This window comes from Pseudonocardia parietis, from assembly GCF_017876315.1.
Classification (GTDB): domain Bacteria; phylum Actinomycetota; class Actinomycetes; order Mycobacteriales; family Pseudonocardiaceae; genus Pseudonocardia; species Pseudonocardia parietis.
Map to the genome: position 1 here is coordinate 1 of NZ_JAGINU010000004.1, position 115343 is coordinate 115343.

Below are 115343 nucleotides of genomic sequence, written 5' to 3' on the forward strand. Positions count from 1 at the left end.
TGTACCGGGGTGGCACGACACATCGCGTCGACGTGTCGTCGGCAGGACCGTCTGTCAGGTCTCGGACGCCGCTCGACGGGCGCGTCACCGAGGCCCGATCGCCAACTCGCCCGGCACGCTCGGTCAGTCCGGCCCGCAAAGGCAGGGCCGGCTCGGGCGACGTAGCGGTGGGTCGGCGGCATAAGCGTGGACGTGTTCCGGCGAACCCTTTCCAGTCCGAGAACCGTTGAATCGTGATCCAGAACTCTGGATCCAGGATGCGCTGAAGTTAACCGGGCTCTCCCGGAGTGTCAACTGCCTCACAAGCTACGGAGCGCGACGTACTCACGCCACGGCCCACGCGCCCGGGATGCTTACGAAGACGGAATCAGCCGGTCAGCGGCCAGTCGGGCGGTCTCGGCCAGGTGCTCGGCCACGATCGCGATCCGTTCGGTGTTGAGCAGCCGGTTCGGGGTGATGACCCAGAACGTCCGCCGTGCGACGATCCGGTCGTGCAGCACCGGCCGCAGACGTCGGTCACCGTCAGCGAGAAAGCACGGCACCAACCCCAGTCCAACCCCCGCCGCGGCCGCCTCGACCTGCGCGAACAGGTTCGTGGTCCGGAAAACGACGTTCGCCCGGGCCGCGATGTCCTCGGCGCTCTGCAGCTCGGGGAGATCGAGCAGCGAGGCGACGAACCAGACCATGTCATGGTCGGCCAAGTCGTCGGGGTCGCGGATGCGCGACCGGCCGGCCAGGTAGTCGGGACTGCCGTAGATCCGCAGTTCGTAGTCGCAAAGATGATCGATCCGGAACCCGGGCCGCTCGGGCCGGTGGATCGTCACGGCGAGGTCGAACTCCCCCACCCCGTAGTCGAGCAGGTGACTCTTGGTCACCAGCTCGATCTGGATACCGGGATGGACCCGGCGGAGTCGACTGAGCCCTGGCGCGATCACCGAGCCGCCGAAACCGTCGGTCGCCACGATCCGAACCGTCCCCCGCGGACTGTGTCCGTCGTCGGTCACCGCGCCGCGCGCGGCATCGGCCTCCGCCTCGATCCGCTGGGCGTAGGGCAACAGTCGCCGCCCTGCCGCCGTCGGAGTCCAGCCACGTGGCGTCTTGTCGAACAGGCGCTGCCCCAGCTGCTTCTCCAACGCGCTGATCCGCCGCCGGATCGTCGTGTGCTCGACTCCCATCCGCTCGGCCGCGACGGTGAGGCGCCCGTAGCGGGTCAGCTCGAGGAAGTAGCGGAGGTCTTCGAGATTCACGTGTGCATTCTTGCACAGCGACCGTGCTCAACTTCGTCTTGAGTGTGCTGATTTGCCCGTCGATAGTGACTACGAACTCGACACGAACGGAGCGTGACAATGAGCGTCATCGGATTCGTCGGCCTGGGCAACATGGGCGGGCCCATGGCGGCGAACCTGGTCAAGGCCGGGTACGACGTGCAGGGATTCGACCTCGGCGAGGAGGCGACGACCAAGGCAGCCCGGGCGGGCGTCACGATCGTCTCCTCTGCCGACGAGGCCGGCGAGGGTGCCGACGTCCTGGTGACGATGCTGCCGAAGGGCGAGCACGTGCGCGCCGTTCTGCTGGGTGAGAACGGTCCGCTCACCCGGTTGAAGCCGGGCGGTCTCGTGGTCGACGCATCCTCGATCGACGTCGCGACCAGCCGGGACCTGCACACCGCGGCCACCGAACGCGGCCTGCAGGTGCTCGACGCCCCGGTCTCGGGCGGCGTCGCAGGAGCCACCAACGGCACGCTCACCTTCATGATCGGCGGCACGGCGGACGCGCTCGCCGCGGCCATGCCGGTCCTCGACGTGATGGGGTCGAAGTTCTTCCACGTGGGGGACGCCGGCGCGGGGCAGGCGGTCAAGGCCTGCAACCAGATGGTGGTGGGCGCGAGCCTCGTCGCGGTTTCCGAGGCCTTCGTCCTCGCCGAGCAGCTGGGTGTGTCGAACCAGAACCTGTTCGATGTCCTGAGCACCTCGTCGGGCAACTGCTGGGCGCTGCACAACTTCACCCCGCGCCCGGGGCTGGTCGAGGGCTCGGCCGCCGACAACGGCTACGCGCCCAAGTTCGCCGCCGCCCTGCTGGCCAAGGACCTCGGTCTGGCTGCGAGTGCTGCGGAGAGCGTCGGGGTCCAGCTCGTCGTCGGCGCCGGCGCACGGGAGACGGTCGACAAGTTCGCCGCGACCGACGGCGGGCTCGACTCGTCCGCCGTGATCAAGGCCGTCGACGTCAGCTCCTGATCACCGACCAGAACGACCCGGAAGAGGACATTTCCATGAGCACGAGCACTCCCGATTTCCTGAACTACGTCGACGGCAGCTGGGTCGGCGCGCGCAACGACGAGTGGATCGACGTCGTCAGCCCACGCAATCGGCAGGTGATCGCCCGTGTCCCGCGCGGCGCCGAGAAGGATGTCGCCGACGCCGTCGACGCGGCCGGGCGTGCCTTCCCGGGCTGGCGCGACACCGCGCCGCGGGCCCGCGGCCGCCTGCTGCAGCAGATCGCCGACGCGATCGAGCCGCACGTGGAGAGGATTGCCCGCCAGATCGCCGAGGAGAACGGCAACGCCCTGCGGACCCAGGCCCGCGGCGAGGTCCAGTACGCGATCGACGTCTTCCGCTACTTCGGTTCCGTCGCGAGCGAGACCAAGGGCGAGACGATCCCACTCAACGCGCACGTGCTCGACTACTCCCGCCGTGAGCCGATCGGCGTCGTCGGCGCGATCGTGCCGTGGAACGCCCCGGTGCAGCTGGCGTCGATGAAGATCGCGGCCGCACTCGCCGCCGGCAACACGCTGGTGCTCAAGGCCGCCGAGGACGCCCCACTGGCCGTCCTCGAAATCGTCAAGATCTGCGCCGAGTTCCTGCCCGCCGGCGTGCTGAACTGCGTCGTCGGCTACGGCACCGAGGCCGGCGAGGCGCTCATCACGCACCCCGCGGTCCGCAAGCTGTCCTTCACCGGCTCGACCGCCGTCGGCAAGCGCGTCATGTCTGCCGCCGCCGAGCGGATCGTGCCGGTCTCGCTGGAACTCGGCGGCAAGAACCCGCAGATCGTCTTCCCGGACGCCGACGAGGACTGGGTCGCCCAGGGCGTCGTGACCGGCATGCGGTTCGTCCGCCAGGGCCAGTCCTGCACCGCGGGCTCCCGGTTGTTCGTGCACCGCTCGATCGTCGACTCGTTCGTCGAGAAGGTCACCGCCCACCTCGCGAAGCTGAAGGTCGGCGACCCGCTGGACGAGGCCACCGACATGGGTGCCGTGGTCAACCAGAAGCAGTTCGACCGGGTCTGCGGCTTCATCGACGAGGGCCTGCAGCGCGGCGACGCCCGGGTCGCCATCGGTGGGCGGCCGCCGTCGGAGGGCCCGCTCTCGGAGGGTTACTACATCGAGCCCACCGTATTCGTCGGGATCGAGAACTCCTGGCGGATCGCCCAAGAAGAGATCTTCGGGCCGGTCCTGTGTGTGATCCCGTGGGACGACGAGGACGAGGTCGTCCGGATGGCCAACGACACCCACTACGGGCTGTCCGCCTTCATCTGGACCCACGACATCGGCAAGGCGCTGCGCACCGCCCACTCGATCGACGCCGGCTGGGTGCAGGTCAACCAGGGCGGCGGCCAGGTACTCGGCCAGTCCTACGGCGGGTACAAGCAGAGCGGCATCGGTCGTGAGTTCTCCCTCGAGGGCATGCTGGAGAGCTTCACCGAGCGCAAGCACGTCTCCGTCGACACCTCGCGCTGAGGCACTGTGATGCCCCTCAGTGCCTTCACCGACGAGCTGGGCCGGGTCCTGCGGACAGACCCGACCGCCGACCTGGTCGTCGACCGGGTCGCCGTGCAGACCGTCGACGACGTCGCCGTGGTGACGCTGTCGAAGCCCGAGGCACGCAACGCCCTGTCGCTGGCCAGCTGGCGACGTCTGCACACCGTGTTCGAGCAGCTCCGCGGACACGCTGGCCTGCGGGCCGTCGTCGTCCGCGGAGCCGGTCCCGACGCCCTCGCGGCCGGTGCCGACATCAAGGAGTTCCCGCAGACCCGGCTGGGTGCCGCCGCCGCGACCGACTACAACGAGTCGATCGCCCGCGCCCTGCGCGCGGTCTCCGCGGTCCCGGCGCCCGTGATCGCCTCGATCCACGGGCTCGCGGTCGGCGGCGGCTGCGAGCTCGCCGCGGCGTGCGACGTCCGGATCGCCTCCACAGCAGCACGCTTCGGCATCCCGATCGGCAAGCTGGGCGTGACCCTCGGCTACACCGAGACGTCGGCGGTGGCCCGGTTGATCGGGCCGGCAGAGCTGAAGTACCTGCTGTTCAGCGGCGAGATCGTGCCCGCGGCCGAGGCGCACCGGATCGGTCTCGTGCAGCGGCTCACCGAACCCGGCGAGCTGACCGACACCGTCATCGCGTTCGTCGAGCGCATCCGCGCGCAAGCCCCGGTCACGATCCGGGCCGCGAAACTCGTGTCGGACATGGCCGGCCGGCCGCTGACCGACATCGATGCCGACCTGCTGTCGCGGCTGCACGTCGAGGCCTACGACGGCGCGGATCTTCGCGAGGGTGTCGCCGCGTTCAGCGAGCGCCGGTCACCGGTGTTCGGCACGAAGGGAGAGGACTGACATGGGAGCACTCGACGGGATCCGCGTCGTCGACCTCACCCGCTACCTGTCGGGGCCGACGCTGACGATGCTGCTGGCCGACATGGGCGCCGACGTCGTCAAGGTCGAGACCCTGCCGACGGGCGACCCGGCCCGTCAGTCCGGCCCGTTCCAGGACGCCGAGAGCGTCTACTACATGGCCTCGAACCGGAACAAGCGCAGCGTGGCCCTCGACCTGCGCAGCGACGAGGGGGCCGCGGCGCTGCGGCGGCTGATCGCCGAGGCCGACGTGTTCGTCCAGAACTTCAAGCCGGGCACGGTCGAGAAGATGGGCGTCGGCCCGGAGGCGATGCGGGAGCTGAACCCGCGCCTGGTCTACGTCTCGCTCAGCGGGTTCGGTCAGCGTGCACCCGGGTCGGAGCTGGCCGGCTTCGACCAGACCGCGCAGGCGATGTCCGGGTTGATGAGCGTCACCGGTACCGAGGAGACCGGTCCGCTGCGCGTCGGTATCGCGGTCGCCGACTCGGCGACGGGCGTGTTCGGCGCCGTGGGTGTGCTGTCCGCGCTCTACGAGCGTGAGCGCACCGGCCGCGGGACCGTCGTCGAGGGCTCGCTGATGCAGTCGATGCTGACGCTGCTGTCCTACCAGGCCCAGAAGTACCTCAGTCTGGGCGTGACTCCGGGCCAGGACGGCAACGACCACCCGATCATGTTCCCGCAGGGCACCTTCAAGACCCGTGACGGCGCGATGACCCTCGCCTGCGGCAACGAGAAGATGTGGCAGCGCCTCTGCGGGGTCCTCGGGACGCGGGAGTGGGAGAACGATTCCCGCTTCGCCAGCAACGCCGACCGGATGGACAACCGGACCGAGCTGCGCAAGCTCATCGAGGAGGTCCTGGCCACCCGAACCACCGAGGAGTGGCTCGAGATCGTCGGCGCCGGCGCTGTGCCGTGCGGCCCCGTCCTCACGATCCCCGAGGCGCTTGAGCATCCCATCACCGCCGGGCTGGACATGGTCGCCGAGGTCGACCACTCGACACTCGGCACGATGAAGGTCCTCGGCCAGTCGGTGAACATCGGCGACCCCGATCCCGAGTGGTTGCACCGGCCCGCTCCGATGCTCGGCGAGCACACCGAGGAGGTCCTCACCGGCGCCGGCTACAGCGCGGACGAGGTGGATCTCATGGTCGTCGCCGGGCATGCCGCACAGTGGCGCAAGGCCGGCGGCTGAGCGGAGCCCGCCGCAACCGGTGCCGGCCACGTTCCCCGCCAGGAACGCGGCCGGCACCGGCCTCGACCCGATGTCAGCTCGCGGCAGAACCGCCGAGCGAGATCACGAGCTTCTCTGCCGCCTTTCCGAGGTGCCGGCGCACCGCCGCCTCCGCGGCGTCCGCTTCCCGGTCGCGCAGGGCCAGCGCGATCTCCTCGTGCTCGCGCCATGCACTGTCGAAGACGTTGGTCGAGTGCAGGACGCTGACCATCGCACGCTCCACGATCGACCACACCGGCACGATCGCTCGCTGGAAGTGCAGGTTGTGGGTCGCCGAGAGGATCGCCATGTGGAACTCGCGGTCCGCGGCCAGCAGCTGCCCGGCGTCGTAGGAGGCGAACGCGGCTCCGTGCTCGTCCACGATCGCCTGGATCCGTCGGAGGCTCTCGTCCGACGCATGCTCGGCGACATTGCGCACCGCACTCGACTCCAGCGCGGTGCGTACCTCGTACACCTGTCGCACGTCGGACTCGGTCAGCGGCCGTACCGCCACTCCCCCGCCGGGCACGTTCTCGAGCAGGCCTTCCGCGACCAGATCGGGTATCGCAGCCCTGATCGGCATCCGGCTGACGCCGAGCTGACGGGCCACCTGGACCTGGTTGAGCTTGCCGGACGGAATCTCCTCGAGCGCGATCGCCAGACGCAATCGATCCCGCACCGTCCGTACGAGCGTGGTCGTGTCGCGAGGCGGAAGCTGCTCCAGCGCAGAGCTCTTCGCCGATCCGGCGTCCTCGGTTGTCATCGTGACACCCTCCCGTTGCTCGCAGAGCGAAACTAGCAGCGAGGCTTGTGGATCCTGAAGCCAGCGGTTGCATCGCCACCGTTCGTGGGCCGCGGGCGCCGGCTACTCACACGAACGGTCCGGCAGGCGATGGTGAACCGCCGGCCGGACCGTCGAGCGACTCACGCCGTCTCGGTGATCTTCCGGTCGACCCAGGGCATCATGTCGCGCAGCCGGGCGCCGACCTGCTCGATGCCGTGCTCCTTACCCTCGGCACGCAGCCGCAGGAAGTTGGGACGTCCGTTGTCGTCCTCGGCGATCCACTCCTTGGCGAACGTGCCGTCCTGGATCTCGGTGAGGATCCGGCGCATCTCGGCACGGGTGTCACCGTTCACGATGCGCGGCCCACGAGTCAGGTCGCCGTATTCGGCCGTGTCGCTGCACGAGTACCGCTGGCGGGCGATCCCGCCCTCATAGACGAGGTCGATGATCAGCTTCATCTCGTGCAGGACCTCGAAGTAGGCGATCTCCGGCTGGTAACCGGCCTCGACCAAGGTGTCGAACCCCGCCTGGATCAGCGCCGAGGCACCCCCGCACAGAACCGCCTGCTCCCCGAAGAGGTCGGTCTCGGTCTCCTCGGCGACCGTGGTCTCGATGACCCCGGCCCGGGTACCGCCCAGTCCCTTCGCATAGGCGAGAGCGAGCTGCATGGCGTTGCCCGAGCCGTCTTGATCGACCGCGACCAGGCACGGCACCCCGTGCCCGTCGACGAACTGACGACGAACGAGGTGCCCCGGCCCCTTCGGCGCGACCAGCGCGACATCCACCCCGGCAGGGGCCTCGATGTATCCGTACCGGACGTTGAACCCGTGGCTGAAGATCAGCAGCTTGCCCTGGCCCAGGTTCGGCGCGATCTCATCGGCGTACAGCGATCGCTGGACGGTGTCGGGCGCCTGCACCGAGATGATGTCCGCCTCGGCCGCGGCCTCTGCGGGGGTGACGACCCGCAGGCCCTCCTCCTCGGCCTTCGCACGCGACTTCGATCCCTCGGGCAGGCCGACGCGGACGTCGATGCCCGAGTCGCGCAGGCAGAGCGCGTGCGCGTGCCCCTGACTGCCGTACCCGATGACGGCGACCTTGCGACTCTGGATCGCTCCCAGGTCGGCGTCGTCGTCGTAGTAGACGGTGGCGGTCATCGGTCCACTTCCTTCCGAACTGTCTGAACGGCTCCCTTGGCGCGAAGCCGCGGAGAAACGTAGCACCAGTCTGTCTCCTGGATCCAGGAGACAGGATCACCGATTCTCTTCGGTGTCTTGAGGCACTGCACCTCTCCGGGTATCCTTGATCCTGGATCCACACATGCCTACAGCGATGCTCCGTCCGCACTGCGGAGATCGCGGCGGCGGGCGGCCAGGCAGGCCGCCCGAGCATCTCGTGGCGCCAGCCACGGTCATCACGAGACTCGAAAGGTCCGTTCCCGAACATGGTTGACACCGTCGTTATCCCGAGACAGGAGCTCGCCGAACCACCGGCCGGTACGCGAGCGGCCGTGGTCGACTGCGACACGCACCCGATCCTTCCTTCGGCACGCGAACTCCTCCCCTACCTCGACGAGTACTGGGGCGACCAGCTGATCGGCGCGCTCGCGCCGTACTACGACCCCAACTACCACCCGCGCGGGTCGAACATCGCCCAGCTCCCGGACGCCCGGACCGACGCCGACGGGCGCGCCGCCACCCGGGTCGAGGACTTCGTCGCCGACGTGTTCGCAGACGGACGCACCGACTTCGCGATCCTCAACTGCCTCTACGCCGTCCAGCAGATGCACCAGCCCCGCCGCGAGGCGGCGCACGCCAGAGCGCTCAACGACTGGATCGCCCACGAATGGCTCGCCCAGGACTCGCGGCTGCGCGCGTCGATCGTCGTGCCTCAGGGCACACCCGAGCTGGCGGCCGAGGAGATCAACCGTCGAGCCGATGACGACCGGTTCGTGCAGGTCCTACTCCTCGGCCAGTCCGAGCTCCTGTACGGGCGCCAGATCAACTGGCCGATCTGGGAGGCCGCCGAGCGCAACGGGCTGCCGGTCACCCTCCACCTCGGTGGCGTGTTCCGCCAGGCGCCGACCTCGGTCGGCTGGCCGACCTCGTACCTGGAGTGGTACGTCGGCCAACAGTCCAACCTCGAGGCCCAGATCAACTCGATCGTCTCCGAGGGCGTCCTGCAGAAGTTCCCGAACACCAGGGTCGTCGTCAGCGAGGTCGGGTTCCACTGGCTCCCGCCGTTCGTGTGGAAGTTCGACAAGCTCTGGAAGAGCTACCGGCACGACGTCCCGTGGCTCGACCGTGCGCCGTCCGATCTGATCCGTGACCACTTCCGGTTCACGACCGCCCCGTCGGACGGAGCCGAGGAGGCCGGCGGACTCGACAGCATCGTCGACCGCATGGGCAGCGACCAGATGCTCGTCTACTCCAGTGACTACCCCCACCGGCACACGACCGGCCCGCACCAGATCGCGAACGGAACGTCGAACGACGAGCTGATCGAGCGCATCTACCGGCAGAACGCCTGGGACCTCTACCACCTGAGCGTCCCGGCCAGCGGGTGAAAGGCGGCACCAGCATGACTGTCATCGACCACGCTCCCGCGAACGCTCCCGTCGGCCCGCCGGTGCTCGGCACCGGGATCTTCGACGTCGACATCCACCCGGTCCCGAAGGAAGGCCTGATCGCCTCCTACCTGCCCGAGCGGTGGCGCACCCACATCGCCGAGTACGGCGTGCGCACCACGACCGGCCTGTCCACGGTCACCGAGTACCCGCAGATGTTCGGCGGTGCCATGCGCAACGACGCCTGGCCCGACGACGGCGCCTACCCGGGGTCCTCGCTGGAGCTGCTCCGGTCCCAGCTGCTCGACCCGTACGGCATCACGATCGGCGTGCTGCAGTGCCTGGCCCCGGGCGGCCAGACACTGAACCCGGCCAGCCAGGCGCTGGACCCGCGACTCGCGGACGCACTCACCCGCGCCATCAACGACTGGCAGCTCGAGCACCTCGTCTACCCCGAGCCGCGCCTGCGCGCTTCGGCCCCGGTCGCCTTCGAGGCCGCCGACTTCGCCGTCAAGGAGATCGAGCGGGTCGGCTCGAACCCCGGCGTCGTGTCGGTGCTGGGTCTGAGCAAGACCCTGGAGCCGCTCGGCAGCCGCCGCTACTGGCCGATCTACGAGGCCGCCGTCGCCCACGGCCTGCCCATCCAGTTCCACCTGTCCCAGGGCGGTGGGCACGCCAACACCGGGACCGGCTGGACCTCCTATCACACCGAGTACCACGTCGGGCACACCCAGAGCCTGCAGTCGCAGATGCTCAGCCTGATCCTCTCCGGGACGTTCGACCGGTTCCCGGACCTCAAGGTGATGTTCGTCGAGGGCAACGTGGTGCACTTCGCGCCGCTGGCCCAGCGACTGGACTACCACTGGCGCAACCTGCGCAGTGAGGTCCCCGACCTGCAGCGCAAGCCGTCGGAGTACATCCGCGACCACATCTGGGCCTCCACTCAGCCGATCGACGAGCCGGAGAACCCGCGCCATCTCGCCGAGCTGATCGAGGAGTTCTGTCCGGACAACGTCGTGTTCGCCACCGACTACCCACACTTCGACTTCGACTCCCCCGAGACGGCCTTCCCGGCCGTCTTCCCGGAGGAACTGAAGCAGAAGATCCTGCGTGACAACGGTCTGCGCTTCTTCGGCCTGGACGGGTGAGGTCATGACCAAGTACGCAGTCGCCAACGTCGCCGACATCGGCCCGGGCGAGCGCAAGATCGTCGAACTCGAAGGCCGGAAGATCGGGGTCTTCAACGTCGACGGCGAGTACTACGCCCTGCTCGACCAGTGCCCGCACGCCGGCGCAGCACTCTGCAGCTTCGGGACCGTCTTCGGAGTCTCCGAGTCCGAGGCCCCGGGCGAGCCGGTCACCTACGAACGGAACCGCTCGCTGCGGTGCCCGTGGCACGCCTGGGAATACGACATCCGCACCGGCGAGTCGTTCTTCGACCCACGCAACTCGCGGGTCCGCAAGTACAACGTCGAAGTCGTCCCCGGGTCCCCGGAGGACACCGTCGACCCCAACGGCGGCGTACAGAAGGGGCCGTACGTGATGGAGGGCTACGCCGTGTCCGTCGACGGCGACGTCGTCGTCGTCGACACCAGCCGGCGCCGGCCCTCGCGCGGGCCCCGCGCGCAGGCGACCGGCCAGGCCTGACCCACCCGGCCGCTTTCGCCGGGCCGGCGCGATCCGCCGGCTCGGCGGTGCCTCCCTGTCGATCAGAACGTGCGCGAACGGATGATCTCATGTCGAACACCCCCCGCAACGATGCCGCCGAGGTACGCGCGGTCGTCGCCGAGATCTCGCCGGCGGCGACAGGCGTCGTATCCGTGCGGCTGGAACCGGCCGTCGGCGACAAGATGCCGTCCTGGGAACCCGGCGCCCACGTCGACCTCGTCCTCGGGCCCGACCTCGAACGGCAGTACTCGCTCTGTGGTGATCCCGCCGATCTGCGGAGTTGGCGGATCGGGGTGCTGCGCGAGCCCGAGAGTCGCGGCGGCTCGTCTCACGTGCACGACAACCTCGTTGTCGGCGACGAGGTCCGCTGCCGGGGACCGCGCAACAATTTCTCTCTCGACGACGCCGACGACTACGTGTTCATCGCCGGAGGCATCGGGATCACCCCGATCCTGCCGATGATCGGTGCCTGCGAGGCGGCCGGGAAACCGTGGCGGCTCGTCTACGGAGGACGCGCCGAGGACTCTATGGCGTTCCGCTCCGAACTCGCCGCCTACGGCGACCGCGTCACGATCTGGCCGCAGGACACTCGGGGGTTGCTCGACCTCGACGGGCTGCTCGGCACCCCCGCGCCCGGCACGGAGATCTACTGCTGCGGCCCGGGCGCGCTGCTCGACGCGGTCGAGGAACGCTGCGCGAACTGGCCCGACGGCGCCCTGCATCTCGAGCGGTTCCGCCCCAAGGAGGGCGCGCTCGACGGGGAGAACTCCGCGTTCGAGGTGGTCCTCGACTACTCCGACATCAGCATCATGGTCGCACCGGACCAGACGGTCGCCGAGGCGATCGAGGCCGCCGGCGTGCACATTCCGACCTCATGCCGGGAAGGGACCTGCGGCACCTGCGAGACCGTCGTGCTCGAGGGAGAACCCGACCACCGCGACTCCTACCTCACCCCCCAGGAGAAGGAGTCGAACGAGGTCATGATGCCGTGCTGTTCGCGGTCCTGCTCGGCGCGCCTGGTCCTCGATCTCTGACGTTGCCTCCCCAGTAACAGCCCCCACGCCGGGGGCAGTTTTCACGTGCCGTCGACACCTGCCTCAAGGGATCACGTCGCCGACGTCTGGCACGGCCGCTCCGAGCGCTGCGCTTGGTGTTCCTGGTCAGCGTGGCGCAGTCTGCAGCCGCAATGCCGAGGACCCCGAGACCCGGATGCCAGTCTTCACCGCGCATCACGGCAGTACGGACAGCGACCTGCCGGTGGACGCGTCATCCGCGCCCGCGCCCTACCGGGCCAGGACCTCCATGCCACCGCACGACAATTGTGCCGCCGGCACGGCTGGGAGCGAGCCACGATGCGCGCGAGCCTCGGAAGCCTGGTCGGCCCGACCTTTCTCCGCGACGGGTTCGAGAGCACGCTACCTGCTCCCTGCGCCGAACTCGTCTCGCTGATCGGGCGGGGGTGTCCCTCGACGGCACCTCGGACACCTCTGTCCAAGTACCCGTAGGGGACTCTCACGGAGCGGTTCACGGCGGAACGATCGACCCGGCGCGGAGTCCCGTCGCCGTCGCTGTCGAGCCGTTCCTCGTTGAGGAGGACCGCTGACCTCCGGGCCCCCAACCGACACGATCTTCCGGGCAGCGTCGCGTCCGCGGAGCACCTTCGGCCGCCAAGGCGGGCTACAGGCGGGCAAGCAAGGAGTGCAGGTGCAGAGCGAGCCGGATTTCGAGCAGCCGGTCCGGGGCACGCCACCTCGGACCGAGCAGCTCACTGATCCGATCGAGACGGCGGTACAGGGTATTGGCATGCACGTGCAGGGCCTCGCAGGTGCGAGTGTGGTGCTCACTGTGGTCGAGGTAAGTCTTCAATGTGGCGACGAGCTCACGGCCTCGGTGTCGGTCGTGGGTCAACAGCGGGCCGATGGTTGCCTGGACGAAGGCGCCTCCCTCACCACGGCCTGAATGGCTGAGCAAGATCCGGTAGATGCCCAACTCATTCGACAGTGCCGGGCGCTCAGTGCGTTCGAGGGCATGGAGCACCGCAGCGGTATGTCGGGCGGCTTCATGGGCATCGCGCACGCCGGTCACGCCGCCGGAGCACTCCGCGACGCCCACCGCGATGCCCGTGGGGAGTCCATTGGCGAGCCGGTCGCGCAGCTGCTCCGGGACCGTGTCCGGCACCAGGACCACCACCACCCCGGCATGCTCGGCAGACCAGCCGCGAAGTTCGGTGGCTGTCCGCGCGCCATGACCGGCGGCGCCCCGCGGATCGTCGCCGTCCTCGACGCTGCTGGGTAGCAGGACGGCGACGGCACTGACCCGAGTGACGTCCACGTGGGCGGCCCGGGCCCGGCGCCGCACCGCGGCCTCGTCCGCCTCAGGGGACAGCAGCGCGGCAAGGACCTCCCCGCGGGTGCGCAGCTCGGCCTCGGCCGCCGTCTGCTCCGAGGCCATTACCAGCGCCATGGTGGTCGCGCCAAGCGCAAGTACCCGTTCGGCGTCCTCGCCGAACTCTCCTGGCGTCGGATGGTGCGCCACCAGACAGCCGGCCCAGCCGGTCGGTAAGCCCACCGGAGCGACGATGGCTGGCCCGGCAGGCCCGCGCACGCGACCCGTCACGGAGCCCAGGGACAGATTGTCCAGAAGCTCGTCGAGGCGCAGCCCGCGGCCGGTGAGTCGCGTGCCGTCAGCGTCGAACACGGAGACCACTGCTCCCAGCGCGCGTTCCATCTCGTCGGCGATGGCAGACGCGCTGCCCCGCCGCAGCACAGTGGCCGTCAATCGGTCGCGCAGTGCGTCGATCTCGCGACGCGCCTCCTCACTCCGCCGCAGCGCCGCATTGGCACGCTCCAGATCAGCTAACGCCTGCCGGTTCTCCTCGAACAGCCGTGCGTTGCCGATCGCGACAGCGGCGTGCGAGCCCAAGGCCGCGAGCAGTTCGATCTCCTGGGCGGTGAACTCCCGTGGTCGCCGGTCGGCCGCGCCTAGTACGCCGATCGTGCCCACGCTGGTGGAGAGCGGAACACCGATTATGCCTCCGAGGTGTTCAGAGCTGACGGCAGCGTCGACGTTCGGCACATGCGGGAATCGGTGGTCGATCGAGAAGTTCTCGGTCCCGATCGGGCGCCCGGTCCTCATCACCGTGCCGGCCAGTCCCTGCCCCGGCGGTAGTTCGATCCCGCGCAGCGCCGCGCCGATCGAGCCGTCCACGACCGCCATCCGGAGCACCGCGTCCGACCGCGCCAACATCAGGTAGGCCACGTCGACGCCCAGCAGCCGGCGCGCCTGGGCGGCCACCTCGCCGAGTACCGCCTGCGGGTCGTGCAGGGTGGCCAGGCGGCGGGCGAGTTCGTTGAGCGCGGCGAGCTCGATCGCGTGCCGACGGCGCTCCCTCAGCCGGGCATGAATGCGCAGTGCCGAGCTCGCCTCAGCGTCGGTCAGCTCGGGGTCGGCACCCGCCGCGAGCCGCTCCGCACGAAGAGCTTCGAGCTCAGTGGCGTCTCGGTCGTCGGCCAGCAGTCGCAACCACGTCACGCACTCCAGGTTATCTTCACCACAGCACTCACGAAACTAGGGAGAACTTCTCCCTAGTTCGCTCCGGTGAGGCATGGTTGATTAGTTGCAGTGCCGACCGGATGGTCCCGGGAAGGAGGTCAATGATGACCGACAAGACCGCACACACGGATGATCACTTCGATGTTGATCGCAGCTACGTCGGTGCGAGGGGCGTGTCGGCGTACCGCTGACCGAGTAGGCCGCCGCACGATGCGACTCTGAGCCAGGTCGATGTCCGAGGCGGCCCACTAGCTGGCAGTCACCGTCGAAGGTGCCTAGCACGAGGCCGTGGACTGCTCTCCACATGTCTCGGACCACCCAGTACGTTCCATCTCCAGCGATGAGTATCACTCAAAGGCAGCCCACCACTCGGGCCAGCACTCGAATCGCGGAGAACTAGCAGTCGATACGATCCTGGCCACGCAGCTCGGTCATTGAACGCTGGTCGCGACTCCCTGCAACGATTTCTTATATATATATATCGACTTGCGCAGCGCTCTCATTTTTGACTCGCCACTGAAGGCTGAATGTGGATCCAGAAGACAGCTGGGGCCAATACCTGGAAGATTGAACGATCGACGTATCGGCCGAAATCGCAAAGATTTGCGTCAAACAACACGAGGAGAAATGATGCCACAGCGTATTGTCGACCTGTCGTTGACGATCGACGACAACATGCCGGCCCATAAGCTGTTCCAGCGGCCGTTCCACATGCCCCACCTGACACACGAGCAGACGAGCAGTTGGGGCCTCGGGACCGAGGACGACCCCATGACCACCGCGACCGCGTACGTAAGCATGAATGATCATGTCGGTACCCACGTCGATTCGTTCTTCCACGTGAGCCCGACCGGCGGGAAGATCGCCGACATGCCGCTCGATATGTTCATGGGAAAGGCGGTCTGCTTCGACCTGACACACGTCCCCGACCTGGGGGAGATCGATGTGGCAGAGATGGAGGCGGCTGAGAAGGCGTCGGAGGTCACCGTCGACGGCCATATCGTCCTGCTCAACACCGGGCTGCACCGTCGCCACTACCCGAACCCGGAAGTGTGCACCAGCAACCCGGGGGTCTCTGCCGAAGCCACCCACTGGCTGGCCGATCGTGGTTCCAAGATCCATGGCGTCGAGGGGCCGTCGACGGACGCACCCAACCACGCACTGTTCCCCAACCACCGGGTCTGCCGCGATCGTGGACTGACCCACTACGAGTGGCTGGTCAACCTGGAAGAACTGGTGGGCAAGGGCGAATTCATGTTCTACGGGGCCCCACTGAAGCTAGGGCAGGGAACCGGTGGCCTTACGCGGGCATTCGCCGTGGTGGACGACTGAGCACCCCGCGGGAGACGATACCGATGACCACTGATCTTCCCCTCGACAATGCGACCGCCCTCCGAGTACTCGTCGCGGCACGCGAGGTCTCGCCCGTCGAGATCGTACGAGAGGCCCTTGACCGAGCCAAGGACGTCGATGCCGATCTCAATCTCTTCGTCACCGTCACTGAGGAACTGGCCCTCGCCTCCGCCAGGGCTGTCGAACAGGCAGTGATGTCCGGTGAGGACCTCGGCCCACTCGCCGGAGTACCCATCACGGTCAAGGACAACCTCAACGTCGCCGGAGTCCCCACCCGGTCGGGTTCCACCGCCACACCCGACGCGCCGGTACAGGCCGACTCACCCGCGGTGGCGCGAGCCCGGCAGGCGGGAGCCTGCATCCTGGGCAAGACGACGACCTCGGAGTTCGCCATCAAGGCCGTCGGGCAGAGTCCGCTCACCGGGATCACCCGGAACCCTTGGAACCCACAGCGCACCACCGGTGGGTCGAGTGCGGGGGGTGCCGCGGCGGTCGCGGCCGGGGTCGTTCCGCTCTCGGTCGTGACCGACGGTGGAGGATCGACCCGCATTCCTGCTTCGCTGTGCGGAGTCTTCGGGATCAAACCCCAGTTCGGGCGCGTCCCGTACCTGCCCGTGAGCGCCACTCCGACATTGAGTCACGTCGGGTGCGTAACCTTCCGGGTTCGGGACGCGCTCTTGGCTCTGCGCAGCGTCGCGGGACCAGATGCCCGCGACGCCGCCGCCCCTCCCATCGGTCCGATCGGCGAGATATCCGTGAGCTCGAGGATGCCGACGCTCCGAGTGGCGTTGTGCCCCGACCTGGGTGGCGCCCGACCACGCGACGATGTCCGCGCTGCGGTGGATCACGCAGCCGGTCTGCTGCGTGATCGTTGGGGCTGCTCGGTCGAGTCGGTCGCCGACGTTGTGGGCGGTGACTCGAGCCAGATCTTCTACTCCGAGTTCCTGGCCGGCGCCGGTGCCCGGCTCGCTCCGTTGTTGTCCGGGAGCCGAGAGCAGCTCGACCCGGACGTCGTCAGCGTCCTTGAGCATGGCGCAAACCAGACGCTGACCGATTACATGGAGATGCAGGGGCGTCGGCACGCACTGAGGGCGCGGGTTCACGAACTGTTCGAGCGCTTTGACGTGCTGGTTACGCCAACAGTCCCCGTTACTGCGTTCGGGGCATCGGAGTCTTGCCCGGCGGAACTCGGACTGACCGCCGACGATCCGTTCGGTTGGCTACCCTATACGTATCCGTTCAACCTAACCGGCAATCCGGCAGCGAGCATTCCCTGTGGCACAGGCGGCGACGGGCTTCCAATCGGGATGCAGGTCGTCGGGCGTCCCTACGATGAGGCCACGGTCTTGACTGTCGCAGCCGCGATGGAATCGACAGCCCCATGGTCTCGTCCGGCCGATGATCTCCGCAAGGCGGCAGGGCACCATCCCGTCGGCTGATCATCGGGAGACTCACGTCGAATCTCGACCGGCGCCCAAGAACTTCCCAACCTTCGGAAAATTACCGGGAACACTCAGGATGTCAATTCTGTAGCCGCCTCCGATCCATCGGCGTAACCATTTCAGTCGCCGATGGATCGACGGCCGCCGCGTGCCCAAACACTTCAGGAGCTGCAAATGTCCGAAAAACGCTCGAACTCGATGAGCCGAGTATCCGTTGCCAGTCTGATCGGCACGACCGTCGAGTGGTACGACTTCTTCATCTTCGGCACGGCAGCAGCCCTGGTCTTCAGCCAGGTCTTCTTTCCAGCACTCGGGACGGCGTCCGGCCTGTTCGCGTCGTTGGCGACGGTCGGTGTCGCCTTCGTCGCGCGACCCTTCGGGTCGATCTTGTTCGGTCACTTCGGCGACCGGATCGGCCGAAAGGTGACGCTGGTGGCGACCCTCCTGCTGATGGGCTTCGCCACCGTCGCGATCGGACTCCTTCCCACCGCCGAGACGATCGGTCCGCTTGCACCCGTCCTTCTAGTACTGCAACGGCGGTTCGGCGTGTCGTGAGAGGCTGGTCCGGGTTCGGCGGTGATGATCGTCGTGTGGTGGATCTTGCTGGGTGGGTGGCGGCGTTGGACGAGGTGATCGCGTCGATCGGGCCGCGGTTCTTCCGTCGGGAGCCTCGCGGCCGGGCCGGCACCTACGTGCGTGGACTGCTCGCGGGGTTGGAACGCAAGAACGGCTGGACGCTGGCCGAACATGCGGGTGCAATGTCGCCGGACTCGACACAGCGGCTGTTGCGGACCGCGGACTGGGACGTCGACGGGGTCCGTGACGACGTCCGCGACTATGCCCTGGATGCGCTCGGCGACCCGGCGTCGGGGGTGTTCGTGGTCGATGAGACCGGGTTCGTCAAGAAGGGCGTGCGCTCGGCCGGGGTGCAGCGACAGTACACCGGCACCACCGGGAAGATCGACAACTGTCAGCTCGGGGTGTTCCTGGCCTACGCCAGTTCGCGGGGGCGGGCGCTGATCGACCGGGAGCTCTACCTGCCGACGTCGTGGACCGAGGACCGCGATCGCTGTGCGAAGGCCGACGTGCCCGACGAGGTGGGGTTCGCGACGAAACCGCAGCTCGGGTTGGCGATGCTCGACCGCGCCCACGCCACCGGGCTGCTCGCCCCCGGATCGTGGGTGACCGCCGACGAGGCCTATGGGCAGAACCCGACCTTCCGAACGTGGCTCGCCGACCGCGAGATGCCGTTCGTGCTGGCCACCCGCAACGACGACGTGTTGCGCAGTCCCGACGGGCACCGCCGCCAGGCCAAGATCCTGGCCAGCATCGCCGGGGCCCGTGACCCCGATACCGGCCGCAGTGGCTGGGAGCGGCGCTCGGTCGGCGCGGGCGCGCACGGCGACCGGGACTACGACTGGACCGTGGTCACTCTCGACCCCGCCGGGCTACCCGCCGGGTGGGGACACTGGCTGCTGGTCCGTCGCCAGACCGAACCTGGCGAGGGCAAGACCCTGCGGGAGTTGGCGTTCTACCGCTGCGCTGCACCGTCCGGGACGCCGCTGCGGGAGTTGGTTCGGGTCGCCGGCGCCCGGTGGGCGATCGAGGAATGCTTCCAGACCGCGAAGAACGAAGCCGGCCTCGACCAGTACCAAGTGCGCTCCTACCGAGCGTGGTATGCCCACATCACCCTGGCCATGCTCGCCGCTGCCTACCTCGCCGCCACCCGCACCCGGGAGGCCGAAAAGGGGGGCCTCCACCCGACAACGATCAGTTGATCCCCTTGAGCGGCAACGAGATCCGCCGCCTACTCGCCCGGCTGGTTCTCACTCCAGCGGCCTGCGTGGCGACCACGATCGCCTGGTCGGTTTGGCGCCGACGCCGACAACATCAGGCCCGGACCTGCCACTACCGCCGCCGCGGCCAACGCCCACCTACCTGACGAACCGCCGTTGCAGTACTAGTGCTCCTCCGGCTGCTGCAAGGCCTCGCCGTCGGCGGCGAGTGGGCCGGAGCAGTCCTTCTCACAGCTGAGCATGCGCCGACCCACAAGCGAGGCGCCTACGCGGCGTTCCCGCAGCTGGGCGCAGCCATCGCATTCGTGCTCACGAGCCTCACATTCATGGCGACCAGCCTGACACTGACGACCGAGCAGTTCATGTCCTTCGGCTGGAGAATCCCCTTCCTCGCCAGCATCGTTCTCGTCTTCATTGGACTCTACGTCCGGCTCAACATCAGTGAGACCCCCGCGTTCGCCGCTGTAACCTCCCGCAAGAGCGTCGCCCGTCTGCCGATCGCCGAGGTCGTCCGCCATCAGAAGCGGGAGATCCTGCTGGCCGGCGGCTCGATCACCATGATCTTCGCGTTCTTCTACATCGGCGTCACCTATTTGACTGCGTACGGGACCGGGACGCTCGGACTGTCCCGGGTCTCGGTGCTGGCTATCGGTATCGTGGCCGGAATCTTCTTCGCCGCCACCACGGTGGCCGGTGCGGTGCTGTCGGACCGAATCGGACGACGGAAGGTCATCCTCGCTGCGAACGTGGTGGCCGTGCCGTGGGCCCTCGTCCTTTTCCGGCTCTTCCGGAAATGGAGTGCAGGTGAGGGCGTGAGCGACCGCGGGAGTCGGGTCGTGTCGCTGCACTGAGGCGGGCCCCGAGAAGTTGATGATGAAGGTTCCTACACCGAAACATCGTCGAACACCCCGGGGACCCGATGTCGCAGCCTACGTGCCCGCCTGCCCAGATCGTGGCCGACACGATCGTCCGTACCGTCGAGCTCGGTGTGCGGATCACCGACGCCGCGCTGGACGGTGAGACGACGGTGGTGTGGTGCGAGCTGATCACCGACGGGCCCGACGTGTGTCCGGGGTGCGGGTTGGTCGGGGTCTACCGGGACAGCACCGAGCGCCGCGTCTGTGACGTCCCGGTGGTCGGGCATCCTCTCGTGCTGCGGGTCCGGGTTCCGCGCTACCGGTGTGTGCATGACGGTTGCGCCCGCGAGATCTTCGCTCATGACTCGGCTCGCCTGGCCCGCCCCGGGGCCTCGACCACCCGGCGTTGCGCGGACTATGTGTTGCGCCGCTTGGCGATCGACAAGGCCACCGTCGCCGCGGTCGCCCGGGAGCTCGGCCGGAGCTGGGACACCGTGAACAGCGTCGCGGTCGCCGCGACCGAGCAGCTGCTGCTGCGCGCCGGCCCCGCCCGGCTCGACGGGGTGCAGGTGATCGGGGTCGACGAGCACAAGTGGGCCCACGTGTTCGGCGCCGCGGGCGACGGGTTCGTCACCGTGATCACCGACCTCACCGAGGTCGTCGCGGGCCGAGGACCGGCACGGCTGCTCGACGTGGTCGCGGACCGCTCGGCGGCAGCCTTGAAGACCTGGCTCGACGACCGCGACCAGGCCTTCCGCGACGGGGTCCGGGTCGTGGCGATGGACGGGTTCGGCGGCTACAAGAACGCCGCCACCGACGCCGTCCCGGACGCGGTCACCGTGATGGACCCATTCCACGTCGTCGCCCTCGCCGGCGCGAAGCTCGACCTGTGTCGCCAACGCGTCCAGCAGGACACCCTCGGCCACCGAGGCCGCACCGGTGACCCGCTCTACCGGGCACGTCGCACCCTGCGCACCCGCCTCGCGCTACTCACCGACCGCCAACGCGCCCGGCTCGAGGCGGTGTTCGCCGCCGACGAGCACGTCGCGGTCGAAGTCACGTGGTGGGCCTACCAGCAGATCATCGCCGCCTACGCCGACCAGAACCGTCAACGCGGCAAGACCCTGCTCACCGCCGTGATCAACCGACTGCGCACAGGACTACCGGCCGGGCTCGACGAGCTCACCACCCTGGGACGGACGCTGCACCGGCGACGAAACGACGTCCTGGCCTACTTCGACCACCAAGCCTCGAACGGCCCGACCGAAGCCATCAACGGCCGACTCGAAGCGCTGCGACGCAACGCCCTCGGCTTCCGCAACCTGCTCAACTACCGCATCCGATCACTACTGCACTGCGGAGCCCTCGCACTCTAAAACCGGAAGAGCCCCTTTTCCCCGTCGTCGACATCGGGAGTCCGGTGACGTTCGGGATCGGCGTCACCGTCACCCTGAGCATCTTCGGTTTCGCTTACGGGCCGGCGGGCGCATATCTACCTGAGCTGTTCCGTTCACACTACCGCTACACCGGTGCGGGCATGGCGCAGAGCTTCGCCGGAATTGCCGGGGGTGCGATCCCGCCGCTGTTCGCGGCCTGGCTCGCCGCAATGTACGGCAGCTGGGCGATCGGAGTCTTCCTCGCCGTCGTCGCCCTCATCTCGATGTTCTGCGTGCTCGCCCTCCACGAGACCCGCAGTATCGATCTCGCCGACGCCTCGGTCGAGAAGAGCGAGAACGACCCGGAGCGGACTTCGCAGGCCTGACTCGGGTAACCAGCATCTCGCGGCTCCAGGGGCCGTTCGAGCCCCGCCCCCCAGGTTCCGGCGGCCCGCGAGCCATCTGCGAGTCGCCGGGAGGCGGGCCGGACCGCTGCTCGGCAGCCACCCCTACGGCTCCACATTCCGGCAGTTTGTGTCGTCGCCCACCCCGGGCGCAGAGAGGTTTCACACCATGAAAGCTGTTGATGAACTTCGCGTTGACGTACTGATGGACAATACCACTGATATGCTATCGACACGACCAACCAACGTGCTGTCGGAGATGCAGGTCCTCATGGAAGCCGGCATGACCGAAGCTTCCGGTGAGGCCGGTTGTGCCGCGCTACACGGCCTTGGGCTCGTGCTCACCGTCACGATCGATGGCACCACTCGCAAGATCCTCTTCGACGCCGGTCCGGACGGCTACGGAATCCGACGCAACGGGACGGCAATGGGCCTCGAGTTTGGTGATATCGAGGCGATGGCACTTTCCCACGGACACTACGACCACTCGAACGGACTACTGACGGCACTCGAGCTAATCCGGGAATCGAACGGCGACCAAGAGGTGCCGTTCTACGTGCACCCCGGTGCGTTCGTCCACCGCGCCCTGCGCACGATGGGCGGAGCAATCCTTCGAGTCCAGGACGTGCCCAGCATTGAGTCGTTCGAGGAGGTCGGGGCGAAGGTCATCCTCTCCACAGAGTCCGAGGAACTGTGCGACGGCGCATTTTTCCTTAGCGGCGAAATCCCGAGAACCAGTTTCGAGGACGGCTACCGGAATCATCTGCGCTTGCAGGAAAACGGCGAATGGGCACCTGACCCTCTAGTAATCGACGAACGATTCGTGGTGGTTCACGTGCGCCGCAAGGGGCTCGTCGTATTCACTGGATGTTCCCACGCAGGGATCATCAACATCCTGTCCGAGGTCGAGTCCCTATTCCCGAACATTCCGCTCTACGGCGTCATCGGTGGATTGCACCTGAGTGCCGTCAACGAGGACCGGATTCCGATGACAGTGAACGCCATGCGGCAGTTCGATCCGAAGATGCTCATCGTGGGCCACTGCACCGGATGGCGAGCTGTACATGCCGTCGTCGAGGAGTTCGGCGAAGCCATCGTGGACCCGCTCTCGGTGGGCAGCAGGCACACAATCCGGGCGGCCGACGCCTAGTAGGGCTTTGTTAGGTCGGCACTGGGTAGGGGCGTTTGCAGGTGTGGCAGGCGCCGGTCCAGATGCCGAGGAGGGTCTGGAGTTCGCGGAGGACGGCGTAGAGGGTCAGGCCGGCGCAGGGGCTTTTGGGTCGTAGCGCAGGCTGGTGCAGAAGGCCTGGGCCAGGGCGGCGAGGGTGACGTGGCGGTGCCAGCCGAGGTAGCTGCGGCCCTCGAAATGGTCCAGGCCCAGTCCGTCTTTGAGTTCGCGGTAGTCGTGTTCGATGCGCCAGCGGATCTTCGCCAGCTGCACGAGTTCGCGTGGTCCGGTGTCGGCGGGCAGGGTCGAGAGCCAGTAGTCGGTGGGCTCGGGCTTGCCGGGTGGCCATTCGGCGATCAGCCAGCACTCGGGCAGGGAGCCGTCCGGTCCTCGGGGGATCTCGCGGTTGGCCGGGCGCACGCGCAGAGCCAGGAACCGTGAGGTCATCGCCGCGGTCGGGTTCCCGGCAGTCTTGCGGCTGCCGTGGCGCCAGGTGACCCGCCGGAGTGCTCGGCGCCCTGCAGCTAGGGCGAGCGCAGCGAGGGTGGACGCCGGGGCGGGGTAGCGCGGCACCGGCGGCCGGCCGCGACCGCCGTACGGCGGGGTCACCGGCTCGGCGTCCGCGGCGTAGGCGCTGGTCGACGCTTTCACCGCCAGCACGTAGGGCATGCCGCGCCGCTGGAGTTCGAGCCGGAACTCGGTGCAGTCGCCATAGCCTGCGTCGGCCACCACCGGCCGAGGGGCCAGACCCCAGCCGCCAGCACCGTCGTCGGACTCGTCACCGGTGATCTCGTCGAGCATGTCGAGGGCCTGGCGCCATTTCTCCCGGTGCCGCACCTGAGCCGGGATCCTGCTGCGCGCCCGCCTGCGACGGATCTCCTCGCTCACCGTGGGGTCTTCGGCGGGGTCGACGGTGGTGTCGTCCCAGGAGCGCGGCAGGAACAGTCGCCAGTCGATCGCTGCCGAGGCCCAGTCGGTGACCGCGTGCACGCTGACCCCGACCTGGCAGTTCCCGACCTTGCCCAATGCCCCCGAGTACATCCGCGCCACCCCGGGCGAATCGGACCCGTCCTTGGGGAAACCCGTGTCATCGATGACGTACGCGCGGGGGCTGATGAACGTCTCGGCCCACTGCGCCACTCGCCTGCGGACCTCGATGTAATCCCACGTCGAAGACGTGACGAACTGCTGGAGCTGCTGGTGGTCGACCCCGAGCCGGACCGCCATCGGCTGCATCGACTTACGCTTGCCGTCCAGCATCAGACCGCGCAGATAGAGCTCGCCCTTGGCTCGCTGATCCGACCGAGCCAGCCCGCCGAGCATCTCGCCCGCGAACGCCTCCAGCCGCGGCCTGACCTGCTCCATCTCCTCCGGGGTCACACCCCGAAGGAGATCACGAACGTCAGCTCACCAGCCGGAACGACACACCTAACAAAGCACTACTAGTGTCGCGTGTCGTAAGTTGTTTGACGCTTGTGTCGGTGAGAACATGGGCGGATGTCGACGGCAGCGCGACTCGAGGTGCGGAGCAAGGACAGGAAGGTGCTGCAGCGCTGGCTGCGATCGACCTCGATCCCGGCCGGTCTGGCGCAGCGAGCTCGGATCGTGTTGTTGGCCGGGGACGGGATCGCGAACGCTGAGATCGGCCGGCAGGTCGGGGCCTCGCGGCCCACGGTGCTGCACTGGCGAGGCCGATACCTCGAAGGTGGAGTGGCCGCCCTGCACGATCGGCCCCGCTCGGGCCGGCCGCGGGAGGTTGACGAGATCAAGGTCGTGACCACCACCTTGGCCGATGGCGGGACGCCGCCCGAGCAGCTCGGGGTGACGCACTGGTCGGCGCGGCTGCTGGCCGCCGAGCTGGGGACCTCCTTCGCCACCGTGGCCCGGATCTGGCGCGACTGGGACCTCCAGCCCTGGCGAACCGAGACGTTCACGTTCTCCACCGACCCCGAGCTCGAGGCCAAGGTCCGCGACATCGTCGGGCTCTACCTACATCCGCCGCAGAACGCCGTCGTGCTCTGCGTCGATGAGAAGTCCCAGGTCCAAGCCCTCGACCGGACCCAGCCGACGTTACCGATCCGACCCGGTGATCCCGAGCGGCAGGCCCACGACTACATCCGCCACGGCACCACGACCCTGTTCGCCGCGCTGGAGGTGGCCACCGGCAAGGTCACCGACGCCTGCTTCCATCGGCACCGCCACCAGGAGTTCCTGCGCTTCCTCAAACAGGTCGCCAAGGCCTACCCGCGCGTGAAGCTGCACGTGGTGTGCGACAACTACTCCACCCACAAACACCCGACGGTCAAGGCGTGGCTCGAACGCAACCCGCGGATCACGCTGCACTTCACCCCGACCTCCGGATCATGGCTGAACCTGATCGAGGTGTTCTTCGGGATCATCACCCGCCAGGCCATCCGCCGCGGCAGCTACGGGTCGGTCCGCGACCTCGTCGACGCCATCCGCCGGTTCATCGACGGCTGGAACGAGCGCTGCGAACCGTTCACCTGGACCAAGGACGCCGACACCATCCTCGCAAAGGCCAACCGTCAAACAACTTCAAACACGCGACACTAGTAGACCGTCGCACTTAATTGTTTTGGTATAGGTGACGGAGCTTGACGCGAGCGTCGGTGGTGGTGAACTGCCAGTTGACCTGCCGCTGATCGGTGTTGGTGGCGTGTTGCCAGGCGGCGAATTCGGTGTTGAGGGTGTCGATGTCGGTGATGCGCCGGTCGAGGCACTGGCCGGTCAGGGTCGAGAGTTCGATCTCTGGATCCGTTCCCGGATCGGTGATCACCGGGGGAGACCCGGGAACCTACGTGGCGACCATGTGACCCTGATCAGGCCAGAGCGGCGGTGAGGAACGCGAGCTCCGGGCCCATCGCGTCGCGCTCGCCGTCGGCGTGCCGGGCGACGGCCTGCCGGTGCCCGATCGCCGCAGCCAGCAGCCGGGCCGCCCCGCGGATCGCCTCCCGGTCGCGGTGCCCGCACGCCCCCTCGAGCACCGTATGCACGGTCGCGACGAGCTCGTCGCAGCGGCGCTGCAGCGCGTCCCGAATCGCGGGATGGGTATCAGCCTCCCGCCAAAGCAGATGCGAGACCACGGCCGACGAGTCCAGCGCCCGATCCAACTCACCGACCAGGCGGTCCAGGCTGGCGGCCAGGTCCCCGGAAACGAGGACATCCCGGCCGCGGACAGGGTGCGGCAGCCGTTCCACCAACGCCTCGAGCAGGTCGAGCTTGCGGCGGAAGTAGTAGTGCACCAAACCCTTCGGGACACCGGCCCGTTCGGCGATCCGCGACGTCGGGGTCGCGTCGAAGCCGTGCTCGGCGAACAGCGCCTCGGCCGCGTCCAGGATCCGCGCCCGGGCCGGCGGGTCCTCCGGCGTCTCGTCGGGCGGGGACGGCTGCGCAGGGGACACTCCACGATTCTGCCCGGACCGGCCGAGGGACCGCGCCGCGTGCGGTCGCGGCCCCTCGGAACCGTCATCGTGCACTCGATCGGTGCCCTCGGTCCGCCCAAGCTCCGGATCCGACGCGTCGCCCGGCCCAACCGGCGGGCTCAGGATGCAGCCAGCGTTCCGCGGTGCGCGGCGTTGGCCGCGGGCAGTGCCGACGCTGCCACGACCACGGTCAGGCCACCGGCCACCCAGGACGTCCAGGACGCCCCGGTCAGCGCGCTGTAGCCCATCACCCACGGGGCGAGGAACAGCAGCACACCGAGCACACCGTGCACCCATTCGCTCGTCACCGAGCCCGGACTGACCAGCGACCACAACGACGCGGCCGCCAGCACCACACCCAGCACGACCATCGTCCACACAGCAGCGGCATTCGTCGCCACCACCAGGGGCGCCAGGGCCGTGAGCACACCGATCACCAGCGCGGCCCAGTCCTGCCACCGCTGCCACGACCGCTGCGAAGTCCTTGCCATCGCGCTTCGCCTCCTCCATGAGGTCCCTGTCGGGATCCGCCCGGTATACGCCTGGTTGGCCGGCCGGTCAAGACGCCTTACAAGGAGGACGCCGCAGTTCGGGCCCGATTCCACGGCTTCCCTGCCGTCGACCGACTGTGCGTGGCCGACCATCAGAACGTTGATCTCATAACACGACTGGACGCGTCCTGGTGACCACGCCAATCCCGATAGGATGTGCCAGGCCACCTACGCTGGCTGCACGGGGCCTCCCGGCCAGGTGGCGAAGATCAGATGTGTCTGAAGGCGTCCGACTTCGCGTCGGGCGGTGAAGTCAAGTACGAGTCGCTGCAGGTCGTCGGTGTCGACACAGGCGATGTGGACGAGGAAGTCGTCGCCGCCGGTCACGAAGTAGAGGTCGATCGTCTCGGGTAGCGCACGTGCCCAGTCGACGAACGGATCGACCAGAGGCCGGGCGTGCGCGAGGAACTGCACGGCGAGGAACGCCTGGACTCCGCGGCCGACGGTCTTCGGAGCGACGCGGGCGTGGAAGCCGGTCACGACGCCGAGACGTAGCAGCCGGTTCGTGCGTTCCAGACATGTCGACGGTGCGACGCCCACCCGGCTGGCGAGTGCTTTGTTGGAGATCCGTGCATCGTTCTGCAGGTGCTGGATGATCTCTCGATCGACCGAATCCAAGGTGACCGATGGCGCCATGTACCGAATAGTATGCGGCTGTGGCCTACACGATCCGGATAGGGGATAAGCATGTGGCATGACATCGCACTCCCTCGACACCCGCGCGGTGCATGCCGGCCGTGACGACCTCGTCGACCTGGGCGTGCACGCCGTCCCGATCGACTTGTCGACGACGTACCCGTCGCGGGACTCGCGGGCCGAGGCGGCGCGGCTCGACGTGCTCGGTACCGGGGCTGACGACGGTGGGCTGCCGGTCTACGCCCGCGTCGGCAATCCCACGGTGGCCCGGTTCGAGCAGGCGCTCGCGGTTCTGGAGAGCGCCGACGCCGGGGTCGCATTCGCCAGTGGCATGGCAGCCCTGTCCGCGTGCCTGCTTGCCGCGGTCACGGCCGGACGGCCGCACGTCGTCGCGGTCCGGCCGCTCTACGGCACGAACGACCACCTGCTCGACTCCGGCCTACTCGGCACCTCCATCACCTGGACGACAGCCGACGGCGTCGCCGATGCGGTCACCGACCGGACCGGACTGATCGTCATCGAGACCCCCGGCAACCCCACTCTCGACGAGATCGACATCCCGGCGCTCGCCGCATCGGTTCCCGACGTACCGGTCCTGGTGGACAACACCTTCGCCACCCCGGTGCTACAACGCCCCCTCGAACTGGGCGCGGCCTACGTGTTACACAGCGCGACCAAGTACCTCGGAGGGCACGGTGATGTGATGGGCGGCATCATCGCCTGCTCCGAAGAGCGCGCCCGGCCGCTGCGCCAACTCCGGTTCGCGACCGGCGCGATGCTCCACCCGCTCGCCGGCTACCTGCTGCTACGCGGCCTGTCGACGCTACCCATGCGGATCCGCGCGGCATCGCGCAACGCCGCCGAACTGGCCGATCGCCTGTCCCGGCATCCCGCGGTGACCCGGGTCCACTACCCGGGACTGTCCGGGCCACGTCCGGCGCACCACATGGACGGTGGCGGTGCGATCGTCTCGATCGAGATCACCGGGGAACCGGCCGACGTGATCGCCGCCGTGCGAGTCTTCACACCGGCGGTCAGCCTCGGGAGCGTGGACAGCCTGATCCAGCACCCGGGCTCGTTGAGCCACCACATCATGGACCCCGACGCGCGCGCAAAGGCCGGGATCAGCGAGCAGTTGTTGCGGCTCTCGGTCGGGATCGAGGACATCGAGGACCTCTGGACCGATCTGGACACAGCACTGTCGTGCGCGAGATGACCACCGCACCCGGGCCCCCTGGCCGCGCTGGCGGTGGGCGTGCGGTGTTCGTCACCGCGGCCGGGACGTTCCTGGCGATGACCGCGTTCTCCGGACCGTTGTCGATCATCACGGCCATCGCCGCGGACCTCGGCTCCGGGCCGGTGGCGACATCGTGGATCTTGAGCTCGATGAGTCTCGGCCTCGCGGTCACGATGCTGATCGCGGGCGCGCTCGGAGACGAGCTCGGCCATCGCCGGGTCTTCCTCGTCGGCGCCGTGCTCCTGGCCGTCGGCTCCGCGGTGTGTGGACTTGCCCCCGGGTCGGCTGTGCTCGTCGCGGGCAGGATCGTGCAGGGTGTCGGAGCGGCCGCGCTCGTCGCCTGCGGGTTGGCGCTGCTGAGCCACGCCGTCCCGGCCGGGCCGCGCCGGGCGCGCGCGACGGGCGCGTGGGGTGTGGCGATGGGGGCCGGCCCGTCGTTCGGGCCGCTGCTCGGGGCGCTCAGCGAGACACTGAGCAGCTGGCGCTACGCGTATCTGGTCATGGGACTGCTCGCCCTCGTCCTGACCTGACTTGCACAGGTTTAGTGCCCCGGTGCGGTGATCGGTGGTAGCTGGTCGAGGATCGCGCGGGCGTCGCCGGTGATCTGCGGAGCCGCGGTGAGCGAGTGCCCGTTCACCTGGATCTGGACTGTGCGCAGGGGCCGCAACGTCCGGACCAGCTTCTTGATCGACACTCCGGTGGCGTCCTGCAGGTGACGGCTGACCGCGAGTGCTGCGAACACGACCGTCAGGTGGGCTTCGATGGAGTCGTGTTGGCGGTGGAAGATTGGCCGGGCGCGTAGGTCGGTCTTGGCCATCCGGAAGCTCTTCTCGACCTGCCACAGGTCGTGGTAGGCGGCGATGACCTGGACGCCGGACATCGTGTCGACCGGCAGGTTGGTGACGTAGCCCTTGAGCCCGGCTAGCTGGCGGGCGCGCTCGACCAGGCCCCAGTCGACTCCCGGGCCGGCGCCCTCGAGGCGAACGAACCGGTCCTTCTTCAGCGGCCGGCTGCCGTCGGCGACCTTCTCGGCGCGCTCGACCATGGCGTTGATCGCCCGGTCGTCGCGCTTATGGCGTTTGAACAACCACTGGTAGACCACCCGGCGGGTGCGGGCCGCCTTGCCGCTGCCCATCACCCGCGACGATTCGAGGACCTGGCCGTTGTCAAAGGCGTTGCCGTGCCGCTCGAAGTGCGCGGCCAGGTCGTAGGGCGCCTTGCTGATCCGGGAGCCGACGATGAACGACAGCCTGGCGTCCTCGATCGCGTTCAGGTTCGCCGCGGACAGCATCCCGGCGTCGGCCACGACCACCATGTCGGTGACACCGTGTCGTTCCTGGAACGCCTCCAGGACCGGGAGCAGGGTCTTGGTCTCGGCCTTGTTCCCTTCGAAACAGTGCACCTCCAGCGGGAACCCGCCGCGATCGACCAGTAGCCCGACCTGGATTTGCGGGTCGACCCGGCGCTCCTTGCTCATTCCGACCCGGCGCAGCTCGTCCTCGTTCTCGGCCTCGAAGTGCAGGGTCGTGACGTCGTAGAGCACCAATGCCACCGGACCCGACCGGGTGGCGTGGCCAGTGGCGGCGGTGGCCAGCGTGCCGCGGTAGTCGCGGTCGATACACCGCTTGAGCGCCGCGGCGAAGGTGTTGCGGTGCGGTGTCGGGACGCCGAGCTCGTCGAGCACGCCGACCGCGGCCAGCTTCGAGGTCGGCTCGATGATCCGCGCCAGGACCAGTGCCCGGAACGCGTCGTCATCCACGGCGTCGAACCCGAGCCGGCGGTAGGCGTCGGTCAGGACCTGCCACACGACCTCACAGGCCGACCCGGTGATCACCGCCCCAGCCGATCCCGCACCGGCGCCCGCGGCCACCGCGGCGGAGAGGTCAAGCGCCTGCTGACCAGCGTGAAGGCGATCACGCGCGGACTGCATCAACACCGCCAGCTCGGCCCGGTCATGCGCCGAGCCGAGGTGTTCGAGGACCCGCCGGACGCCACCGCGCTTCTCCACGATCTGCACGGCCGTCGCCCCGGACGCGGTCTTCACCTTCCGGACGTAGGCCACCGCGAGAGGCTACCCATTAGTGCCCCGACCACCGCCCCCACGATCCGCTGACCAGCACCAACGTCAGTCGATCATCGGACACCTGTGCAAGTCAGGCCTGATCGCCGCCACCCGCGGCTGGGTCGCCGAGTCTCGGGCGAGTCGCCCCCGCGGGGTCGACCTGGTCGGGGCGGCGCTGTTCGGTGTCGGTATCGCGAGTCTGCTTGCCGCGCTCACTCAAGCGCGGCAAGGGCTGACCAGCCCTGCGGTGCTCATCCTCGTCGCGGCCGCGGTCCTGTTCCTCGGGGTGTTCGTCGTCCACCAGCGCCGGGCGACCACGGTCATGGTCGAGCCGCGGCTGTTCCGCCGACCCGCACTGATCTCCGTGCTGGCGCTCAGCGAAAATGACCAGTTCTGATCGGTGGAAGTGACCACCCTGGCGCGGCCAGAGTAGTGGTCAGGTCGGGGTCATGTGGGTCACCTCCGGGGTGCGGATGTGGGCGGCGCCGGCGGGGACGACGACGGTGATGACGGCCAGCTCGGTGCGGCAGTGCGGGCAGCGTTGGACGCCGTTCGCGGCGGGAACGGCGTGCCCGGGTGGGACGGCGTTCAGGACGGCGTCGGGAACGGCGTGGTCGCCGTTCGGGCTGGTGAGGGCATCGCGCGTGACGGCGTTCGCGGTGTTGAACGAGCCGGGAACGGCGTCCGGGACGACGTCCGGGGCGGTGTGCGGGTGGTCGCGGTGATGCGCGGCTCGACAGCGCGAGGAGCAGAACCGGCGGTTGGGGTTGCGTCGGGTCACGGTGACCTGCCGGCCGCAGGCCGGGCAGGGGTGCTCGCCCAGGATGGTCATGATCGGCCCTGCCCGGTCGGGTCGTGCTCGCCGAGCGCCAGCCGGAGTTGGTTACTGCGTTGCTGGTGGGCCCGCATCCGGTAGGAGGGCCCGTCGATGGCGACGACGATGCCCCGGTGCAGCAGCCGGTCGAGCAGCGCGGCGGCCAGCATCGGGTCGGCCAGCCGGTCACCCCAAGCTGGCCACGCCGGCGTGGCTGGTCACGATCGTCGACGACTTCAGATAGCGGCGGTTGATCACCTCGAACAGGGCGGCGTTCGCGTCCGGGTCCGGCGCGGTGCGGGAGTAGGCGAACTCGTCGATCACCAGCAGCCGGGGGCCGCAGTAGAACCGCATCGCGGTGGCCCAGCGTCCTTCCAAGGCGGCCTTGCGGCAGCGTTTGGCCAGGTCGGCGGCGGTGGTGAAGTAGACCCGGTGCCCGGCATCGACCGCGGCCCGGGCGAGTGCGACCGCGAGCATCGTCTTGCCGGTGCCGGGTGGACCGACGAACAGGACGTTGCCGGCGTCGTCGAGGAAGCGCAGCGCCGCGAGCTCACGCACGAGTTTCTCGTCGACCCCGGGTTGGGCGGCGAAGTCGAACTCGTCCAGGGTCCAGGAGTGCGGCAGGCAGGCGAACCGCAACCTGCCGGCCAACCGACGGGCCTCGGCGTGGGAGACCTCGAGCCCGAGCAGCCGTTCCATCACCGCGGTGGGCGAGAGCTGCTCGGCGCGGGCGGCGTCGAGCACCCCGGTCAACGCCTCGGCGGCCGTGCCCAACTTGAGGACCTCCAGGTGAGCGCGCAGCCGCTGATAGGTCGCCGCCTCGCTCGAGCCGTCGGGTTCAGCCTGGTTGACCGCATGGTCGGGCCGGTGGGTGTTCATGAGCTCTCCCGCCCATCCTGTCCGCTGGTCTCGCCGGTGTGGGCGCGTCCGCGCAGCGGGCGGGTGCCGGAGGCGTAGGCGTCGAAGTCGATGACGACCTGCTCGCCGCTGGCCGGGCCGGCCTGGGCGTGACGGATCCGATCCGCTTCGGCCAGGGCGTCGGCGGTGGGTGGGCGGCGGTGCTTGCGCGGGCAGGGCGCGCGGTCGGTGAACTCGGCGAGCACCACCCGGGTCATGGCGGCGACGTGTTCGTCGAGGCGCACCAGTGCGCCGGCTCCGTCCGGGGACCGCAGGTGATGCGCCAGCGCGACACCGCGTGCGGTGGCGATGTCCAGTGCCGGGGTGCCGAGTTGGTGGCGAACGGTCACGATCTCGCCGGTGTGCCCGGGTGGGATCGAGTAGCGGTTGCCGCGGAACGCGACCAGGGCCTGCTCGGACACGGTGCGCTCGACGCTCAGCACCGCCGGCAGCGGCGCCGGTGCCGCCCGTAACGGCTCGGCCTCGGCCAGCGCGCCCACGGTCGTCTTGCCCCCGTCGGCGTCGGCGCGGCGGCGTCCGTCGAGGCGGGCGCAGATCCGGTCCAGCCCGGCCTGGGCCCCCGCGAGGGTGGTGTCGTCGGCCAGGGTGCGCCACCAGCGTTGGGCGATCACGTGCGCGCTCTTCTCCACCGCGCCCTTGCGCCAGGCGTGCCGCGGCGGGCAGATGTCGATCCCGACCCGGTAGTGCACCGCCACCGGTCCGAAGCTGACCGTGAGCCGGCCCGAGCCGGGATGACACACCGTGGACATCCGGTCGAACCGCCACCGCCGCGTCACCCCGCCGAGACGGCCGACGACCTGGTCGAGGCCTTCGATCAGGTGCGGCTGATCGAGCGACTCGGTGATCCAGCCCCGCCACCGGCTCGAGTGCGCCAGCACCCCGAGCAGCACGAACGCGCTGCCGGCGAACCCCCAGTGCGCGGGCGGGTCGGTCAGCTCCAGGTAGTCCCACTGGGTCTCGGCGCCCGGCGGATGGGCGATCACCGCCCGCTGGCTGGTCTTGCCCGACCGACACGGCTCGCAGGCCGGGCGCAGCTCCCGGGCGCGCAGCGCGCGCGTGAACGAGGGATACGAGCCCGCATAGCCCAGCGCGGTGACCTCGTCGAACAACGTGGTCGCCCACAGATGCGGGTCCGCACCGAGCCGCAGCCGGCAGTACTCGGCGAACCCCTCGAACGGATCCGGCACGCTGCGGGCCCGCTGCCCCGGCGTGTGTTCGCCGCTCAGATAGCGGCGCACGGTCACCCGTGTGACGCCCAGATGCCGGGCGATCGCGGAGATCGTCCATCCCTGCGCGCGTAGTGCTTGTGCTTCCACGTACGACTCCCATGCGAGCATCCCGAGTGGGCTCCCTCGACGACTTCCGGCCGGTTCAACCGGAGCGTCGAGGGGGCCCGCCTACTGGTGGTGGATCTCAGTCGGCGGGTCGCAAGGGTGGTCACTTCCACTGATCAGCAGTGGTCACTTTCAGATGAGCGGCGGCATCCGCGACGCTGGCCGGGTTCGTGGCCGGCGCCGGGATCGTCGCGCTCGTCTCGTTCCTGTCCACGGTGCTCGAACGCGGGACCGGTCGATCGGGGCTGGCCGCCGCGACGTTGTTGCTGGCCTGGTCGGTGACCAGCGTGGTCACGGCCGTGTTGACGCGCTGCCTGCCTGCGCGTCTGTCGGCCGGAGGTGGCGCGCTGTGCGTCGGCCTGGTCGTCATCGCCGTCGGTCTCGTCCCGCTCGCGCTCCTGACCCGTGACCTACCCACATGGCAACTACTGCTCGGCCTGCATGTCACCGGAGCCGGTACCGGGATCGCGAACACCGCGCTGGGACGTGAAGCCGTCGCATCGGTGCCGTCCGACTTCGCCGGGGTGGGGAGCGGAATCAACAACACCAGCCGCTACGTGGGCGCAGCGATCGGCGTCACCGTGGTGACCGTGCTCGCGCTGCAGCCGTCCACCGACCCGATCGCCGGGCTGATCGCAGGCTGGAACACCGCGGCCTGGCTGGGAGTCGTGGTGTCGATGATCGGCGGAATCGCCGCCGTCGCACTCGAGCGAGCCGACCGCCGATGGCAGGACCGGCCGACCACCGCTGCTCACCAGGCCTGACTGTGACGGCGTAGCAAGCCGCCAGCGCAACCCGCACGCTGATCGAGGCCAAAGACACCCCGTGGCACCTACTGCGCCAATGCCTGGCCTACTGGCGAAGGCAGTTCGGATGGAACCCGACCGAGGTCCCGCAGCCCCTTCAGCGGTACGTGAGTCCGGCTCGGAGCCAGATGCACCCCGGCCTCGGTCGTCTCGACGTTCGCCTCGCGATACACGAGCAACACCTCTCGCAGGTGCTTCGCGAAGTCCCGGCGGAACTGGCCTCGCCCCTGCTTGGTGTCAGCCAGCTCCGAGCCGAACTGCGCACGCAAGGTTTCCCACGACACGGTCGACGGGCGCCGTAGATAACTCATCCGGTAGGTCAGCCAACAGTAGATGTCCAACCGCAGTGCACTGCCGCGTAACGCGCGCAGCGCGCCGATGTCTATCGGCACCGGATGGTTCCTCACCTCGTCGAAGAAGTCACCCGACAAGCGCACCACCGACGGGAACAGCGAGTTCGCGTCAGGATCGTCGGACGGTCGCGACCACAGGTTGTACTCACTGGCCACGTTCATCTGGCCGCCGGCGACCCGGTTCTCGCCCTCCCAGCGCACAGCCAGCGACGCCTGGAACAGGCGATCACTCTGCTTCATCAGCCTGGTGATCGTCCCGTTCTTGCCACCGGTCGGGGTCAACCCGAGCTGACGCATGAAGTCGCTCAAGTTGCGTCCGAGGATCAGATCCCGGCTCTTCGTGCGCAGCGCTTCGGTCGACAGCCAGTTCAACAGCAGCCGTGGCATCGCCCCGTAGGGGTAGCCCGTCGACCCCGGACGCACGCTCAACGTCAGATCGCCGTTGCGGCGCTCCCAGCGGGGCTTGTCGCCAGGATCGCGGTAGGGCAACGACGTCTGGGTGAACAGCCTCGCCAGGAAGCCGATCTCCTGATCGTCCTGATCCCACAGCTCCGCCGCGGCCCGCAGTAAACGCAGATCTCGGCCCGGTGTGCCCGCCATGACGCAGATCATGCCACGCACACCTCACCGAGCGTTTGACCTGGTAAGGCCCGGAGTGTTGTCCACGCATAACTCGCCGACCGGGTCGACTTATCCACGCATAAGACGCCGACTCGACACTCGCAGAGTAGACCCGCAACAGGTTTGCCCTAGCTCAACGCGAAGCCGACAAGCGCACACCCCAGCCGCGGCGCCGCTACGCATAACGTGCCGACCATCCCGCCCATCCCATGCGACACGCGGCACCCACTCGGCCGTTCGCGAGGGCGAATGCCGCCTCGCCGCCGCGGACGCACCCCGCAACACACTCCTCGCAAGCTCCGCGGCGCCTCGACCGACGGTCCCGGCAACGAACGCATAACGTGCCGACCCCCGACCGCGCGCCAGGCCCGCCGCGCATAACGTGCCGACCACGATCGAGATATCGATCGACACAGGCTCCTGCGCTCCGACCAGCACCGCCCGGCCTACCCCACCGAGGAAACGCGACGCGACGCGTCGGATCCGCTGTCGCGCCTCCAGGCCCGTGCAGGACACCTCGACGACGGCGGCGAGCGTCGGGCCCCGGGGAGGCCCAACCCAGGCAGGCGCGACGGGGACCGGATACCCCGCAGCGGCCCCCGTCGACACTCGCGTCCCTGGCCCGGAACAGATTCCCACGCATAAGACGCCGACCCACCGTCCCGGCTCACACCATCCCACCCGTTCGGTCGCCGCTCGACACACCCCTGGCAGCACGCATAATTTGCCGACCGGCCCCTGCCGCTACCGCGCCGACGCCAGCTACCAGCGACGACGCAGATCCGCCAGCGCGCACGGACGGCCCGGGATGAGCCATCGCCGCCGGCCGGACGGACCGCGCCATCGACCATCCACGCATAACGGGCCGACCACCGCCGACTGTCCACGCATAACGCGCCGACCACGACCACGTCGAGGCGCCACCTCGCCGATAGCTATCCACGCATAACCTGCCGACCCACCCGCCTGTGGAGCTGACCTGGTCGACGCAAGGTGCGGCGAGACGCCACGGCGCGAGGCCCGCCGCCGCGACCTCTCGATCGCGCATAACACGCCGACCTGGTCCCAACGCACCTGGTCAGCGCTCGATACGCACAGTCACACGGTAACCCGGGAGCTGCGGGCTCCGTGGCCCCACAGGGGCTGGCGCACACTCCTCGCCCACCGCACGCATACCTGGCCGACCCCGCACAACTCCGCTGCACGCATACCTTGCCGACCGAGCCACTCGACATGCCGTAGCCGACCCGCGCCCCGCAACCCTCCGCCGCGCCCTCACGAACTCCTGCACGGGCGTCGACCTGCACCAATGGCCGCGACGAACCGAAGCACACGAATCGGCGCCCGGCCGCCCGAGGCGGCGAGCAGATAGCCACTCAGCCACCATCCACGCATACTTTGCCGACCGAGTACAAACTTGAGCTGCCACGCCTCGAAAACCGTGCCGACTCCGGTCGTCGACACGCATAAGCGGCCGACCACGGCGGGCCGATCCACGCATGCCTTGCCGACCGATTACGCATACCTAGCCGACCAGATCCCAGCAAAACAGCAGGTCAACGCCAGGATTTTCGCTCCCCTGTAGTTTACCTGTAGTAGAGATCCTTTATCGCGCGCGACGGCACACTCCTCACCTGCTTCCCCCACATGTCGTAATGCCGCGGCGCGCCGCGCCTGCTCGCGCAGCCGGTTCGCTCGCCACGTCGAGCCGCACAGGACCGATCACCGGACCATCTGCGCCGCCTCAGCAGCTGACGGGATGTACCCCTGGCGAGCCGCGCTGACGCATCGCTGCGTCGTAGCTGCAGTCGCTCGTGTGTCACGCGCCTCGTCTCTGTCCGAGTCGCCACCGTCCGCCTGATGGCCGGAAGCCGGTCCGGGAAACATCGGGCCCCAGCCTTCGCAGGACGACCCGAAAATGGCAGCTCCGAACACCGCCGCCCTACACGTCCGAAAAATGTCGGGGTCCTCAGTCATGGTGGCGACATCCACTGCCTGGATGAGAGGAGCGCTCATGTCTGAGACGGTCATCACCGCCGGATTCGCCCTATCTCGCTGCTTCCGCGCTGCAGCACGCGCCGCGGAATCCGCCAACTCCACGGAGTGGGCAAGTCGTGAACGAGAAGCGATCGATGGGCTGCGCGTGGCCGGGCTCTTCCTCGGCTACCACGCCGGAAGTCCCATCGCCCGCGCCATCACCCGCACGTTCACAGAATTCACCGGCGCCGACTGGGGCGACGGCGCACGTCAGCGACTGTCGGTATCCTCGGCGTCTTCCCCCACACCTGGCGAAAGAGATACCGTGGCCCAGATTCACACTGTCCGGCTCGTCGACGACCTCACCGGCGGCCACGCGGACGAGACGATTCCGTTCGCCCTCGACGGCAAGCAGTACGAAATCGACCTGTCCGGCGGCCACGCGGGTGCGCTGCGCGATGCGCTGGCTCCCTTCATCGAGGCCGCACGCAGCGCCTCCTCCCAGCCCCAGCCTCGCGCACGCGGTCGTGCTCGCGCGGTCAGTGACCGCAGCGACAGCGGCCCCAGCAGCACCGCACTGCGGCAGCACAATCAGGCCGTGCGGGCGTGGGCACGGCAGAACGGCTACACCGTGTCGGAGCGCGGGCGTATCCCCGCCGAGGTGGTCTCCGCCTACCAGTCCGCGACGGCGACGACCACGACGCAGAGCAGTGAAGGCCAGAGCAACGAAGGCAAGAGCGGGGCAGCAGTGCACTTCAGTGGCTGACCCCCCGGCACGACCAGCTCAGCCATGACCCACCGCCGGAGCAAGCCCGCGCCGTTGGGGCAGGCCGGGGTGCACCGCCGCTAGTTCACAACGCCGCCGCGCTGATGTCCGCCCACGCGGCGATTCCGGGCGTGGCCACTGCGCCACCCCCGCGCTCGAAGCCCGCGACGCCTAGCTTCGCTAGGCCGCTCGGAGGCGACCGTCAGAACCCGGGCAACACCTGGGGCATCTGTCCGCGGACGTCGTGGACCTGGACCGACGACGGTGGGCGTGTGGGGCGGCTGCACACCCGATCATGGCGGCCCGTGAGGGCCCCCAGCCCGCACTGGTGAAGCACGCGGCCGCAGCTTTTTGCGCCCCGTGGGGCACGTCGGGGAGCCAGCGCACGATCCGCTCGAGCCCGGTGTGGTGCTGGCGCAGATTCGGCCTCCCGCACGCGAGCAGGGGGGTGCCCACCGCAGCGAACGCCTGTAGGCGGTTGTCGATGCCCCACCCAGATGCCACGCGGCCCCCGCGATGCCAGTCGAGATGCCGGCGGTGCCGAGAGCCGACCGGGCCGAGAGGACATCTGCGCCGCAGGCTGCACCACCGAGCCCGCGTGCTGTGTGTTGAAAGGCCGTCCCCCGCCGCCAGCCCCTCCACCCCGCGCCACGCCGCGACGGGGCTCTGGGCAGGTAGCCAGCAACCAGTCCCGCTGCGGTCACCCTGGGGTGATCGCAGCCGAGACCGCTGACCAGACCGGCTTCCTCCGCGACACCCGGCCAGCGGCCCGAGCACTCTCACCACAGCCACAACGCGCTGGCCGTCCCGCGTGCGCCATGCACGAACATCGACCGCAGCGGACGCCACGTCGCGCGTGGCGCCGCGAGCCCCATCGCACAGGCACCGGGACCACCACCTGTCGTGTGAGCTGCGCTGACCCGCGAAGGGTCGCGTGAGGCGCCCGGTACCGCGGCAGCTGCGGCAGCCGACCACCACACCGAGGGGGATTTTCAGAAAGCCGTCCCGCGTGTCGCGCTGTCGTCCTTTCTGAAAATCCGCCAAGATGCACCCATGGCTAGGAGACCCACAGGACGAGGCCGCGGCCGCCCCTCGAAGGGGCCCCGCGCGGTCGTCATCCCCCGGCTCCTTCTCGCTGATGACCGGGAACTGAAGACCCTCGCAGAGGCACGTGGCTGGTACTTGTCCCAAACGGCGGCGGAGCTGATCGCCATCGGGCTACGCCGCAGCGCCGAGCTGCCCGCCGAGCTGCCACTGCGGCTGCCCTCGGCGGAGACCACCGACTTCACCGTCCGCATCCCGGTCGCCGACGATCAGCTGGTCCGCTCGATCGCGCACACCCGCGACCGCAGCATCGCGATCGTCACCGGAGCCCTCATCCAGCTCGGGCTCCGCCACCACCATGAGCTGCCGGGACAGATCCCCGTGCAGTGCGCGACCCGCAAGGAGTTGCCGCTGACGAAGGCCTCATAAGAGAACGAGGCGACCCCCCTGGCCGGGGGCCGCCTCGATTCCGATCTCGCGCCACCCGAACCAGCACTCGAGTGACGCCGCAGCCCCGGCGAACCGGGGCCAATCCCCAACCTGCGTAGAAGGGGCGCTTTCGCGTGTCCAGGATACATCCTGGGCCGGAAGCCAGCCATCACAGACACGGGGCGATTTCGCCATGCCCAGAATCCAGCACCCCAGCAACAGGCACTGGCTTCTGCCTGCGCTGCTATGAGCATGGCGCTGTCACCCTGGCCTCCGGCCCCTCAGAACTGTGTCTGCTCCACCAGCGTGCGTTGGGTGAGCAGCCCCCCGCGGGCTCGTTCGGCCTCCGTGCCGGGCGGGCGCCGCGCCGAACCCCGCGTGGCCGCGGCGCACGGCCCACACCGGGGCCGACCCATGGCCCCGGCCGCCGCGTGTCACCGCCCAGCGCGCGCGTGCGCGCCCGCGGTGTCGCCCGTGCCCGCGCTCGGCACCGCAGCGGCTTCGTCCCGCACCCGGGTTGGCGGCACTTCATCGACCGCGAGTACAGCGTGCTGACCTCGCAGCGCGAAGCGTTCGACTACATCGCCCGCCTCGTCGACGACGAGGACTGGCGTTCGGACAAGCGCCGGGGCTGGTCAGCGATCCTGCGCCGGCTGGTGTTGCACATGGACTGGGAGACCGGACTGATCTCCGGATTGACCACCGAACGCCTCGGCGCCGCAGGGGCGCGCGCGGCGCGCACCGTCAGCCGGGTGCTGGCCTGGGCCCGCGAGGTCGGGCTGCTCGTCGTTGTCGAGCCAGGCGCGAGTGCACAGTTCCTGGGCACCGCATCCGGCCGTACCCCCACCTACGCCCTTGTGACCCGTACTCCTCTGCCCTGCCTCACACCTGCCGCGTGCGACGAGTCGCCCGCCACCCCGTCCGGTGATCAGCACACTGTGGATGAAAGTGGCGACCTCCCCACTCCTCACGTGAGTATCCAGCCCTTGTCGGGCGGCACACGGTCACCACTCACCCCACCACGAAACTGGCACCCCTACGACGTCCCCGACTCCCCCGGCGCCAGAAACACCGCCACCCTCACCTTGCTCTCACATCTCGGCCTAGGAGGCCGACAACGCGGCAAGATCGAGATTTGGCGGGCCCGGGCGCTGCTCAAACCGTGGTGGGACGCCGGGGCCACCGTCGCCGGGTTGCTGCACGCGCTCGAGTACCACCCCGACCGGCCTGACCGGCGCCGTGGTGACATCGGTTCCGGGGCGCGGGACCCGTTGCGGATCATCGGGGCCCGGTTGCGGCCCTGGCGCGGGCGGCTCGGCGAGATCCGGGCCGTGCAGATCGGCCGAATGAGGCACAGCACCGCCCCCGTGGCCGAACCGCAGATCGGGATCGACCGCACTCTGCTTGACCGCCCTGCCGGGCGCGGTGCGCGCCAGGCTGCCCAGGAGGCGCTCAGCGAGCACCTGCGCCGCATCCGCGAAGCACGAGGTCAACAGCCACACGGGCCCACGGTGCGCCGAAGCGTGCTGCCACGGCGCCTGCGCCGCCCCAGGACCAGACGATGACCACCAGGCGCCCGACCACCGCCATGGCCGAGCCGGCCACCGTCGAGCCGCGCCCCGACCACACTGCACACGGCGCGGGCCCACGTGCACGTACAGACGCCCGAAGCATCAGGCCCACCGCGACCCGAGGCAACATGAACCACGCTGCTGCGCTTGCCGACCTCCGGCGCCGGCTCGACGGCGATCGCCTACCGAGACAACACGCGGCCCAGCCACATCCCCGGTCGGTACCCAGCGAGGGCGCCTACGTTGACCCCCACGAACTCGGCGGCGAGACGACGATCAAGACCCGGTCGGGCGCAGCGCGAGACAACGCCGCCCGCCGTCACCCACGGCGCCCCGGTGCCGCCGGCGACCGAACACCGCCGCCGTGGCCCAACCCGCGGGGGCCGGAACCGGAAACCGGTACAGGTTCGGCGTGGCGAGCCCCACGCTCGCGACCCGTACGGTAGAAACGCCCCATGCCGCAGCCGTATCGAGGGGATCGGGTTCCAACGAACGTCCGCCTCCCGCGTCACATGCGAGAGGTCGCCGAGGCCATCGCAGAACGCGACGGCGTCGGCGTCGGAGAAGCCGTCACCAGGGTCTTCGCCGAAGCTCTGGGCCTTCCCGTGCCTGACTACTGCCTGCCGAAACACACCGGCGAACAAGAAGTACTGGAGTTGCCGCTGACGAAGGCCTCATAAGAGAACGAGGCGACCCCCCTGGCCGGGGGCCGCCTCGATTCCGATCTCGCGCCACCCGAACCAGCACTCGAGTGACGCCGCAGCCCCGGCGAACCGGGGCCAATCCCCAACCTGCGTAGAAGGGGCGCTTTCGCGTGTCCAGGATACATCCTGGGCCGGAAGCCAGCCATCACAGACACGGGGCGATTTCGCCATGCCCACACCAGCAGCAGCCACCGGCCTCGGCCCGTACCGGCTTGAGCCACCACCGGCCAGATCCGGTGAACCGGCATCGAGACCGGTAAGAAGCAGGGGGACGACGGGATCACCGCCGCCTCGGTCTCCGACGAGCAGGCCCGCGAGCTCTATCCGGACGGCTGGCAGCCCCCGCCCGGTCCCGATCTCACCCGAGGTCAGCAGTCCAGCCCATCGCGGCCTGCGATCAGGCCGTCTGCCAGCAGCCGGCCACCGCGTCGCCGTCGGTTCAGCCTCGGGCCGGCAGTGTGAGCTCCGGGAGCGCCCCGTGCGGATCCCACTCGATCAGCAACGTGCCTTCACGCCGGTAGTGCTCGAGCTTCTCCTGCTTGCGGGCCCGGTAGTCCTCGCGGCCGAGCATGCCCCACACCTCGACCACCGTGGGCGGGTCGGTATCGGTGAGCACAAAGTCCGGCAGCACCGCATCGGCATCGTCGAAACGCAGCGGCTTGTAGAAACCCCGCCCGGCGGCGGCCAGGGCATCTGCGCCATCACCGAGGGCCGGTCTACTTCTCGTCGGCGCTGCACGCCGCTGCAGGTGCGGACCGCGGCCGCCACCTCCCGCCCCGCCAATCGCACCCGGGTCCGGGGAGCCGAGCAAGTCGAGCGGGCAGTGCGCCCGCGTCCGCCGCCGCGGCGTCCGCGCGACACCGGCGGGCGGCCTCGCCCGTGCCTCATCGCACTCACCTCACCTGGGGCTCTCGGGTCTCGAGCCGATGTCGGCCTGGCGGGCCTCGAGGAAGTACTCCCACCAGCAGGCCCGGCTGCTCGCCGGGGCGGGGGTGGCCTGGTCGAGCAGCAGCGGACCGGTGCGCGCGGCACCGAGGTGGGCGTCATCGTCGTAGCTGCGCCGCGGCGGGAACCGATCACGCAGATACCGCGGCCGACCAGCACCGACCTCGCTGCTCAGCGGCGGCGCCACCTCACCGCGGCGTTCAGCCTCGACGAGCCGCTCGTCGTACTGGCGGCGTTCCTCCTCGGTGAGCCGGTGCTTGCCCGGGGCGCACTCACGGCCGTCGATCGCCGCAGCCACGTTCGTCAGCGCCGCCGGCAGCCACCGCACATGCCACTCCGCGACCAGATCCGGGCGAGTATCGGGGGCGCTGGACTCGACGTACAGGGTGCGCAGCCACGCCAGCTCCCGCACCGCCCGCGGATGCACCGGCCAACAGTCCGGCAGCTCGGCACGCGAAAGCCGGTAATCGCCGCCCAGCACCTCGGCCACGAACGCGCCCAGCGCATCCCACGCCGCCTGCTTGTCGCCCGGCTCGAGCTGCGACCAGCGCAGCGCCGGCGTCAGCGACAACGCCTCCTCATCCAGCTCGCCACCGCCCGCGCCGGCAGCCTCGACCGCCCCGGCCAGCGACGCCACGCTGTACTCGAGATCGTCTACCCGCGGGCTCAGCCGCGAGAGGTGGTCGGCCACCTCGGCGACATGACCGGACGTCGCACCTACCTCCCGACGCAGCTCGCGCAACTCCTCCCCGACCTGAACAGCCAACGGGCGCCGACCACCAGAGCCAGCCGCCCCCGCCGGCGGCGGGCCCGGTCCATCACTGGTCACCGACCCACTCCCCTCGCCGTCTCCCCGCCCCTACCCGTCACCACAGCCACAGTGCGCCACCGCCAACACCGCGGACAACCACCGTCCGGTGTAGACGCACCCGGGACATGCAGTCCAGCATGTCGGCGTCGCCGAGATCAGCATCTGCGACACCATGAGGCAGGCAGCCACGCCACTGCCCACCGCGGCGACCACGCCCAACGCGTCCGCACGAACGTCAGCACGCCGGTCATACCGACCCGCCCGGCCGAGAACAATCCCGGTTCACATCAGCCGATCCACCGGCGACCGGACCCGCTCGACCTGCAACGTGATCACATCGGGTTGCATCGACGCCCACCCCCCGCGGGCTCACTGCGCCTCGAACGTCAGTCCCACGGCGTGATTGCGCACCTACTTGACTGACCTACGCGGCTACACCGTCGTGCACGCCCGCCATCATCGGCATTTTGGCCGCGCCACCCCAGCGCACAGACCCGGCCGGCACCGCCTCGTGCTCTACCGAATGTCCGACCATGACGATGACCTGGTCATCGTGGAGACGATCGATCGATGGGGAAACGACCGTTCGTGACGAGCACCTCATCGCAAGGTATGTGGAGCGACTTCGGTCGATTGCCCGAGTAGGCGACGACGCGCGTCAACTGCTGACGACCATCGGCGCGATCTCAACGAGACCTCATCTGAATAGAGGGGGGCGGTGAAGATGTCAACCTCGACTGGCCTCAGAGTGACGGCCTGAGGTGGGCCCGCGCGAGCTCTCGTCAGACTGATGGTTGTTGGTCGAGCAGCCCGACGGGTCGACGCTGTAGGCGACCATCCAGCTGGGGTCGATGCGATACCAGATGCACTCGTCCCAGCCCGGGCCGTCGTCGTCGTCGCCGTAGTGGTTGACGAGGTAGTCGTGGACGGCCAGCCAGCTCGGGTCGCTGCGCGCGTCCTCGGGGTTGAGCACGACGGCCTGTCCGTGGGTAAAGATCCCGAGCTGTTCGCCGCGCATGAAGGTCGCGCTGATGCCGGGCCGCGCCGCGAGATGACGGGCTTTCGCGGCCCGGCGGTGGGTGCCGATGATCCAGCGGCCGTGCAGGAGGTGCCCGTCGGCGCCGCTGATGCGTGGCTCACCGCGCCGGGTGACTGTGGCGATGGCCAGGGTGCACATGCCTTGGCAGACTCGGACGACCTGCTCGGCGTCGAGAGTCCGTTCACCTGGTCGGATGATCGATTTGAGGTGGCTGCTGGAGCCGGCCCAGGACGTGTCGAGCAGGACTTGGAGACCGTGGAGATCGTCGGGAGTTTCGAACATTCGGCCAGGTAATCAGCTCCCACCGACAGCGCCAGCTCAGTGCGCCGTCGCCGACCGGGCGTGGGCCAGCCGGTAGGAGATGGTGCCGGTCTCGAGGATGTTCCCGGCGAAGGTGAGCCGGTCGATGATCGCGGCGCAGATCCGCGGGTCGGTGAAGGTGCGGGCCCAGCCGGAGAACGGCTGGTTGGATGGCGATGGCGATGGAGTTGGCCTCCTCGCGCTCGGTGAGCACCTGGAACAGCAGTTCGGCGCCGCGGCGGTCGAGTTCCATGTAGCCGAGCTCGTCGATGCAGAGCAGGTCGACACGGCCGTAGCGGGCGATGGTCTTGGCGAGTTGTCCTTCGCCGGCGGCCTCGACCAGCTCGATCACCAGCTTCGTGGCCAGCGCGTAGCGGACCCGGTAGCCCTGCTGCGCCGCGGCGGTCCCGAGCCCGATGAGCAGGTGGGACTTGCCGGTACCGGAGTCGCCGATCAGGCAGCGCGGCTCGCCGGCCTTGATCCACGCGCCGCTGGCGAGCGTGTTGACCGTGGCGGGGTTGCGTCGAAGTCGAAGTCCTCGAGCCACTTCTCCCGCGGGAACCCGGCGGCCTTGACCCGCCGCGCCGAGCGGCGCCGGTCGCGGTCGTCGCACTCGGAGAGCAGCAGCTCGGCGAGAAACCCGCGGTAGGACAGCTGCTCGTGCTCGGCGGCGGTGACCATGTCCTCGGACGGGCGGCAGGCGCGACGATCGGCAGGCCTGGTCGATCGCCGCGGTCGCGGCCTGCTCACTCATGCCCTTGCGCCGTCGGCGCGGGCCAGTCGTGCTCCGTCCGCGTCGTCCTGCACCCACTGCTGCCCGACACAACCCTGGTCACATACGGGCGGCCCGGACTCGCCGGCTCCGACCCACTATCGGGCGGCGAGCCCGAACGCGAGCACACCGCGCAGTGGGCCGCTGAGCAACTTCGAGAACTCCTCAACCAGGCGGGCATCTTGCCCCCGTATCTGCTGGTGTCCAGCAGCCTCGGCGCCTGGATCCTCGGCGTGTACGCCGCCACATGGCCGGACGAACTCGCCGGCGCCGTGCTCATCGACCCGACCAATCGAACCCGTGGCCGGGAGAGATCAGCCGCCCACGGTCCTCAAGGACAGCGACAACGGCGGTATCCGGTTCCCGGTGGCCACCTGCTTCGCCGAGCTCCAGGAGCCACCGCAGATGCCGCCGCAGCGCTGTGTCGTGCTCTCCAGCAGCGTCGGCCGATGGCGGCGCGACCCACCGGAGACCCCGTTCTACGAGCCACTCACATTGGACGACGTCGACCAGCTCTGGCAGGACTACCAGCCAGACTGGGCGCAGCACCTCTCGGCGAGCCAGGTCATCGTAGAGACCGCCGGCCACTTCGTGCATCGCGATGCCCCCGGGCTCGCCGCGCACGTTGTCCAGGCGGTGATGGCCGCAGCCCGGCACGGTAAACCTCTCCAACTCGACCCAGTCGCGGTCGCGGAGGCTGGCGATTACGTGGCGGGCGAGTCACCGTCGACCTGACGTCCGCCCGTGAGTCGCGCGGCCTGACCGCGCAACCTCTTGAGAGACCTATGCTGCGACGTCGCGGGGCTCCCCCACGCCGGTGGGATTGGCCTCTCTGGAGGCGGTGCATGCACGCAGCCTCCGTAGCCACGGCACGGCCACATGGCGAGAACGCCGCGCGTCCGTCACCGCCGGGGCCAGCGCGGGCTCGGCCTCCGCCGCGCAGGCCCGGCACGGCACCTCGGCCGGCACCGTCAACGCCACCGGCCCGATCACCGCACCGCATAACGCCAGGTACCGGCCACACGCGCTGTCCGAGGACAGATTCTGCGCTGGCACCTCGTGCTCCAGACCGTCCTCGACCGCCGTTATCGGCACCGTGTCGCCCCCTGCCCTGGTCAGCGCTCGCTGACGTGCGCCAGCTCGAGCCAAAGCCGGATCCTCACCAGCGGCGGGCTGGGATGTAGCGACCGCCAGATGCCGGGACGGGGCGAGCTCGGGTCGCGTGGGCTCTCTTGGGATCCTGGACATGGTCGTACTCCTCGGAAACTCGAAGGCGGGGCAAGTGCGGTCCATGGGTACCGGCGGATGTGGCTGCATCTGCCGGGACCGCCCGGACGAGACCGGACGGAGGATGGAGACCTGTCCATATTATCCAGCGATACGTTGGATAACAAGCAGTGGCAGGCGCCTCGGGGTTATCCAGTCGCTGATTGACTAGCCCGTGGGCCCGGGCCGACACTGGCTCTATTGCACCTGACCGGGAGGAATGCCCGATGGCCCAGCAAGCGCACCACCTCGAGATCCGCACGATCGTGACCACCGCGAACGAGTGCGGCGAAGGCCGCATCTGCCCATCCGTGCACGAGGTCGTCGGCGCACCCGACCGCCTGTGGGTCGTGTCCAAGCGTGCCGCGGACCACGAGCGTGCCGCCTTCGCGCACGTGCTCGACGAGGGGGAAATCCTCGGGTGGGTACCGCCGGGCCTCCTGCCGGATGACTGCGAGGCCATCACACGGACGCGCGATGTTGCTGGACCTGGCTCGAGGCGAGACCGGGTGTTCGTGATCTCATCCGAGGTCACCGATGAGATTGAGCTGATCGCATTCGCGCAGCTGTGGGACCCGAGCACCGAGCAGCTCGGCACGGTCGCCGCCCACACGCTGGAGGGAGTAGGGACATGATCGACGAGCAGCAGCTCGAAGCTGCGATCGACCAGCACTTTCAACGACCCGGCGACCGCCTGTTTCGCATGGAGTGCCTCCCGCGCTACATGGCCAGCACCGGAGAAGAGAGCGACTTCCGCCGGTTCCTCGACGGAGCCGACGGCCCGGACATGGAACGCAAGCAACAGTGGCTCGCCATCCTCCGCGCCGAGCAGGACCGCGGCCTGGTCTCGTACCGGGTTCGAGTGTTCACCGGTGCCATGACCGAGTACGAGCGCTACGAAGCGCAGTGGTGCTACACCCACAACGTTGCCGCCGGGGAGGACATCTACGTACTCCGCGACGACGAACACGAGGCACCGGCCAGCCTGGTCCGCGAAGACTTCTGGCTGATCAACGACGCCTTGCTCATACCTATGCGCTACGACGAGCACGGCCGCTTCCTCGGGGCGGACCTGGTCACCGACCCGCATGAGATCGCCCCGTACCTGCGCGCTCGCGACGACGCACACGCCGCTGCGGAGTCGTTCCACAGTTGGTGGGGCCGCCACCCCGAGCTGCACCAGCGACCGCGGGCGGCCTGAACAATGACCAATGCCCGTACCAGTGGCTCCCCGGGCAGCGACCCGCTGTCCGGGGAGCTGCTGCGCGCGCTGCGCGAGGAGACCGGGCTCAGCCAGAACCAGGCACGCAAGGCGGCCCGGGTCGGCCAGTCCTCCCTCTCCCGTACGGAGGCCGGCGAGTCACGGCCGACACCGCGGCTCGTGCGCGCGGTGCTTGAGGTCTACGCGCGGCACAGCACGCTCACCCAGGAGCGTATCGAGGACCTCGTCGCGCAGGCACACGCACTGGAAACCGAGCATGTGGACGCCCGAGTTGTGCTCCAGGCCGGCAGCGCCCACCGGTTCCAGTGGCGCATCCACGAAGCCGAGCGCACAGCGCGGCTGGTGCGTTCCTACCACCCGTCGGTGGTTATCGGGCCGCTCCAAACCCGGGAGTACGCGCGCGCGGTGTTCACCCCGGACGCGCAGCTCGACCCGCACGATGCAGCGCAATCGATCGACGCCCGCATGGAGCGCGCGCAACTGCTTGCGGACTCGCGTCGCCGCTGGCACATGCTGCAGAACGAGCAGGCCCTGCGCTGGCCGGTACACAGCTATGCCCACCACGCCGCGCAGCTAGAAAACATCGCACGCGTCGCCGCGCAGCCGAACATCAGCTTCCGTGTGCTGACACTGGACCGCATCGCGCCACGTCCAGCACCCGTATCAGGATTTCACCTGTACGACGACGCCCAGGCGCTCGTCGGCACCGAGTCTGGTAGCGCACTCATCCAGGACGCGGACTACATCACGATGTACGTCCAACTCCACGCCGAGCTGACCGAACTCGCGCTCTCTGAGCAGGATTCCCTCGAGCTGGTGCACGACTTCGCACGGCGCTATCGCGACCACAGCTGACCGCAGGACCTGCCCGCACGACCGGGCTCTCCGTCGCGGCGCGCGGCGGCAGCGTCGCGGCGGACCTGCCCGCGGACTTGGGCCCAGCACCCAGAGAGACGCTGACGAACATCGCCGCCATCGCCAGGTCGAGATCGCGGCCGCGTAGGCCGGCGTAGCCGCCACCGCGGCCCTGTTGCGGCGACACCGCGCGAACTCAACCACCAGCACCCGCTCGTCGTGGGAGCCTGGCAGCGGCGCCGTTCCTGCTCCGCAGGCCTCAGGCCGCTCACCCGTCGCGGCGCCGCGGATCCAGCAAGGCGCGGACCGTGTCCGCGGCCCAACCGACGGTGCGGCGCACCTGCAGCGGCACCGACCGGCCCGCCGACAGCTCCACCGCCGTCGCCCGGAAGATCGCCGCGACCCTCCCGGCCAGCTGACGATCCGTGATCAGCACGGTGTCGCCTTCGAGGAGGCAGGCGATCGTGCGCAGCGCGCACACTTCCGCCTCGGTCTCCGGGTCGACCGGCCGCGCGTACCGCTCATAGCGACGGTTCTCGCCCATCACGACCACACCCCTCGCGATCACCGGCCCGAGAAGACTCGCCGGGCGTGCTTCCCCCACGCCCGACGAGCCCGCAGCCACCATACCGGAAGACCGAACATCAGTTCGAGTTTCGATAGTGGCTGCTCCCTTCGGTGTGTCGTGCCGGGACCGCTACTCGGCGCGGTACCGAAACAGGACCTGGCCGGCCACCAGGCGGCCGTCCTGTAGTTCCTGGCGAACCTGCTCGCCGCGGTCGGTTCGATGCAGATCGAGCTGGGTGGCGGCCAGGACGGTGAGCCGGCCGCGGGCCCGCGCGGTGTCGCGCCAGTGCTCAGGTACGGCAGCGCCGAGGTCACCGTCGTAGAGCAACTCGCCGGGGGGCCGCGATCTGCAGGCGGTCGGAGTTGCTGAGCTCGCCCCACCAGCCCGGCAGCAGCGGCGCGGCCAGCAGCGCGTCCGGGTCGAGGCGGGTCAGCAGTGTGAACCCGCGGTCGAGCAGGGCCGCGGTGATGGCGTCGACCGGTTCCGCACCCGGGTGGGAGTCGCCGGTGGTGACGGTGACCGCGAAGGTCACCGTCACGTAGGCGACGCGTCCCGGCGGCGTGGTGTCGGAGTCGGTGACCAGCCCTGGGCTTGCCCATGCCGTGATCGCGTCGATGCCAGACCCCTCCCCTACTCACGCCGAGCAGGTGCGGGGTGAGTCTCGCGCATCCCGGGCGGATCCGTCGGGGCTCGGCGGGAGAAGCCGTCCCAGAACAAGGGCCGGGTCGGTGTGATCGCGGGCAGGCGAGCAGACCCCGGTGGGGCTTCGGCGCCGATACCGGTCGGCCCCGTCCGGGCGGGTGGGACACGCCTCGCTACCGCTCGGACCCGCAAGCGGGTTCCCACCCCGCCGCGGAGGAGCCGCCCGCTCCCGCCGCTCCCCTGGCGGGGACCCCACCCCGGGCCCGCTCGGGCAGGCCGCGTCACACCGACCAGCCCTGATCTCGAGGAGGCCCTCCATGACCACCCCACCCAGCATTCAGATCACCGCGCCCGGTGACCTTGTCGCCGTTGTCCCTTGCGTGCTCAAGTTCCACCCCTCGCAGTCGCTGGTGCTGGTCTCCTTCGCCGCGCACAGTTCCCGCATCGGGCCCGTACTGCGGGCCGACCTGCCTGCGGTCGGCGACGTCGAGGCGGGCGCGGCGCAGATGCTGGACATGCTGCCGGCGCAGTATCGTGACCACGCGGTGCTGCTCGCGATCAGCACCGAGTCCCGTGAGGACGCATGCCGCGATGCCAGCCTGGTCCTGACCGCGGCCGGAGTCCGGGTCACCGGCGCCATCTACGCCACCGGTACCCGGCCCGGCGACCAGTGGCGCTGCCTGGAGCCCGGGTGCAGTGACGCCGGCACCGTCCCGCAGCCCCACACCGAGATCGCGGCACATCTGGCCTGGACCGGGCAAGTCACCCTGCCCAACCGCGAAGCGATCGAGCAGACGCTGACCCCGCTCGACGACGCTGCGACCCTCGCTCGGCGATCCCGGCTGCTCACCGAAGCCGCCACGGCCAGCGCGGAGCCACGCCCGTCGCTGGCTGCGGCCGTCGACGACTACCTCACTCGCCATCAGCTCGACGACGACCTCGTCGTGGCGCTCGTGGCGGCGCTGGGGCAGCAGCGCGCGGTGCTGAAGCACCTGCGCGAGCACACCTCGACGATGCGGGTGGTTCTCGAGGCCCTGGTGCGGGAGACACCGGCGCCGTGGTCGGCCGCGCCGGCGGCCTACCTGGCCCTGGCCGCGCTGCTGCACGGCGACGGTGCCCACGCCGCGGCCGCGGCCGAGCGCGCCACCATCGCCGACCCGGTGGCACGACTGCCGCAGCTCATCGCCGAGGTCGTGGCGAGCACTCCCAGCCCGGACACCGTCCGCGGCCTGCTGAGCGAGTTCTGACCCTCGAAAGGCCCTCCCGGGGCACCGCCCCCCACCCGCGGTGCCCCGGCAGGCGTGCGTGGGGCGCTGAGCCACCCCCTGCGACATGCGTGGCTACCCCGCGCTGAGCGGGCAGCAGGCCCCGACAGGCCCATCGGGCGGCTGCCTCGCTGGGCCGGATCCTCGGTCGAGTCGGGAGCGGTGTGCCGCGAGGTGCGTGTTCGCACCTCTCTACTGCACGCGCCCCGATTGCCATCGCCCACTGCGTGAGGCCGACTTCCAGGATCGGGGACGGCTCGAGCATCGACCGATCTGGACGGAGTGAACCCTGGGCGACGGGGCGGGCGCCTTGGTGTGCCACGAGTGATGTGCCGGCCGGTTCGTGCGCGGGCGGGGCGGTGTAGCGACACCGCCTCGGGGTGGGCCGTGGTGACTCTGCAGCCCGTCGGGCGGCTTCCCCGACGATGCCGCGCCGGCCGCACCCGACACGGGTGACACCACCGGCTCCGCCACGGTGCCTCGCCTCTGGGCGGGAAGGGGTGGTGTCACACCGGTCGGGCGAGCGCGCGGCCCCGCCGCGCCGCCCGCCGGTCTGCCGGGCGAGTCACGTCCCACCGCGACCGGCGGTGGGCCTGCACCGACTCCACTTCCCCCGGGGGTCGGCGCAGCGGTTGATTTCCTCTGATCGGAGCCCGCCATGGGACAGACCACCCTCACCCGCACGACCCCGCCCGCGAAGCGGGGCAAGCGCACGCGTGCGGCCCCGACCGAGGAGCAGCAGCAGGCCCGCCGCGAGGCGATCCACGCCGCACACGAGGACATGATGGCCCGACTCGAACGCCTGGCGGCCGACCCCGTCGCGTGGCTGGAGTTCCTCGAGACCGTCGCCGAGTGGGGCGCGCGCTACTCACTGGGCAACCAGATCCTGCTCATGACCCAGGCCGCCGAGCGCGGGATCGAGCCGCAGATGTTCATGGCCTACGGCGCCCGCGACGCCAGCTCGGGCTGGCGCAAGCACAAGCGCACCGTGATGGCCGGGCAGACGGGATTCACCATCTGGGCGCCGCTCAAGCGGCGGCTACGCGAGGACGAACGCGCCGACTACGAGCGCCGCACCGGGCGCCCGGTGGTGCGCGACGCGCAGAACCGGCTGCCCGTCGTGGTCATGGGCTGGAAGCTCGAGCGGACCTTCGAGCTCTCCCAGACCGCCCCGCTGCCGCCGTGGGCCGACAACTACGTCGTGCCCACCGTCGAGGTCCGGCGCCGGGTCACACTGCACGGCGGCAAGCAGGCTGTCCTACTCGATGGTGGCGACCCGACCGGGGTCTACGACGACGTGGTCGCGATGATCCGCGCCGCCGGCTACGACTACGCCCTGGCCGATCCCGGCAGCGAGTACCTGGGCGCGGCCAACGGGGTGACCGTGGCCGGGGCGGGGACCCGGCTGGTGCGGGTGCGAGGCGACGTCAGCCACGCCCAGCGGATCAAGACCGCCATCCACGAACTGGCCCATATCCGGTGCGGGCACCTCGACCAGTTCACCGACGTCGCCCCAATCCAGCACCGGGGGCGACAGGAGACCGAGGCCGAGTCGGTGGCCCACATCGTGTGCAAGGCGTTCGGGCTGGACTCCGAGCCCTACACCGACGCCTACGTCATGGGCTGGGCCGACGGCGACATCGATGTGGTGCGCGCCGCCGCGACCACCGTCCTGCGGGTGGCGCGCGACATCGTCGACGAGCTGGCCCCCATCGCGCCGTTCGACGGCAAACGCGACCCCCAGCCCGAGGCGAAGACCACGGCGACGCGGCAGGCGTCGGCGTGAGCGCCGTGGAGTTCTCGGTGACTGTGGTCGAGCTGCCGGTCGAGGAGGCGACTCCGCTGGCTGCCGTGTTCGACGAGCACGAACTCTTCTGTGTCGACGACGACCCGGCCACGTCCCGGTTCGGGATTTACCTTGGCGCCACCTACACCAGCACGTGGGGTGGTGTCGGGACCGTGGCCACCGAGCACCTGCCGGCGCTGCTGCGCGCGGTCGCGCCCGGCGCGACCTGGCAGGCCTGGGTGCTGGCGCTCAGCGAAAATGACCAGTTCTGATCGGTGGAAGTGACCACCCTGGCGCGGCCAGAGTAGTGGTCAGGTCGGGGTCATGTGGGTCACCTCCGGGGTGCGGATGTGGGCGGCGCCGGCGGGGACGACGACGGTGATGACGGCCAGCTCGGTGCGGCAGTGCGGGCAGCGTTGGACGCCGTTCGCGGCGGGAACGGCGTGCCCGGGTGGGACGGCGTTCAGGACGGCGTCGGGAACGGCGTGGTCGCCGTTCGGGCTGGTGAGGGCATCGCGCGTGACGGCGTTCGCGGTGTTGAACGAGCCGGGAACGGCGTCCGGGACGACGTCCGGGGCGGTGTGCGGGTGGTCGCGGTGATGCGCGGCTCGACAGCGCGAGGAGCAGAACCGGCGGTTGGGGTTGCGTCGGGTCACGGTGACCTGCCGGCCGCAGGCCGGGCAGGGGTGCTCGCCCAGGATGGTCATGATCGGCCCTGCCCGGTCGGGTCGTGCTCGCCGAGCGCCAGCCGGAGTTGGTTACTGCGTTGCTGGTGGGCCCGCATCCGGTAGGAGGGCCCGTCGATGGCGACGACGATGCCCCGGTGCAGCAGCCGGTCGAGCAGCGCGGCGGCCAGCATCGGGTCGGCCAGCCGGTCACCCCAAGCTGGCCACGCCGGCGTGGCTGGTCACGATCGTCGACGACTTCAGATAGCGGCGGTTGATCACCTCGAACAGGGCGGCGTTCGCGTCCGGGTCCGGCGCGGTGCGGGAGTAGGCGAACTCGTCGATCACCAGCAGCCGGGGGCCGCAGTAGAACCGCATCGCGGTGGCCCAGCGTCCTTCCAAGGCGGCCTTGCGGCAGCGTTTGGCCAGGTCGGCGGCGGTGGTGAAGTAGACCCGGTGCCCGGCATCGACCGCGGCCCGGGCGAGTGCGACCGCGAGCATCGTCTTGCCGGTGCCGGGTGGACCGACGAACAGGACGTTGCCGGCGTCGTCGAGGAAGCGCAGCGCCGCGAGCTCACGCACGAGTTTCTCGTCGACCCCGGGTTGGGCGGCGAAGTCGAACTCGTCCAGGGTCCAGGAGTGCGGCAGGCAGGCGAACCGCAACCTGCCGGCCAACCGACGGGCCTCGGCGTGGGAGACCTCGAGCCCGAGCAGCCGTTCCATCACCGCGGTGGGCGAGAGCTGCTCGGCGCGGGCGGCGTCGAGCACCCCGGTCAACGCCTCGGCGGCCGTGCCCAACTTGAGGACCTCCAGGTGAGCGCGCAGCCGCTGATAGGTCGCCGCCTCGCTCGAGCCGTCGGGTTCAGCCTGGTTGACCGCATGGTCGGGCCGGTGGGTGTTCATGAGCTCTCCCGCCCATCCTGTCCGCTGGTCTCGCCGGTGTGGGCGCGTCCGCGCAGCGGGCGGGTGCCGGAGGCGTAGGCGTCGAAGTCGATGACGACCTGCTCGCCGCTGGCCGGGCCGGCCTGGGCGTGACGGATCCGATCCGCTTCGGCCAGGGCGTCGGCGGTGGGTGGGCGGCGGTGCTTGCGCGGGCAGGGCGCGCGGTCGGTGAACTCGGCGAGCACCACCCGGGTCATGGCGGCGACGTGTTCGTCGAGGCGCACCAGTGCGCCGGCTCCGTCCGGGGACCGCAGGTGATGCGCCAGCGCGACACCGCGTGCGGTGGCGATGTCCAGTGCCGGGGTGCCGAGTTGGTGGCGAACGGTCACGATCTCGCCGGTGTGCCCGGGTGGGATCGAGTAGCGGTTGCCGCGGAACGCGACCAGGGCCTGCTCGGACACGGTGCGCTCGACGCTCAGCACCGCCGGCAGCGGCGCCGGTGCCGCCCGTAACGGCTCGGCCTCGGCCAGCGCGCCCACGGTCGTCTTGCCCCCGTCGGCGTCGGCGCGGCGGCGTCCGTCGAGGCGGGCGCAGATCCGGTCCAGCCCGGCCTGGGCCCCCGCGAGGGTGGTGTCGTCGGCCAGGGTGCGCCACCAGCGTTGGGCGATCACGTGCGCGCTCTTCTCCACCGCGCCCTTGCGCCAGGCGTGCCGCGGCGGGCAGATGTCGATCCCGACCCGGTAGTGCACCGCCACCGGTCCGAAGCTGACCGTGAGCCGGCCCGAGCCGGGATGACACACCGTGGACATCCGGTCGAACCGCCACCGCCGCGTCACCCCGCCGAGACGGCCGACGACCTGGTCGAGGCCTTCGATCAGGTGCGGCTGATCGAGCGACTCGGTGATCCAGCCCCGCCACCGGCTCGAGTGCGCCAGCACCCCGAGCAGCACGAACGCGCTGCCGGCGAACCCCCAGTGCGCGGGCGGGTCGGTCAGCTCCAGGTAGTCCCACTGGGTCTCGGCGCCCGGCGGATGGGCGATCACCGCCCGCTGGCTGGTCTTGCCCGACCGACACGGCTCGCAGGCCGGGCGCAGCTCCCGGGCGCGCAGCGCGCGCGTGAACGAGGGATACGAGCCCGCATAGCCCAGCGCGGTGACCTCGTCGAACAACGTGGTCGCCCACAGATGCGGGTCCGCACCGAGCCGCAGCCGGCAGTACTCGGCGAACCCCTCGAACGGATCCGGCACGCTGCGGGCCCGCTGCCCCGGCGTGTGTTCGCCGCTCAGATAGCGGCGCACGGTCACCCGTGTGACGCCCAGATGCCGGGCGATCGCGGAGATCGTCCATCCCTGCGCGCGTAGTGCTTGTGCTTCCACGTACGACTCCCATGCGAGCATCCCGAGTGGGCTCCCTCGACGACTTCCGGCCGGTTCAACCGGAGCGTCGAGGGGGCCCGCCTACTGGTGGTGGATCTCAGTCGGCGGGTCGCAAGGGTGGTCACTTCCACTGATCAGCAGTGGTCACTTTCAGATGAGCGGCGGCATGGGACGAGCCGCACGAGAGCTACCTCGGCACGGCCACGCTGTACGCGCCGGACCTGGGCCCCTGGACCGGCGAGTGCGACAGCTCCGGCGAGGTCTATGTGCCGGCCAGCGCCCTCACCAGGACACTCGTGTCCCGCCCGGCGGCGTTGGTCGAGGTCACCGAGCTGTGGTGGCGCGACCGGATCACCGAGCGGCGCGCCGAGCTCGCGGCCGGGCCACCCACCGCGGGATTCGTGCCGACCTCTCGCCCGGCTGACGCCGACTGAAACCGGCGGACCCGGCTGGGCTACATAGACGCCGGGGGTGGAACGCAGCTCGTGCACGTCCCACCCGGGGCGACCTGCGGTGGCATCAGCGAGCAGAGGGGCCCGCACCGGGCACGCGGCACTGCTCCAAGCCGGGCGGCGGCTGATGCCCGCCACGGTCGCCCGTGAGCCCTGCGCCCCGTCCAGGCACGCCGTGCACGTCGCGCAGGTGTAGCGCCCCACGCCACAGGCCGCACTGACCGCGGCCTGTCCCTGCCACGTCGGCGCCCCGATCCCGGCCATCCGGGCCCGGGGCGCCGACACATCTACCCATCACTGCAGAGATTGGACGAATCGCGATGACGACCCTGGCTGACATTCGCCGCATCTTCTCGGTCCGCGGCATCGACCCGGACCGCCTCTCCCAGGCACCGGGCCGCAACAACAACGACGGCCGCTTCCTGTTCCGCGCCCCCATCGGTGCCCGAGTGTGGTTCGCCCCGCACGAGCAAGACGGCCAGCGCACCGGTTGGGCCTACACCGCGTACAACCGGCACGACGGACTGACCGATGCCGGGCACACCGACACCACCGCCCCGGAAGGGCTGCTACCGGTGCTGCACCGCCACCAGAAGCAGGCCACCGCACCGGCCAGCCCGCGCCGGCGCGACGCCCTGCTCGCGCTGGGCAACCCCGCCGCGCACACGCAGCTGCGGCTGCGTGCCGACTCCCCCGCGCACCGGTGGATCCTGGGTCTGTTCGTGACCTGGACCCAGCTGCAGGACGAGGACGACGGCAGCGTCAACGGTGGCGACCTGGTGACCCACCTCGGGCAGGCGTTCGCCGAGATCGGACTGACCGAGCAGCTCGACCTCGACGAGCTGGCCGACCGCGTCGACCCCGGACCACGACCGGGCGACGCCGACCCGGCCGCGCCGATGACCGCGACCTCCCTCGAGCAGGCCCTGGACCAGGCCCTCCAAAAGAACCTGGTCCGGGCTCTCGACCGGCGACCCGCCGTGCTCACCCTGCACAGCATCGCTTCCGAGATGGTCGCCCAGCTACGTGCTGCGGGACTGTTGGATGTTGTCCGAACGTGAACCCGGCTCGCCCCGTCGGTCGGTCGGTTCGCCGCCGATCTGCTGCTGGTTGAGCCGTGACTACCGGGGGCGCGCGGCCCGCGGCGCGGGCATGGCGGATCGACGCCGACGAGGTGTCTGCTGCCGAGCACGCGATCCTGGCCGACGTCCAGTAGCACCTCCTCGATGCTTCCGGGCACGGTCGGACGTCGCCCGCCCGGGCAGCTGCGCGAACTGGTGTTGGTCGCCGACCCCGGTTACACCTGGTCCGATCAGCGAGGTCGGCTTCAGCAGGGTCGGCTTCAGCGGGATTGAGCCCCGCCATGAGGGGACTGTGGCCGAGCAGCGTGGTGCGACCGGGCAGTGCTCGCGGTGCCAGGTCAGCGACCCGAGCCGGTGCGAACCCTGCTCGCAATGCGGCGCGGTCGCGGGCGCCCGCGCCGTCGAGGACGAATCAGAAGTGTCCTGCGTCCAGAGATCGTGAGGACGCTGAGGCAGCACATCACGGACCGGCAGGAGGGGCGTGGAGTCGTCGCAGGGCTGAGGTCGGATCGGCGCGGCCAGCGCAACCGGCAGCACGTGTTCTCGTGACGCCGCGACCTCCGGCAGACTCCTGCCGGTGCACGTCACCGCTGCGGCGTGGCGGCGTCGTCCATCTCGTTCTGGTAGGTCTCGGTCAGCAGGTAGACGCAGACGACCGCGATCAGCGCGAGCACGGCCATGTAGGCGGAGATCGACGCGGGGGTACCGGTCCCGGCCAGCAGCGCCGTAGCGATCACCGGTGAGAAGCCGCCGCCGAGCGCGGCGCCGATCTGGTAGCCGAGCGACGCGCCGCTGTAGCGCACCTTGGCACTGAACAGCTCCGCGAAGAAGGCCGCCTGCGGCCCGTACATCATCGACAGCGTGATGAGGCCGCCGAGCAGTGCGACCGTGACGCCCCAGCCGGTGGCCGTGTCGGCGAACCAGAAGAACGGGAACGCCCACAGCGCGGTGCCCGCCGCACCCGCAATGTAGATCTTGCGCCGCCCGTAGCGGTCCGATATCGCCGCGAAGATCGGCAGGACGATGACCTGCACGATCGAGGCGATGAGGATCGCGCCGAGCACGGTCGTCTGGGCGAGCCCCAGTTCCTCGGTCCCGTAGTCGATGATGTAGACGACGTAGAGGTAGAACGTCGCGTTGACCACGATGAACGATCCGGCGGCCAGGAAGATCTGCTTCGGGTACTGGCGAAGCGCGTCGATCACCGGAGAGCCGCCGCTCTTCGGCGACTGGGTGACGCCTTCCGCCGCGTCCTTCGCGGCTTTGGCCTCCTGCAGGTGCTTGAACGCCGGGGTGTCCTCGAGGCGCAGGTGCGCGTAGAGCGCCACGCCGATCAGCAGGACGCTCGCCAGGAACGGGATGCGCCAGCCGAAGCTCGCGAAGAACTCGGGCGACATCGTGAACGACAGGTACAGGAACAGCACCTGGCCGAGGATCACCCCGAGCGGCACGCCGATCTGGGCGAAGCTGCCGTAGAAGCCGCGCTTGTGCTTCGGCGCGAACTCGGTGGCCATGAGCACCGCGCCACCCCACTGGCCGCCCACCGCGAGGCCCTGGACGAACCGCAGGACGGTGAGGATGATCGGCGCGGCGATCCCGATCGTCGCGTAGGTCGGCAGCAAGCCGATCAGCGCGGTGCCGATCGCCATCGTGAACAACGCCGTGATGAACGCCTTCTTGCGGCCCAGCTTGTCCCCGAAGTGGCCCCACACCACGCCGCCGAGCGGGCGGGCGAGGAACGCGACCCCGAACACGCTGAACGACAGCAGTGCGCCCGCCGTCGGACTCGCGTCCGGGAAGAACAGGTCGGGGAAGACGAGCGCCGCCGCCGTCCCGAAGATGAAGAAGTCGTACCACTCGATGGTCGAGCCGATCATGCTCACGGACGCGATCTTGCGGATCTCCCGCTCACCGACCCCGCCGGAACCCCTCGTGGTCATCGGTGCCACCTCCCGGCGCCACGGTTACCCGGTCGGGCGACGTTTCATGCGCTACACGTCACGAAGGTCCATCACGATCGCCATCCCCCGGTTTCCACCGAGCGGAGCGAGACACTCCACGCTGGGTCACCGCCCGCGGGGTGGCCGGTCGAACGGATCAGCACGACGTCTCAACATCGTGTGACGACCCGGTCGGCTCGACCGCGGCTCACCCGGTTCACGTCGAACCGAGTAAGCACCGCAGGCATCGGCTACGGGGCCACGTGCGCCAGCGTTTGCGTGCTCAGCAGCGTGCCGGCGCGCCGACAGCTGGGACGCTGAGCCCGAGGTGTGAGCGCAGGGTGTGGCCGTCGTAGCTGGTGCGGAATCGTCCGCGCCGCTGCAGCTCAGGGACGACATGGTCGACAAAATCGCTGAGCGCGCGGGGCAGGTCGAGCTCATCGGCCCTCGGCTGTGCATCACCGTCGAAGGCGAAATCGACCAGAGCGTTATTGACCACCGTGGTGACTGGCTCCCCGAAACGCTCCGCTGCACCGTCCACACCCTGCCGAATCTGATCCGGGGCGGTGACATCGAGCGGCACCGCGAACCCGCGGCCCGGATACTCGGCGGCCAGTACCTCGGCGGCGTCACGGCTGCGGTGATAGCCGATCGCGACGCAGGCTCCCTGGCCGAGGAAGGCCCGGCTGATGGCCGCGCCGAGGCCCCGGCCACCCCCGCTGACCACCACGACCTGGTCGGCCAACGCGGTCGCGGCCGGTTCAGCCTGCTCGATGGGGATCGACTCGTCGCCTGCAGTGTCAGTCATGCATCGTGCCTCTCGTGCGGGACGAGGGCATACCGCACGGTGCACGCGGAACGAACCGGCGTGTGCACCGTGTGACATTCCCTTCGCCAGTACGACCTGGATCAGGTTCGACGGGTTTCCTCTCAGCCACCGGACGGACCGGCAGCACCCCGTGTCACACCAGCCACCGTATCCCCGTCGATCGCCCGTCGGCGACCGACGCCGTGCCCGACGACGGCACAGACCGGCCGATGAGGTCTCGCCGGACGACGAGTCCGACCGACCCACCACCACGACCGGGCAGGGACGAGGCGCGAGCGCTCGGCGACCGCTCGTGGTACCGGCACCCGGCCATGGCCACGTCGCCCCGCTCCACGGCGAGGCTGGGTGCGACGACGCGATCGCCCAACCTGGTCGACAAGATCAACCATCGCTGTCTCTGCAGGCCTCGAGTGGATCGACCCGCATGTCGCCAAGCACGACGCCGGCGCCGTCGTGCACATCCAGTTCACCGACCTCGGACGCGCTGCCGGCCATCGCGGCCACACCGCCGAGGCGGCGGTGTGGGGCAACGACACCGGCTGACCGAGCACGGCACCTGGCAGCCGGGGGCCGGGGTGAACGCCCGAAGGTCAGCACACCAGCCATGGGCTGCGCGCCGACGAACCCGACCGACCCATCCCGGTGAGACCCGCTCACCCCGCCCCTCACCGGCGAGAGCTCCGCACGGGGTCACACCGGGATGGGCCAGCCCGAACCGCCACCGCCCCGACCGGGGCCCCTGCCCGGTGTGCTGAGGCGGGCCGCGTTCACCCAGACCCGGCACCAGGAGGCCAGTGATGCGCACCGTGATCGGCACCCTCACCATCACCGACGAGCACCCCATCGTGACCGAGGACATGGAGGTTGCTGCCTGGTATTGCCCACCAGCTGGTCGCTGGTGTCTACGACGTGGTCCACGACGGGCGCGACCGGATCTACTGCACCGTCGCGTCGGTGTGCGTGGACCAGCACTGCCCGCCGCTGCTGGCCGGCGTCGCGGTGGGCCCGACCCGCACCGACGACGTCGGGCGACAGATGAGCTACACCGTCAGCACCTACGAGTGGACGCTGCCCGTCGAGGCCTGCCAGGGCCAACCCGGAAAGCTGTTCGGGGCCACGTTCACCCCCGCCGACGACATCGTGTTCACTGCAGCCACCCGGCTGCCCGCACCCCACGACCGCATCGAGCGGACCTCCCCGACCTGTCGCCCGGTGCTCACCGACGCACCCGACGCCCACGGCGACCGCTCGCTGCTCGTGGCCCACCTGTCGCGGCGGGCCCGCACCGACGGCCACACCTACCTGGTCACGATCAGCAGCGACCACGTCCGCGCCACCACCCGAGACTTCCACGACCTCATGCCCACCGGCCGCGGCTGGGTCGGGGTCCCGGCCCGCTACCGCACCACCCGCCTGCACGGCGCGGTGACCGTGCTGGTGCGAGCCGTGGACGCCCAGCACGCCATCGCCGTGTGCCACGAGCAGATCCACCGCCCGCGCTGGTGGTCACAGCGCGGGTTCACCCACACCTCCCCGGACGCCGACACCGGGTCGCCCGAGTCCGTGCGGGTCCTGCCCTACAGCCACCGGGTCGAACGCGTCGAGCACGTCTACGCCCCGGCCGCGACGACCACACCGGTGCTGCACAGCCACACCCTGCGCCACCCGCAGGCACCGCACTGACCACCGGCCCGACCACGGCCCAGGCGGGCACGAGCCCTCCCGACCGCACTACCCCGTCATCGCTTCTGTCGAAAGGACGGCTCCGAACCATGGGTGTCACCTTCTGTCCCGGCGCTCCGGCCGACGGCCCGCAGGAGTGGGGCGCCAGCATCGTGTGCCCGGCGCATCCGCCGCAGGACCAGCGCTACTTCGCCGACTACGACGCCGCCGTCGCCGGACTGGCCGACCACCTGCGGTTCTGTACCGATCCCTACTGCGGCGACCCCGTGGCATACGGCGCGTTCGTGGTCGTGCACTACAGCACCGACCAGGAGCCGAGTCTGGAGGTCAGCAGCGTCAACGCGCGGCTGCTGTTGCGCGCGCTCGGGCTTGCCGCCGAGCTCGGCGCCGACGACGTGCGCGAGCCGGCGCCCGGCGGAGCCCCGCCGCCACTGCCCGAGGAACCGAACCCGCTGATCGGGTCGCTGACCGCCGAGCAGATGCTCGGCCGCGTCGAGCTGGCCCTCGCCCTGGCCCCGCCCGACCCCGGACTCCCGGCCCGAGACCTCAACGCCACGAACTACGACTTCGGCCGCGTCGAGGGCTACCTGCAGGACCGCCTCGCCCACCTGCGCGAGATCGCGCTCTACGCCCGCGAGCACCAGCGCGACGTCGTCTGGCACTGACCCACACCCACACCGACGGCGCGCCACCACACCGGTGGCGCCCCGCCATCGTCGTGAAAGGCATGCACGAGATCGGGATCGCCGAGCTGCGCCGGTGACCGGGTACCGATCGTCGCCGACGACCGACCGCAGTCGCAGCGCGAGTGGGACACCCGTCGGGCTGACCACAAACCCGTACCAGCGTGGACGGGTACGACCGGCGTTCGAGAAGCCGGGCTCGGTCAGCGGGTCGCGGCGGCAGGGTCTGCGCCTGGGCGGGCTGCCTGGGGTGTCGGGGCTCGGTGTGTAGACGCCCGAAGGTCAGCACGCCGCGGTGGGGTTCGCGGCGATGAACCGGCGCCGACACCGAGCGGGTGGGACGGGCCTCGCACGGGGGCTCGGACCGCTGGCGCGGTTCCCACCCGCTCGGGCGAGCCCGAACCCCCGCCGCCCCTACCGGCCCCCACCACGCCCTGCTGAGGCCGGGCCGCGTCACCCACCAGCTCGACACCCTCAGGAGACCCCCCATGAACGAGATCACCCTGGTCGGCAACATCGGCAAGAAGCCCGAGCTGGTCCACAGCGAGCGCACCGGAGATGCCGTGCTGCGGTTCTCCATCGCGCAGAACGAGCGCTACCTCGACCGCCAGAGCGGACAGTGGCGCGATGCCAAGCCGGTCTGGACCGACGTGGTCGCGTTCCGCGACCTGGCCGAGAACGCAGCCCAGTCCCTGCACACCGGGGACGCGGTGATCGTGATCGGCAAGCTCGCCGACAACTCCTACACCCCCGCCGGGGAGGACCGCGAGGTCCGGCGCACCGAGCTGCGGGCCCAGGCCATCGGCCCCGACCTGCGCCGCGCGAGCACCACCCTCACCCGCCGGCCCGGGCGCGAGCGCACCGAGTCGACGACCGCTCCCCAGCCGACCGCCTAACCCCCGCAGGCGGCCACCGGGCGGGGCGCCCCTGCCCAGCAGCGGCGGCGCCCCGCCCGGACTCCACCCTCCCCCGGCCCGACGAGGCCACTCCCGTCCAATCCCGACTGTGTGAGGTGAGCAGTGATGGACTTCCTGGACAACGACCTGGCATGCAGCCGTGCGGACCCGGAGCTGTTCTTCCCCGACGGCCCTGCGGTCCGCCAGATCCAGAAGGCCAAAGCCGTGTGCCGGCGCTGCCCGGTCACCGCTGCCTGCCTGGCCTGGGCCAACGGTCACGACTACGGGATCTGGGGTGGGATGACCGCAGGCGAGCGCCACCGCGCCAAGCCCCGCACACCGCGCCGACCTGCTGCGGGACGCAGCCGCACACAGGCGCGGCGGGCCGCCGCGGTGGCCCGCGTCCGCCAGGGCGCCCAGCGGGTCGCCGTCGCCGAGCAATACGGCATCAGTCTGCGCACCCTCGAACGCTGGCTCGCCGCCGCGGCGTAGCGGCAGGTGCCAACGCCACACGGCCAGCCCCGCCCCGAGATCGACTCCCTGCGCTCGCGCACCTGCGGCAAAATCTCGCGGCAAGCATGCTGCCGTTCGAGTGCCCTCGACGTAGGTGCGCAGTGCAGCCGGAAGTCAAGAGCAGTGATCACAGGCGGGTCACTACTCTCCGGGGCGTCGACGTCTGGCGACGTTCGGCGATTTCCGTAGTGAGTCAGTACGGCTTCGGGCGTGGCCCTACTCGGCTTCATGCTCTGGGCACAACAGTGGTGAAGTGGAACAGCTCGGCGACGTGAGCAGCGGCCGGGCCCACTGGGGAGCAATGGTGCACGACGTCCGTTACCGCGACCGCGTCGACGCCCTCGACGCGACCTGGGCCGCCTGGGCCCGCATCGCCGCAACCCTGACCGGCAACGACTGGGCGAGCCCGTCGCGTTGCGCGGGCTGGGACGTCGCCGCGCTCTACGCACACGTCGGCCTGTTCCCGCACGCGGTACGCAACGCCCCGCCGCCGCCGCCCGATCCCGGCGTCGCGCTGACGGCGGCCGAGATCCTGCGCGGCTTCAACGCTGCCACCGGCGTCGCGCACGAGATGGCGGCCGAGGTCGCCGACGGCGCGGTCCGCGCGGCCGCCGCAACGGGGCCAGACGGGCTGCGCCGCATCTTCACCCACGACGCCCCGCACGCCGTCGCCATCCTCAACAAGCACGCCGGCGCGGACGTCGTTGCGTGGCCGGCCGCCGACGGGGTCACGACGTGGGGCGAAGCGGTGCGGATCGTGCTGCTGGAGTCGACGGTGCACCTGCTCGACGTCCTCGACGCCCTGGGCCACGCACCCGACGTGGCACCGACCGCCCTGCGCGAGACCGCGCACTTGCTGGCCGAGATCGCCGACCCGGTCGCACTGATCGAGACCGCGACGGGACGCACGCCAACACCGGTATTCCCGCTGCTGCGCTGACCGGGGTCGTGGCTGAATCCCCCGGCACGCGACAGCAGCGGGCTCGGCGAGCACCCGACGAGCAGCTTCATCATCCTGCTTGGCGCCGACGGGCGCGGCCCCGGGCCCGAGGTGACACAGCTGACCCTCGACGACGCCTGCAGCATCTGCCAGCTCCGCTCGGTCTGATTCACGGTCCTCGCCCCGAACACCGGGACGATCAACGTCTACGACAAGGCCGGATTCCGTTATGCCGGGTGGCTGCGCGGCGCCGGCTACTGGAACGGCACCGACGCTGAAGAACTGATCATGGACGTGGTCGCCGACGACCACCTGAACCCCACCGGATCCTGACCCGGTGCGGGCGCTGCTCTCGATCAGCTCCATCGCCACGAGCGCAACAGAACAACCGACACCGACGATCCAAGCCATCCGACCGCGCGGCGGCCGCCTCAGTACGCCCTGCCCGGTCGAGGAGAACCCCGCCAACGGTGTGGCTGCGCCGCGAAGTGCCCGACAACGACAGTGTCGAGCCGAGGATGCGGATGTGCTCCTCCCGCGCCCCCAGGGCGCATCCCCGGCGTCGCTAGGCCCGGCGCGCAGCTCCACGACCAAAAGACCAGCACCGATGTCACCTCGACCAGCACTGATGTATCCCAAACCCGCACCGGTCGATGCGATGCTGGACCCCGGCGGGTGATCCGGGAGGGAGACAACCCATGCCACGCACGCGACGCCGCAGCCGACGACAGGACCCGGAGGTGGTGCGGCTGCGCGGGGCCGCGCTCGACGCGGCCGCCGCCGGACTCTTCGTATTCCCGGTCAAACCCGGCGAAAAGCTCCCCGCCGTGCCCCGCCACGCCGCGCGGCACTGCCGCCAACGCGGGATCTGCGCCGACGGCCACCAAGGCTGGGAACAGCGCGCCACCCGCGACCGCGCCCAGATCTATGCCTGGTGGTCCGGACAACCCCGATTCAACGTCGGGATCGCGTGCGGCCCGTCCGGGATCGTGGTCATCGACCTCGACACCAGCACCGACCCACTGCCCGACTGGGGCGGGGCCACCACCGGCCGCGAGGTCCTCGACCAGCTCGCCGCCCGCCACAGCGGCGAGCTCACCGACACGTACTCGACGCGGACCCCGACGCACGGCGAGCACCTCTACTACCGGATGCCGGCCGGACTCGAACTGCACAACACCACTCAGGGCTTGAGTGGCAGCCTCGGCCCACTGATCGACACCCGGGCATGGGGCGGGATGGCCGTCGGTGCCGGCAGCGTCCGTCCCGAAGGGGCCTACATCGTGGCCGAGCACGGCCAAATCACCGAGCTGCCCGACTGGCTGGCCACGCTGCTCACTCCCGCGCCGCCGCCGCAGCGGCCCGCGGCGGTAGCGCTACCGACCCGGCGGGCCAACGCCTACGTCGCGGCGATCCTGCGTGACGAGGTCGGCCAGGTCGCCGCGGCGCAGGCCGGGAGCCGCCAGTCCACTCTCTACTTCACCGCCTACCGGCTCGGCCGGCTCGTCGGTGGCGGAGAGCTGGAGGCCGACCACGTCGCGGCGCTGCTGCGCGAGGCGGCCGCCGGGCACATCCGCGACGACGCGTTTGGCCCCGACCAGGCCAACGACGCCATCGCCCGTGGCCTGCACAAGGGCGCCGAGGACCCGCGCTACATCGACGAACACACCAGCACCCGCGACGACGACACGGCAGACGCGGGGCCGTGACCGGCCGCTGGCACAGAGTGCGGATGCACCGGCCCAGTGGTGTGCGCGCAACCCCGACGCCAGCCCGGCCTACGCCGAGGAGCTGTTCGGCGTACTGGCCGACGGGATCGCGCTGTCGGTGGCCGGCGGGATCCCGGCCGCGCTGATCGGGACCGGCGCATGGCAGCCCGCCCCGGTCGTCGGCGGGATCCTCGTGACCGTCCACGTACTCACCGGGCTCGCCGGCGGACTGGCCTACGCGGCCGCGTTCGGCCTGCTCGGGCACGCCTGGCAGGACAGGCAGAGTCCGGTCGTGTGGGCGCTCGCCGCACTCGGCAAGCGGTCGCTGACCTTCTACGTGTTCCAGGAGACGGTGCTGTTCGTCCTGCTCGCACCGGCCGTGCTCGGCCTCGGCGCGGCGACGAGCAGTGCGGGCGGCGCCGCCGTCGCCGTCGGGGTGTGGCTGGTCGGGCTGTGGCGACCTCGCCCTCCGGGCCGGGGAGCCGGTCGGCTGCTTCACCGACCCGTGGGACGCCGGGCAGGCCGGGCTGGCCTACCTGACCCGCGGCGAGCTGCGCGCCGCGTGCGGGGGCATCTACCCCGGCGACGAGCAGGCCGAGGCCCTGCTGGGCGCCGAGGTCGCGACCTACGACCAGTGGGCCCGCGGCGAGGTCGTCGGCTACATCGCCGAACAGTGGACACCGTGCCCCGCCGGGGCGGCGTGCGCACACCCCTGCGGCGGCAGCTGGGAGGAGATCGCGTCCTGCTGGGGCATCTCCGGCATCGGCGACGCCATCGCTCAAGGCAGCGCCGCGATCGCGGCCTGACCCCGCCGTTCGTGACTTACAGCGTTGGAGGCACCAGCAGTGCAGATCCACTGGGTCACCGCCCGATACGGCGGTGCGTCCCTGATGACAGCGAGCGAGGCCGGCGACCGGCTGGGGCTGGAGGTCCCGCCGGAGGGCACGCACGTGCTGTTCGTGGGCACCGACGACGACGGCGTCGCCGTCACCGGTGACCTGGACTTCCTGCAGCGATTCACCACCGAGATCGGCGACCCATCCGCGCCGCGCAGGACGACCCCGGCTCGGTCCAGCGGATGTGACAAGTGGTGTCTGCGCCAGAGGACGCCTCCTGAAGCGTGTCGGAGCTCGGTGTGGAGACGCCCGAAGATCAGCACACCGCGGTGGGGTTCGCGGCGATGAACCGGGGCCGACGCCGAGCGGGTGGGACAAGCCTCGCCGATGGCTCGGACCGCTGACGCGGTTCCCACACCGCTCGGGCCAGCGCCGAACCCCCGCCGCCCCTTCGGGCCCCACCACGGCGCGCTGAGGCAGGGCCGCGTCACCAACCAGCCCGACACCCTCAGGAGGCACCCACCATGGACCAGATCTACGCCGGCAACATCGGCAAGCAGCCCACCTTCGAGTTCAACGAGCACACCGGCCGGGCGAGGCTCCAGTTCTCTCTGGCGATCAACAAGCGCTACCAGGACCGCGACAGCGGTGAGTGGCGCGACGGCAAGACCCTCTGGCTGGGCGTGGTCGCGTTCGGGCGCGTCGCCGAGAACGCCAGCAACCTCAGCTCCGGTGATCCGGTGATCGTGATCGGCGAGCTGTGCGACAACTCGTTCACCGTGACCGACGACGACGGTCAGACGCGCGAGGTCCCGCGCACCGAGGTGAATGCCCGGATCGTCACAGGCGACACCCGCAAGGCCCAGATCACCATCACGCGCCCGACCCGGCGCGAGCGCGGCGAGTCGACCACCGCGCCGGCCGCCTAACCCCGGGCGGCTACCGGGCGGGGCGCCTGAGCCCCAGTGGCGGCGCCCCGCCCGGTCTCCACCCGACATTCCCCGACCCGGCCAGGCCGGGCCCCGTTCGAGCTGACTCTGTGAGGTGAGCAGTAATGGACTTCCTGCACAACAACTTGCCCTGCCGGGCCGAGGACCCGGAGCTGTTCCACCCCGTCGGGACCAGCGGACCTGCGGCCCGCCAGATCGAGCAGGCCAAGGCCGTATGCCGCCGCTGCCCGGTCACCGCGGCCTGCCTCGACTGGGCGCTGCGGCACGGAGAGTTCGGGGTGTGGGGCGGCACGACCGACGGCGAGCGCCGCCGCCGCGCCACGTCCCGCCCCCCGCGCCGGCCTGCTGCGGGTCACAGCCCGCAGCAGGCGCGGCGGGCCGCGGCGGTGGCGTGTGTTCGCCAGGGCACCCGGCGCGTCGCCGTCGCCGAGCAGTACGGCATCAGCGCGCGCACCCTCGACCGCTGGCTCGCCGCCAGCGCCTGACCGCGGGTAGCGACGGCGGCCGCGCCGCGCCGACCCGAGACCACTCCTGCGCCCGCGCGCAGGCCGCCTGCGCCGAACGCCGCGTCCGCCGGGGCTGACGAGGCAGATCACGACGACCTGGAGGTGCGCATGGCTATCACCGTGTGCGGGCCCGCCTGCACGATGGAGATCAAGAACAGTGGACGGCGCTGCGGCGATCCGCAGCAGTCCCATGCCGGGGCGGTGCTCGATACCTACGAGCACAACGGCTACGACGACAGCGACTTCTTCGCCGTCATCTGGGACGGCGAGCGGGTCAGCGCCCGCGAGTACGCCAGCACCCGTGGCTGGACCTACCACAACGGTGCCTCGGTCGACGCGACTGCGCAGGTCCAGGCCGCGGCCCTGGCCTGGTACCGGCGGCGGCTGGTGCCGCATCTGCTCGAGATCGAGCAGGCCGGGACCACCGCGCCCCGGGTGGGCCGCCTCGTTCGTTCGCTCACCCGGCGCGGCAAGAACGTCGGGATCACCGGGGAGGTCCGGTGGATCGGCCCGAACCGCTACGCCCGCGACGGCGGCGAACGCGTCGGCATCGCGATCCCGGGCGAGGACACGCTGCGCTTCCTGCCCGCCCGCAGCGTCGCCGTGCTCGACCCGGAGCCGGTCGACGAGCAGGTGCTGCGCGACTACGCGGCGACGGCCCGACCCCAGAGCTGGCGCTGCGCGCTCGACATCGGCTGACCAACCCGCAGGCGGGTTGAGTCCGGGCGCAGCGGCAAGAGGGGCTGGAGCCCGGCCCCGACCGGCACCGGTGGGCCGTGGTGACTCTGCAGGCGTCGAACCCGGCTTCACCGATGCCGCGCCTGCCACACCCGACACCGGGTGACACCACGACTCCCGCTCGCGGGTTCGCCGATCGCAGGACGGGTGGTGTCACACCGGTCGGGCGAGCGCGCGGCCCCGCCGCGCCGGGCCCGCCGCCTGCGGGCGAGCCACGTCCCACCGCGACCGGCGGTGGGACCGCACCGGCCCCACTCCCGAGGTGCGGGTCGATGTTCGTACAGAGAGGAGGTGAATGGCATGTCGAGTGAGACCGAGCTGGTCGAGCTGGGCGACGCGGCGGTTCTGACCGAGGGCGGCGGGTCCGGCACGTCGGAGGACAAGCGCTACATCTACTCCTGATCGACAAGGGGTAGCGCGGGCCCGGTGGACGCACGTCGTCCACCGGGCCCGCCCGTTTCTGCCCGATCGCTGTCGCACCGCAGTGGGCGCCCGTGCCGGGAGTTGTCCCACACCAGAAGGGGGTTCGATCTCGATGAGCATGCGTTGGTTCGGCGGCTGCATGGTCCCGCACGACCGCCCGGAGCACGCCCGCCCGGTCCCGGTCGGGGCCCGGTTGGTGGGGTGGTCTCGGCGGGCGTGGTTGTGCGGCGCCTGGTCCTGCGAGCAGATCACGCTGGCCTCAGCGGGCGAGCGCACGGTGGTCGTGGTGGGTCGCGCGGTGTGTGACCCGACCGTGCTCAGACGCTGGGCCAGCGCGGGGGTGCCCGATCACGCCGGTTCGGTGTTCCCCGGCGCCTACACAGTGATCGAGATCAGTGCCGATGCCACGGTGCTGTTCACCGACCACGGTCTGGTGCAGCCGATCTACACCGCGACCGGCGCCGACGGCGCCGTGCTGTGGGGGTCGAGTTCGCTGGCGCTGGCCGCGCTCACCGACGCGGACGTCGACGAGGACTGGCTGCGTGCCCAACTCGACCCCACCACCACGGACGACGCCAGGGCCCGCTCGGCGTTTGCCGGGGTCACCCCGGTACCGCCGGGCACGCGCCTGACCCTGCGGCACGGCGGCGGCATCGCGACGCGGCCGGTCCCGAGCCGGGAGAGCGCAGGCGGGCATTGGTCGTCGCTGGCGCTGCGCGCCGCGTTGGCCGATGCCGTGGCCGGGGTCGGCGGACCGCGGGTGGCCGCTGACTGTTCCGGTGGGCTCGACTCGACATCGCTGGCGATGCTGCTGGCCCACCACGCCCGCGGGCGGGAGCTGCTCGCGGTCACCGTGCATCCAGCCGGGGTCGACCGTGGCGGCGACCTGGACTACGCCCGGGCCGCCGTCGCCCACGCCAACCGGGCCGGGCACGATCCCCGGCTGGAGCACCTGCTGTGCCCGCTGGCCGACCAGCACGTCCCGTACGGGCGGATGCTCGATCTCGTCGCGGCCACGGACGAGCCTGCGCCGAGCACGATCGCGATCGCCCGCTTCGACGCCGAGCTTGCCGCGCTGGCCGAGCGCGGGGTCACCGACCTGCTCACCGGAGACGGCGGCGACACGCTGCTCGGGCCACAGCCGGGCTATCTGTCCGACCTGGCCGCCGCCCCGGGCCTGTCCGCCCGGGCGCTGCTGGCCCGACATGTGCTGGGGTGGGCGCGGCTGCGGCGCACCCCAGCGTGGCCGCTGCTCGCCCAGGCCCGGCGGGGCGTACCGGGCGAGGTCACCCGCACCCGCGCCGGGATGCAGCTCGTGGCGCGCACCGCACGTGCGGATGCCCAGATCACCGAGCAGCGCTACGGGATCAGCCTGCACAACCCGTTCACCGACCCCGCCGTGACCGCGTCGGCGCTGGCCGTACCCGGGCACCTGCGTGCCGGACCGGGCGACTACAAGCCGCTGTTACGCCACGCGATGGCCGGACTGCTGCCTGACCAGGTCGCGCAGCGGCGCACCAAGGGTGACTTCACCGCCGACCAGTACCGCGGCCTGCGCGCCCACCTCGAAGGGCTGCACCAGCTCGCAGACGGACGCCTCGCCGAGCAAGGGCTGCTCGACCCCGACCGCTACCGCGCGCTGCTCACCCGGGCCGCCGCCGGGCCCCGAGCATTGGTTTCCACCAGCTCAACCCCGTCCTCGCCGCGGAGGTCTGGCTACACGCCATCGCCACCCGGCCGGCGGTGGCCCGCTGGGCCACCGGAACCGTCCCACCGGCCACCGCCGGTGGGACTGCAGGAGGCGCACGATGAACCAGTACCTGACCCGGCCCGCCGACGTGCGAGCCGTCGACCTCGGCCACGCGCTGGTGCTCCTGCACGAGCGCACCGGCGCGGTCTGGACCCTGATCGGTACCCAGCGACAGACCTGTCAACGGCGGGTTAGAAGTGACCCCCTGGCGACGGTTTGGGATTGACCCCTGTGTGCCCGGTTCGTGCTAGTTGTCGCGGTCTTTGGCGAGGAGTTCGCGGCGGGCGCGTGTGCGGTAGGAGTCGCCGGAGAGGGTGAGGACCTCGGCGTGGTGGACGAGGCGGTCGATCATCGCGGCGGCGACGATCTCGTCGCCGAAGACCTCGCCCCAGCGTCCGAAGGGCAGGTTGCTGGTGACCATGACCGAGCCCTGTTCGTAGCGAGAGGCGATGAGCTGGAAGAACAGGTTCGCCGCGTCGTGGTCGAAGGGGATGTAGCCGACCTCGTCGATGATGATCAGCTTGTAGCGGCGGATCTTGCGTAGCTCGGCCTCCAGCTGCCCGGCCTGGTGCGCGGCAGCGAGGCGGGTGATCCAGTTGCCGGCGGTGTTGAAGAGCACCGAGTGCCCGGACTGGGTGGCTTTGACCCCGATCCCGATCGCGAGGTGGGTCTTCCCGATCCCGGGCGGTCCGAGCAGGATCACGTTCTCGGCCTTGGCCACGAACGTGCCGGTCGCCAGATGGGCGAGCAGGTCTCGGCGCAGAGAGGGCAGATGGTCGAGGTTGAACTCCTCCAGCGTTTTCACGGCCGGGAAGTGGGCGGTGCGGATGCGCATGGTGGTGCCGGCGGACTCACGGTCGGCGACCTGGCGCTCCAGGACCGCGGTCAGGTACTCCTCGTGCGACCAGTTCAGGTCGCGGGCCTGGGCGGCGAGGTCGTCCCAGACGCGGGCGATCGTGGGCGTCTTCAACACGCGAGTCAGGTAGGCCAGCTTCGAGCCGAGCTCGGTGCTCACGCCACCGGTCTTCGTGGCTTCCGTGGCTGCTGTCGTGCTGGTCGTCGCGGTCGTCTTCGGGGTGGTCATCTACTGCCCTTCAGCGGTGGCGGTCGGGTCGGGTGCGGGGTCGAAGTTCACGCCGTAGAGCGCGTCGTAATCCGGCAGCGCGCGCAGGGCCACGACGTGCCCATCGGTGTGGGAGCGCGTGTCATGGCGGGCGCGGTCACGGGCGGCGGTGAACGCAGTGCGCAGGGCGCGGGCGGTGGCCCGGTGCTCGGGATCGGTCACCGTGGCGCCGCTGGCCCAGACCCGCTCGTGGGTGGCCGCGATCTGCCCGGCGCAGGTGACCGCGACCAGGGCGGGAGTGGCGATCCAGTCGACGAACCGGCCGATCGCGGCCGGGTTGACCGAGTAGTCGTTGCCGTCGACGCGCACGTAGTAGTCACGCGCCAGCCGAACCCGCCCGGTCAGCCCGACCTGCGGCGCCACCGGCGGCAGGGCGACCATCGCGGCCCGGTCGATCGGCCACCGCGTGGCGGGGGTGGTCCCAATCGAGCGCAGGTGCCGGGCGCCCGCCACCTCGGTCAACCAAGTCTCGATCTGGGCGTTGAAGTCGAACGGCGAGACGAAGCTGCGTCCGGGCAGAAAGGAGGTCTCGAAGTAGCCGTTGCGCCGCTCCACCAGTCCCTTCGACTCCGGGTCCCGTGCCGGGGTGAGCTTGATCCGCACCCCGAGCGTCCCGGCGAACGCAGCTGCCTCGACGCCGGGTCGCCCGGTGCCGCCGATCGCGGCCTCGCGGTCCCAGACCAGCGTGCGGGGACAGCGGCCCCACCCTGCGATGATCTCCCACATCCCGGCCAGGATGTCGCCGGCCTTGCGGGACGGGATCATCACAGCGTCCGTCACCCGGGAGAAGCCGCAGGTCATCGCCAACACCGGCAGGACCCGCGCCCCGCTGGCACCGACCGGGATCGGGACCGGCGGGAACCACAGGTCGCACTGCGCGAGCTCACCGGGGGCGTACTCGATCCGGTCCGCCGGGTCGGGAGGGGCGAACAACGGCCGCAGCTCACGCACCCGGTCCTTGAGGATGGTCAACGAGTGTGTCCAGCCGATCCGCTCGGCGATCACCGTCGCCGGCATCCTCGGATACTCGGCCAGCAGGGCCCGGACCTGCGGCTCCACCTTGTCCACCAACGACCCGCGCGGTCCACGCTCCCGCGAGGGCGGCGCGTCGGCCCGCAACGCCGCCCGCACCGTATTTCGCGCCAGTCCCAGCCGGCGGACGATCTCCTTGATCGGCACGCCCTCGGCGCGGTGCAGACGACGGACCTCAGCCCACTCTTCCAACGTGATCACCCCTCCAGCCTCGATGGAGGGGTCAGTCCCAACCCGTCGCTAGAGGGTCAGTCTCAGCGCGTCGTCGACAAGACCTGGGTCGAGCTCGCCGCCACCGGCGCCACAACCAGCGCCGCGGCCGCCGACCTCGCCAAGCGACTGCGCACGGCAGGGCTGCTGGCCCCCACCGAGGTTGAAGAGGCTCGGCCCTGGCCCGCCTACGACACCCGCATCGGCCCGACCCGGCCAAGCTGGGGAACCCAGGAAGCCCCCGGGGCCCTGGCCCCAGCACCACAGTTTTCTCGCGCGTGGGCCCCGGCCGCCGTACTCGCCCTACTCACGGTGCACCTCGTGCGCGTGACCGGGCGCCGCAGCCGCGGCTTCGCCCGCATGCTGCGCCTCGTCCACGCCACCCGGCTCGCACAACGCGCGGCCAGCCCCGCACAGGCCGCCCGCGTCCTAGACTGCGTACGCGTCATCGGGCGTCTGTCTCCGTTCCGCACAGCGTGCTTGGAGGAAACCGTCGCGGCGATGCTCGCCCTGGCCGTGACCGGCCGGCGAGCTGGGTGGTGCCACGGAATCGCTGCGGACCCGATCAGGCTGCACGCCTGGCTCAGCCTCGACGGCTGCCCCGTCGGCGAGCCCACCTCCACGCTGCGCTTCACACCACTGATCCAGCTGCCCGAACCCCCCGCGCCCACGCGCGACCGCGGCCGGGCGGCGAGAGGAGACACCCCATGACCCTCACCTCCAAAGGCCACACCGACACCAGCGTCCCCCGCAGCACGAGCACCGGCGCCGACAACACCGGTGCGGCAACGCCGCTGCTGTGGATGCGGGGCCAGCGCGCCGCGCTCGGCCCGTTCACCCGCGAGCTGGCCGAGCTGTACTGGCGGTGGGAGAACGAACCCACCGTCATCGCCGGCATGGGCCGCCAGACCCCGGAATCCCTCGAAGCCCGCCTGGCTGGCTACGACGCCCAGGCCCGCAGCATGGGAACCATCCCGCGGTTCACCATCTACGACCTCACTCGCGGCGGCGTGCCCGTGCCGGTCGGGACCAGCGCGCTGCGCATCGACCACTACGTGCGCACCGCGGAGTTCATCATCCTGCTCGGCGAAGACGGCCGCGGCCGCAGCCTGGCCACCGAGGCAACCCGCCTGACCCTGGACTACGCGTTCACCATCAGCGCGCTGCGCTCGGTGTGGCTCAAGGTCCTCGCGCCGAACACCGGCGCGATCGCCGCCTACGACAAGGCCGGATTCCGTCATGCCGGGCGGCTGCGCCGCGCCGGTTACTGGAACGGCACCGAGGCCGACGAACTGATCATGGACGTGGTCGCCGACGAGTACCTGGCCCCACCAGACCCTGATCCGGCAAACTGCACCGCCCTGAGTGCGGCGCCGCAGTGACCACCGCAGCAACGATGCGACCGGGCAGACCGCCTGAGCAGGCCGTCTGCCCGGTCAAGGAACTACGAACCCGTGGCGTTCAAGGAACTCCATCAGATCGAGTTCCCGGTCCAAGGCCGGAGCTGACCGACTAGTACGCCGCGCGACCAGACGGTCATGGCCGCGCACCTCGTACACGTCGTTCCGATGGCCGCCGCCGAGTGGTGCCACCACGCTGAGACCGAGCCACGGGCTGAGGTCGATCACGGCGCCAGCTTGCCGGACGACACGAGCACAAGAAGCCCCTACCGGCGGGGCCGCCGAGAATCCGCACGGGCGGGCGGAACGCATCGAGTACCGGCCCGGCATCAACAGCCCACCCGACGAGCCCGAGGCCGTGGCCGTGGCCGTGGCCGTGGAGCTGATCTGACCCGGTCTACGTCTAGGGCCGGGACGGGGTGTTGCCACCAGGGGTCGTGGCGGTGGTGACCGCCTGCACGATGCCCGCCCCGGGGCGGGGCCCGCAGGGCGATGAACCGCTCGCCGACACCATCCGGGCGGGATCACCACCCCGGGTAGGCCGACCGCCGGCGGGCAGGCAGGTGATCCCACACCGGATGGGCCAGCGGCGAACCCCCGCCCGGCCCCGCCCCGGTCCGGGCCGGCACGGCGCTGTCACCACCCGCTGACACGACCTGGAGGCAGCACATGAGCACCACCGACCACCACACCCGCGGCGAGGAACCGGCGCTGGGCCAGTTCCTGCCCGACCGGGTCACCCTGCACCGGTGCCCGTGTTCGATCACGTCCGCGGCCCTGCAGGCAGCAGACCGCCACGGCCGGATGGTGGCCGACCCCGTCTGGAGCGAGCACCAGACGGTGGCCTGCCGACGCTGTGGCCGCTACGGACAGCTCGACCCCGACGACCCGGACAACGGGGCCGTGACGGTGCTCGGGGTGGCGCCGCTGCCCGCGGGCTGCACCGAGTGCGGCGCCGAGCACGGCGAGCCCTGTCGGGAGCCGTTCTGCACCGGCCAGGACGTCCTCGACGGTGACCCTCACGCCGGCTACGGGCCCATTCCGGCCGCGCCCCAGGGCAGGGGCGGGTTCACCGCCGGCCCCTACGCAGCCGAAGCGCTGCTGGCAGCGGTGCCCTCGACCACCCGGATCTGGCGGCACTGGGCCAGCCAGGCGATCGACCCGTCGATCCGGGCGGGGAATCGCGCCGCGTTGCGCTCCGCGGTCCAGGCCACGCGGGATGCCCGGCGGCTGCGCCGCGGGCTGCGCCGCGGACCGGCCACGATCCAGACCAGGGCCGATGCCGACGACGTCGACATCGATGAGCTGCTGGAGTTCCTCGGCGGCCGGGGCGGCACCCTCGACCAGCAGCAGGCGGTGTTCGCGCTGCGCGTGGCCCAGGGCTGGGGCGACTCGATGGCCGCCGAGCTGCTCGACGCGGCCGCGATCTGGCGCGTCAACGGCCGCGCCCCCTTCTGACCGCCCGAGCTTGGACAGTTCACTGACCGTGGAAGGTGGTACGTGGTGTCACTGACGTCGCGGGCGCACTGGCCCGCTGGTGCGCCACGCACCTTCCCGGCACCACCGGGCTGATCCACCAGATCGCGGCCGGATACCCGGGCGTGCGGCCGGTGCTCGAGATCGAACCCGACCTGGCCGCGACCGCGCCCCGGATACGGCCCACCCCCCAGCGACGTCCTCGCCATCACCGGCCCCGCCGGCGGGACGCTCGGGCCCCGGCTGGGGGATGCCGCCTGGGACGAGCTGGCTGAGCGCGGCCGCCGCTTCCACTCCGCGCCCGCCCAGGCCGCACCCCGAGAAGGCGCCACACTCCTACCGCCACCCTGACCACCCAGATCTCCGAGTGGAGTCGGCACGCCGGGATCGGTCGTGTGCTCGGTCGGTGCGACTGGACCGCCCGAAGGTCAGCACACCCCGGGGCGGGCTACGCGCCGATAACCCGCCGCCGACCCGCCCGGGCGATACCGCCCTCGAACAGGGAGGTCGACATCCGGTGCCAGTGCGCCCGTCCCCGACCAGGTCCGGCACGGCCCTGATCCGCCTGTAGTCACCCCGCCCGGCCCCAGGTTGTGGGCCTGCGTAGCCACCGGCGGGGTGGCCGGGTTTGCCGTGGCCGGGAGGCGGTCTCACACCGGGCGGGCCAGCACCGGGTTCCCGCCGGCCCTACGGGCCCCGCCCCGGGCCGTGCTGGGGCTGCGCCGCGTTCCAGCCGCACCGACCGAGCACACGGAGGTATCCGAGATGGCCGAGAAGCTCCGCATCAACGACGACGGGCTGCTGCTCAGCGACACCACGATGGTCGAGTTCGCTGACGGGTGCACCGACGCGGGCAGCTTCGTGCCCGGCACCCACGAGGTCGGCGAGGTCGTGCCTTGCCTGGGCTGCGACGGCGAGCACCGCATCGCGGCGGCACTGCCGCTCGAGGTCGCCTACAACATCGAGATCACCGAGGCCGAGCCCGAGGAAGCCGAGCCGGGTCACTGACCCCCGCACCCCCGGGGCCACACGGCCACCGCACGACCGGATCGCGATGACCGGCGCGGTCGCCGCGATCGCTCCACTGTGCATCGTCGGCGTCGCGCTCACGGCGACCTCCTGGTGGGAGGGGCTGATCATCGCGACGGGGTTGCTGCTGGCCCTCGGCGTGCTCAGGGAATTGAATCTGGACGGGTATCCGCGTCGCGCCGTCTTCGCCCTCATGTTCACCGGCGCCAACTGGCTCGTCGGCGCCCTCACCACCAGCAGCCCGATCAACTTCGTGCCGTTCGCTCTGGTGGGAGTGCTCCTACTGGCACGGCTGCCGAACCGCAAGCTGCTCTCCGTCGTCGCCTTCTCGCTGGGTGTCGCTCTGATGGGTGCCACAGCGCTGCTCACCCACCCGCCGGCCTGGTCGCTCGCGAGCGCCTACGTCGTCCTCCCGGCCGTGGGCACGCTGTTCGTCGCCTGCGTCATCATCGCGAGCGAGCAGGCGTGGCTCATCGTGCGACGCCTGAAACGCGCGCAGGGAACGGAAGCGGAGTTGGCCACCGCTCGCGAGCGAGTGCGGTTCGCCGGCGACCTGCACGACATCCAGGGGCATTCCCTGCACGTGATCAAGCTGAAGACCGCCCACGCACAGACCATGGTCCGCACCGATCCCGATCGTGCCGATGCCGAACTCGTCGAGATCCGGCAGCTCGTCGATGACGCCATCGCCAAGACGAGAGAGCTCGCCTACGCGCGCCACGAGCTGAACCTGGCCACCGAACTCGAGAACGCCACACGCATCTGCGAGGCGACGGGGATCGCCGTCGAGGCCCACCACGACCCCGGCGACCGAGCAGTCGCACACCCGCTCCTGGCCCAGGTGCTGCGCGAGGCCACCACGAACCTGCTCCGCCACGCCGCCCGACGATCGTATCGATCACCACGTCGCCGACCCGGCTGGAGATCGCCAACGACGGAGTGACCGCCGAGCCGGCGGGGGAACCCGACCTGCGCGGGCTCGCCCGCCTGCGCGACCGGGTGGAGACCACCGGAGGCTCCCTGCGGATCACACGAACGCCGGGACACTTCGCGTCGCCGCGGACCTCGCCCCCCGGTGCGCCGCTGACTCATCGCTGTCGCCCGCCGACCACGACGGGGGGCGTGATGACCGGCGATGACCCGATCCGGATCGTCCTCGCCGACGACGAGAACCTCCTGCGCGCCGCACTGGCATCGCTACTTCCTCTCGACGGCACCATCACGGTCGTCGCACAGCCCGAGAACGGTGCCGACGCGGTGGACGTGACCCTGCGGCACCGCCCCGACGTGCTCGTCATCGACCTCGAGATGCCCGGCATGAACGGCCTCGAAGCAGTCACCGCGATCACCGACGAGCGCCCCGGCCAGACCGTCCTCATGCTCACCCGGCACGCCCGGCCAGGTGTCCTGCGGCGGGCGCTGAAGCTCGGTGTGCAGGGGTTCATGAGCAAGAGCGCCGATCCCGAGGAGATCGTCGGGGTCGTCCACGAGCTGCATGCCGGGCGACGCTGGATCGCCCACGAGGTCTTCGAGGCCTCCGTCGTCGACGACTGCCCGCTCACCGACCGCGAGCTCGACACGCTGCTCGAGACCCGCGAGGGCTACTCGGTCAGGCACATCGCACGCAGACTGCACCTCGCCCCCGGCACCGTGCGCAACTACCTCTCCAGCGCGATGCAGAAGACCGGCGCCCGGACCCGGCACGACGCCGCCCGGCTCGCGCGCGAACGAGGCTGGCTGTGAAGCCCGGGCCCAGCAGATCTGTCACGCCTCGAGGGACGAGGACTCGGTCTCCCCTCGTCCGGCGGCGTCCGCGGCGTCTCGCACCGCGCGGATGATGCCCTGGTATCCGGTGCAGCGGCACAGGTTGCCGGACAGGGCGTCGCGGATCTCCTCGTCCGAGGGGTCGGGGTTCTCCCGCAGGAAGGCGGTCACGGTCACCACGAAGCCCGGCGTGCAGAAGCCGCACTGCAGGCCGTGGTGACGGCGGAACGCCTCCTGCACGAGCGAGAGATCGCTGTCGGCGTCCGGTCCTCCGATCCCCTCCACGGTCGTGACCTCTGCACCGTCCGCCTGGACGGCGAGGGTCAGGCAGCCACGCACGTCTGCCCCGTCGACCAGGACGGTGCAGGTCCCGCACACGCCGTGCTCGCACCCGAGGTGGGTGCCGGTGAGGTGGCAGTTCTGGCGTAGGTGGTCCGCCAGCGTGAGCCGGTCGGCCACCCGGGCCCGGTAGGCGCGCCCGTTGACCCGCATCGCGACGTCGCGCTCAGTCATGCAGTGCCTCCTCGACCGCGGCGCTCCAGGCCCGCGACATCATCACGGCACCGATCCGGCGCCGGTAACGCACCGATCCGTGTAGGTCCCCGCGGATCCCGTCCAGGGCATCGGTCACCGCTGTGCCGAGCTCGTCAGGATCGATGTCGGCCACCGCCGTGCCCGTCGCCGACTCCTCCGCGCCGAACCCCCGCTCGGGTTGCCGGCCGAGTCCGAACAGGCCTATGCGACAGCGACGCACCCGGTCGTCCGGATCGAGCTCGACGCCGACCATCGCCCCCGCGATCGCGAAGTCGCCGCTCCTGCGGGCGAACTCACGCACCGCGAAACCGCTACGCCCGCTCCATACCGGTAGCTCGACCGCGGTCAGCAGTTCGTCCGGCTCGAGGACGGTGCTCCACGTGCCGGTGAAGAAGTCCGCGGTCGGGATGGTCCGGGTGCCGCGGGGCGACCGCGCCTCGATGACGGCGTCCAGCGTGAGCGCGGCCGTCGGGGACTCTCCGGCCGGGTCGGCGTGGGCGACCGCCCCGCCGAACGTGCCCCGGTTGCGGATCTGCCGGTGTCCGATGTGCACGGTCGCCCGTGCGAGGAGCGGCAGGGCGGTCCGGACCACGTGCGACCGCTGGACGGTCGCCTGCCGGGTCGCGGCGCCGACGCGGACCGTCTCCCCGCCCACATCGAGCGCGACACCCGCGAGCTCGGGGATCCGCCCCACGTCGATCAGGTGGTCGAACGCGGTGAGCCGCAACGCCAACAGTGGGATCAGGCTCTGCCCACCCGCGAGCGGCTTCGCCTCCTCTCCGAGCTCGGCGAGCAACGCGACGGCCTCCTCCGTGGTCTCCGGCCGGTGATAGGTGAACGGCGGCGGCTTCACGGCGTCGCCACCCGCTCGCCGGCCTCGACGAGGTCGAGGACGGCCTCGGGGGTCAGCGGGAGCTGGGTGATCTCGGCCCCGAAGGGGGCCAGGGCATCCGCGACGGCATTGACGACGGCGGGTGGGGCGCCGATCGCGCCGCCCTCACCGACGCCCTTGATGCCGCCCGGTCCGGGGGCCGGGGACTCGACGTGCCCGTACTCGATCATCGAGACGTCCGTCGTGGTGGGCAGCAGGTAGTCCATGAACGTCGTCGCCCGTGGAGTGCCGTCGGCGTCGTAGGCCAGGTGTTCGAGCAGGACGCCGCCGATGCCCTGCACGACGCCGCCCGCGATCTGGCCCTCGACCACCGCCGGGTTGACGACCTTCCCGCAGTCCTCGGCAACGATGTAGCGCAGCAGGGTCACCTGTCCGGTCCGGACGTCCACCTCACAGGTGCAGACGTGGGCGGCGTTGGACCAGATCACCGGGGACTCGGCGCGGTAGCGACCCGACTCCTCGAGCCCGGGCGAGAGCCCGGCGGGCAGGCGCTCGGGATGGTGGTGGGCGATCTCGGCGATGTCGGCGACCGACAGGGTCACCCCGGGCGTGCCGCGGACCGACACCCGGCTGTCGGCGAGGTCGAGGTCGTCCACGGACGCCTCCAGCACGTGCGCGGCGACGGCGAGCAACCGCGCCCGCAGGGCGGCCGCCGTCGTGCCGATCGCGCCGGCGAGCATCGAGCCGCTGCGGCTTCCGCCGGTACCGGCACCGAACGGGGTCAGCGCCGTGTCGCCCTGGATCGTCCGGACGTCCTCGATCCGCATGCCGAGCGCGTCCGCGGTGAGCTGCACCGCGGCCGTCTCCAGGCTGTTGCCCGCGGAACCGCCCGCCACCAGGACGGTGACGGTCCCCGACGGGTCGATCCGCAGGACCGCGCCCTCGCTGCCGTGGTGCCCGACCCCGGGCGAGGTCGGCTCGCAGTAGGTGCTCGTGCCCATCCCCAGGTGGCGTCCCTGCAGACGGGCCGCCGCCTGCAGCCGCCGGAACTCCTCGAGGTCCAGGATCTCGAGCGCCTTCTCGTAGGTCTCGGCCGGTGTCATGTGGCTGTAGGGCATGCCGTGCGGGTTGATGACCGGCAGCTCGTCGAGCCGCAGCAGGTTGCGCCTGCGCAGCTCGATCGGGTCGACGCCCATCCGCCGCGAGGCGATGTCCAGCGACGTCTCCCGGGCCAGGGTCTCGAAAGCCCACGGCCCCCGGTAGGCGACGCGGCCCGCGGTGTTGGTGAACACCGAGGTGTGCTCGAACCGGCTCAGCGGCAGCCGGTACGGGCCGGGGAACATCATCCCCGCCGCAGGCCCCGTCCGGACCGAGCCGGACGTCGGGTAGGCGCCGTTGTCCTGGACGTGGCGCAGGGTCGCGCAGGCCAGGGTGTGGTCTGCGGTGAAGGCGAGCGCGACCTCGCCCCGTTCGTGCCGCGCCTGTCCCCCGGCCGTGAGGTTCTCCGTCCGGTCCTCGATCCACGACAGGGCTGCGGGCGAGCGTCGCGCCGCGACCAGCACGCAGAGCTCCTCCCGGACGGGCGCGACCTTCAGGCCGAAGCCGCCGCCCGTGTCCCGGACGATCACCCGGACCTGGTGCTCGGGGAGCCCGAGCAGCTGGGCCGCGACCGAGCGCGCCTCGTGCGCGGCCTGCGACGAGGCCCACACGGTGAGCTCGCCGGCCGACCACTGGGCTACCAGCCCACGCGTCTCGAGCGGGACCGGCGCGTGCGCGTGCTCGTGGATCGTCGCCCGGACGACGTGCGCGGCGCCGGCGAAGGCCTCGTCGACGTCCTCCAGTGGGCGGGGGGTCACCCGCAGGGCGATGTTGTTCGAATTACCCGAGTTGTCCGAGTTGCCCGCACGGTCCGGATGGACGATGTTCTCCGCCGTGAGCGCCTCGGTGAGCCCGACGACCGGGGCGAGCGGCTCGTACTCGACCCCGACCAGCCCGGCCGCGTCCTCCGCGACGTAGCGGTCCTCGGCCACGACCAGGGCGACCGGGTCCCCGACAAACCGGACCTCGTCCGCGGCGAGCAACGGGGGGATCGCGGCGGACGCCGGGTCCTCCCCCGCGTAGCGGATCGGGTGGGCGTGCGCGGCGAGGTCCGCGGCGAAGTGCACGGCGACCACACCGGGCAGGGCGAGGGCCTCGGTGGTGTCGATCGCGCCGATCGTGGCCCGGGCGATCGGGCTGCGGACGAAGGCGCAGTGCAGCATCCCGGGCCGGGAGACGTCCGCGACGTAGGTACCCCGGCCCGTGAGTAGCCGGTGGTCCTCGACCCGGGGGACCCGTGCGCCGACGTAGCGGGCGGCGCCGGTCACTTGATCAGGTTGCCCGCATCGACGGGCAGCGGGACACCGGTGATGAACCGCCCCTCGTCGGAGGCGAGGAACAGGATCGCGTTGCTGACGTCGACGCACTCCACCCACGGGGTCGGCAGGACGTGGGTGCCCTGGGACCGCGCGGCAAAGTCCTCCTTCGTCGGGTGCTCCAGATCCGGGCAGAAGACCCGGTACGTCCACTCGTTGAGCAGCATCGGCGAGGCGACCTGAGTGGGGCAGACGGCGTTGACCCGGATGTTGTACTCGCCGAGCTCGAGGGCGAGCGTGCGCATCATCCCGATCACCCCGTGCTTCGCGGCGATGTAGTGCCCGATGTTCCTGCTGCCCTTCAGCCCGCCCGCCGAGCTGGTCAGCGCGATCGAGCCGCCACGGCCCCCCTCGATGAGGTGCGGCACGGACGCTTTGACCGTGTGCCAGACGCCGGTGAGGTTGATGTCGATCGTGTCCTGCCACCGCGACGGCGTCATCTCGTGCAGTACGGCACCGCTGCTGCCGATGCCCGCGTTCGCCACCACGATGTCCAGCCGGCCGAGCTGGGTGACACCGTCGGCGACCGCGGCGGTGAGCGTGTCGAGGTCACGCACGTCGGTCTCGGTGGCGATGATCCGCCGGTCGAGTTGCTCGACGAACCGGATCGTCTCCTTGAGGTCTTCGGGGGTGGAACCGTCGTTGGTCACCTGAGGCAGCTGCTCGCAGATGTCCACGGCGATGATGTCGGCCCCTTCCTCCGCCAGCCGCACCGCGTGGCTACGGCCCTGACCGCGGGCCGCCCCGGTGACGAAGGCGACCTTTCCCTCGAGTCGTCCGGTCATGAGTTCCTCACTTCTGTGTCGGTCATGAATGCGCCGGGGAACCGGCCGGGTGGACGTGCCGTCATTCGTCGTGGAGCTGGATCGCCGAGGCGGGGCACAACCTCGCGGCGTGCCGGGACGCCTCGGTCAGTGACTCCTGCGGGGTCGCGTCGAGGAGCAGGACGTATCCCTCGTCGTCGTCCTGGTCGAACACCTCGGCGGCGGCCATCACGCACTGCCCCGCACCGATGCACCGATCCCAGTGGACCTCGATCCTCATCTGCCCCTCCGTCCCGTATGAGCACCATCACCCAAACAGAACGATGCAGAAACTGCAATGGTGCAGTTTCTGCCTCAACCGACTAGCCTTGCCGTGTCCACACCGAGGCTGCGAATCACCCGAGGAGTCATCCATGCCGACCAACGCACCCGCGCCGAAGGCGAAGGACGACGCACGCGGCAACTTGATCGAACTGCGCCGGATAGTCCCCTCCGACATGGTCGAACGAACCCCCGGACACCCCTTCACTCCGGCCCCGGGCCTCGAACGCCGCCGGGGCGAGGGCGCCGTTCAGAAGTTCACCCTGCAGACCGGCGTCGAGGTCTTCCTCGTCACCGAGGTCGCGCAGGCCCGCGCCGTGCTGTCGGACACGCGGTTCAGCTCCGACCGGGTCCGCCATCCCGATGCCGCGCTGGCACCCCGTCCCGGCAGCGCACCGCAGGAGTCCCGTCCCGTCACCGCTCGCGAGGACGGCATGTTCATCTTCATGGACCCGCCCGAACACACCCGCCTGCGCAAACTCCTGACCGGGCAGTTCACCGTCCGCCGGATGAAGGCGCTCGAGGAGCGGGTCCGCGAGATCGCGATCGAGCACATCGAGGCCATGAAGGCGGCCGGTACGAGCGCCGACCTGGTGACCGCCTACGCACTCCCGATCCCCTCGCTGATGATCTGCGAGCTACTCGGCGTCGACTACGCCGATCACGACGAGTTCCAGGCCAACACGGCGACCCCGCTCAACCTCGACACGACCGATGAGGAGAAGGCCGCCGCCACCCGGGCCCAGTACGAATTCATGACCCGACTGGTCGCGCAGAAACGCGAACGCCCCGCCGACGACCTGTTGTCCGGCCTGCTCGAGGCAGACCCTCCCCTCAACGACCGGCAGCTCGCCGACATCGGTCTGGTCCTGCTCGGCGCAGGGCACGAGACCACCGCCAACATGATCGCGCTCGGCACGCTGGGCCTGCTCCAGAATCCCGAGCAGCTCGCCGCGTTGCGCGCGGATCCGTCGCTGATCGAAACCGGGGTGGAGGAACTGATGCGGTATCTGAGCATCAGCGGTTTCCTGACCCGGGTCGCGACCGAGGACGTGACCGTCGACGACACCGTCATCCCCGAGGGCAGCACGGTCATGGTCAGCTTGATGGTGACCAACCGTGATCCATCGGTGTTCCCTGACCCGGACGATCTCGACTTCTCCCGCGGTCGCATCTCGCATCTCGGCTTCGGTCACGGCATCCACCAGTGCCTCGGCCAGCAACTCGCTCGAATCGAGATGCGCGTCGCTTTCACCGAGTTGCTGACCAGGTTGCCCGACCTCCGCCTCGCGGTCCCCGTCGACGAAGTCGCCCTCCGCAACAACATGATCGTGTTCGGAGCCCACTCCCTCCCCGTGACCTGGTCCCGACCCACCGATGCGGGCCCGGGTCGCTAGCGGACCGGGCGCTACCATCGGGTCACTCACGGGAGGAGACGAGGATGCCGGCGACCGAGCCGCCCCGCGCGGCTGCCGAGTCCGTCGCGACGGTCGGACGCCGGGACCGGAAGAAGCGAGCGACCCGCGCCGCCGTACTCGATGCGGTTCTGCAGGTGGTCGCCGAGCAGGGCGTCGAGAAGGTCACGATCGACCAGATCGCCGCACAGGCCGACATCGCTCAGCGAACCTTCTTCCATCACTTCCCCACCAAGGAAGAGGCCCTGGTGGCCACGATGGCCGACAACGCGGAGGCTCTCCTCGCCGCCTTCCGGGCGCGGCCGCCGGGCGAGTCCGTGCTCCAGGCCCTGTACGGCGCCGTGGTCACCGTCTTCGACGGCGTCAAGGCGACCGATCCGGTGCGCGCGAAGGCCTTGCGCGCCATCCGGGACGCCCCGTCGCTGATGCCGTTCCGACTCGCCTTCATCGTCCGGCACGAGCACGACATGGCAGAGGCGATCAGCGAACGCCTCACCGACAGCGGGGTCGACGAGAGCGACCCCCTCTACCCGGAGATCTGCGCTGCCGCCGCCTACTCGGCTCTGCGTGTCATCCTGACCCGCTGGCTGGCCGCGGAGGCCGGGCCGGAGTCTCCGACCCCCACAGCGCTCCTCCACGATTTCGAGCGAGCCCTCACCCTGATCGCCGACGGACTCGATCGACCCGCCGCCGTGCCGGGCCGCTCCCGTATCTGAACGCGCCACACGGCTGCACGACATGGTCGTGCAGCACGTCGACGCGGCCCACCGGAGATCGTGGCGTCGAGCCCGGCACCTGAACTGCGTACTCCCGCAACCGCGCCCGGTCTGCGGGCCCTGACAGTCGGCCACCCCTGCGCATGAGTGGGGCAATCCACTTCCACAGTGCCCACAGTGCACTGTCCACGAGAGGTTGACGATGTTCCGTAAATGGTGGGTAGGTGGTGCGGCAACGGTTGTCGCCTCGGCGATGCTCCTGAGCGGCTGCGCCGGTGGCGGCGGTGTCGCGGGTGGCTCGGCCGGTGGTGGTGCTTCCGGTGAACCGGTGGCCGGTGGTTCGGCGACGGTCTTGCTCGTCAGTGAGGCGCGCACGCTGGATCCCGCATTCGGCAGCAACAACAACATCGGCAACGCGCCGGTGATGAACGGAATCTTCGGCACGTTGCTGGTGACAGATCCGGAGACCCACGAGGTCGTGCCGTCGATGGCGACGTCGTTCACCACCACGGACGACGGAAAGACGTTCGTACTGACGTTGCGAGACGGGTTGACGTTCAGCGATGGGAGCCCGTTGGAGGCGTCGGACGTCAAGGCGCACTGGGATCGGGTGAAGGACCCGGCGACGGGGACGAGCTACCAGGGTGAGGCGGCGCTGGTAGCGAGCACCGAGGTGGTCTCACCGACCACCTTGCGGGCGACGATGGTGGCGCCGGTGCCGAACTTCGGCAATACGATCGTGTCGACGGTGTTGAACTGGGTACCGGAGAAGGAATCGATCGCCGCGGGTGGTCCGGCGTTCGACGAGAACCCGATCGGGGCCGGTCCGTACACACTGAAGGAATGGCGTCGCCAGGACGCACTGGTACTGGTGAAGAACCCGGACTACTGGGATGCCCCGCGGCCCTACCTGGACGAGATCACCTTCCGGCCGAGCACCGACGCGGGCCAGCGGCTCAACACCGTCGTCACCGGCGGTGCCGATGTCGCTCTGGAGTCCAACTGGCTGAACCTGAAGAAGGCGGAGCAGGCCGGCCTGGTGGTACGAACCCAGTCGTTGAGCGGCGGAAACTACCTGGCGATGAACACCCGCCGCGCTCCGTTCGACGACGTGCGGGCACGCAGGGCCGTCGCTCTGGCGCTGGATCCGCTGTCGATCAACGCATCCGCTTTCGACGGGGCCGCCGAACTGGTGGACTCGGTGTTCTCTCCGGAGTCGCCGCTGAACACCGGTGTGGCGGTGCCCGCGCCGGACAAGGTCGAGGCGCAGCGACTGTTCGACGAGTTGGCGGCGGAGGGCACTCCGGTGTCGTTCACCGTGACATCGAGCGCGTCGACGGAGAGCAGCCGGACCAGTGAGTCGATCCAGGCGCAGTTGAGCGCGTTCGACTACGTCGAAGTCGAGATCGAGTTCGTCCAGTTCGCCGCGATCTCGGCGCTGGCAGCCTCGAAGGACTTCGACGCGACCGTCTGGTCGGCGGCGTTCCTGGACCCGGACCCCAAGTTGTTCACCGCCTTCGAAGGCAGTTCCCGCGCGAACCAGACGGGGATCGACGACCCCGAGCTGAACGCCGCGCTGCTCGCAGGGCGCACGTCGAGCTCGGTGGAGGATCGCAAGGTCGCCTACGAGGTCGTCCAGCAGCGGCTCAACGAGCTCCGCCCGAACTTCTGGACGAGCCGCAACAACAGCTCCGTCATCAGCGGCCGGCAGGTCGGCGGCCTGAACCTGTACGGCTTCGGCTCGCTGCGCCCCGAGCTGCTGTGGATCCAGAACTGAGGCGCCACCGGATCGCACACCCCGCGCGTCCGTACCGGCTCCGCCTGCGGAGTGCCGCGGGGCTTACCAGACGTCTGCGACGGTCCACAGGTTGGTGTGCGGGTCGAGGCGCTGAGCCGGAGCGGTGGACGGCGTGGCGAGCCGCAATGGTCAGCCGGCCCAGGTGAGGGGGCGTCCATGCCCAAGCTCGTGATCATGACATTGAACCGCTGCATCGGCGCCGGCGAGCCCGCTGCTCGACGTGGTGGCCGCCCCGTCTGCCCGCGGTGTGGTCGCGGGCCGACCGCAATCGGCCTGCCGGCCGTCGCCCGTGCCGGCCTCGTCGTCCCGCCACACTCCCCGCACCCGGCGAGCCGCTGACACCAGGCGTCGGCCGATGCGGGGGCGATCAGGACAGGTCGCCAGATCGGTGCCGGTGGGCATGTAGCGGTCACCAGATCGGTGCCGGTGGGCATCACGGGTCACCGACTCGGTACGGGTGCGCGGGTCAGGTCACCAGCTCGGTGCCGGCGTGCGGGGTGCGGTGCGGGGGCATCGGCAGCGGTGCGGGTAGGGCCTCCGGTGGTCGGCACGGCTGGATCGCCCGGAGGTCAGCACACCCGTGGTGGGCAAGCGTCGATGATCCGCCACCGACCCGTACGGGTGATACCGCCCGTGGCGTCCTGCTGGGTCGCGGTGCCGGTCCCCCGGGGCCGGTGGGAGTGCCGGACGTGGCGGTTGGGTGGCTACTCACCGGTGCCCGTCCCCGGCCGGGCAGCTGCTGGATCCCGTTGCTGCGGGCCACGAGCCGGGTGGTTGGTAGGCGGTCTCACCCGTACGGGCCAGCACCGGATCCCCGCCGGCCCTGCGGGCCCCACCACGGGTGTGCTGAGGCTGCGCCGCGTTCCAGCCGCACCGACCACCGGAGGCCCCAGATGCCCTTCACTCTCGAGATCGCCGACGGCTACACCGAGCGCGACTCCTTCATCTTCGCCCAGCTCACCGAGGACTGGGACCAGGTCGGCCCGGTTCCGGCCGGCGACTGGGGAATCGACCTCGGCGACGAGGAGCCGCCCTTCTGAGGGCGGCCCGCCCTGCAGGGGCCCCGCCGCCGGCGGGGCCCCGCTGTGTGGAGGCACCCGCACAGAGCGGTCCCGCGTGAGCCAGCAACGACACGTCAGGAGCGAGCATGAGTGTGAGCGTCGAGCTGTCCGCGGAGCTCGATCCGGCGGCGCGGGCGGCCATCGGGCCGCGCCGCTCCGGGGGGATCTACCGCAACGGCTACCTGAACCTTGAGTACCGGGTCGAGGCGGTACTGATCGGCGAGTCGGCCCGGACCGAGATCTCGTTCTCGGACTTCGCGCTCGTCGAGCGGGACCTGACCGGTTCGCAGGTGGGTCGGCGACGGGTGCACTGCACCGCGTGGAACGACCGCCGCGACGAAGTCGTCGCGCCCCCGCCGGTCGAAAACCAGGACAGCGGGCTCTTGGAGCCGTAGACGCCAGCACCCGAGGCCAGCACGCAGGCGGTTACACCCGTGCCCGACCGGGTCACCGGCTCGGTGCCGGAGAGCAACCGTCGATAGCGACACGAAGCGGTCACCCCGCTGGGGATGGCCCGCCGTTAGAGAGCCCCGCCATTCGTGGGGCCCTTCTGCGTCTGCCGTGGACGGCGCCGCGCCGAGCGCGGCCATCGGCCCTGCCGGGCCGCCCGCCGGGCCCGAGCTGTCTCGGCCGGCCGTCGGCGGCCGGTCGGTGGCGTAGGGCCGCTCAAGGCCGCGGCGGGCCGAGAACCCCGATGGACCCGCCTGGCGGCGGGGCGGATGGGCCTGTCGGCCCTAGAGCCAAGCACGGCCTCACTCAACATCAAGGGCGCTCCGCTGACGCTCCGCGTCGCCTCCGGCGACAGCCCTCCGGGCTGCCCTTGACGTCGAGCCTCGGAGGCCGTGCGACCGCCGTGAAGCGGCAGCGGGGACGACGCCCGCAGCCCATCACGGGCCGACAGGCCCACCCACTTCGGATCACCGGCCAGCGAGGGAGTGCAGTCGCGATGGACACCCAGACCGACACGACGACGGTGGACACGGCCGAGCAGCTGCGCCAGGTTGCCGACCTGATCGGGCAGGGCGCGAACCGCGAGGCGCGGCGCCGTACCGTCCGGCTCGCCGACGCAGCGGACGTGAGCACCCGCGCGTTGCTGGCCGAGATCCTCGCCGCCCTGGAGATGCCGCCGTCGGACATGCTCGACCACTTGCGGGACCTGTGGAAGCGCAGCGACGCCGACGGCCGGGAGCTGGTGGAGGCATGCGCCCCGCGGCAGGAGCGACGTGCCCAGGCAGCGACGCACGCCAACCGCGCGACCCGCGCGGCCCGGGCCGAGCGGCGCGAGTACGCCCGCCGGGCGCCCCGGAACCTAGTCACCCGCCAGACCGCGCCGCGCCCGAGCCGGAGCCAGCGCGCCACCGACAACGACACCGCTACCCGCCGATACTTCGCCGAGCGCCTCGACCCGACCGAGGACACCGCCGCGCAGTCGGATTACGACCAGCTGGACTACGACCGCGCCGCCGTGCCTCCGATGCGGGGCCTGCCGTGCGTGGCGTGCGGGGTAGAGCGGTCAACCCGAGACCAGCAGCGCACCCACGATGACGGGTTGTGCGAGGACTGCCGCGACAGCGGCACAGCCGGGGTACCGATCCCGACCGCCACCGCGACCCGCGCCGAGACGCTGATCGCCCGCTGCGACTACATCGCCGCCACCTCCGCCAGCGTCGCCGAGCGGAACGCGCGACTCAACCGCGACTGGCGCAGCCTGCGCACCGCCGACCGGTTCACCGTGTCCGACTGGCACGCTCGCCAGCCCGCCTGACCGCCCACCACGAGGAGGGGCCCGCCCCGGCGGTGCCCCCCTGTGGGTGTCCAGCGGGGCCCAGGACCGGAACCAGCCGCGTACACACCACAGGCTCACAGCCGCGGCGGGAGCTCGCCAGCGGGTCGAGGTCCGCGGCCGCCAGCCGATGCCGCGGGACTGGCGGCAGGCGCTCAGGGACCGCGCCGGGCCGGGCGTTCGGCGGACCCGCCTCCGGCGGCACAGTTCTACCGGCGCGGCCACGATGCCAGCCGCCCGCATACGGCGACTCCGGGTCAGACGCTCGACCGTTCTGCTGAATCCGTTGCCCCGTCGGACAGCGGCGCGGCCGCCGGGAGGACGTCCTCGCACGGTGAGGGCAGCAGGGTCGAATCGTCAACGGCGCGCGACTGCGGCCCGACCGGAGGCCGCACCTGCCGCAGAAAGGTACGGACGCGCTTGACCGGGAGCTCGAACATTGCGGCCAGGTCATCGACCTTGCGGCCGGAGCGATGGAGCTCGGCGAGAATCTCCCGCTGCCGCTGTTCGATCTCGCCGAGACGGCTAGCAGAGTCGTCGCTCACGCGCCGACTCTGCGCCTCAAGGTCGGCCAGCGCGGCGTCGCGCTCCGCCGCCACCTGCACAGCATCGGCGTCCGCGCGGGCGTAACGCTCGAACGCCTCGTCCTCACGCCGCCGGCGCTCAGCCTCCTCAGCGTCGAGTCGATCCCGAGCCGCTGCTAGCTCGGCGACCCGGTCCCGGATCTGCCGGTCAGCCTTCGTCTTACCCCTACCCGCCACGCGGCCCCACCTCCGCATTCCTCCCAGCACCCGCCAGGCTGCCCGAGGGACACCCAACGGTGGCCCTCAACGACCTCAGAGCGCCACCAGCCGGTACCTCCGAGCCATCTCCGAAGGGCAGCACATACTGCCCGTACTCGCCACCGATTCCGCCCCGAGCCTTTCTCACGTGCTACCTACTCGAGTTCCTTCGACCGACCTCTCCCCGATCCTGCCCCATCTCTGCCCAACGTGAGTTCAAGATCTTCGCTCGTGTTCCTGCTGCCCATGATCCTATCCCCATCCTCATGCACGATCAATGCCTCACACCTATGCATCAAATGATCTTGCCGGGGTGGGTGCCGTCCCGTAGCCTTCTTGCCATGGGCGTCGTGCGAGTGACCGCGATGGCGCCCGGGTCTGTCGAGTACCTGCTCCACGGCTGCGATTCGCGCCCGGAGCAGGCTCCGGAACAGGGTGTCGACTTTCCCACCGTGGAGCCCGGCGGACCGGATTTCGAGCGCTCTCAGGTGCACCACGGAGGGGTCGAGTACCTGCAGTCGGCGACCGAACACGGGGAGCCGGACGGGGTGTGGTTCGGGTCCGGCCTGGAGGCATTGGGGCTACCGGCGCGGGCCGGTGACACGGCCACGGCGGGGGATGTGCGGGCCGTCTTCGGGCAGCTGCGCTACCCCGATCACGTGGTGGCTGGGTCGACGGAGAAGGCCCCGATCTACCTGGGGTCGAAGCCGCGGCGGTTTCGCACGGCGGCGCAGATCGTGGCCGATGCGCTCAAGGCTGAGCCGGAGGCCACTGCCGAGCGCCGGTTCGAGATCGAGACGTCGGCGAAGAAGAACACCCGCACCCCGACCGCGTATTACGACGTGACGTTCTCGCCGGTGAAGTCGGTGTCGCTGTACTACACGGCGCTGCTCGCGGCCGGGGACAGCGAGGGCGCGGAAACAGTCCGTGCGGCGCACGAGCAGGCGGTGCGGGTCGCGCTTGGATCGGCCGAGGCGGACGTGGCCTATGTCCGCTCTGGCCGCCACGAGGGCCGCGGCCCGTCGGGGCGGACGGTCGGCGAATGGGAGGCGGCCACCGGGCTGGCCGCGGTTGTCTATGGACACCACACCAACCGGGACGGGGAGCCGCAGCTGCACTCGCACGCCGGGGTGCTGAACCGGGCGGCCACCATCGATGGCCGGGTGTTGGCGTTGGATGGCCAGGCGTTCAAGCCGGTCAAGGACGCGATGGCCACCGCCTACACGCGTGCCTATCAGCAGCTGCTTTCCGAGCAGCTCGGCGTGGTGTTCGAGCTGCGCGCCGACGGTGTCGCCCGCGAGATCGCCGGGATCGACCGGGAGCTGATGGCGGCGGCCAGCACGCGGACGCACGAGAAGGTGCGGCCGCGGGTGGCGGAGCTGGTGGAGGCCTATACCGCCCGGCACGGGCGGGCGCCGGGGTCGCGGGCGAAGCGGGCGTTGGTGGAGCAGGCGGTCAAGGACACCCGCAGGCCCAAGTCGGGGTTGGCCGGTCCGGCCGCGGTGGCGGCGTGGGCGGCCGGGGAGCGTGGCCGGGCGGCCAAGCTGGCGGCCGCGCTGGACGCCGTGGACGAGCGGGTGATGGCCGCCGCGGCCACTGGAGGCCACCCGGCCACGGCCGCGCTGACCGTCCCGGAAGGGATGACCGGCCAACCCCTCGGGCGGGAGGTCGCCCGGCTGGTGCTGGCCGAGATCGAGGCCTTCCACACGGCCACCGCGCAGGCCGTCGACGGCCACACCACCGGCGGGCGGGCGGCCGCGGTGGCCGCGGACCGTGGCCTGTCGACGCTGGGATTCACCGTCGATCAGGCGCTCGTGGCCGGGGTCGCGGACGTGCAGGCCAAGTACGCGACCTGGACGGTCGGGAACCTGACCGCGGCCATCGACGAGCACCTCGGTGATCGCGCCGGGATCGGGGTGGCGGTCGAGCAGCGGCCGGCGTTCGTGGCCGCGCTGGCCGGTGCGGTGCTGGATGCGCCCGCCCGGTATGGGGTCGTGCAGGTCTCGGCCGGGGACCCGGTGCCGGTGCCGGACGCGCTGCGGCGCGTCGGGCCGGGTTTGGATGGCCGGTCGATGTTCCGGGCCCACATCGACGAGCGTTACGCGACCACCGCGGCGATCGCCGGCGAGGAACGCCTGCGCGCGCTGACCCAGACCCCCGGCGCGGTCACGGTCGAATCCGAGCGGATCGAGGCGGCTATCGGCGGGCTGGGGTCGCGGGGCTTGTCGCCGGACCAGTCAGCGGTGGTGGCCGGCGTGCTGGGGTCCGGGCGGACCGTGGATGTGCTGGTCGGGCCGGCTGGGACGGGGAAGTCGCACACCGTGGGAGCGTTGGCCGGGGTGTGGCAGACCGAGACCGGGGGCCGGGTCCTTGGGCTGGCCACGGCGAAGATCGCGGCGCAGAACCTGGACGGGCTCGGCCTGGAAGGGATGACCACCGCAGCGTTTCGGAAGCAGTTCCTCGAACAGGACGCTCGGAGCGGGCAGGTGCGCCAGCGGCTGCAAGCCGGGGACCTCGTCGTGGTCGACGAGGGCGGCATTAGCACCACCGCGGAGCTGATCGAGATCGCCGACCTGGCCGCCGCGGTCGGGGCGAAGGTACTTCTGACCGGGGACCATCACCAGCTGCAGCCGGTCGGGGCCGGGGGCATGTTCGCGCACCTGGCCGAGCAACCCGGCACCTTCGAGCTCGACACCGTGCACCGGTTCGCCAACGACTGGGAAGCCGACGCATCGCTGCAGCTGCGTGCCGGGGACGTGTCCGCGGTCGCCGCCTACACCGACCGCGGCCGGGTCCGGACCGGGTCGCTGGAGGAGATGGCCGAGCACGCGGTACGTGGGCATCTGGCCGACATGCTCGACGGCAAGCAGGCCCTGCTCATCGTCGACACCAACCAGATGGCCGCCGAGCTGTCCACAAAGATTCATAAGGAGCTGGTCCGCCTCGGTCACGTGGCCCCCGACGTTCTCACTCGACTGCCCGACGAGACCGAGATCGGGGTCGGGGACCTGATCCAGGCCAACAACAACGACGGCCGACAGCGGGTCGACCCCGGCCCGGACGGTGTGCATCGGCCGGTGACGAACAAGCAGCGCTACACCGTCATCGGGCGTGACCGGCACGGCCAGCTGCTCGCTCAGGACGAGTACGGCGCGGTCGCGCACCTGACGGACGACTACGTCGATGAGCATGTGACGTTGGCCTACGCGCTGACGAACTACGCCGCGCAGGGTGTGACCGTCGACGTCGGTCGCGCGGTCACCGGCCGGGACACCACCCGCGAGTCGCTCTACCCGGCCATCACCCGCGGCCGGTCGATGAACCTGATCTACCTCGTGACCCAGCAGACTCCGGACGAGCACGACCAGCGCCGCATCGAGGACACCCCCGCGCAGCGCCTGGCCGACCTGCTGACCCACAGCGAGGTGGCCGAGGCCGCCCTGAGCGTGCGGGAGAGCGCCGAGCACGACCTGCGGTCGTTCGCCACGATCGGTGCGCTGATGAACCAGGTCAGCATGCGTGCCGCCGGCACCCGCAATGACGAGATCCTCGCCGGGCTGCTCACCTCGGATCAGCACGAGCGGCTGCGCAACGAGCCCGCCTACGGGCGCATGCTGAACAAGGTCTACGCCGCCGAGCTCGACGGGCACGACCCCCGCGCCCTGTTGGGCGAGGCGGTCGGGATGCGCAGCTTCACCGACGCCGAGGCGCTGTCGAAGGTGCTGCACTGGCGCCTCGGGCAGCTGCTCGAGGACCGCGAACCCGAACGGGGCGAAGGTACTGCGGAGGCCGGGGCGGACTGGACCACCGTGGCCGACACGCTTGCCCCCGGGGAGGTCCGGGACTACCTCCACGCGCTCGGGGAGGTCGCGCAGGAGCGCCAGCACAACCTCGGGCAGGAGATCGCGGCCCAGCCCCCGCAGTGGGCCCTCGACCGGCTGCCCGAGGTCCCCGACCCGGTCGAAGCGCCGCAGGAGCGCGCTGACTGGGAACGGCGAGCCGGGCTGGTGGCTGCCTACCGCGAGTACCGCGGCATTCCCGACCACCAGGCCTCCCTCGGCCAGGCGCCGCCAACCGAGCAACCATTCGCCTACAGCCTGTGGCGCCAAGCCACCGAGGCCCTCGACCCGGACCCGACCGCGCTGGCCTGGCAGCAGAAGGGCACCACCGAGCTCTACCGGGCCCGGGAAGCCTGGGCGCTGGAGCTGTATCGCGCCGACGAGTACGGGCCCCGCGCCGTGGGCGAGGACCTGGCCGCAACCCGGCGTCTCGCCGCGGAGATCCGCGACGACGGCCTGCTGACCCGCGCCGAAGCCGACGCCCCCGACCCCGCCGGTGACCGCGACGAACTGCTCGCCACCGCGCAGCGCCACCAGGACCTCGCCGCGACCTACACCGAACAGGCCGACGCCCTCGCGCGCGAGTACGAAGCCCGCCAGCAGTGGTGGGAACAGACCGCGCCGCTGCGCGAAGCCGACCAGGCCGCGGCCGTCGAACTCGACCGCCGCAACCTGCCCGCCTGGCGCGAGACCACCCTGCCCGCCGAGCAGCGTGGTGAGCAGCTCGAACTGCCCGACACCACCGGATCCGCCCCCACGCCGGTCGCGGAGCCTACGGTCGAGCCCACGACCGAACAGCACGACACCGGCCGGCGCCACGTCGGCCAGGAGGAGGCGGCGGCCCCGGAGGCGGGTGACACCGAGGTCGCCGCCAGCATCGGCGAGTCGCCGAACCGGGCACGGGAGGCCGTCGAGACGTTGCGGCGGACCACCCGCGACAGCGAGCTGCAGCGGGCCCGCACCGAGCCGCTACGGGCCCGCGACCAGCAGCAGCGCGCGGTCCACGACGCCTACACCGTCCGGGCACAGCGGGACCAGCTCGACCTCGAAGCCGAGCGCAACATTCCCGGCCAGCAGCACGCGCAGCACGTCCGCGGCATCGACCACGGCTACGACGTCGAGTACGGCCGCGACGACTACGGCTACGACATCGACGACGACTACTAGCCCGACCAGACAGGGCACCCGGCACGGGACAGGGCTCGCCTACGCGCGCACGACGGCACAGGTAGTGGGTGAGGCCGTTAACCCGTCACCATGCGGGCCCAGTAGGCCGCGCCAGCCGCTCGCAGCTTCTCCTGGTCGGGACCAAGCCCGGCCTCCCGCTGAGCACGACGCCGCGCCTCCTGCTCGGCATCCAGCCGCAATGCCCGTTCGTCGGCCAGTACCCGGGTGCCGGTGACGTGCCACGGCCCCGGGCACACACCGCGATCGTTGTCCCCGATGTACTCGTGCCACGGCGGGTCGACGATCTCGTAGATCGAGGAGGTGTCGCGCGGGAAACCCCAGGACGCCTCCAACTCCTGCTCCGCCAGAGCCCGCAGCCGATTCATGTGGAACCCCTGCGCGGAGGAGTACACGCCTTCGCGCAAGAACTCGGCCGAGACCGGGGCCCGCTCCCCCGTCGCCAGGATGGTCGCCATGGCACCGACGTAGACGTGACAGTGCCACCGGGCCTGCTCGAAACCCGGCGTGACAGCCTCGACCACCCCGGCGAGCTCCAGCCGGGCGGGCGAGAGGATCGACGTCCGCTCCGGGTCCCCGGCCCAACCGCACGACTCCTGGACCTCGCGCAGCAGCCGGTTCAGCAGCCCGCTGTAGGCGCGGCCCCAGGCATCCACCTCGTTCGCCAGGCCGGCCTCGGCCATCCCGTCGAGCATCACCGACAGCGACACCGGCGCCCGGAACAACACCTCGTGCGCATCCCGCGGCGGCGCAGCAGCGGGGTCGGTGACATCGAACAGCGGCGCGGGCTCGACCCGGGTGGACCCGTAGCGGCCGACACGTGCCATCCCGGTCACGACACCCACCTCCTGTGCTGGTCACCGGCGCTGTTGCGACACCGTGAGTGTAGTGGGCCGGACCGTCCACAAACGGGGTCGGTGCGTCCGCGTCCGAGCAGATCGCTTCGCCCGTCCCGTGGCCACCGCGGGGTCGAAGCCCGCGCCGGGGACACGGGTGCCAGGGTACGAAGGCGCCGGCCCCGCAGACTCAAGACAGTTGCCGCCAGGGCCATGGAGGCGCTCGGCTGCGTTCGGGTTCGCCCCCCAGGACTACCGGAGCTTGTCCCAGGGCCGGCTGGTGACGGGTCAGTCGCGGTCGAGCCGCTCCAGGATCTGGGCGAGGGTCCGCTCCAGGCCGTCGAACCGGGCGTTGGTGGTCTCGGTTAGCTGGTCGACCTTCGTGTCCAGGGCTCCCACCCGGCTGTCGAGGGCGTCGACCTTCGTGTCCAGGGCTCCCACCCGGCTGTCGAGCGTGTCGACTTTGTCCTCAATGCGGGAGCTGATCTCGTACAGGGAGTCAACGTCGGCGCCCTGCTGCCGCAGGCGGCGCTCCACCTCAGAGGACGACATGACCGGGACCCTACGACACTCCGCAGTGCGATGACGGCGAAGGACCGCACCCGGTGTCGTTCCAGACCGCCCGGGCCTCCTCGACCATGCCGCACCCGCAGGGCTGCGAACGCTCGGACCTGCTCCGCCGCTGCTGCTGAAGGGATTCAGGCGGGACGGCCCGATCCTGGCAGCGCAGGGGACTCGATGACCCGTCCGTACTGCTCGGATTCACCTAACGTGGCGGCCCCGTGACGGCACCGTGGCGTCCCTCGCGTTCCGATATCAAACTACAGTTCGAGTGAGTGGTCAGCAATGGGAGTGGCTACCAACGGCCGACCATCAGTGAACGGGACGCCCTTGGCCGAGGGACGCCTCGTGTTGATCTCTCTGGAGAGTCGGGCCAGCACACTCGGCGCGGACTGTCCGGGCGAACTCGGTGACATGTCCTACCTGCGCAGAGGAGCACCTTGGCGGTTTCAGTCCATACCGGCAGGCGTGACGGGCGGTCTCGACGGCGTAACACGCCCGTCAGAAGTTGTCGGCTCCACCGGGGGGTGCTGACGTTGACGGTGCTACGCCGGCGTCGGTTGCCGAACGTAAACGCCGTTTACGCCCTGACGGCTCGGCTGCGGCGCGCCGAGGTGACCCTGTTTCCTGGGATCGCACCCATGATCTGCGACCATCTTCGGCGATCCGAAGTACCACCCGCCGGGTGGGAAGCAGACGGAGGGATTACTCCATGGCGCGCGTGCATGTCATCGCGAATCAGAAGGGCGGAGTCGGCAAGACCACCGTCACCGTGAACCTGGCGGCCGTGGTCGCGGACACGCTCGGGGGGACCGCGGACTCGTCACCGGTGCTGGGCGTCTCGACCGACCCGCAGGCATCGATGCTCGAGTGGGCCCAGCGGGTGGGCGACGAGTTGCCGTTCGACTTCGAGCAGTGTCATGACAACCCTCAGCTGCTCGGCAAGCTCCGTGAGATCAAGCAGTACTCGCACATCTTCGTCGACACCCCGGGAAACCTGGAGGATGAGTCGATCCTGCAGGCCGTGCTTACCCAGGCCGACGACGTCATTGTTCCGCTGGAGCCGGAGCCGATGTCGTTTTCACCGGCCACGAGGTCGATCCAGCGGGTGATCCAGCCGGCCGGGGTGCCGTGGCGTGTGCTGCTGAACAACTGGGATCCACGCGACGGCTCCGGGGACCTGGACCAGACCCGCGAGTATGTGGCCGCCCGTGGTTGGCCGTGCTTCCACACGGTCGTCCGGCACTACAAGCTGCACACTCGGGCCTCCGCGGAGGGCGTGACGGTGGTGCAGTACGCCAAGAACCGTGTCGCGTTGGAGGCGCGCCAGGACTTTTTCCGTCTGGCACTCGAGGTACTGGGCAGCGGGGGCGAGGGCCCACGGCACGCCGACGGCGTAAACGGCGTTTACGCCGAGGGCGAGGAGTAGCCAGTGGGTAAGCGCGTCAATCTCGCCGAGCTCGCCCGCGAGGAAGTCCCAGCCGACTATTCACTGCCGGCTACCCCAACGTCGGGCGCAGAGCCCACCCCCACCGAGACCCCCACCACGGTGGAGCCACCCGCTCCGGTATCGGAGCCGGAACCGGGCCCGGACACCGCGATGCTGCCAGTAGCCGACATCGTGTCCAACCCGTTGAACCAGCGCTCCGGCCACGATGATGAGGACGCCGAGTTCTACGAGCTCGTGGCCACCATCCGTGGTCACGGCGTGCTCCAACCGATCGTGGTGTGCTCCGCGAGCGCCTTCGCTGCCCGCTACACCGACCAACAGTCCGCCGTCGACGGAGCGACGTGGGTCGCCCTGATCGGGAATCGGCGGCTGCGGGCCGCCACGATCGCCGGTCTCGAGCGCATCCCCGCGCTGGTCAACGACGACCGGATCGCCTCGATGTACGAGGTCATGCTGGTGGAGAACAGCCACCGCAAATCCCTCGGTCCGCTGCACGAGGCGATAGCGATGCAACGGCTCCTGACCGAGGCCGACATCACCCAGCGCGCCCTGGCCACCCGCATCGGACGTACCGCCATGTATGTGAGCCAACGGATGGCGCTGCTCGGACTCATTCCGGCGCTACGCGAAGCGCTGGAGATCGGCACGCTGAAGGTGGAACAGGCACGCCAGTTCGGTGGGCTCCCCGAGGACCAGCAAGAACTGATCGCCGCGGCCGGTCCGCCCTACCGCAAGCCCACGCTCGGCAGCCCGCTGCCAGGTGGGCAGATACCGCGGCGCACCCGCCGCAGCATCGCGGTGTCCAGCCCGGCCCGGGCCGCGGTCTCCATCCGGGAAGTATTCACCGAAACCGAACGCGCCGAACTGATCCGGCTGCTCTCCGAACCCGGAGACCCAAGCCAAGCCAGCGCCTCGACCGAGGCCGTTGCTCGGACCGAACCGGAGTCAGCTACCGAGCCTGATCCTGCTAGCCCGACGGCGCAGGCCAGCTGACGCACCGCCGCTTGCAGGGCGGGGCTAACGGCCCCGGGGCGTAAACGCCGTTTACGCCCCGGGGCCGCATCCAAGTGCGGCTGAGGCGACCGGGTGCCCAGTCCAGTCCCGGAGGACGGACAGGCACGCCATCGATGCCCGTAAACGGCGTTTACCGAGCACTCCCGGAACCACGCTGGCATCGACGGTCTGGACGAACGACGACCGAGCGAGCGACGCCACGCCAGGACGGCGCCAAGCCCGAGACCACCGTGCGCTGCAGTGGCAGGCACGGCACGCCCGCCCTGCAAGGGGCGCGATTTCGACCCGGGGGGCCACGGACGGTGCATCCCCCTTCTGAGCCCAGCGCCCTGGCCGCGCGGACACGACGGAACCTGCAGCAATCCGTCGGCGCCACATGGGCGGGTAAACGCCGTTTACACACCTCTTGCGCTCACCGGTCCGACAGGCGCAGCATCCACACCAGCTCGGCAGAGCAAGCTGGAACCGCCGTCTGTGATCGGATAGTTGACGTCTCGGATCCGGACTGGCTGCACGATCATGGAGGCAGCAGGCCGCGACCTGCATCCAGCTGGTCCGGCGGTTCCAGGCCCACGAGTTCTCGGCACTTGAGGAGTCCCCGTTGCGGTGCCTGATCGGATGTTGCACCGGGAGCGCGTAAACGCCGTTTACGTCGCAGGTGCAGGCCCGGCGGTGCGGGACTGCTGGCAGAGCGAGAGTCGCCACCGTCTGCCGTCTGCCGTCTGCCGTGGCGCGTAGTCACACCCCTGCGAGGGCGTAAGCAGAGCAATCGTGCAGCCGGTCGCCGAAACCCGCACGCAGTGCGGCGGCCTCCGGCAGCGCGGCACTGCCGGCAATACCGATTGGCGCTGCGCGCTGCAAGCATCAAAGGTCCTTTCGTGGTGGTGCGAGATGGTGGCCGGTGGGCGCATAAACGCCGTTTACGCCACGGGTACCAACCCCCGGCGCCCCTTGGCCTGGGCAGCCCGTGGCTTCGGGCGATCTCGGCCAGGGTCAAGCCATCCGCAAATGCGTGGAGCCCCCGCCGTCGCCATCGGCGCTGCCCGCACGGTCAGGACGATCGACATTGCCGTGACGCGCTGCGCAGGCCACCGGTCAGTCCACACGCCGAGAACTGGATGCCCGTCCGTCCCGGGCGGCCCGCGGGTGACGGACTGCAGGCCCAGCTACTCGCTCGGCTACGGCGTGACTGCTGGCGACCGAGCCGAGGGCAGTGCCGCGTGGGCCACGGACGTCCACACCGACCGACCCCTCGGGCTCTCCACTCGCGTCGGTGAGAGGTGGTGAGAGGTGAGGACCGTCCGGGCCAGGCCGGCGGCGAGGAGGCGAGCTGGGGTGCTCCGGTGGTCGGCACGACTCCGCGGCCGAGTCGAGAAGGCCATCGCAGCCACCCGGCCTGGGTAAACGGCGTTTACGCACGAGCCGCAGAGCGACCTTGGCCCGTACTGGCGTCCTGGAGCGGGATCGCGAGAACCAAGGTCTGCAGCCTCGCCGCGGCCGCGCAGTAACAGACGGTGGTGCAGCGAATGCGGACCGCGCTACCAACGATGCCCGAACCCTTCGGGAGGCAGCTGCTGGGGACCCGTGCCCGAGCGTCCTCCGAGAGTGGGGAGGCGTGAGTGCGGCGTGGCGCCGGTGCTCGGACCGGAGTCGGGCCGGAGTCGGGCCGGGGATGTAAACGGCGTTTACATCCCCACCGGCAAGCGCTTCATTCCCGACCGCGGGTACACCTCCCAAGCGGATCCGGCCGTCCGCCCGGACGTCGTGGCGGTCGCGTCACGGTCGGGGCCTTGGCGGCCGCTTTCCCCGGCTGGACGGCGCCGAGTACCGACAGCTGCCGCGCACAGGGATGCGACCGGACCCTACGGCAGGGCACAGGATCGACTCGCCCAGCCGACTCAGCGGCGACGCCAAGAGCCGTCGCTCGGATCGCTGCGCTGTTGCAGATCCTCTCGGATCCCTCGCAGCCCACCACGCTCGCCTGCCACTGCGTGCATAAACGCCGTTTACGCTTCGGCGCTCCACACCCCGTCGGCGAGGCTGTCGCCGGGACCCGCGGAAGCTGCTCGAGCCCGACTGGGCGTGGCGGCGCCTGGGGCTTCGGACTCGGGCACTGGTTGTCTGCTGGTGCGATCTGGCTTCCCGCCCCACGGCCTGTCCCGGCGATACCGATCGGCATCCCTCGCTGTGTGCATCGGAGGCGCTGGCCCGGTGCGAGATGGTGTCCGTCGGGGGTCCTCGTGCCCGCACCACCGGAGTCGTCACCTGCACCCACCGGGACTGCGAGCGACCTCGACTCCGCGGGAGTCGGTCTCGGTGTAAACGGCGTTTACGACCGCTACCGAGCGTCCGTCCTCGGCCGGTGGGTCGACGATGCCCGCAACCTGTGGAATCGCCCTTTCCGGCCCCGAGTCATCTAAGTAGGAGCCCATGGGCGCAGTCTGGGTGGCCGGCGGCCTGGGGCGAGCTTTCCACACGGCCCGTGGCCGTCAGCAGGTACACGCCGCCAGCAGCGGTGGTCTCGGCTAGGTGAGGGCACCGTGCTTAAAGGGTTCCCAGACGCCCGGCTGACTCGGGACATCACACAGCACTAGCGGGGTGCCCGACTACGCCGGCGGCCAGGAGGGATAAACGGCGTTTACGCACGGGCGCGGACACGGCTGCGTGCCGGGCGTCGGAACCTTCCCCGCCGCCGCGGCGCGGGGTGCACACGCTCGGCCTCATCCGCGCGCGGCCGCCCAGCCATCTCAGGTAGGAGTTCACTGCCGCGACCGCAATGCACGCGAGGCGGACGGCAGTCGACCACCTCCTGCACAGCCGCGACCGAGCGGCCCCGCACCGAACCCAGCAGACGGCACTCAGTCAGCCGGCTGCGCCCGAGTCGTGAACGGCGTTCACGCTGCTGCCGCGAGGGCTCCTTGGATCGCGATACGCAGCCGTGCCGTCCGTCATTCACGCCGTCTCGGCGCTGCGGCTAAGTCTGCGGGACGGGCCCTGCAGGCGCGGGCGGGCCCTGGGCCGTTGTTCCCGCGCCGTCGTGGGCAAGCTGGGTAAACGGCGTTTACTCGGGGCCGGTCGCCGACGCCGCCACCTGCGGGTAGCCGCTACCCCTCGCCGGTCAGGCTCACCCATTGCATCCTTCGGCCTGGGCGTGGTGCGGGCAGGAAGGCAGCTCGTACCACGACACAACAAGGCCGAATCTGGCCTCGATCCTGCCGTGCTGCCGCGGCGGCCCGTAGCCCACTAGATCGGGGCACCGTCGCAGCCGTCGCAGGTTCCGGATAAACGGCGTTTACGCACCACGCGCAGGGCGTCGAGACCTACTCGCGTCCTGAAGCAGGTGGGGTCGCCGAGGCCCGGTTTGCGGAATCGACGCTGAATTCGTGGCCGCAGCCGGCCGGTCCGGCTGGGCGCGGGCCGCGTTGTCGACGATGCCTGCGACCCTTCGGGCGGCTGGTGTCGGCGGCATCTGAAAACTGACCCCCTGTCGGCAGGTGAAGGTTGACCCCCTCCCGATGATCAGGAGGGTGCTGAGCGTGGAGAACTGGGCGGAGATCCGCCGGTTGCGGCGGGCCGAGGGGATGCCGATCAAGGCGATTGCTCGGGTGATGGGGTGTTCGAAGAACACCGTGAAGAGCGCCCTGGCCAGCGACGAGCCGCCGCAGTACCGGCGTTCGCCGCGCGGGTCGGTGGTCGATGCGGTCGAGCCACGGATCCGGGAGTTGCTGGCGTCGTGGCCGGACATGCCGGCCACGGTGATCGCGGAACGGATCGGTTGGAGCCGGTCGGTACGGGTGCTGCGTGACCGGGTCGCCGAGCTGCGCCCGGTCTATCGGCCACCGGATCCTGCGTCGCGGACGAGCTATGGGGCGGGTGAGGTCGGGCAGTGCGATTTCTGGTTCCCCGACATCGAGGTGCCGGTCGGGTTTGGCCAGACCCGCACCGCGACCAGGTTGCCGGTGCTGGTCATGGTCTGCGGTTACTCCCGTTGGCTGTCCGCGGTGCTGGTCCCGTCGAGGTCGGCGGAGGATCTGTTCGCCGGTTGGTGGCAGCTGCTGGGCAGGCTCGACGCGGTGCCACGGATGCTGGTCTGGGACGGAGAGGCCGCGGTCGGGCGCCGCCGCGGCAAGGCCACCGTGCTCACCGGGGACGCGCACGCGTTCCGCGGAACGCTCGGGGCGAAGGTGCACATCTGCGCGCCGGCCGACCCCGAAGCCAAGGGCTTGGTGGAGCGCGCGAACGGCTATCTCGAGACCAGCTTCTTGCCCGGCCGCTCGTTCGCCTCCCCGGCGGACTTCAACACCCAGCTCGATGGCTGGCTCGCGCTGGCCAACAACCGAGTGAAACGGGTCCTGGGGTGCGCTCCGGCCGCACGGGTCGACGCGGACCGGGCGGCGATGCTGGCGCTACCGCCGGTCGCTCCGACGACGGGGTGGCGGTCCTCGCTGCGGCTGCCTCGCGATCACTACGTCCGGTTCGACTCCAACGACTACTCGGTGCACCCCGCGGTCATCGGCCGCCGGGTCGAGCTGATCGCAGGCCTGGACCGGCTCCAGGTGTTCTGCGACGGGCGCCTGGTCGCCGACCACGACCGGTGCTGGGCGCGGCATCAGAGCATCCACGACCCGGCACACGTCGACGCCGCCCGCGCCCTACGCGCCGAACACGTCGCCCGCCCGCGCCCGGTCGAGCCGGAGGTTCAGATGCGCCGCCTGTCCGACTACGACACTGCCCTGGGCCTCGACACCGACCTCAACAGCGATACCGACGGGCGGGTGGCGTGATGACGGCCAAGGCCACGACCACCTCGGCGGCCGGGCGGGATCTGACCAGCGAGATCGCGTTCCTGACCCGCGCCCTGAAAGCCCCGACACTGCGTGAGTCGGTGTCGCGGCTGGCCGAGCGGGCCCGCAGCGAGAACTGGTCGCACGAAGAGTTCCTGGCCGCCTGCCTGCAACGCGAGGTCGCCGCCCGGGAATCTCACGGCGGTGAGGGCCGGATCCGGGCCGCCCGGTTCCCGGCCCGCAAGTCGTTGGAGGAGTTCGACTTCGACCACGCCCGAGCTCTGAAGCGGGACACCATCGCCCACCTCGGGACGCTGGACTTCGTGACCGCGCGGGACAACGTGGTGTTCCTCGGCCCGCCCGGCACCGGCAAGACCCACCTCGCCGTCGGGCTCGCGATCCGGGCGTGTCAGGCCGGGCACCGCGTCGCGTTCGCCACCGCCTCCCAGTGGGTCGCCCGCCTCGCCGACGCCCACCACGCCGGCCGCCTGCAGACCGAGCTCGTCCGGCTCGGCCGGTTCCCGCTGCTGGTCATCGACGAGGTCGGCTACATCCCCTTCGAGGCCGAAGCAGCGAACCTGTTCTTCCAACTCGTCTCCGGACGCTACGAACGCGCCTCGCTGATCGTCACCAGCAACAAGCCCTTCGGCCGCTGGGGCGAGGTGTTCGGCGACGACGTCGTCGCCGCCGCGATGATCGACCGCCTGGTCCACCACGCCGAGGTCATCTCCCTCAAGGGCGACAGCTACCGACTCAAGGACCGCAACCTCGGCCGCGTCCCCGCGGCCACCACCGACGAACCATGACCGACCAAGGGGGTCAGTTTTCAACTTCCGGGAAGGGGTCAGTTTTCAGCTGCCGTTGACAGCTGGGCGGGAATCTGATGTCCGTGCGCTCGGAGCCCCGGAGGACTTGAGTGTGGCGTGACGCTGCTGCGCTGGGCTGAGTCGGGGCAGGGGCCGTAAACGGCGTTTACATCCGCACGCGGTCGTGCCGTCGTCCCGGGGCGGACTGCAACGACGCCATGTTGTTTCGATTGCCCTTGGTGTCGCGCGGCCGCGACCACGGGTCGAGATCGCGGCCGCGTCAGCCCCGGCCCGGACGGCACCGCACACAGCGACCGGCCGGAGCCCGTTGGCACTGCACCACCCCGAGTCGTGTCAACGACAACTCGCCTCGGCCGCCTCGACGAGCGATGCCCCCGCCGGGCGCGAGACCCGCCACGGCGGACTGAGGCCGTCGGCTTGCCGAGTCCTGATCGCGCGGGTCCTACCGCAGCTGTAAACGCCGTTTATCCCCGCGGGCGGCCACGGTCTGCCTGTGCCCAAGCCGCAGAGGTGTAGTGAACCGGATCGCGAGCTCGTCAGGGTGTCGACGCAGCCGACACCCAGGCACGAGCCGCAACCCGGGCCGCAGCCGCTCCCGAGCCGCGGCGGCGCCGGCGTCCCGCAGCCGGGAGACGGCGCACCGTCGCCGCTGCGGGGTAAACGCCGTTTACTCCCCGGCCCGCGGAGCGACTCCGTGCTGAACTCCGACCCCGACTCCAGGGATGATCAGCATGAACTCCGGTGAACCGCCGCTGGAGCCGTAGGGCCGACGGCCGGGCGAGCGGGGAAAGCGATACCCGAATGCCCGGCGCGGTGGACAGCGTCGGTCCGGACCGGCGCCGGCTGCTTCGGGCGGAGCCGGTGTAGAGGCTGTAAACGGCGTTTACCCCCCATGCGACGGGCCTTGCCTTCGGCCCCGCCCTGGGTAGCACGCGCCCCTACCGTTTGCGACGGCCCGTGGTGTCGCGTGGCCGCGGCACAGTCGGGGCCGCGACCGCGTTGGCCTGGCCTGGAGCGCGCCGGAGTACTGGCGCGCGGCGGAGAGTATCCGGCCGGGGCGGGACGCCATGGCCTGCGTGGTGGACTGTGGCGGTCCGCGCGGGGCCCGCCTCTGCTGCCAGCGGATGCCCGTCGACGTGCCGGGTGCGGGACAGGATCGTCTCCCACCGCAGCTGTAAACGCCGTTTACCCCCCGCTGGTGGCTGCGATCGTCTTCGCGACTCGGCTGCGGCGTCGTGTCGAGAACAGGTCCCGGACCGTGCCTCCTCGGCGCCCGCATAGCCCTCGACTCCAGGCCCCTCTCCTGCGTGCGGCGCACCTGGTGTGCGCCACGAAAGCCTCGTCGACAGGTACGCCCGCGGCACACCCGATGTGTGCGGGACACTCCGCGGCCCCGCGGTCGGCTCGCGAGCCGGCGGTTCCGGCGGAGGCGAGCGAGGACTTGAGCTGGATACCGGCTGAGCAACGCCCGTCCGGGACCAGCGGCCTCCCCGGGCAGGCGGACCGTGCGGTGGTCTGTGCCGGACGGCGCGGCTCTGTCGGTGCTCGGGACCGTGCCGGCAGCACCGAGCGTGATGGTCACACTGATGCCTGGGCCGGGGAGGGGCGGTGACATGCGCGGGTCGGCGCCCGATCCGGCCTGGCGGGGCTCGGTCGGCGCGTAAACGGCGTTTACCCACGTTCCTCCGGATCCCGGGCGTGGTGTCAGAGCCCGAGCCGGCGGGTCGGGTTGTCGTTCCAGACGGTGCCTTCGTCGATGTACCCGCGCATCGCGGTGGCCGACCGCCAGCGGCTGTGGCGCATCAAAGCCACCTCCGGCGTGCCGGCGGCGTAGGCGGTGGTGGCGAACCCGCGCCGCAACAAGTGCCCCGCCCAGTGCCCACCGAGGCCGGCCGCGGCCGCGCGGTCGGCGACGATCCGGGCGATGGACCGCGCGGACAGCGACCTTCCGAGGTTGCCCCACCGGTCCACCCGCACGAACGCCCCTCCACCGCGGCCGGGGTAAACGCCGTTTACGCCCGGCCGCCGTCCCGCGGCGAGAGAGCGCGGGACGGTGCCGTAGGCGAGCCCGGCGGGTGTAGCCGGTGGCCTCCTGGCCGGTCTTGGAGGCGGCGGCGGCGCACCAGCGTTCGAAGGCGGCCATGTCCGTGCCATAGGCGCGCCACGTGCTCCGCCCGCGCGGCCCGCGCATAGTCCCCGATCTGATCGTCTAGCACCGCGGCTAGACGATCGGGTGGCTGCTCCACCCCCGTCAGCGGCCCCACGCCTGTCGACATCTCGGGCGGTAGCTCGCCCTCCGCGGATGCGTCGTCAAGATGCGTATCGATGTCGTCGCGAGACGAATCAGACGGCGTCGGCGGCTCCATCCCGGACCCACCCCCGACCATGGGGACCCTGTCATAAGGACGCCGCCATTATCAATGATCTCGGTGAGCGTAGCAGCCGGCAAGGGGGCGTTTCCGGACATCAGCGTGGCAATCAAACAAACGTTCGATCCGTCACGTGATCGTCCATGCCATCAAGAGCATTGTCCTGGGAAGTACGAGCATCGTCGTCAGGCCGTGGAGGGGGGACCGGGAGCGACGGGCTCGTCGGTGACCTGCTCCCGGCGCCCGGACGTGGCATCTGCGCGCCATTGGTCGATCAGGGACTGCTTGAAGCGGTGGTTGACCGGCACGGGGACATCCCGGGCCTCGGCCCACTGGCGGAGCTGATCCCGCTCCGCAGCCGTCAGGCCGGTGCTCGTTGAGGCTCGCTTGCGGGGCTTGCGCGGAGCCGATTCGGGGTACGGTAGCGATCCGGCGTCGGGGACCGAGGCCTCCATCCGCCCGGCCTCGATCAGGCGCCGGTACTCGCTGCCGGCGAGGTCGATCGCGATCCGCATCTGATCGATGTGGATCTCGTGCGATTCGACGTCGTTCTCGGTTCCGGTGATGTCACAGAATCGGATCTGACGGATGCCCATCGCTCAGCCCTTCTCGTCCTTGCTCGCGCGGGTGGCCGCCTTGCGCAGGGCGGTGAGGGTCTGACCCGACAGCGCCTTGGACGCGACCGAGTCACCGATCTGGCGTGGGGTCATGTGCCCGCGGCCGGACGGCGCCAGGTAGGTCTGGCCGTCGGCCCCGGTGCGGTACTCCAGATGGGAGGCGACCCGCCGGAACCGGGTACGGCGACCGGCACCGCGGAAGCCCTCCCACTTCTCGACCTTGACGGCGAGCTCGCAGCAGGTGCAGGTCAGCCTCCGTAGCAGCAACCCGTCGTCGTCCACACCGGTGAAGTGGATGCCGGCCTGCCGGATGGTCGGGAACAGGTGCCGCCCGCGCTCGCGACAAGCCAGTACCTCGTCCGAGACCCGGTCGACGTACAGATCGACATCCTCGTCGGAGGCCCGGTTCCAGCCGGAGTCGGTCTGCTGCTCGCCCTGAATTGATTGGGGCGTCGCACTCATGTTCTCGTCGGCCACCGGCAGCTTCTCCTTCTAACTAGGACACGTCGACAAGTCGCAGGGTAGCTGCGTTATCTGTACCCCGTGGGGCGCGCCATTCGTCGTATTCCCCACGTCGCCGACCGCACCACCGGGCTCCACCAAGGCCGAGCTCCTGACCGCGCGCTCGGCAGACGGCGAAGACGACACCACTGCGCATCCGCAGTGGCCGCCAGCAGCAGAGCCATCGGGCGAGCTTGCCTAACACCGGGCCCGTGAAGATCCGCGGGTTTCCGCTCGCCCGCACCTGCAGGCGGTGGCCGATGGGTCACCGTGCGGGCCGCGGGGACCGACCGGGATAGGAACGACCAGCCCGATGAAGTCCCGCCACGCCACCCGGCCCAGGCCCCGAGGCCCGGAACGTCAACCGACCGGTCGTGGCCGACCGCGTGGGCATGGGCGGGGTGTCGCCGAGCTGGATACGGCGATCCGAGGCGGGCGGGCGATCACCCGTCGGGCGTTCATGCGCGTGCGTGGTGGCGTGTCGATTCGCGATCGTGATCCGGTCGGTCCGATCGGGCCGGACCGGGCGTGCGGCGCGGTGTACTGGCACGCATGGACGACAGTGAACGACGCCGCCGACTGGTCGAGGCGGGGCATCCGGCGGTGACGGACCCGTGGAGCGTGCGGGCCGAGGGGCCGCGTGCTCTGATTCGTCCCGTGGAGATCGAACACACTCAGGTGGTCACGGCGCGCGCGGTGATGCGAGCGCGCATGGAGGACAAGTCGAAGAAGGCGCTGGATGCGCACATCGCTGAGCGGCACGCGGACGGTTGGCTCATGCAGCACTACAGCACGTCTGCTGCGTCCTATGGCGGGCCGCCGGAGGTGTACCACGACTTCATCTGGCGCCGTCCCTGACGATGCTGGTCGTCGTGCCCGCTGGCGCGGACGGGTGCTGACCGCGAAAGGTAGGCGGTGTCGCCGGGCCTACACACCGGAAGCGGCGGACGGGTCGGACGGGTGGGCGGAGCTGGGCGCGCCGGGGGCGATCCACCGCAGATCGTGGGCACGGACGTGGGGTATCGCGTGCACCGATGGGACTGAGATTCCCGCAGGTCAGGCCCCGGGATGGCGAACAGGTGGAGACCGTCAGGCCGGACCATGGGTCAGTGCAGACCTCGCGTCTCGACACGCGGACGCCGGCAGGCTTCACTTCCGCACCGTGGATTGAGACTTACGATAATCTGGACTTATCTGACCAGTCGCCGGGTGCCCGCCCGGCCTCCCGGTCGAGGAAAGGGGCTGCTGATGGGCGCGGACGCCGCCGCAGACGACGACGAGGACGCAGTCGTGGGGCCGGCCGCCCGCGTCGGCCGCGGCGAGGCGGCGGCCGAGTGCGGGGTCGCCGCGCAGCGAGCGGCCGCGCTCGCCGCGCTGGCCGCGCGGGCGGACACGCACGCGACCGCGGCGCGGGCGCCGCGCACCCGGCGCGCCTACGCCACCGACTGGGCACACTTCACCGGATGGTGCGCCACCGCCGGGCGGGACGCGCTCCCGGCCGGGGTGGACACGGTGCGGCTCTACCTGGCCGACCTGGAGGCCATCCGCGACCCGGACGGCTCGGCGATGTTCTCGCCCGCGACCATGGCGCGGCGCCTGGCCGCGATCGCCGCGGCCCACCGCGACGCCGGGCACCCGTCCCCGACCCGGGACCCGGCCGTGGGCGCGGTCCTGACCGGGATCAAGCGGACCCGCGCCCACACCACCCACCAGATGCGCCCGCTCCTCCTGGATGACGTCCGCACCCTGCTGTCGGGGATGGAGTACGGCACGTGGCCGGGCGGGCTCACCGCGGCCCGCGACGCGGTCGTGCTCCTGGCCGGGTTCGCCGGCGCACTGCGCCGCGGCGAGCTCGCCGCCCTCACCGTGGGGGACCTGACCTTCCACCCCGCCGACGGGCTGCACGTGCGGATCCGGTCGTCCAAGACCGACCAGGACGCCCGCGGCGCCACCATCGTCCTTCCCTATGGCCGATACGCCGGGACGTGTCCGCCGTGTGCGGTGCTGCGCTGGCTGCGGCTGCTCGAGGCTGCACCCCGGGGCCGGGCCACCCTGATGCGCGCCGTCCTGACCACCCCGGCATGGACCGATCAGGACCACCTCTACCCACACCCTGACGCCGACGACGCCCCGGAGACCGGCATGGATCGACCGGCGAGAAACGCCTCGGGCGCTCACGCGCCGGTGCCGACGCTGCCGGACGCCGCGCCACTGCTGCGCGCGATCCGCCGCGGCGCCACCCTGACCGACACCCCGATCACCGGCGACGCCCTGCACGCGATGATCCGCCGCCGCGCCCAGTCCGCCGGGCTGCCCGGCCCGGTCGGGTTCCACTCGCTGCGGGCCGGGTTCGTCACCACCGCCCGCCGCGCCGGCGCCGATCACCGCGCCGTACGCCGCCAAACCCGCCACACCAGCGACGCCACGGTCGAGACCTACGACCGCGACCACGCACCCCTCCTCGGGAACGCCGTCACCCGGCTCGGGCTATGAATCCCCACGCCACGCCCGGCTCCGGGGCGACAACTCCACAGCCAGCGGCGCTGCGAGACACGGTCGCGCCGGGCTATGCGGGGGAGTGGGCGCTGTTCTGCGACTACACCACCGCCACCGGCCAACCCACGCTGCCGACCACCGTGGACGCCCTGACCGGGTTCTTCACCGCGCTCCCGGCCCGCCCGGCGACGCTGGCCCGACGGGTACGGGCCATCGCCGCCGCCCACCGGCGCGCCGGCCACCTACTGTCCCGCCCGGACGACGGGCCCGCCGCACTCGCGCCCCCACCGACGCCACAGCAACGCTGGGCCGAGGCGAGCTCGCTGATCGCCGCCTGCCCTACCCGGGGCTGGCCCCACGGCCTGCACGGCCGCCGCGACGCCTTCCTCATCGTGGCGATCGTCGGCCTCGACTTGCCCCATCGCGCTGCCCGAGCCCTGCAACCGGACGCGGTCACCGTCGCCGACTCCTGCAGCGAGAACGCCGAAGACCAGATCTCGGTCGCCGGCCAGGACGTGCCCACCGATCCGGACCCGCGAGCGTGCCCGGCCTGCGCGGTGGTGCGCTGGCTCGACACACTGGGCATCCTCGACGGGCTGGGTCGCGGCTCGGCCCGCATGGACCTCACCGCCGCCCACACCCCCACCCACGACAGCAACCACCAACACCACCCTTCTGCCCCGCACCGCTGGCGCCACGCCGCAACCCTGCTCCCCGCCATCGACCAGCACGGCTGGCACGACGACTACCGCCCCATGACCACCCGCACCATCCGCACCATCCGCACCCGACTCGCCCGCGCGAGAGACCAAGCACGCCAGGCCACCAGTGCGAGCACCGCATCTGACGCCGTCTCCAGCAGTGACAGTGACTCGCCACAACCACCAGCCACCACGACGACAACGGCCCACGAGCCTAATGGGGGCCCGCCGTCGCCACCTGATCTTGGTTGGGAGGGTCGGCGTCCGTAGCCGCCGGTCCGGTGAGCACTTGTTGAGCCTGAGGCCCGTGAGGGATCTCTTCTCTGAGACCGTGCCCCGGCCGGTGGGCGGGAGGACAGAGACCGCTGATGGGATGGCGTGCCCGCCACGGCGTGGCGTGAGCACTGATCCATTAGGCCGCCGGCGTTCCTCTCGCGGCTACTCCCGTTGTCGATCGGTGAGGGTGAGGGACATCAACGTGCTGTTCGTGGGGGACGACTGGGCCGAGGACCACCACGACGTGGAGGTCCAGGACGGGTCCGGCAAGCGGCTGGCCGCGGCCCGGCTGCCGGAGGGCCTGGCCGGCGTCGCCCGGCTGCACGAGCTGATCGCCGCGCACCTGCCGGACACCGACCCCGAGCTCGGCACCGAGCCCGAGGACGAGGACGACGCGGCTGCTCGGGTGTGGGTGGGGATCGAGACCGAGCGTGGTCCGTGGGTGCAGGCGCTGGTCGCGGCGGGGTATCGGGTGTTCCCGATCAATCCGCGCCAGGTCGCCCGCTATCGGGAGCGGCACTCCAACGCCGGTGCCAAGAGCGACGCCGCGGACGCGCACTCGCTGGCGGACATGGTCCGCACCGACGGCCACCAGTTGCGTCCAATCGCCGGGGACTCTGAGCGGGCAGCCGGGATCAAGGTCTTGTCCCGGGCGCACCAGCGGCTGATCCGCGATCGCACCCGTCAGGTGCTGCGGCTGCGCCAGACGCTGCTGGAGTACTTCCCGGCCGCGCTGGACGCCTTCGACGATCTCACCCGGGCCGACACGGTCGAGCTGCTGGCCAAGGCACCCGACCCAGCCGCGGCGGCCCGGTTGACCCGCGCCCAGATCGGGGCGGCGATGCGCCGGGCCCGGCGGCGCGGGATCGAAGACAAGGCTGCCGCGGTAGCGGCCGCGCTGCGTCGGCCGTGCTTGACCCGCTCCGAGCCGGTCACCGCCGGGTTCGCCGCCGCGACCCGCTCGCTGACTGCCGTCATTGCGGCCCTGAGCAGTGAGATCACCACGCTGGAGCAGCAGCTGAGCGCTGAGTTCGAGCGGCACCCGGATG

General features: G+C 70.5%; 108 protein-coding genes, 4 pseudogenes and 1 riboswitch (1 of these 113 running past the window's edge). Of the genes and pseudogenes, 69 read left to right on the forward strand and 43 right to left on the reverse strand.

What is annotated here, in order from left to right; translation table 11 throughout:
* Positions 1-353 precede the first annotated feature (353 nt).
* Positions 354-1247 carry a LysR family transcriptional regulator gene (locus tag JOF36_RS36150; RefSeq protein ID WP_210036755.1) on the reverse strand — a complete coding sequence of 298 codons (894 nt, stop codon included), beginning with the start codon at positions 1245-1247 and terminating at the stop codon, positions 354-356.
* 93 nt (positions 1248-1340) lie between these two features.
* Here JOF36_RS36150 and mmsB point away from each other — a divergent pair, with 93 nt between their 5' ends.
* Genes mmsB through JOF36_RS36170 form a run of 4 tightly spaced genes read left to right on the forward strand, consistent with a single transcriptional unit; the run spans position 1341 to position 5813 of the window.
* Positions 1341-2234 carry a 3-hydroxyisobutyrate dehydrogenase gene (mmsB, locus tag JOF36_RS36155; protein WP_307862802.1) on the forward strand — a complete coding sequence of 298 codons (894 nt, stop codon included), beginning with the start codon at positions 1341-1343 and terminating at the stop codon, positions 2232-2234.
* 35 nt (positions 2235-2269) lie between these two features.
* On the forward strand, positions 2270-3733 hold the full coding sequence (locus JOF36_RS36160) for an aldehyde dehydrogenase family protein (RefSeq protein ID WP_210036757.1): 1464 nt from the start codon (positions 2270-2272) through the stop codon (positions 3731-3733).
* A gap of 9 nt (positions 3734-3742) precedes the next feature.
* Positions 3743-4603, forward strand: coding sequence for an enoyl-CoA hydratase/isomerase family protein (locus tag JOF36_RS36165; RefSeq protein WP_210036758.1), 861 nt, complete (start codon positions 3743-3745; stop codon positions 4601-4603).
* A gap of 1 nt (position 4604) precedes the next feature.
* Complete coding sequence (locus JOF36_RS36170) at positions 4605-5813, forward strand: CaiB/BaiF CoA transferase family protein (protein ID WP_210036759.1); 1209 nt, start codon at positions 4605-4607, stop codon at positions 5811-5813.
* Between the two features lie 73 nt (positions 5814-5886).
* On the opposite strand, the gene JOF36_RS36175 is transcribed toward JOF36_RS36170, so the two are convergent.
* Complete coding sequence (locus tag JOF36_RS36175) at positions 5887-6594, reverse strand: GntR family transcriptional regulator (protein ID WP_210036760.1); 708 nt, start codon at positions 6592-6594, stop codon at positions 5887-5889.
* Between the two features lie 161 nt (positions 6595-6755).
* The gene (ilvC, locus tag JOF36_RS36180; protein ID WP_210036761.1) at positions 6756-7769 is read right to left on the reverse strand and encodes a ketol-acid reductoisomerase; all 1014 of its coding nucleotides are present in this window, start codon (positions 7767-7769) and stop codon (positions 6756-6758) included.
* A gap of 287 nt (positions 7770-8056) precedes the next feature.
* Here ilvC and JOF36_RS36185 point away from each other — a divergent pair, with 287 nt between their 5' ends.
* From JOF36_RS36185 to JOF36_RS36200, 4 genes are all read left to right on the forward strand, one after another.
* The gene (locus JOF36_RS36185; RefSeq protein WP_210036762.1) at positions 8057-9178 is read left to right on the forward strand and encodes an amidohydrolase family protein; all 1122 of its coding nucleotides are present in this window, start codon (positions 8057-8059) and stop codon (positions 9176-9178) included.
* A 14-nt stretch (positions 9179-9192) separates the two neighbouring features.
* Positions 9193-10326, forward strand: coding sequence for an amidohydrolase family protein (locus JOF36_RS36190; RefSeq protein WP_210036763.1), 1134 nt, complete (start codon positions 9193-9195; stop codon positions 10324-10326).
* A 4-nt stretch (positions 10327-10330) separates the two neighbouring features.
* Positions 10331-10825: a Rieske (2Fe-2S) protein gene (locus JOF36_RS36195; protein WP_210036764.1), complete on the forward strand. Its 495-nt coding sequence runs from the start codon at positions 10331-10333 to the stop codon at positions 10823-10825.
* A gap of 89 nt (positions 10826-10914) precedes the next feature.
* On the forward strand, positions 10915-11880 hold the full coding sequence (locus tag JOF36_RS36200) for a PDR/VanB family oxidoreductase (RefSeq protein ID WP_210036765.1): 966 nt from the start codon (positions 10915-10917) through the stop codon (positions 11878-11880).
* 643 nt (positions 11881-12523) lie between these two features.
* Here the strand turns inward: JOF36_RS36200 and JOF36_RS36205 are convergent.
* On the reverse strand, positions 12524-14377 hold the full coding sequence (locus JOF36_RS36205; RefSeq protein WP_210036766.1) for a helix-turn-helix domain-containing protein: 1854 nt from the start codon (positions 14375-14377) through the stop codon (positions 12524-12526).
* Positions 14378-15028: 651 nt separating this feature from the next.
* On the opposite strand from JOF36_RS36205, the gene JOF36_RS36210 reads away from it, so the two are divergent.
* The 8 genes and pseudogenes from JOF36_RS36210 to JOF36_RS36245 all read left to right on the forward strand — a co-directional run bounded on the left by JOF36_RS36210 (position 15029) and on the right by JOF36_RS36245 (position 22776).
* Positions 15029-15730, forward strand: coding sequence for a cyclase family protein (locus JOF36_RS36210; RefSeq protein WP_210036767.1), 702 nt, complete (start codon positions 15029-15031; stop codon positions 15728-15730).
* 23 nt (positions 15731-15753) lie between these two features.
* Positions 15754-17190: an amidase gene (locus JOF36_RS36215; RefSeq protein WP_210036768.1), complete on the forward strand. Its 1437-nt coding sequence runs from the start codon at positions 15754-15756 to the stop codon at positions 17188-17190.
* Between the two features lie 177 nt (positions 17191-17367).
* Positions 17368-17730, forward strand: a pseudogene (locus JOF36_RS36220) (MFS transporter); the annotation flags it as partial.
* Positions 17731-17783: 53 nt separating this feature from the next.
* Entirely contained in the window at positions 17784-18971 is a 1188-nt protein-coding gene (locus JOF36_RS36225) for an IS701 family transposase (protein ID WP_372447481.1), read from the forward strand.
* A gap of 182 nt (positions 18972-19153) precedes the next feature.
* Positions 19154-19840, forward strand: a pseudogene (locus JOF36_RS36230) (MFS transporter); the annotation flags it as partial.
* 68 nt (positions 19841-19908) lie between these two features.
* Entirely contained in the window at positions 19909-21222 is a 1314-nt protein-coding gene (locus tag JOF36_RS36235; RefSeq protein ID WP_210032157.1) for an ISL3 family transposase, read from the forward strand.
* 44 nt (positions 21223-21266) lie between these two features.
* Positions 21267-21608: a hypothetical protein gene (locus tag JOF36_RS36240; protein WP_210036771.1), complete on the forward strand. Its 342-nt coding sequence runs from the start codon at positions 21267-21269 to the stop codon at positions 21606-21608.
* Positions 21609-21795: 187 nt separating this feature from the next.
* Positions 21796-22776, forward strand: coding sequence for an MBL fold metallo-hydrolase (locus JOF36_RS36245; RefSeq protein WP_210036772.1), 981 nt, complete (start codon positions 21796-21798; stop codon positions 22774-22776).
* Between the two features lie 105 nt (positions 22777-22881).
* On the opposite strand, the gene JOF36_RS36250 is transcribed toward JOF36_RS36245, so the two are convergent.
* Positions 22882-24174: an IS701 family transposase gene (locus tag JOF36_RS36250; protein ID WP_307862803.1), complete on the reverse strand. Its 1293-nt coding sequence runs from the start codon at positions 24172-24174 to the stop codon at positions 22882-22884.
* Positions 24175-24291: 117 nt separating this feature from the next.
* Here JOF36_RS36250 and JOF36_RS36255 point away from each other — a divergent pair, with 117 nt between their 5' ends.
* Positions 24292-25368, forward strand: a complete 1077-nt coding sequence (locus tag JOF36_RS36255; protein ID WP_210036773.1) for an IS630 family transposase — start codon at positions 24292-24294, stop codon at positions 25366-25368.
* Between the two features lie 13 nt (positions 25369-25381).
* Here the strand turns inward: JOF36_RS36255 and JOF36_RS36260 are convergent, their stop codons facing one another.
* The 4 genes from JOF36_RS36260 to JOF36_RS36275 all read right to left on the reverse strand — a co-directional run bounded on the left by JOF36_RS36260 (position 25382) and on the right by JOF36_RS36275 (position 27424).
* Positions 25382-25591: a hypothetical protein gene (locus JOF36_RS36260; RefSeq protein ID WP_210036774.1), complete on the reverse strand. Its 210-nt coding sequence runs from the start codon at positions 25589-25591 to the stop codon at positions 25382-25384.
* Positions 25592-25634: 43 nt separating this feature from the next.
* A complete protein-coding gene (locus JOF36_RS36265) occupies positions 25635-26216 on the reverse strand; it encodes a TetR/AcrR family transcriptional regulator (protein WP_210036775.1) in 582 nt (193 codons plus the stop codon).
* Between the two features lie 140 nt (positions 26217-26356).
* Positions 26357-26728 carry an SPW repeat domain-containing protein gene (locus JOF36_RS36270; protein WP_210036776.1) on the reverse strand — a complete coding sequence of 124 codons (372 nt, stop codon included), beginning with the start codon at positions 26726-26728 and terminating at the stop codon, positions 26357-26359.
* 228 nt (positions 26729-26956) lie between these two features.
* On the reverse strand, positions 26957-27424 hold the full coding sequence (locus tag JOF36_RS36275) for an Lrp/AsnC family transcriptional regulator (RefSeq protein ID WP_210036777.1): 468 nt from the start codon (positions 27422-27424) through the stop codon (positions 26957-26959).
* 58 nt (positions 27425-27482) lie between these two features.
* On the opposite strand from JOF36_RS36275, the gene JOF36_RS36280 reads away from it, so the two are divergent.
* The gene (locus tag JOF36_RS36280; protein WP_210036778.1) at positions 27483-28640 is read left to right on the forward strand and encodes a trans-sulfuration enzyme family protein; all 1158 of its coding nucleotides are present in this window, start codon (positions 27483-27485) and stop codon (positions 28638-28640) included.
* On the forward strand, positions 28637-29191 hold the full coding sequence (locus tag JOF36_RS36285) for an MFS transporter (RefSeq protein WP_210036779.1): 555 nt from the start codon (positions 28637-28639) through the stop codon (positions 29189-29191). The genes JOF36_RS36280 and JOF36_RS36285 overlap by 4 nt, the downstream gene beginning before the upstream one ends.
* Before the next feature lie 11 nt (positions 29192-29202).
* Here the strand turns inward: JOF36_RS36285 and JOF36_RS36290 are convergent, their stop codons facing one another.
* Positions 29203-30723 (reverse strand): IS1634 family transposase, encoded by a 1521-nt coding sequence (locus JOF36_RS36290; RefSeq protein WP_210024408.1) that lies wholly within the window; start codon positions 30721-30723, stop codon positions 29203-29205.
* 247 nt (positions 30724-30970) lie between these two features.
* Here JOF36_RS36290 and JOF36_RS36295 point away from each other — a divergent pair, with 247 nt between their 5' ends.
* Positions 30971-31120 (forward strand): hypothetical protein, encoded by a 150-nt coding sequence (locus JOF36_RS36295; protein ID WP_210036780.1) that lies wholly within the window; start codon positions 30971-30973, stop codon positions 31118-31120.
* Positions 31121-31159: 39 nt separating this feature from the next.
* Here the strand turns inward: JOF36_RS36295 and yacG (JOF36_RS36300) are convergent, their stop codons facing one another.
* From yacG (JOF36_RS36300) to JOF36_RS36310, 4 genes are read right to left on the reverse strand one after another with little or no spacing between them, the layout of a single operon-like run.
* Positions 31160-31555, reverse strand: coding sequence for a DNA gyrase inhibitor YacG (gene yacG, locus JOF36_RS36300; protein ID WP_210036781.1), 396 nt, complete (start codon positions 31553-31555; stop codon positions 31160-31162).
* Positions 31552-31707, reverse strand: coding sequence for an ATP-binding protein (locus JOF36_RS40535; RefSeq protein ID WP_281072846.1), 156 nt, complete (start codon positions 31705-31707; stop codon positions 31552-31554). Before JOF36_RS40535 ends, yacG (JOF36_RS36300) begins: the two co-directional genes overlap by 4 nt.
* A 16-nt stretch (positions 31708-31723) precedes the next feature.
* Complete coding sequence (locus tag JOF36_RS36305) at positions 31724-32416, reverse strand: ATP-binding protein (protein ID WP_281072847.1); 693 nt, start codon at positions 32414-32416, stop codon at positions 31724-31726.
* A complete protein-coding gene (locus tag JOF36_RS36310) occupies positions 32413-33792 on the reverse strand; it encodes a Mu transposase domain-containing protein (protein ID WP_210036782.1) in 1380 nt (459 codons plus the stop codon). Before JOF36_RS36310 ends, JOF36_RS36305 begins: the two co-directional genes overlap by 4 nt.
* A gap of 167 nt (positions 33793-33959) precedes the next feature.
* Between JOF36_RS36310 and JOF36_RS36315 the strand changes: the two genes are divergently transcribed.
* Positions 33960-34553, forward strand: a complete 594-nt coding sequence (locus JOF36_RS36315) for an MFS transporter (protein ID WP_210036783.1) — start codon at positions 33960-33962, stop codon at positions 34551-34553.
* Positions 34554-34621: 68 nt separating this feature from the next.
* Here the strand turns inward: JOF36_RS36315 and JOF36_RS36320 are convergent, their stop codons facing one another.
* Positions 34622-35560, reverse strand: coding sequence for a replication protein RepA (locus JOF36_RS36320; protein WP_210036784.1), 939 nt, complete (start codon positions 35558-35560; stop codon positions 34622-34624).
* 2023 nt (positions 35561-37583) lie between these two features.
* Here JOF36_RS36320 and JOF36_RS41535 point away from each other — a divergent pair.
* The 3 genes from JOF36_RS41535 to JOF36_RS36335 all read left to right on the forward strand — a co-directional run bounded on the left by JOF36_RS41535 (position 37584) and on the right by JOF36_RS36335 (position 41350).
* Complete coding sequence (locus JOF36_RS41535) at positions 37584-38312, forward strand: histone-like nucleoid-structuring protein Lsr2 (protein ID WP_372447482.1); 729 nt, start codon at positions 37584-37586, stop codon at positions 38310-38312.
* A 1182-nt stretch (positions 38313-39494) separates the two neighbouring features.
* Entirely contained in the window at positions 39495-39785 is a 291-nt protein-coding gene (locus JOF36_RS36330; protein ID WP_210036785.1) for a hypothetical protein, read from the forward strand.
* Between the two features lie 452 nt (positions 39786-40237).
* Complete coding sequence (locus tag JOF36_RS36335) at positions 40238-41350, forward strand: hypothetical protein (protein WP_307862804.1); 1113 nt, start codon at positions 40238-40240, stop codon at positions 41348-41350.
* 1149 nt (positions 41351-42499) lie between these two features.
* On the opposite strand, the gene JOF36_RS41540 is transcribed toward JOF36_RS36335, so the two are convergent.
* The 5 genes and pseudogenes from JOF36_RS41540 to JOF36_RS40545 all read right to left on the reverse strand — a co-directional run.
* Complete coding sequence (locus JOF36_RS41540) at positions 42500-42691, reverse strand: hypothetical protein (protein WP_372447483.1); 192 nt, start codon at positions 42689-42691, stop codon at positions 42500-42502.
* Between the two features lie 267 nt (positions 42692-42958).
* On the reverse strand, positions 42959-43771 hold the full coding sequence (locus JOF36_RS36345) for a hypothetical protein (RefSeq protein ID WP_245353221.1): 813 nt from the start codon (positions 43769-43771) through the stop codon (positions 42959-42961).
* A gap of 772 nt (positions 43772-44543) precedes the next feature.
* The gene (locus JOF36_RS36350) at positions 44544-45137 is read right to left on the reverse strand and encodes a pyridoxamine 5'-phosphate oxidase family protein (protein ID WP_210036788.1); all 594 of its coding nucleotides are present in this window, start codon (positions 45135-45137) and stop codon (positions 44544-44546) included.
* Between the two features lie 36 nt (positions 45138-45173).
* Positions 45174-45443 (reverse strand): ATP-binding protein, encoded by a 270-nt coding sequence (locus tag JOF36_RS41245; RefSeq protein WP_307862835.1) that lies wholly within the window; start codon positions 45441-45443, stop codon positions 45174-45176.
* A pseudogene (locus JOF36_RS40545) lies at positions 45385-45836 on the reverse strand (ATP-binding protein); the annotation flags it as partial. The gene JOF36_RS41245 and the pseudogene JOF36_RS40545, both read right to left, overlap by 59 nt.
* A gap of 391 nt (positions 45837-46227) precedes the next feature.
* Between JOF36_RS40545 and JOF36_RS36360 the strand changes: the two are divergent.
* The 4 genes from JOF36_RS36360 to JOF36_RS36375 all read left to right on the forward strand — a co-directional run bounded on the left by JOF36_RS36360 (position 46228) and on the right by JOF36_RS36375 (position 49270).
* The gene (locus JOF36_RS36360; protein WP_210036789.1) at positions 46228-46662 is read left to right on the forward strand and encodes a hypothetical protein; all 435 of its coding nucleotides are present in this window, start codon (positions 46228-46230) and stop codon (positions 46660-46662) included.
* Between the two features lie 758 nt (positions 46663-47420).
* Positions 47421-47828, forward strand: coding sequence for a hypothetical protein (locus JOF36_RS36365; protein ID WP_210036790.1), 408 nt, complete (start codon positions 47421-47423; stop codon positions 47826-47828).
* A complete protein-coding gene (locus JOF36_RS36370; RefSeq protein WP_210036791.1) occupies positions 47825-48394 on the forward strand; it encodes a DUF6879 family protein in 570 nt (189 codons plus the stop codon). Before JOF36_RS36365 ends, JOF36_RS36370 begins: the two co-directional genes overlap by 4 nt.
* Before the next feature lie 3 nt (positions 48395-48397).
* A complete protein-coding gene (locus JOF36_RS36375) occupies positions 48398-49270 on the forward strand; it encodes a helix-turn-helix domain-containing protein (RefSeq protein WP_210036792.1) in 873 nt (290 codons plus the stop codon).
* A gap of 268 nt (positions 49271-49538) precedes the next feature.
* Here JOF36_RS36375 and JOF36_RS36380 read toward each other — a convergent pair whose 3' ends face one another.
* The 3 genes from JOF36_RS36380 to JOF36_RS36390 all read right to left on the reverse strand — a co-directional run bounded on the left by JOF36_RS36380 (position 49539) and on the right by JOF36_RS36390 (position 50370).
* Positions 49539-49838, reverse strand: a complete 300-nt coding sequence (locus tag JOF36_RS36380; protein WP_307862805.1) for a hypothetical protein — start codon at positions 49836-49838, stop codon at positions 49539-49541.
* A 129-nt stretch (positions 49839-49967) separates the two neighbouring features.
* Positions 49968-50165 carry a hypothetical protein gene (locus tag JOF36_RS36385; protein ID WP_210036793.1) on the reverse strand — a complete coding sequence of 66 codons (198 nt, stop codon included), beginning with the start codon at positions 50163-50165 and terminating at the stop codon, positions 49968-49970.
* Entirely contained in the window at positions 50149-50370 is a 222-nt protein-coding gene (locus JOF36_RS36390) for a hypothetical protein (RefSeq protein ID WP_210036794.1), read from the reverse strand. Before JOF36_RS36390 ends, JOF36_RS36385 begins: the two co-directional genes overlap by 17 nt.
* Positions 50371-50797: 427 nt before the next feature.
* Between JOF36_RS36390 and JOF36_RS36395 the strand changes: the two genes are divergently transcribed.
* The 3 genes from JOF36_RS36395 to JOF36_RS36405 all read left to right on the forward strand — a co-directional run bounded on the left by JOF36_RS36395 (position 50798) and on the right by JOF36_RS36405 (position 53803).
* Complete coding sequence (locus JOF36_RS36395) at positions 50798-51727, forward strand: DUF4192 domain-containing protein (protein ID WP_210036795.1); 930 nt, start codon at positions 50798-50800, stop codon at positions 51725-51727.
* 676 nt (positions 51728-52403) lie between these two features.
* Complete coding sequence (locus JOF36_RS36400; RefSeq protein ID WP_210036796.1) at positions 52404-53531, forward strand: hypothetical protein; 1128 nt, start codon at positions 52404-52406, stop codon at positions 53529-53531.
* Positions 53528-53803 carry a hypothetical protein gene (locus JOF36_RS36405; protein ID WP_210036797.1) on the forward strand — a complete coding sequence of 92 codons (276 nt, stop codon included), beginning with the start codon at positions 53528-53530 and terminating at the stop codon, positions 53801-53803. The genes JOF36_RS36400 and JOF36_RS36405 overlap by 4 nt, the downstream gene beginning before the upstream one ends.
* A 39-nt stretch (positions 53804-53842) precedes the next feature.
* Here the strand turns inward: JOF36_RS36405 and yacG (JOF36_RS36410) are convergent, their stop codons facing one another.
* The 4 genes from yacG (JOF36_RS36410) to JOF36_RS36420 are packed head-to-tail and all read right to left on the reverse strand — an operon-like array spanning position 53843 to position 56475.
* The gene (gene yacG, locus JOF36_RS36410; protein ID WP_210036781.1) at positions 53843-54238 is read right to left on the reverse strand and encodes a DNA gyrase inhibitor YacG; all 396 of its coding nucleotides are present in this window, start codon (positions 54236-54238) and stop codon (positions 53843-53845) included.
* Positions 54235-54390, reverse strand: coding sequence for an ATP-binding protein (locus tag JOF36_RS40550; RefSeq protein ID WP_281072846.1), 156 nt, complete (start codon positions 54388-54390; stop codon positions 54235-54237). The genes yacG (JOF36_RS36410) and JOF36_RS40550 overlap by 4 nt, the downstream gene beginning before the upstream one ends.
* A gap of 16 nt (positions 54391-54406) precedes the next feature.
* Positions 54407-55099, reverse strand: coding sequence for an ATP-binding protein (locus tag JOF36_RS36415; RefSeq protein WP_281072847.1), 693 nt, complete (start codon positions 55097-55099; stop codon positions 54407-54409).
* Positions 55096-56475, reverse strand: a complete 1380-nt coding sequence (locus JOF36_RS36420) for a Mu transposase domain-containing protein (RefSeq protein WP_210036782.1) — start codon at positions 56473-56475, stop codon at positions 55096-55098. The genes JOF36_RS36415 and JOF36_RS36420 overlap by 4 nt, the downstream gene beginning before the upstream one ends.
* Positions 56476-56750: 275 nt before the next feature.
* Here JOF36_RS36420 and JOF36_RS36425 point away from each other — a divergent pair, with 275 nt between their 5' ends.
* The gene (locus JOF36_RS36425; RefSeq protein ID WP_210036798.1) at positions 56751-56888 is read left to right on the forward strand and encodes a hypothetical protein; all 138 of its coding nucleotides are present in this window, start codon (positions 56751-56753) and stop codon (positions 56886-56888) included.
* Between the two features lie 338 nt (positions 56889-57226).
* Entirely contained in the window at positions 57227-57967 is a 741-nt protein-coding gene (locus JOF36_RS36430; protein ID WP_210036799.1) for a hypothetical protein, read from the forward strand.
* A gap of 605 nt (positions 57968-58572) precedes the next feature.
* Here JOF36_RS36430 and JOF36_RS36435 read toward each other — a convergent pair.
* Together JOF36_RS36435 and JOF36_RS41545 are read right to left on the reverse strand one after the other, a co-directional pair.
* The gene (locus tag JOF36_RS36435; RefSeq protein WP_210036800.1) at positions 58573-59928 is read right to left on the reverse strand and encodes an MFS transporter; all 1356 of its coding nucleotides are present in this window, start codon (positions 59926-59928) and stop codon (positions 58573-58575) included.
* A gap of 283 nt (positions 59929-60211) precedes the next feature.
* Entirely contained in the window at positions 60212-60673 is a 462-nt protein-coding gene (locus JOF36_RS41545) for an SDR family NAD(P)-dependent oxidoreductase (protein ID WP_210036801.1), read from the reverse strand.
* A 123-nt stretch (positions 60674-60796) separates the two neighbouring features.
* Positions 60797-60898, reverse strand: a riboswitch (TPP riboswitch).
* Between the two features lie 204 nt (positions 60899-61102).
* Here JOF36_RS41545 and JOF36_RS36445 point away from each other — a divergent pair.
* From JOF36_RS36445 to JOF36_RS36510, 15 genes and pseudogenes are all read left to right on the forward strand, one after another.
* Complete coding sequence (locus JOF36_RS36445) at positions 61103-61300, forward strand: hypothetical protein (protein WP_210036802.1); 198 nt, start codon at positions 61103-61105, stop codon at positions 61298-61300.
* Between the two features lie 321 nt (positions 61301-61621).
* Positions 61622-62440: a hypothetical protein gene (locus JOF36_RS36450; RefSeq protein ID WP_210036803.1), complete on the forward strand. Its 819-nt coding sequence runs from the start codon at positions 61622-61624 to the stop codon at positions 62438-62440.
* Positions 62441-62529: 89 nt separating this feature from the next.
* Positions 62530-63105 carry a hypothetical protein gene (locus JOF36_RS36455; RefSeq protein WP_210036804.1) on the forward strand — a complete coding sequence of 192 codons (576 nt, stop codon included), beginning with the start codon at positions 62530-62532 and terminating at the stop codon, positions 63103-63105.
* A gap of 506 nt (positions 63106-63611) precedes the next feature.
* Positions 63612-64019: a single-stranded DNA-binding protein gene (locus JOF36_RS36460; protein ID WP_210036805.1), complete on the forward strand. Its 408-nt coding sequence runs from the start codon at positions 63612-63614 to the stop codon at positions 64017-64019.
* Between the two features lie 126 nt (positions 64020-64145).
* On the forward strand, positions 64146-64511 hold the full coding sequence (locus JOF36_RS39760) for a WhiB family transcriptional regulator (RefSeq protein WP_210036806.1): 366 nt from the start codon (positions 64146-64148) through the stop codon (positions 64509-64511).
* Positions 64512-64785: 274 nt separating this feature from the next.
* Positions 64786-65472, forward strand: coding sequence for a maleylpyruvate isomerase N-terminal domain-containing protein (locus JOF36_RS36470; RefSeq protein ID WP_210036807.1), 687 nt, complete (start codon positions 64786-64788; stop codon positions 65470-65472).
* Between the two features lie 698 nt (positions 65473-66170).
* Positions 66171-67181 carry a bifunctional DNA primase/polymerase gene (locus JOF36_RS36475; protein WP_245353222.1) on the forward strand — a complete coding sequence of 337 codons (1011 nt, stop codon included), beginning with the start codon at positions 66171-66173 and terminating at the stop codon, positions 67179-67181.
* Positions 67182-67299: 118 nt separating this feature from the next.
* Positions 67300-67575: pseudogene (locus tag JOF36_RS41555) on the forward strand (DUF418 domain-containing protein); the annotation flags it as partial.
* A 13-nt stretch (positions 67576-67588) separates the two neighbouring features.
* The gene (locus JOF36_RS39770) at positions 67589-67987 is read left to right on the forward strand and encodes a hypothetical protein (RefSeq protein WP_245353224.1); all 399 of its coding nucleotides are present in this window, start codon (positions 67589-67591) and stop codon (positions 67985-67987) included.
* Between the two features lie 84 nt (positions 67988-68071).
* A complete protein-coding gene (locus JOF36_RS36485; RefSeq protein ID WP_210037163.1) occupies positions 68072-68365 on the forward strand; it encodes a hypothetical protein in 294 nt (97 codons plus the stop codon).
* A gap of 176 nt (positions 68366-68541) precedes the next feature.
* Entirely contained in the window at positions 68542-68946 is a 405-nt protein-coding gene (locus tag JOF36_RS36490; RefSeq protein WP_210036809.1) for a single-stranded DNA-binding protein, read from the forward strand.
* 125 nt (positions 68947-69071) lie between these two features.
* Positions 69072-69452, forward strand: coding sequence for a WhiB family transcriptional regulator (locus tag JOF36_RS41655; protein WP_210036810.1), 381 nt, complete (start codon positions 69072-69074; stop codon positions 69450-69452).
* Positions 69453-69581: 129 nt separating this feature from the next.
* Positions 69582-70172: a hypothetical protein gene (locus JOF36_RS36500; RefSeq protein ID WP_210036811.1), complete on the forward strand. Its 591-nt coding sequence runs from the start codon at positions 69582-69584 to the stop codon at positions 70170-70172.
* Positions 70173-70511: 339 nt separating this feature from the next.
* Positions 70512-70613: an albusnodin family lasso peptide gene (locus JOF36_RS36505; RefSeq protein ID WP_210036812.1), complete on the forward strand. Its 102-nt coding sequence runs from the start codon at positions 70512-70514 to the stop codon at positions 70611-70613.
* Positions 70614-70746: 133 nt separating this feature from the next.
* On the forward strand, positions 70747-72579 hold the full coding sequence (locus JOF36_RS36510) for an albusnodin/ikarugamycin family macrolactam cyclase (RefSeq protein WP_210036813.1): 1833 nt from the start codon (positions 70747-70749) through the stop codon (positions 72577-72579).
* 52 nt (positions 72580-72631) lie between these two features.
* Here JOF36_RS36510 and istB (JOF36_RS36515) read toward each other — a convergent pair whose 3' ends face one another.
* Together istB (JOF36_RS36515) and istA (JOF36_RS36520) are read right to left on the reverse strand one after the other, a co-directional pair.
* Positions 72632-73468 (reverse strand): IS21-like element helper ATPase IstB, encoded by an 837-nt coding sequence (gene istB, locus JOF36_RS36515; RefSeq protein WP_245350810.1) that lies wholly within the window; start codon positions 73466-73468, stop codon positions 72632-72634.
* Complete coding sequence (istA, locus tag JOF36_RS36520) at positions 73469-74740, reverse strand: IS21 family transposase (protein WP_210026967.1); 1272 nt, start codon at positions 74738-74740, stop codon at positions 73469-73471.
* On the opposite strand from istA (JOF36_RS36520), the gene JOF36_RS41250 reads away from it, so the two are divergent.
* The gene (locus JOF36_RS41250) at positions 74699-75460 is read left to right on the forward strand and encodes a lasso peptide biosynthesis B2 protein (RefSeq protein WP_210036814.1); all 762 of its coding nucleotides are present in this window, start codon (positions 74699-74701) and stop codon (positions 75458-75460) included. The two genes, istA (JOF36_RS36520) and JOF36_RS41250, sit on opposite strands and share 42 nt — an antisense overlap.
* Positions 75457-76131 (forward strand): GNAT family N-acetyltransferase, encoded by a 675-nt coding sequence (locus JOF36_RS36530; protein ID WP_210036815.1) that lies wholly within the window; start codon positions 75457-75459, stop codon positions 76129-76131. The genes JOF36_RS41250 and JOF36_RS36530 overlap by 4 nt, the downstream gene beginning before the upstream one ends.
* A 54-nt stretch (positions 76132-76185) precedes the next feature.
* Here the strand turns inward: JOF36_RS36530 and JOF36_RS36535 are convergent, their stop codons facing one another.
* Positions 76186-76377 carry a phosphotransferase gene (locus tag JOF36_RS36535; protein WP_210036816.1) on the reverse strand — a complete coding sequence of 64 codons (192 nt, stop codon included), beginning with the start codon at positions 76375-76377 and terminating at the stop codon, positions 76186-76188.
* A gap of 441 nt (positions 76378-76818) precedes the next feature.
* Between JOF36_RS36535 and JOF36_RS36540 the strand changes: the two genes are divergently transcribed.
* The 4 genes from JOF36_RS36540 to JOF36_RS36555 all read left to right on the forward strand — a co-directional run bounded on the left by JOF36_RS36540 (position 76819) and on the right by JOF36_RS36555 (position 80397).
* Positions 76819-77607: a hypothetical protein gene (locus JOF36_RS36540; RefSeq protein WP_245353226.1), complete on the forward strand. Its 789-nt coding sequence runs from the start codon at positions 76819-76821 to the stop codon at positions 77605-77607.
* A gap of 783 nt (positions 77608-78390) precedes the next feature.
* Complete coding sequence (locus JOF36_RS36545) at positions 78391-78633, forward strand: hypothetical protein (protein WP_245353228.1); 243 nt, start codon at positions 78391-78393, stop codon at positions 78631-78633.
* Positions 78634-78679: 46 nt separating this feature from the next.
* Positions 78680-79597, forward strand: a complete 918-nt coding sequence (locus JOF36_RS36550) for a sensor histidine kinase (protein ID WP_210036817.1) — start codon at positions 78680-78682, stop codon at positions 79595-79597.
* Between the two features lie 182 nt (positions 79598-79779).
* Positions 79780-80397: a response regulator transcription factor gene (locus JOF36_RS36555; RefSeq protein WP_210036818.1), complete on the forward strand. Its 618-nt coding sequence runs from the start codon at positions 79780-79782 to the stop codon at positions 80395-80397.
* Positions 80398-80418: 21 nt separating this feature from the next.
* Here the strand turns inward: JOF36_RS36555 and JOF36_RS36560 are convergent, their stop codons facing one another.
* From JOF36_RS36560 to JOF36_RS36580, 5 genes are all read right to left on the reverse strand, one after another.
* The gene (locus tag JOF36_RS36560; RefSeq protein WP_210036819.1) at positions 80419-80931 is read right to left on the reverse strand and encodes a (2Fe-2S)-binding protein; all 513 of its coding nucleotides are present in this window, start codon (positions 80929-80931) and stop codon (positions 80419-80421) included.
* Complete coding sequence (locus JOF36_RS41255; protein WP_210036820.1) at positions 80924-81805, reverse strand: FAD binding domain-containing protein; 882 nt, start codon at positions 81803-81805, stop codon at positions 80924-80926. The genes JOF36_RS36560 and JOF36_RS41255 overlap by 8 nt, the downstream gene beginning before the upstream one ends.
* Positions 81802-84150 (reverse strand): xanthine dehydrogenase family protein molybdopterin-binding subunit, encoded by a 2349-nt coding sequence (locus tag JOF36_RS36570; RefSeq protein WP_210036821.1) that lies wholly within the window; start codon positions 84148-84150, stop codon positions 81802-81804. The genes JOF36_RS41255 and JOF36_RS36570 overlap by 4 nt, the downstream gene beginning before the upstream one ends.
* Positions 84147-84983, reverse strand: coding sequence for a mycofactocin-coupled SDR family oxidoreductase (locus JOF36_RS36575; protein ID WP_210036822.1), 837 nt, complete (start codon positions 84981-84983; stop codon positions 84147-84149). The genes JOF36_RS36570 and JOF36_RS36575 overlap by 4 nt, the downstream gene beginning before the upstream one ends.
* A 61-nt stretch (positions 84984-85044) precedes the next feature.
* A complete protein-coding gene (locus JOF36_RS36580; protein ID WP_210036823.1) occupies positions 85045-85242 on the reverse strand; it encodes a ferredoxin in 198 nt (65 codons plus the stop codon).
* 43 nt (positions 85243-85285) lie between these two features.
* Between JOF36_RS36580 and JOF36_RS36585 the strand changes: the two genes are divergently transcribed.
* The 6 genes from JOF36_RS36585 to JOF36_RS36610 all read left to right on the forward strand — a co-directional run bounded on the left by JOF36_RS36585 (position 85286) and on the right by JOF36_RS36610 (position 92038).
* Positions 85286-86680 (forward strand): cytochrome P450, encoded by a 1395-nt coding sequence (locus tag JOF36_RS36585; protein WP_245353230.1) that lies wholly within the window; start codon positions 85286-85288, stop codon positions 86678-86680.
* A 44-nt stretch (positions 86681-86724) separates the two neighbouring features.
* Complete coding sequence (locus tag JOF36_RS36590; RefSeq protein ID WP_245353231.1) at positions 86725-87414, forward strand: TetR/AcrR family transcriptional regulator; 690 nt, start codon at positions 86725-86727, stop codon at positions 87412-87414.
* A 328-nt stretch (positions 87415-87742) separates the two neighbouring features.
* Entirely contained in the window at positions 87743-89191 is a 1449-nt protein-coding gene (locus JOF36_RS36595) for an ABC transporter substrate-binding protein (RefSeq protein WP_210036825.1), read from the forward strand.
* Positions 89192-90105: 914 nt separating this feature from the next.
* Positions 90106-90252, forward strand: coding sequence for a hypothetical protein (locus JOF36_RS36600; protein WP_210036826.1), 147 nt, complete (start codon positions 90106-90108; stop codon positions 90250-90252).
* 107 nt (positions 90253-90359) lie between these two features.
* On the forward strand, positions 90360-90668 hold the full coding sequence (locus tag JOF36_RS36605; protein ID WP_210036827.1) for a hypothetical protein: 309 nt from the start codon (positions 90360-90362) through the stop codon (positions 90666-90668).
* 551 nt (positions 90669-91219) lie between these two features.
* Positions 91220-92038, forward strand: coding sequence for a hypothetical protein (locus JOF36_RS36610; protein WP_210036828.1), 819 nt, complete (start codon positions 91220-91222; stop codon positions 92036-92038).
* Between the two features lie 275 nt (positions 92039-92313).
* On the opposite strand, the gene JOF36_RS36615 is transcribed toward JOF36_RS36610, so the two are convergent.
* Positions 92314-92817, reverse strand: a complete 504-nt coding sequence (locus JOF36_RS36615) for a translation initiation factor IF-2 (protein ID WP_210036829.1) — start codon at positions 92815-92817, stop codon at positions 92314-92316.
* A gap of 362 nt (positions 92818-93179) precedes the next feature.
* On the opposite strand from JOF36_RS36615, the gene mobF reads away from it, so the two are divergent.
* Positions 93180-97844: a MobF family relaxase gene (mobF, locus tag JOF36_RS36620; RefSeq protein WP_210036830.1), complete on the forward strand. Its 4665-nt coding sequence runs from the start codon at positions 93180-93182 to the stop codon at positions 97842-97844.
* 77 nt (positions 97845-97921) lie between these two features.
* Here mobF and JOF36_RS36625 read toward each other — a convergent pair whose 3' ends face one another.
* Together JOF36_RS36625 and JOF36_RS36630 are read right to left on the reverse strand one after the other, a co-directional pair.
* Positions 97922-98698 carry a hypothetical protein gene (locus JOF36_RS36625; RefSeq protein ID WP_210036831.1) on the reverse strand — a complete coding sequence of 259 codons (777 nt, stop codon included), beginning with the start codon at positions 98696-98698 and terminating at the stop codon, positions 97922-97924.
* Positions 98699-98986: 288 nt separating this feature from the next.
* Entirely contained in the window at positions 98987-99250 is a 264-nt protein-coding gene (locus JOF36_RS36630; RefSeq protein ID WP_210036832.1) for a hypothetical protein, read from the reverse strand.
* Between the two features lie 721 nt (positions 99251-99971).
* On the opposite strand from JOF36_RS36630, the gene JOF36_RS36635 reads away from it, so the two are divergent.
* The 4 genes from JOF36_RS36635 (at position 99972) to istB (JOF36_RS36650) (ending at position 107313) form a co-directional block, all read left to right on the forward strand.
* On the forward strand, positions 99972-100688 hold the full coding sequence (locus JOF36_RS36635; protein ID WP_210036833.1) for a ParA family protein: 717 nt from the start codon (positions 99972-99974) through the stop codon (positions 100686-100688).
* Positions 100689-100691: 3 nt separating this feature from the next.
* On the forward strand, positions 100692-101702 hold the full coding sequence (locus JOF36_RS36640) for a ParB/RepB/Spo0J family partition protein (RefSeq protein WP_307862806.1): 1011 nt from the start codon (positions 100692-100694) through the stop codon (positions 101700-101702).
* A 3548-nt stretch (positions 101703-105250) separates the two neighbouring features.
* Complete coding sequence (istA, locus tag JOF36_RS36645) at positions 105251-106507, forward strand: IS21 family transposase (protein WP_210037123.1); 1257 nt, start codon at positions 105251-105253, stop codon at positions 106505-106507.
* Complete coding sequence (gene istB, locus JOF36_RS36650; protein WP_210036834.1) at positions 106507-107313, forward strand: IS21-like element helper ATPase IstB; 807 nt, start codon at positions 106507-106509, stop codon at positions 107311-107313. The genes istA (JOF36_RS36645) and istB (JOF36_RS36650) overlap by 1 nt, the downstream gene beginning before the upstream one ends.
* Before the next feature lie 1725 nt (positions 107314-109038).
* Here istB (JOF36_RS36650) and JOF36_RS36655 read toward each other — a convergent pair.
* The 3 genes from JOF36_RS36655 to JOF36_RS36665 form a co-directional block, all read right to left on the reverse strand.
* Positions 109039-109311: a site-specific integrase gene (locus JOF36_RS36655; protein ID WP_210036835.1), complete on the reverse strand. Its 273-nt coding sequence runs from the start codon at positions 109309-109311 to the stop codon at positions 109039-109041.
* Positions 109312-109888: 577 nt separating this feature from the next.
* Positions 109889-110299: an Lsr2 family protein gene (locus JOF36_RS36660; RefSeq protein WP_210036836.1), complete on the reverse strand. Its 411-nt coding sequence runs from the start codon at positions 110297-110299 to the stop codon at positions 109889-109891.
* 3 nt (positions 110300-110302) lie between these two features.
* Entirely contained in the window at positions 110303-110797 is a 495-nt protein-coding gene (locus JOF36_RS36665; RefSeq protein ID WP_210036837.1) for a hypothetical protein, read from the reverse strand.
* A 576-nt stretch (positions 110798-111373) separates the two neighbouring features.
* On the opposite strand from JOF36_RS36665, the gene JOF36_RS36670 reads away from it, so the two are divergent.
* The 4 genes from JOF36_RS36670 to JOF36_RS36685 all read left to right on the forward strand — a co-directional run.
* A complete protein-coding gene (locus JOF36_RS36670; protein ID WP_210036838.1) occupies positions 111374-111679 on the forward strand; it encodes a hypothetical protein in 306 nt (101 codons plus the stop codon).
* 390 nt (positions 111680-112069) lie between these two features.
* Entirely contained in the window at positions 112070-113314 is a 1245-nt protein-coding gene (locus JOF36_RS36675; protein ID WP_210036839.1) for a site-specific integrase, read from the forward strand.
* The gene (locus JOF36_RS36680) at positions 113311-114288 is read left to right on the forward strand and encodes a hypothetical protein (protein ID WP_210036840.1); all 978 of its coding nucleotides are present in this window, start codon (positions 113311-113313) and stop codon (positions 114286-114288) included. The genes JOF36_RS36675 and JOF36_RS36680 overlap by 4 nt, the downstream gene beginning before the upstream one ends.
* Positions 114289-114496: 208 nt before the next feature.
* Positions 114497-115343: the 5' portion of an IS110 family RNA-guided transposase gene (locus JOF36_RS36685; protein ID WP_210035274.1), read on the forward strand. It continues 428 nt past the right edge of the window; only the first 847 of its 1275 coding nucleotides appear in the window; it begins with the start codon at positions 114497-114499; its stop codon lies beyond the right edge, outside the window.

Coding starts and splice junctions, on each gene's coding strand:
- JOF36_RS36160 (WP_210036757.1), top strand. CDS start 2,270: ATGAGCACGAGCACTCCCGATTTCCTGAACTACGTCGACGGCAGCTGG.
- JOF36_RS36165 (WP_210036758.1), top strand. CDS start 3,743: ATGCCCCTCAGTGCCTTCACCGACGAGCTGGGCCGGGTCCTGCGGACA.
- JOF36_RS36170 (WP_210036759.1), top strand. CDS start 4,605: ATGGGAGCACTCGACGGGATCCGCGTCGTCGACCTCACCCGCTACCTG.
- JOF36_RS36175 (WP_210036760.1), bottom strand. CDS start 6,594: ATGACAACCGAGGACGCCGGATCGGCGAAGAGCTCTGCGCTGGAGCAG.
- ilvC (WP_210036761.1), bottom strand. CDS start 7,769: ATGACCGCCACCGTCTACTACGACGACGACGCCGACCTGGGAGCGATC.
- JOF36_RS36185 (WP_210036762.1), top strand. CDS start 8,057: ATGGTTGACACCGTCGTTATCCCGAGACAGGAGCTCGCCGAACCACCG.
- JOF36_RS36190 (WP_210036763.1), top strand. CDS start 9,193: ATGACTGTCATCGACCACGCTCCCGCGAACGCTCCCGTCGGCCCGCCG.
- JOF36_RS36195 (WP_210036764.1), top strand. CDS start 10,331: ATGACCAAGTACGCAGTCGCCAACGTCGCCGACATCGGCCCGGGCGAG.
- JOF36_RS36200 (WP_210036765.1), top strand. CDS start 10,915: ATGTCGAACACCCCCCGCAACGATGCCGCCGAGGTACGCGCGGTCGTC.
- JOF36_RS36210 (WP_210036767.1), top strand. CDS start 15,029: ATGCCACAGCGTATTGTCGACCTGTCGTTGACGATCGACGACAACATG.
- JOF36_RS36215 (WP_210036768.1), top strand. CDS start 15,754: ATGACCACTGATCTTCCCCTCGACAATGCGACCGCCCTCCGAGTACTC.
- JOF36_RS36235 (WP_210032157.1), top strand. CDS start 19,909: ATGTCGCAGCCTACGTGCCCGCCTGCCCAGATCGTGGCCGACACGATC.
- JOF36_RS36245 (WP_210036772.1), top strand. CDS start 21,796: ATGAAAGCTGTTGATGAACTTCGCGTTGACGTACTGATGGACAATACC.
- JOF36_RS36255 (WP_210036773.1), top strand. CDS start 24,292: ATGTCGACGGCAGCGCGACTCGAGGTGCGGAGCAAGGACAGGAAGGTG.
- JOF36_RS36270 (WP_210036776.1), bottom strand. CDS start 26,728: ATGGCAAGGACTTCGCAGCGGTCGTGGCAGCGGTGGCAGGACTGGGCC.
- JOF36_RS36275 (WP_210036777.1), bottom strand. CDS start 27,424: ATGGCGCCATCGGTCACCTTGGATTCGGTCGATCGAGAGATCATCCAG.
- JOF36_RS36280 (WP_210036778.1), top strand. CDS start 27,483: ATGACATCGCACTCCCTCGACACCCGCGCGGTGCATGCCGGCCGTGAC.
- JOF36_RS36285 (WP_210036779.1), top strand. CDS start 28,637: ATGACCACCGCACCCGGGCCCCCTGGCCGCGCTGGCGGTGGGCGTGCG.
- yacG (WP_210036781.1), bottom strand. CDS start 31,555: ATGACCATCCTGGGCGAGCACCCCTGCCCGGCCTGCGGCCGGCAGGTC.
- JOF36_RS40535 (WP_281072846.1), bottom strand. CDS start 31,707: ATGCTGGCCGCCGCGCTGCTCGACCGGCTGCTGCACCGGGGCATCGTC.
- JOF36_RS36305 (WP_281072847.1), bottom strand. CDS start 32,416: ATGAACACCCACCGGCCCGACCATGCGGTCAACCAGGCTGAACCCGAC.
- JOF36_RS36310 (WP_210036782.1), bottom strand. CDS start 33,792: ATGCTCGCATGGGAGTCGTACGTGGAAGCACAAGCACTACGCGCGCAG.
- JOF36_RS36320 (WP_210036784.1), bottom strand. CDS start 35,560: ATGATCTGCGTCATGGCGGGCACACCGGGCCGAGATCTGCGTTTACTG.
- JOF36_RS41535 (WP_372447482.1), top strand. CDS start 37,584: ATGTCTGAGACGGTCATCACCGCCGGATTCGCCCTATCTCGCTGCTTC.
- JOF36_RS36350 (WP_210036788.1), bottom strand. CDS start 45,137: ATGTTCGAAACTCCCGACGATCTCCACGGTCTCCAAGTCCTGCTCGAC.
- JOF36_RS36365 (WP_210036790.1), top strand. CDS start 47,421: ATGGCCCAGCAAGCGCACCACCTCGAGATCCGCACGATCGTGACCACC.
- JOF36_RS36370 (WP_210036791.1), top strand. CDS start 47,825: ATGATCGACGAGCAGCAGCTCGAAGCTGCGATCGACCAGCACTTTCAA.
- JOF36_RS36375 (WP_210036792.1), top strand. CDS start 48,398: ATGACCAATGCCCGTACCAGTGGCTCCCCGGGCAGCGACCCGCTGTCC.
- JOF36_RS36395 (WP_210036795.1), top strand. CDS start 50,798: ATGACCACCCCACCCAGCATTCAGATCACCGCGCCCGGTGACCTTGTC.
- JOF36_RS36400 (WP_210036796.1), top strand. CDS start 52,404: ATGGGACAGACCACCCTCACCCGCACGACCCCGCCCGCGAAGCGGGGC.
- yacG (WP_210036781.1), bottom strand. CDS start 54,238: ATGACCATCCTGGGCGAGCACCCCTGCCCGGCCTGCGGCCGGCAGGTC.
- JOF36_RS40550 (WP_281072846.1), bottom strand. CDS start 54,390: ATGCTGGCCGCCGCGCTGCTCGACCGGCTGCTGCACCGGGGCATCGTC.
- JOF36_RS36415 (WP_281072847.1), bottom strand. CDS start 55,099: ATGAACACCCACCGGCCCGACCATGCGGTCAACCAGGCTGAACCCGAC.
- JOF36_RS36420 (WP_210036782.1), bottom strand. CDS start 56,475: ATGCTCGCATGGGAGTCGTACGTGGAAGCACAAGCACTACGCGCGCAG.
- JOF36_RS36430 (WP_210036799.1), top strand. CDS start 57,227: ATGACGACCCTGGCTGACATTCGCCGCATCTTCTCGGTCCGCGGCATC.
- JOF36_RS36435 (WP_210036800.1), bottom strand. CDS start 59,928: ATGACCACGAGGGGTTCCGGCGGGGTCGGTGAGCGGGAGATCCGCAAG.
- JOF36_RS36455 (WP_210036804.1), top strand. CDS start 62,530: ATGGGTGTCACCTTCTGTCCCGGCGCTCCGGCCGACGGCCCGCAGGAG.
- JOF36_RS36460 (WP_210036805.1), top strand. CDS start 63,612: ATGAACGAGATCACCCTGGTCGGCAACATCGGCAAGAAGCCCGAGCTG.
- JOF36_RS39760 (WP_210036806.1), top strand. CDS start 64,146: ATGGACTTCCTGGACAACGACCTGGCATGCAGCCGTGCGGACCCGGAG.
- JOF36_RS36475 (WP_245353222.1), top strand. CDS start 66,171: ATGCCACGCACGCGACGCCGCAGCCGACGACAGGACCCGGAGGTGGTG.
- JOF36_RS36485 (WP_210037163.1), top strand. CDS start 68,072: ATGACAGCGAGCGAGGCCGGCGACCGGCTGGGGCTGGAGGTCCCGCCG.
- JOF36_RS36490 (WP_210036809.1), top strand. CDS start 68,542: ATGGACCAGATCTACGCCGGCAACATCGGCAAGCAGCCCACCTTCGAG.
- JOF36_RS41655 (WP_210036810.1), top strand. CDS start 69,072: ATGGACTTCCTGCACAACAACTTGCCCTGCCGGGCCGAGGACCCGGAG.
- JOF36_RS36500 (WP_210036811.1), top strand. CDS start 69,582: ATGGCTATCACCGTGTGCGGGCCCGCCTGCACGATGGAGATCAAGAAC.
- JOF36_RS36505 (WP_210036812.1), top strand. CDS start 70,512: ATGTCGAGTGAGACCGAGCTGGTCGAGCTGGGCGACGCGGCGGTTCTG.
- JOF36_RS36510 (WP_210036813.1), top strand. CDS start 70,747: ATGAGCATGCGTTGGTTCGGCGGCTGCATGGTCCCGCACGACCGCCCG.
- istB (WP_245350810.1), bottom strand. CDS start 73,468: ATGACCACCCCGAAGACGACCGCGACGACCAGCACGACAGCAGCCACG.
- JOF36_RS36530 (WP_210036815.1), top strand. CDS start 75,457: ATGACCCTCACCTCCAAAGGCCACACCGACACCAGCGTCCCCCGCAGC.
- JOF36_RS36540 (WP_245353226.1), top strand. CDS start 76,819: ATGAGCACCACCGACCACCACACCCGCGGCGAGGAACCGGCGCTGGGC.
- JOF36_RS36545 (WP_245353228.1), top strand. CDS start 78,391: ATGGCCGAGAAGCTCCGCATCAACGACGACGGGCTGCTGCTCAGCGAC.
- JOF36_RS36550 (WP_210036817.1), top strand. CDS start 78,680: ATGACCGGCGCGGTCGCCGCGATCGCTCCACTGTGCATCGTCGGCGTC.
- JOF36_RS36555 (WP_210036818.1), top strand. CDS start 79,780: ATGACCGGCGATGACCCGATCCGGATCGTCCTCGCCGACGACGAGAAC.
- JOF36_RS36560 (WP_210036819.1), bottom strand. CDS start 80,931: ATGACTGAGCGCGACGTCGCGATGCGGGTCAACGGGCGCGCCTACCGG.
- JOF36_RS36575 (WP_210036822.1), bottom strand. CDS start 84,983: ATGACCGGACGACTCGAGGGAAAGGTCGCCTTCGTCACCGGGGCGGCC.
- JOF36_RS36580 (WP_210036823.1), bottom strand. CDS start 85,242: ATGAGGATCGAGGTCCACTGGGATCGGTGCATCGGTGCGGGGCAGTGC.
- JOF36_RS36585 (WP_245353230.1), top strand. CDS start 85,286: ATGCAGAAACTGCAATGGTGCAGTTTCTGCCTCAACCGACTAGCCTTG.
- JOF36_RS36590 (WP_245353231.1), top strand. CDS start 86,725: ATGCCGGCGACCGAGCCGCCCCGCGCGGCTGCCGAGTCCGTCGCGACG.
- JOF36_RS36600 (WP_210036826.1), top strand. CDS start 90,106: ATGCCCTTCACTCTCGAGATCGCCGACGGCTACACCGAGCGCGACTCC.
- JOF36_RS36605 (WP_210036827.1), top strand. CDS start 90,360: ATGAGTGTGAGCGTCGAGCTGTCCGCGGAGCTCGATCCGGCGGCGCGG.
- JOF36_RS36610 (WP_210036828.1), top strand. CDS start 91,220: ATGGACACCCAGACCGACACGACGACGGTGGACACGGCCGAGCAGCTG.
- mobF (WP_210036830.1), top strand. CDS start 93,180: ATGGGCGTCGTGCGAGTGACCGCGATGGCGCCCGGGTCTGTCGAGTAC.
- JOF36_RS36630 (WP_210036832.1), bottom strand. CDS start 99,250: ATGTCGTCCTCTGAGGTGGAGCGCCGCCTGCGGCAGCAGGGCGCCGAC.
- JOF36_RS36635 (WP_210036833.1), top strand. CDS start 99,972: ATGGCGCGCGTGCATGTCATCGCGAATCAGAAGGGCGGAGTCGGCAAG.
- istB (WP_210036834.1), top strand. CDS start 106,507: ATGACGGCCAAGGCCACGACCACCTCGGCGGCCGGGCGGGATCTGACC.
- JOF36_RS36660 (WP_210036836.1), bottom strand. CDS start 110,299: ATGGGCATCCGTCAGATCCGATTCTGTGACATCACCGGAACCGAGAAC.
- JOF36_RS36670 (WP_210036838.1), top strand. CDS start 111,374: ATGGACGACAGTGAACGACGCCGCCGACTGGTCGAGGCGGGGCATCCG.
- JOF36_RS36675 (WP_210036839.1), top strand. CDS start 112,070: ATGGGCGCGGACGCCGCCGCAGACGACGACGAGGACGCAGTCGTGGGG.
- JOF36_RS36680 (WP_210036840.1), top strand. CDS start 113,311: ATGAATCCCCACGCCACGCCCGGCTCCGGGGCGACAACTCCACAGCCA.